This window comes from Johnsonella ignava ATCC 51276 (genome assembly GCF_000235445.1).
Taxonomy (GTDB): domain Bacteria; phylum Bacillota; class Clostridia; order Lachnospirales; family Lachnospiraceae; genus Johnsonella; species Johnsonella ignava.
In genome coordinates this window covers 47,988-163,330 of record NZ_JH378829.1, presented here as the reverse complement: position 1 = coordinate 163,330, position 115,343 = coordinate 47,988, and the positions used below count along the sequence as shown (strand labels likewise).

The window sequence follows — 115,343 nt, the reverse complement described above, 5'->3', positions numbered from 1 at the left end:
GATTGCTGTGTGTGATATAGAAGGAAAACTTTTGGCTTCTACATTCCCGGACAGTGAGCATAATGAAGAGATGGTAGCTTCATTTGCCAATTCTCCGGCGGATTCGCAGGTTATAAACGGATTTCAGTTTTTTAAGGTATTTGATGAGCAGCAGCTTGAGTATGTACTGCTTGCAAAAGGCAATACCGATGATATATATATGATAGGTAAACTTGCGACATTTCAGATTGAAAACCTTTTGATTGCGTATAAGGAAAGATTTGATAAGGACAATTTCATTAAAAACTTACTTCTGGATAACCTTCTTTTAGTAGATATTTATAACAGAGCAAAAAAACTCAGAATTGAAGCAAATGCAAGACGAGTAGTTTTTATCATAGAGACTAAACTTGAAAGAGATATTGCCTCTCTTGAAAATATACGTACGCTTTTTGCTGCAAGAACAAGAGATTTTGTAACTGCGGTGGATGAACACTATATAATACTTGTTAAAGAGGTAAAGGAAAACTGTACTTATAATGAACTTGATAAGGTTGCAAAGCTTATAATAGATGATCTTGCAGGTTACGGTACCAATAATGTGAGTATAGCTTACGGGACTATAGTAAGTGAGATAAAAGAAGTTTCCCGATCATATAAAGAAGCGAAAATGGCGCTTGATGTGGGAAAGATATTTTACGGCGGTGCAGAGATAGTGGCGTATGCAAGGCTTGGAATAGGAAGGCTTATATATCAGCTGCCTATATCTCTTTGCAAGATGTTTATAAGAGAAATATTTGAAGGCAAGAGCCCTGATGATTTTGATGAGGAAACTCTTGTTACAATCAATAAGTTCTTTGAAAACAGCTTAAATGTTTCAGAAACGTCAAGACAGCTTTATATACATAGAAATACTCTTGTATACAGACTTGATAAACTCCAGAAAACAACAGGTCTTGATCTAAGGGTATTTGAGGACTCAATAACATTTAAGATTGCCCTTATGGTTGTCAAATATATGAAATATATGGAAAGACAGGATTATTAATCAGGTTAATAATATAAAGGTGAGGGTTGCAGTTTTTTAAATTACTGCAGCCCTTATATTTGCTCTTATACTTTGATAAGGGAGGTATAACTTATATATTTTATACAAGATTATTTACCGGGCTTATTAAAACATAGTGCTATATATAAGATTTTTTTAAAAAAAGATATTTAATTAATAATTGTAAAAAGCCGTATTTTAAAGGGTATTTATAACGGAGGAACAATATAGATGGATAATAATGAATTTAATGAGAACAATTTAGGAAACGGTCAGGGGCAGGATAATAATTTATACGGCTTTAACCCGGACTCAAATGATAATAATTATAATAATAACTCAAATTATAATAACGATTCAGAAGGTTTTAACCAAAATCATAATTATAACTCAGGCGGTTTTAAACAAAGCCGGGATTATAATAACGGATATCAAAATACACAATTTCCGGACAATGCAGGCAGAAATTTTAAAAATTACGGTATGAGAAATGATGATTTTTATTATAAGCCATCTCAAAAAAGAAAAACAAGATTTTGGACAGGCTTTTTTGCAGGGTTTATTGTAGCTTTTGTCGTCATTATCGCTTACAGTTTTGCAGTCTACTCAAACTCAAGATGGCCTGTTAAAAATGATATTTCATCGGGGGCTGCTAAGGGACAGGCTTCAGGTAATGATGCGGCAGTTAATAATAATTATGAATTGGATATGGATAAAATAGGGAAAAAACTTGCTAAAATCCAAAAAATCATCGGTAAATCCTATCTTTTCAGCGAAGATCCGACTGCTGTTGAGGAGGGTATATATGCAGGTTTTATGAAAGGTCTTGGAGATCCGTATTCTGTATATTATACAGAGGATGAATATAAAAAACTTACTGAAGATACAAGCGGGGTATATCAGGGAATAGGAGCTTCCGTGAGCAGGAATCCGAATACCGGAATTACAAGTATAAGCAAGGTATTTAAGGGTACACCTGCACAGGAGGCAGGTCTTATGTCGGGAGATATAATATATAAGGTAAATGGAGAGGATGTTACAGGACTTGATCTCGATATACTTGTAAGGCAGCATATAAGAGGAGAGGACGGTTCCTCCTTTGAAATGACTGTTTTAAGAGGAGATGGTGCAAAAGAGATGACATTTACTCTTACAAGAAGAAAGATAGAAGTTCCTACTGTTGAAAGCAGAATGCTTGAGGATAAGATAGGCTATATAAGTGTAAGTCAATTTGATGAGCTTACAAGCGAACAGTTTAAGGCTGCAATTGAAGAACTTAAAAATCAGGGTATGGAGAGGCTTGTAGTAGACTTAAGAGATAACCCCGGAGGACTTCTTTCAGCCGTAGTTGATATGCTTGACTATATATTGCCTAAGGGACTTTTAGTATATACTGCTGATAAGGACGGAAACGGACAAAAGTATTCATCTGATGATGAACATGCTTTAAATATGCCTATGGTTGTAGTTGTAAACGGAAATTCCGCAAGTGCTTCAGAGGTATTTGCAGGTGCGGTCAGGGATTTTGACTGGGCAAAGCTTGTAGGCACAAAGACTTTTGGCAAGGGCATAGTACAAAATCTTATACCTTTAAGCGATGGAAGTGCAATAAAGATAACCACCTCACATTACTATACTCCGGAGGGTTTTGATCTTCATGGAAAAGGTATAGAGCCTGACATAAAGGTGGAGCTTGATGAGGGAGCACAGACAGGAAGTGAAAACGACAATCAGTTAAAAACCGCTGTTGAGGCTTTAAAGGAGATTGCTCCTAAAAACTGAAAAGCTATATTTGAACCAAATATAAAATAGTATAAACAATATATTTGCATAAAATAACTGAAATATGTTATAATGCTTATACTATAACAGGGTGCTCCGGAGGGGCTGAGAAAAACCTGAAACCTGATGTGGGTAATGCCAACGTAGGGAAATAAATCTGTATATGCTTTAAACCGGTTCAGAGATTATATAGTTCTTGATTTGGGCGGCAGGTATAAAGGTATATACTTTGTAAAAAACACATGGCATTTCCGCCATGTGTTTTTTGCATCAGGCTTGTTTATAATATGGTGTTTGAAAGGAATGTAATATATGATTTTTAAAAAGGGTATGATTTATGCGATTGCAGATATTTCCGGAAATGAAGATGAGTGCTGCAGCGAGTATAAAGAAAATTTTTTTTATAAGGTTGAGGAGGCTTTAAAGGGCGGGACTGAAATTATTCAGCTTCGGTATAAATCACCTTATTCACAGGAACTCCTTTATGAATATGCTATGAAATTATGTGAGCTTACACATCGGTATTCGGCTATGTTTATAGTAAATGATTATGTAGAACTTGCAAAAAAAACAGGTGCTGACGGAGTACATATAGGTCAGGAAGATATAAAAAAGACAGGGATTGTGTATACAAGAAACAGCCTTCATGACGGTGCAGTGATAGGTGTAACCGCAAAAACCGTCTCAGATGCAAAAAAAGCCCGGCAGCTGGGAGCCGATTATATAGGAAGCGGTGCAATATTTAAGACAGATACAAAGGCTGATGCACAAAGTATGGATATAGATGAACTTAAAGATATATGTACTCAGCTTGACATACCGGTATTTGCGATAGGAGGTATTGATATTTCAAATGTAAACAGGCTTAAAGGAGTACCTATAACAGGGATTGCCGTATCGAGAGGGATATTTGCAGCCAAAGATATAAGGCTGCAGGTATTAAAACTTAAAGAAGCTATGTTGAAGCTTTAGTATGGATTTAAATGTATTAACTTGATTTAGATATATTAATTTTAAGGAGGATTTATAACAAAAATGAAAACAGCTTTGACAATTGCGGGGAGTGATTCAAGCGGAGGGGCAGGTATACAGGCGGATCTTAAAACTATGACGGTACATGGTGTATACGGCATGAGTGCAATTACCGCACTTACCGCACAAAATACTGCCGGAGTATACGGTATACTTGAAGTTGACAAAGACTTTTTAATAAAACAGATTGACAGTGTATTTACGGATATATTTCCGGATGCGGTAAAAACAGGCATGCTTTCTTCATCAGAAATTATAATAACCGTAGCCGACAAGCTTAAGGAATATAAGGCGAGGAATATAGTGGTTGATCCGGTGATGGTGTCTACAAGCGGTGCAAAACTTATAAGCGAAGAAGCTATAGACACTTTAAAGGAAAGACTGCTGGGAGCGGCGGATCTTATAACTCCAAATATTCCGGAAGCGGAGGTATTGTCAGGTATTAAAATCAACTCAAAAGAGGATATGGCAAAGGCGGCAGATATTATATATGCAAAATTCGGCTGTGCGGTGCTTTGTAAAGGCGGTCATGGAGTAAGTGATGCGGACGATCTGTTATTTGACGGTAAGGGCTTTACATGGCTTTTTGGGGAAAGGATAAATAATCCGAATACACATGGTACAGGCTGCACGCTTTCTTCTGCAATAGCTTCAAATCTGGCACAGGGACGCAGTCTGGAAACTTCAGTAAAATATGCAAAAGCATATATTTCAGAAGCACTTGGGGCAATGCTTGATCTTGGAAAAGGAAGCGGACCTCTTGACCATATGTTTCCGATAGAGGGAATTAAGGCATTTATAAGCGAGTGATATTAATATATAAAATAAATAATAAAACAAATAATGAAACAAATAACAAAATAAATATATAAAATAATATCCTACCGGTATAAAAATATAAAAACTGAAAGGAACAGATAGAACAAATATATGAAAACAGAAAAAATCAGGACTGATAATGCAAATATACAAAGCAGTACATTAAAACTTACACTTACAGCAGTATACACGGCAGTGGCAGTAGTGGGTTCAACTTTCTCAGTGCCTGTATTCGGGGCACGCTGTTCGCCTATTCAGCATCTTATAAATATAATAGCAGCCGTTACGCTTGGACCGGCATGGGCAGTTGCCTCGGCTTTTTGTGCAAGCGTTATACGAAATCTTTTAAGTATGGGAACTTTATTTGCTTTTCCGGGGAGTATGTTCGGAGCTTTTTGTGCAGGTATTTTATATAAACATTTTAAAAAGCTGCCTGCCGCATATATAGGTGAAGTGTTTGGTACTGCGATACTGGGAGGTCTTGCCGCATATCCGGTGGCAAAATATATACTAAATCTGGAAAAAGCCGCACTTTTAGCATATATTTTCCCCTTTTTTATAAGTACTGCAGGAGGAACTATTGCAGCCGTTGTAATTATGATAGCACTTGATAAGACAGGGGTATTAAAGAAGATAAGTATTTAAAACATTTAATATATTATATTTTACAGGTAAATTTTAAAATAGAGTAAATATGGTTTATCCATGTATTAGAGATATTTAATATGATATTTAATGAGAAAAAAGAAATATATGGGGTTGATATAAAGGGATTTTATGTAAAAATTGCGAAAAAAAATCCCGGTATACATTGTATAACAAATATAGTCAGTGCAAATGACTGTGCTAATATACTGCTTGCTATGGGGGCATCACCTGTTATGGCACAGCATGTACTTGATGCGGGAGAGATAAGTGGAGGCTGTGATGCTCTTGTATGTAATTTCGGTGCTACAGGAGCTTATGATGCGATGTATGAGGCTGCAAAAAGTGCAGCCTTACTTAAGCATCCAATAGTGGCAGATCCCGTAGGAGTGGGAGCTTCGGCTTACAGAAGAAGCTGCTTTCTTGATTTTATAAGTAAATTTAAGGTTTCATGTATAAGGGGAAACATATCGGAAATACGGGCATTGCATGAAAAACGTCCGACTGCAAGGGGAGTTGATGTATCTGAATATGAGCTTAAAAATAATTCAGGTGATGAGTCAGTACTTTTTAAAAATGCCGAATGGATAAGGGAATTTTCATTAAAGGTGAATTGTATTGTAGTATGTTCAGGCGAAACTGATATAGTAACTGACGGGAAAAATACCGTTTTTGTAACTGACGGCTGTATTCTTATGTCAAGAGTAAGTGCTACGGGCTGTATGGCATCTGCGGTTACGGCGGCTTTTTTAAGTGTGGAAAATAGTTTTATTTCAGCTGCGGCATCTATATCTTTTATGGGAAGATGCGGAGAATATGCTCTTAAGCATTTAGAGAGAGGGACTTCAGGCATAGGGAGCGGCAGTTTCAGAGTAGGACTGATTGATGCGGCAGGACTTATATTTAATGAGTAGCCTTAAATAAAGAAAATCTGCAGGCATGTTTATTAAATCAGTTTTAATTTAAACGGTATTTTATTAATTTAATAATTAAATAATGTGCGTGTTAAAAGATAATAAATCTATTGCAGGCAGGCTTGCATTGAATTTTTATACTTTTGACACTTGTATCAATTAAATAATATATTGATTAAAGTTGGGAGAAAATTTATGATTTTAATTTCTAAAGATGATATAAAGAAAATTTTTACTATGAGTGATGCTATAGAGGCGGATAAAAAGGCTTTTATGCTTTTGGCAGAAAAAAAGTGCGAGGTACCTTTAAGGACTAAAATTTTAAATAAAAAAGACAACGGTTGTTTTATATTTATGCCTGCATACAGTGAACAGGCAGAGTGTGCGGCACTTAAAATAGTAAATGTGTTTCCCGACAATGTAAAAATCGGGTTATCGGCACATCCGTCTCAGGTATTTTTGATAAATCCTCATACAGGTGTAATTGAAGCCTTAATTGACGGAACTTATGTAACTGCACTTAGGACAGGTGCCGCTTCAGGTCTTGCATTTAAATTATTTGCAAAAAAGGAATGCAGTATAGGTGCGATTATCGGGACCGGAGGGCAGGCACTTTGCCAGATACAGGCGATGCTTGCAGCCAGGCAGCTTAAAGAGGTAAGAGTATGCGGCAGAGATTTTAAGCATACTGAGGCATTTGTAAAAACTGTCAGACATGAACTTAAAGATTCTTCGGTTAGTATAAAGGCTGTAAGAACTGCCGATGAGGCTGTTGAAGATGCGGATTTATTGATTAGTGTAACACCTTCAAATCTGCCTGTATTTGATGCAGGAAGGCTTAAAGACGGAATTACCGTAAGCTGCATAGGCAGCTATCGTCCTGACATGCAGGAACTTGATCCTAAGATATTCAAGCGCTGTAAAAAGATATATTTTGACTCAAAGAGCGCAGTTCTTGAAGAATCAGGTGATATAATTATACCTTTTAGGAACGGTACAATTAAAGAAAAGGATTTTACAGGAGATATAGGAGAATACCTGCTTGGCAGAATCCCGGGGCGTGAAAATGACGATGAGATAATTGTATTTAAGAGTGTAGGCGTGGCAGTACAGGATCTTGTAACTGCCGGTGAGATTTACAGGAGGGCTGTTGAAAAAGGTATTGGAACGGAGTGTATTTTTTAGATATTCTTGATATTTAATTTATTTTATGCTATATTGATAATCGGATTATTGATAATCGGGTTATCAATATATTTTATTAAATATTACTGGAGTTTATATAAATTCAGGATTTTACGGCGGCGAAACCGCATCTGCCGGTATTCAAATATTTATAAGGAGGTATTTATGGCACTTGCAGACAGCAGTATTGAACCAAGGCTTTTAGAAAGTGCAAAAAAGGAATTTCTTGCCAGAGGTTTTGAACTTGCCTCATTAAAGGATATCTGCGACAGGGCACAGGTAACGACAGGGGCATTATATAAAAGGTATAGAGGAAAGGAAGAACTTTTTGCAGCAGTGGTAGCTGAAGGAGTAAATAGTATAGAAGAGGCACGGAAAAATAAATCTGACTTTGATTTTGATTTAATGAGCGATGATGATCTGAAAAATGCATGGAAGATGAATAAAGAGCTCCTGACCGGCTGGTTTAAGCTGTTTGAAAACTACAGGGACAGTGTAGTTTTGCTTGTTAAGTGTTCTTCAGGAACAAGGTATTCCAATTTTAAACATGATTTTATAGAGTATGTAGCCGAAAACTCATATAGTATGTATGAAGAACTTATAAGGCGCAGACTTACAGATAAGAAAATTTCAAAAAAGATAATGCACACTCTGCATTCTGCATATTTTGAGATGGTATTTGAACCTTATGTGCATAATTTTTCATGGGAAGATATATGTGAGAATATTGATGCGATGATAAGTTTTTTTGATTTTGAAAAATTTATCGGGATAAAGTAAACGGAGGGGACTATGTTACAAACTGTTTTTAAATACGGAAATGATGAGAAAAAGTTTACTGTCAGAGCAGTGGTGTATATGCTTACAGCTGTTATATTCAGTATAGTGCCGTATATATTTCTATATCAAATTATAGATTTATTACTTAAAGGTATTCAACCGGATGTGAATTATACAGTGATTAGAGCAGCTGCTATATTCTTTTGTATGGCTATGAATGCCTGTCTTTATATAAAGGGCTTGTCAAATTCACATATAGCGGCTTTTAATATATTAAAAAATATAAGGATAAGTTTACAGCATAAGCTTGAAAACAAGCCATTGGGCATGATACAGGAGCTTGGCAGCGGAAATTTAAAGAAAATGTTTGTAGATGATATAGATTCGATAGAACTTTTGTTGGCACATGCACTTCCTGAGGGGATTGCCAATATAGCGGTTCCGTTGCTGCTGTATATAACTATATTTATAATTGATTACAGATTGGGGCTTTTGGCATGTGTTCCATTGCCTATCGGTATCTTTGCAATAGGAAAGATGTTTGGAGTCGGTATGGGATATATGAATGAATATTACGATGTAAGGGTGAGAATGAACAATACTATTATAGAATATATTAATGGTATGGAAGTAGTAAAGGTATTTAATAAAGATACGGATTCTTATAAGAGGTATAAAGATGATGTACTTTCATACAGGGATTTTACTTTATTTTGGTATAACTTAAGCTGGACATGGATGGCACTATATACAACAGTACTTCCCGCAGCGGCACTTTTTATGTTGCCGGCAGGGGCTTTAATGATTATGGGCAATATAATATCCGGTTCACAGCTTTTGTTGGCACTTTGCGTATCCTTTGCAGTAGGTCCTCCTTTGTTAAAAACTATGAATTTTTTCGGTGTAATTCCTCAGCTTAGTAAAAAAATAACCAGCCTGGAAGAAATGATGAATATGAATGATTTGAAACTGGGCGAAAATGATTTTCAAGGAGAAAACTTTGCGGTTGACTTTAATAATGTCTGCTTTGCTTATAAGGATAAAGAGGTACTGCATAATATAAATATTCATGTAAAAGAAAAAAGTATGACCGCACTTGTAGGTGAATCCGGTTCAGGTAAAAGTACCCTGGCTAAATTATTGGTGCATTTTTATGATGTAAATTCAGGAAGTATAAGCATAGGGGGGCAAAATATTACAGATATGACTCTTGAAGCTCTTAATAAACAGGTATCTTATGTGGCTCAGGAACAATTTTTATTTAATATGAGCATTTACGATAATATAAAACTCGGAAAGCCTGAGGCTTCAAAAGAAGAGATACTTGAGGCTGCTTCAAAAGCACAGTGCATGGAATTTTTGGAAAGAATAGATGGAGGTATATATGCCATGGCGGGTGAGGGCGGTAAGCAGCTCTCAGGCGGAGAAAGACAGAGAATATCACTTGCGAGAGCGATATTAAAAGATGCTCCTGTTATAGTACTTGATGAAGCCACGGCATTTATAGATCCTGAAAATGAAGACAAGCTGAATACAGCTATATCTGAGATTATAAAAAATAAAACGGTCATAGTTATAGCACACAGGCTCAGTTCAATTCAAAATGCCGGGCAGATATGTGTAATTTCATCCGGAAATATAATAGCTTCGGGGACTCATAAGGAGCTTTTAAATGATTGTATAGAATATCAGAAGCTATGGCTCAGATCAGATGCGGCAAAAGACTGGGGTATAAATATAAAAGGGGGAGAATATGCTTAAAATAATATTTGAAGTACTGAAGTTGTCAGGCAAATACAGATCCAGAATCAACCTTGCATTTGCAATAAGCTTTGTAAAGTCGCTACTTATGAAAGTACCTGTGATAATGTCCGTAATATTATTAGAAAATATATATAATAAAAGCTTGAATACAAGGCTGTGTGTAAATATGGCATTAATACTTCTGGCAGCCCTTATAATACAGTATATAGCACAAAATGCAGCTGACAGACTGCAGTCCGGCGCAGGATATAAGATATGTGCAGATTATAGACTGAAACTTGGAGAACACTTAAGAAGGCTGCCTATGGGATATTTTACTGAAGGCAATATAGGAAAAATAAGTTCGGTACTTTCCACCGACATAGTATTTATAGAAGAAAACAGCATGAGTGTTATAGCTGATTTAATGAGCTATTTATTTGCCGCCTTTATTATGATAATTTTTATGTTTTTCTTTAATGTTGAGGTAGGTATAACTACGCTGCTTGCTTCAGTAATTATATATATTTTCGGGTTAAAGATGAAAAATGCCGCAGTGAATGACTCCAAACTCAGACAGGATCAGAGTGAGAAGCTTACTGATGCCGTGCTTGAATTTGTGTCCGGTATAAGTATTATTAAAAGCTATAATATACTTGGAGAAAGTTCTGAAAAGCTTAGAGAAAACTTTAAGGAAAGCTGCAAAAAAAGTATTGATTTTGAAGAAAATTTCTCGTCTTATTCAAGAAATTTAGTACTGCTTTACGCAGGGGCAACAGCTGCGGTATTTTTAATAGCTTCACGAGTGTATATACTTGGTTATATTTCAATTGTAAGCTACATAGGAATCCTGCTTTTTACATTTGATCTTTTTGCTCCGATAAGGATGTTTTTTCAACAGGTACTCAGACTTACAGTTATGGAGGCATGTTTAAACAGAATGAAAGAAGTACTTGAAGAGCCGGAACTTGAGGATGGAGGCAGTCTGAAGTTTGAGGCTGACAGTGATAATGAAATAGAATTTAAAGATGTGTATTTTGCTTATAATAAAACTGAAGTTCTTCACGGTATAACATTTGATATAAAGAAGAATACCATGACAGCCTTAGTAGGACCTTCCGGATCGGGTAAGTCTACAATAGCGGCTTTGATTGCAAGGTTTTGGGACATACAATCCGGGCAAATACTGGTAAAAGGAAGAAATATAAAGGAAGTTTCGCTTGCGGATCTTATGGATAATATAAGCATGGTATTTCAAAGAGTATACTTATTTCGGGATACTATTTATGCCAATATAGCTATGGGACGACCTGATGCCGGAAAAGAAGAAGTCATAGAAGCTGCAAAAAGGGCAAGATGTTATGATTTTATTATGGAACTTGAGAATGGTTTTGATACTGTGATAGAGGAAGGCGGCGCAAGTCTTTCAGGAGGGGAAAGGCAGAGAATTTCAATTGCCAGATGTATACTGAAAAACACACCTATTATAATTTTGGATGAAGCCACTGCCAGTGTAGATGCGGATAATGAAAGTCTGATACAGGAAGCGATATCGGAACTTTGCAGAGGCAGAACCCTTATAGTTATAGCACACAGACTAAAGACTATAAAAGATGCGGATAATATATTAGTCATAGCGGATGGCAGGATAGCCGAACAGGGCAGTCATAAGGAGCTTATGGAGCAGGAGGGGATATATAACAGATTTGTAAAGCTTAGACAAAACGATAAAGGCTGGGAAAGGCAATATATAGCGAGTAAAGAAGTAAAAAGTGTGTAAAATGAATTGTTGTAGACCTTGCATACGACCAGCCTTGCAGAGGAAATTTGCTATGAGTAAATTAGAAAAAGAGAGCCAATCTGACAGTGTAAAAACATCTTAAAAATGGTATAATATTAGCGAATATCCGGTGAGATAAATTGGAATCGGCAAGTAAAAAAATTAATCAAATATACAATCCGGAAAATTTATAGAACAGATTAATTAATGAGAGGTTTGACAATGACACTGGAAGATAGGGTATTTGAGCGGAGGTGTTTTGTTAGTGAACAACTTCTAAAGTATGGATTTCAAAAGAAAAGGAGGTACCGGGAATGGCTTCCGGTAAAGATTACTTGAATTTTATTTTAGAACAATTGTCTGAATTAGATTATATCAGTTATAAAGCCATGATGGGAGAATATATTATATATTATAATGGAAAAATTGTTGGTGGAATATATGATGATAGATTACTTGTTAAACCGGTACAGGCATCGATAAATTATATGCCGAATGCAGAGTATGAGCTGCCATATGATGGAGCAAAGGAAATGCTTCTTGTAGATAATGTAGATAATAAAAAATATTTAACCGGACTATTTAAGGCTATGTATGAAGAACTACCGGCACCAAAACCTAAAAAGAAAAATAGATAATATTAATAATTTACTGCCTCAAAAGGTATTAAATCAAATGCTTTACTATCTTTTTTACATAAAAATAAACATGAAATGATGTTTTAAATTGAAAAATCAGCATTACAACATATATAGAGCCGGAGCACATAGAAGTCTGGATATTAATATTTAATAGAATATATGTTATAATCTCGAATTAAGAAGATAATTTTTAATTTATAGAGGGAGGGTAAGTTCAATGTTTAAAGAGGAAGATGTATTTACAGTGATAATTACGGCAGTATATACATTTATTATTGTTTCATTTATATTTCATATTATACTTTGGATATATCTTTTGAGTGTTATACAAAGCTTTGTTTAAATTAATGATATTAGACTTATTTAAAATATGGAGTATATATAATGGATAATGAAAATAAAAAAGGGAAAAACCTTGTAAGAGTTACTATTATAGTTACGGTTTTGCTGACATTTATTTTTTGGATTGTAGAGTATTTTGTTATATATAAAATATATAGGATATTTTATATATAATATTGTTTAAGTAATATCGATAATTGAGATTTCCGGAGGGGATTATAATTGAAAATTTTAGTCGTATATTATTCATATTCAGGGATAACGAGACGGTTGGCAGAAGACATTGCTTTGATCACCGGCGGTGATTTGAGGGAAATAAAACCACAAAAGCCGTATTCATTTTCATATAATACAGCTGTAAAAGAAGCAAGAGAAGAAATTGAAAGGGGATATTGTCCGCCACTTATACAGGGAACAGAAAGCGTTGAAGATGCTGATATAATTTTCATAGGCTCTCCTAACTGGCTTAAAACCTTTGCACCACCCGTCCTGTCATTTTTGAAAGCAGTTGATTTGGACGGAAAAACAATCATCCCGTTTTGTACTCACGGTGGAGGCGGCTTTGGGAGAATGATTGAAGATTATAAAAACGAATGTAAAAATTCAATTATAAAAGAGGGAATAGCTTTAAAGGGAGACTATAGTTTTGATGAACTTAAAAACCGGTTAAACAGTAATATGTAAATTCTGTTTTGTAGAGGTTTTTTAGGTGGAATTATAAATAATAAGCAGAGATAAATTTGAGGGTATTAAAAGCTAATATTAAAGAAATTATGATTATACATTGAACGGAGATTTTTTAAAGTGTCTCCGCCTTTAAGAAGATATAAAACTCTCTGTACTACCTCAAAAGGCAGTAAATCAAATGGTTTACTATATTTTTTTCATAAAAATAAATATGAAATGATGTTTTAAATTGAAAAATCAGCATTACAACATATATAGAGCCGGAGCTCATAGAAGCCTAGATATTCATATTTAATAGAATATATGTTATAATCTTAAATTAAGAGAATAATTTTTAATTTACAGAAAGGTAGGGTAAGTTCAATGTTTAAAGAGGAAGATGTATTTACAGTGATAATTACGGCGGTATATACGTTTATTATTACTTCATTTATATCTGGTATTTTAATTTTTATATATGCTATGAGTGATTTTCAAATATATTTTAAATAATTGGATTAGATTTGCTTAAAATATGGAGGATATATAATGGATAATGAAAATAAAAAGGGTAAAAGACTTGTAAGAATTACTATTGTAGTTACGACTTTGCTGACACTTATTTTTTGGTATTTAAGGTATTTTGTTATTGATGAACTATTTTGATTGATTTAAGTAATATTGATATTTCTTTTTTATACTGTAGCTAACGGCTGGGTTCTGACTACAAAGGGAGCTTTACACCATGATAAAGCCTGTTAGTCTAACCATATAATTAAAAGAGTTTCAGTATACTGCCGCTTCTCTTTTTTAGAGGTAAAGGTCATAATATAAATACTGTGCCGTGATTATGTTATTTGAAGGAGTAAAGAAACGAGCTCTTAGATCTATAAAACCAGGCTGTAATATAAAAGAAGGAATAGCTTTAAAGGAGACTATAGTTTTGATGAACTTCAAAACCGGTTAATAATAATATGTAAATCCTGTATACCCCTTTTGTTTCAGCAATCTTTAAGAGCATATAACACTCTCCGGATGTATGAATATACCGGAAGTGTTCCCTAAAAATATAAACTATGTTACGCTTTAGCGTAACTCTTGTTTATATTTTTACCGGGAACCTTCCGGTACGCTGTTTAGTATAAAACTGAGCCGGATAACTCTAACATATCCTAACATACCCTAATATACCCAATATACCCCCAATATAACGCACCAACATAACCGGTCATAAATCCGTTCATACTCCGGCATAAATTATAAATCACAAATTACAATTACTTCTTATTTGCCCTTTCTTTTATCACCTTAAGCCTTGTAAACTCTTCCCTTTCCTTCTCCTCAAGAGAATTACTAATCCCCTTACTTAATGCCTCATATCTGGGAATAGTAATATTTTTAAGTGCATTTGCCCGTTTTTGAGTTTTTTTAATATTTGAGGCAAGCCTGTAAGCAGCATTTTCAACCATAGAAAGTCTTACAGTCAGTTCCTTAACCTTAAGAAATTTTTCTCTTGCAACATCAAGAGACTCTCTTGTAGTATAGTATGCATAAACAAGATCAAGCGGCTGCTTTTCATACTGTACAAGAGGGATCTCAGTACCCATAACGCTTCTGGTTTTAATCTTTACACCGTCATCGACATCAACGGAGCCTGCAATATCCTTTATAAAATCAAGTCCCAGCTCAATAGTAGCCTTCATAAGAGCATCATATGCAGAAGTAAAGGTTGTGTCTATCTCTTTTTGTATATCCTTTGCCTGATCTATAAGTCCCATAAGTTCACGTATAAGTATATTACGCTTTCGGTCCATAAGTCCGTAGCCCTGTTTTGCAAGAGCAAGCGAACTCTTTGCGGCAATTAAATTTCCCTTTGTAGGAAATGTGTTTGTATTCATAAATTTAGAGCCTCCAGTTTATGCCGGCTTATAAAAATTAAAAATATAAAATTAAAGCCGCATATTATCTTTTTCTACTGCAACTATTTCATTGTCGGAATTAATAGATGTAGGTACATAATACTTATCAAGTATTTTAGTATCAATCCTGTCAAGTTCAGACCTGGGGATAAGACCGAGCAGCTGCCACCCTATGCTTAGAGTTTTAAATATATCACGGTTCTCATCTGAATCCTGCTTTATAAATCTTTCTTCAAATTCCTTTCCAAAGACAAGGTAAATTTTATCAGTGTCGGAGAGCTCATCCTCACCTATAACCGATGCAAGTGCACGTGCATCCTGAACTCTGGCATAGCTTGAAAAAAGCTGATTTGCCACATCCTGATGATCTTCACGTGTATAATCCTTGCCTATGCCGTCTTTCATAAGTCTTGAAAGTGAAGGAAGTATACTTACAGGAGGGTACACTGATTGAGCATTTAAATCTCTGTCAAGTACCACCTGCCCCTCAGTGATATAGCCTGTAAGGTCGGGGATGGGGTGAGTTATATCATCATTTGGCATAGTAAGTATAGGAATCTGTGTAACGGAGCCGTTTATATCCTTTACTATGCCTGCACGTTCATAAATTGAGGCAAGCTCTGAATACAGGTAGCCGGGAAATCCCTTTCTTGACGGGATCTCACCTTTTGAGGAAGAAACCTCCCTCATTGCTTCAGCAAATGAAGTCATATCAGTGAGTATTACCAGTATATGCATTTCCTTTTCAAAAGCAAGATATTCCGCAAGCGTAAGTGCAGCTTTAGGTGTAATCAGCCTTTCTACAACAGGATCGTTTGCAAGATTTATAAAAGCTGCAACATGTGAGCTTACACCGCTATCTTCAAAAGTGCGCCTGAAAAAGTCTGCGACATCATGTTTGACTCCCATTGCGGCAAATACTATTGCAAAATCATCACCGTTTCCGGCATTATCTCCAAGAGAAGCCTGTCTTACTATCTGAGCGGCAAGTTCATCATGAGGCAGTCCGTTACCTGAGAATATAGGGAGTTTCTGCCCCCTTATAAGTGTGGTAAGTCCGTCAATTGAAGAAATACCGGTGCGTATATAATTTCGTGGATATTTGCGGCTTACCGGATTAAGCGGTTTGCCGTTTACATCAAGAAGTTTGTCATAATTTACAGGACCGAGATCATCTATGGGATGTCCTATGCCGTTAAAAGTCCTGCCAAGCATGTCAGTTGACACACCTATACGCATAGGATGACCTGTAAGTCTTGTACGGGTATTTCTGAGTGCCATACCGTCAGTACCTTCAAAGACCTGTATTACAGCTTTGTCATTATTTATTTCAATTATCCTTCCAAGTCTTTTTTGGGAGCCTTTTACATCCATTTCAACAATCTCATCATAAGCAGCTCCTTTAACTCCCTCAAGAACTGCAAGAGGACCGTTGATTGAGCTTAATCCAAGATATTCTACCGACATATATTCTCCTTAAATAATTTTATATTTAAAAAACAAGTTCTTAAATCAGGCATTTTTTTCAATAACTGATTCATAAAAACGATCAACATCTTTTTTATATTCATCAAACATATCAGGTTTATCATTTGGTATGTCATATTTTATAGATATTACTTTGTCCCATATACCGTCCTCTTTAAGTATGGACATCGGCATGCCCATATGTATAAGGGATTTAGCCTTCTGATAAAGGTAGAGTATTATATCCATCATTTTAAACTGCTTTGACATAGGTACACAGGTGTCATCCTTATGAAAGGCATTTTGCTGTAAAAAGCCTATTCTTATAACTTTTGATATCTCAAGTACAAGTTTTTGATCATCAGGAAGCACGTCAGCACCTATAAGTTTAACAATTTCCATAAGTGAAGCCTCACGTCCGAGCAGATAGACAAGCTGGTTTCTGTAATCAACAAATTTTTTGTCAACCATTTCCGTATACCATGGTGCAAGTTCATTTAAATATTCTGAATAGCTTGTAAGCCACTGTATTGCAGGAAAATGTCTTGCATACGCAAGATTTTTATCAAGTCCCCAAAAACAGCGGACAAAACGCTTTGTATTTTGAGTAACGGGTTCGGAGAAATCTCCTCCCTGTGGAGATACTGCACCTATTATTGAAACCGAGCCTTCAGTTCCGTTTAAATTCTGTACCATACCTGCTCTTTCATAAAATGAGGAAAGTCTTGAAGCCAGGTAGGCGGGAAATCCTTCTTCAGCAGGCATTTCCTCAAGTCTTCCTGAAATCTCACGAAGTGCTTCAGCCCAGCGTGAGGTGGAATCTGCCATAATTGCAACATCATATCCCATATCCCGGTAGTATTCCGCAAGAGTAAGCCCTGAATAAAGACTTGCCTCACGTGCAGCCACAGGCATATTGGATGTATTTGCAATAAGTGAAGTTCTGTCCATAAGAGGGTTGCCGGTTTTAGGGTCGGTAAGTTCTGAAAACTCTTCAAGCACCTGTGTCATCTCATTTCCACGCTCACCGCAGCCTATGTAGATGATTATATCGGCATCCGACCATTTTGCTATCTGGTGCTGTGTCATGGTCTTACCGGTTCCGAAACCGCCGGGAACTGCCGCAGTACCGCCTTTTGCCAGTGGGAAAAGAGTATCAAGTATCCTTTGACCTGTGATTAATGGCACACTTGCCGGAAATCTTTTTAATACGGGACGGGGTATCCGTATAGGCCAGTGTTGTGTCATTGAAAGATTTTCAGTGCTGCCGTCATTAAGTATGATTTTAACAAGGGTATCGTTAATGGTATACTTTCCGTCATTTACTACTTCGGATACAGTACCTTCCTTGTCAGGGGGAATCATAACTTTATGCAGTATTGCAGGAGTTTCCTGTACATGTGCGATTACACTGCCATGGTAGAGTCTATCTCCTTTTTTTACGGTAATATGGGTGTCCCACAGCTTTTTTGTATCAAGTGATTCTACATTTACGCCACGGCTTATATAGGCATTATCTTTTTTTGCAATCTCGCTTAAAGGTCTTTCAATACCGTCAAATATATTGTTTAATATACCCGGAGCGAGAGTTACACTTACCGGAGAGCCGCTGCCTGTTACAAGTTCACCGGGTTTTATGCCTCCGGTTTCCTCATAGACCTCTATAATACTTGCCTGTGAGGTAAGGCCTATAACTTCGCCTATAAGTTTTTCATTGCCTACATAAACCATCTCATGCATCAAAAAACCTGAATTGCCCTCTGTTTTTACGATAGGACCGTTTATTGAGAATATAATTCCGGATACTGCACCTTCAGGCGGTTCTTTATATTCAGAGTGTATAAGTTTATTTGTCATAGTACTATCCATTAAATGCCCCCCCAAGTTCCAGTTTTGAACTTTCTCTTGCATCATCCAGTTTTTTTGCAAATGAATTGTCAATAAGTATATTTTTTGCCGCAATAACCGCTTTTGTTCCGCCCATAAATGAATCTTTGCTCAGCCTCAGTATGTTTCCATATTTTTGAACAAGCCCGTCAAGCATAGCCTCATCCTTTGGATCTATATAAATTTCAGCGGTGTCGGAATCTGCAAAATCAAGTACTGCCTGAATCTGGGCTTCAATAAGTTTATTATAGGCAGGTGTTTTCATAAATTCATCAAGTCTTTGAGTAAGTTCACAAAATACGGCTTCCTTTAATTTTTCATGTTCCATGCCTATCTGTTTTTTTAAAGCGGTCTGTTCAATTGATATACGTCTGTTTCCTTCACGCTTTATTTTTTCAGCCTCTATATTAAGCTGCATCGCTGCACGCCGGTTCTCATCATGTTTATATTCCTCAAAAGCTTTATCAAGTGCATCCTGATAATCTGCTATTATTTTATCTGCCTTGCTTCTTGCATCTGTGATGCAGAACTTGCTGAAATGTGCAAGCTTATCTTCTAAATTCATAACCTGATCCTTTCTTACAAAGCGAAATATCCTTTTAAAGCTTAAGTCCTATGGCTTCATTGACATAATCGGTTATAAAGTTAGGGCTTCTGCCTGTTCCATGTCTGTCGGGTATATCTATAAATAGAGGCAGCCTGTGTTCAAGCTTATATTTATTTACGATTTCAGGATATTCCTTTGAAAATTTTTCCATCAGCAAAACTATACCTACTTCATTATCTGCGACTATTCTGTCAAGTTCTTCCTTAAGTCTTGTCTTGTTTTCAACCATACTGCCTTCAACACCGGCAAGACGCATACCCACTATGGTATCTATATTATCACTTATAAGATACATTTTCATATTAAATTAATTCCTTTCATCTCACAAATGGCATAAATACCGATTTATAAATTCTTAAAAATGTATGTGTTTAAATACAGCTTACAGTCTGCCCAGGATCATAACCGCTATTACTACGCCGTATATACATACACCTTCGGCAAGTCCTATAAACACAAGGGAACGTCCGAATATACTTGAATCTTCACTTACCGCTCCGAGTGCTGCCGAAGCTGCTGCAGACACTGCAACACCTCCGCCTATACAGGAAAGTCCTACTGAAAGTGCCGCTGCAAGGTATCCAAGCCCTGTAGCTATTGTACCTGATGAAGCTGCTGTATCCGCTGCGTATATGTTTCCTGAAAACGCAAATATGGTTGTAAATATAACAGTTGCGGCAAATAGGAAAATATTAAATGCCAATGCTTTTTTAAAACGATATTTCGTCTTTTTGCCGGCACAAAATGCAGCTGCCGGAATTACATTGCTTGCTATAAATGCCATGCTTAAAATTATCTTTGCGATTGTATTCATAAAAAACTCCTTTATAATTTTATTTTTATAGATTTATTTTGTATATTATTGTTTAAAGTACTGTACGGGTATTTTAATCTTCTGATTTGCCGTAAGGAATAAATTCTTTACCGCTTCCTTTATAAAAACGTGAAAAAAGCTCGTAATAGTCAAGCCTGAGCACCTGTATTCCTACAATTAGGCCTTCAAGGCAGCATACAAAGATATTACCGAGAATAACCACAAGCCAATTCGGGCTTCCACTTTCATAGCCTGAAAGCATAAGTACGACTTCCATCATAACGGCATGACTTATAGCAAATGCTCCGACTCTTACAAAGGAGAGGGTATTTGAAAAATATCCCAGAAGCACTTCAAAGAGTTCAAAAATTCCCTGAACTATAAACATCACAGCCTTGGTTTTTTCACCCGTATTCTTTTTTTTAGGAAAAAGTATATGCATTAAAGGTTCTTTAAAAAGCATAAGCAGCAGCGGCAGTACAAAAAGGATTATAAAAATCCATGAAGCAGGGAGATTGTTTCCGGTCATTACTAAAATAATAAGAATCGCACATGAACCGTAAAATACTATACCTGCTATGCCGTTTGGATCAAATAGTGCCTCACCGGTTTTCCTGAATCTGATTTTATTTACTATATTCAGGCACATTGTAAAAAGTATAATCCCCATACCTAAAAGTATTGAAACTACAAATACAGAGTTAAGATTTCCAAGTATAGGCAGTGAGGTCATAGCTTTGGCAGGTCTTAGCCACAAAGGATCTATAATATCTTCAAATCCGAACACGCTGCCGAAAAGGAAACCGAATATAATTGAAAATATGCCGCATCTGGCAAGTACCGCTCCGAGATCCGACTTTTTAAAATGAGCTAAAAAAAGCCCGAGAAACATTACAACAGCTCCCTGTCCTACATCAGCAAACATAAATCCGAAAAGCAGCGAATAGGTTATACCTATAAGCACCGTAGGGTCAAGCTCCTTATAATCAGGAAGTCCGTACATCCTTACAAACATTTCAAATGGTCTAAAAAGAGCATTATTTTTAAGTTTTGTAGGCGGAGGACTTAAAAGGTTTGAATGGTCATTCTCAAGTATGCAGAACGCACAGTCATCATCTTCCATGGACTTGCTTAAAGAAAGTGCATCTGCTTCTTTCATCCAGCCGCAGAGTATGTAAAAGACTTTCTGAGATTCTTTTGTACAGGCTGCAAGTCTTCTGATTTCAAAATTATCTGTAAAGATTTTAAGTCTTTTATTTGCCGTAAGAAATTCGGTTTTTTTATTATTAAGTGTTGAGACAATCTCCGATGATATAGTTTCAATATCGGAATCACATTTCGCAATCTTTTCTTTAAGTGCATTTGAAGCTTCCCTTGGAGTACCGGTGTATCCGTCAGGTATAAAAAATCTTTCAAAATGAAGTGATGAGTATATGGCATCAACCTTTTTTCTGACACTTTCAGGAACAAAATAGACCCCCCAGATATAGTCATCAACCTCCTGACATTTATAAAATAATGAATCGATATCATTAACCATATATGCACAGAGCTTATCATAATATTCCCGATTTATTCTGCCGAAACGGTATTTTATAAAATTAAAATGTAAAACTGTACTCAGATCGTAATTCAGCCCTATAAACTGCTCAACTTTTGAGAGCCTGTCCATATATTCAGCTTTTTTGGCTTCGATTTCGGTCTTTTTATCCTGTAATTTTTTAATATCATTATAAAGTGTATTTACCGTTGCCGCAGCCTCGGCTACACTTAAATCAAGGACATTGCTTATCTTGGTATCCTTAAAATTATGTTTGATTTCCTCTGAAAGCAGGTATGTTTCCTTGTGTGGATTTGAATCAATATAGGGGTGTAAATCCCGTACATTTTTAAGTTCAAAAAGGGCATTTTCAAGCTGTATATCATATTTTGATATATATTGTTCTATGACTCTGTCAATATCCTCCTTAGGACCTGTAATGCTTAAAAAACGCATCTTTTCTATCATGCCGTGGACCTCCTGCCGTTATTATTTTTATTTATATTTAATATCTCGCTCATTATCCTGTCAGCATTATAGCCGAAACGTACAGCTTCAATTACACTTATTATCCTGCTTATCTCTTCCTCTTTTTCAAACAGATAGGAGTTTAGTAAAGCCACCGAGTAAGGATTTTTTCTCACCGAATCAAGATTTACAGCTCTCATAATCTCTGCCGAAAAACTTTCTATATCAGCTTTTTCATATAATATTTTTTTTGACATCATGCCGTAATAAGTAGTTTCAAATATTTTTAAAAAATCATTAATATCAGTTGCCGATATAAGCTTTTTAAGTGCAGTTTCATCAAGTTTGTAATATATGGGTATAAGCATTGAATAAAGCTGAGCTTCTGAAATATTGTAGTACTTCTTTGACCTGTATATCCACTGTATATTCAGTAAATCAAGTTTTGTACCGAAAAATTTCTCAAGAATTTTTACATTCATTTTTGAATACATTTTGTCCTTGCTTTTCCATACGGTTTTAAAATATAGAATATCTATACACAGCTCATAGTTAAATATAGATGAGTGGCTGCTTTTATATACCGCTTCAAGCGGTGCATAGTATATACTTTTACTTATACTGTCTAAAAAGCTGTTAATTGAATCGGCTTTTATAAGGCTTTCAAAATCAACCTTGGAATGTCGGTTAAAAAAGGTCTTATGCTCACTTAAATCAATATCAAGCGGTCTGTATGAAAGGCAGTTTCTTAGGCATCTTTTAAGGAGTTCCGTCTCATAGCTCATAAAGTACAGATTAAGGAATCTTTTTTGTTTTAAATCTGCAAATTTGTAAAGTTTGCCGAAATCATTAAATTTGCTTTTTATAAGCAGTTTTTCTATATAAGAACGATGCAGCTTATCATTTGGAAAATCCTTAAAAAAGACTGAATAGTTTTTATAATATTGAAGCTTTGATACAGCCTCCGCAACATTGGCTGATTCTGCAAGGTTTTTATAGTCATTTAAGTTTAAAAGCCTGCTTTGCATTGCTTTAATTTTTGTGTTTATAGCGCTGTATTCTATAAGAGATGTCATAATGCCACCTTTATAAGCTCATCAAATAACGAGTTGACATAACTGTCATGATTTTCATTATATAATTCATGCATTTTTTTTATATACTGCTTCGCCTTTTCTTTCTGCAGCTTAAGGCTGTTTTCTATATCAGCTCCCATTTCCTTTCTAAGCTGTTCGATTTTTTCCTGAGTTTGCTTTTCAAGATTATCGGACCATTCCTTTTTCATTCTTTCCAATTCATCTGACATGGCTTTTTTCTTTTCGCCGGCTTCGTCCATTATTGCGGATGCGGCAGATTCTATCTCAGACAGCCTGCCTATAATCTCTTCCATAAATAAAAAACACCTCCTTGAAATAAAGCGATACTGCTGTATTTAAACTTAAAACTGAAATTGTTTTTATAAAACGGTTTTTTAACGGCTACCGCTTTTATAGGCATTTGTAGCAAATATATCAGCTATATCCGTTATATTTTGAACATTCTCAGATAACTTCAAACCGTTTTCGACTATTAATAATATACCTTTTGATGAAAATGTAAAGAGTTTAGAGAGATTTTTTTTATATAAGTGTTAAGCTGTTTTATTTATATGCTCTTGTTCAGTTAATATGCATATGTATAGAACCTGTTTTTAAATCCAAAAGAAAAAAGTAAAAAATAAAGCCTGACTAAACTCTGAACCAATCATTGTTTAATCAGGCTTTTTAAGCTTATCGGAATGACAGGATTTGAACCTGCGACCCCTTGACCCCCAGTCAAGTGCGCTACCAATCTGCGCTACATCCCGTGGTTTTTAACATTTGATATAATACACTATTTTAATAGTTTTTTCAAGTATAAAATATTAAAAATAGGAGTTGGAGCTGTAAAAAAACAAATTTAAACAATTTCTATACCGGAAAACGCCGGTTTTAGAGTTGTTTTTTATTGTAACACGGTAGTTTTCTACAGCTCCTTAAAAATAAATCAATATTTTTATATTTATCTTATAGAGTCTTTGTTTTTAGAGCTATGATATCTTTAAAATGCAGGTATTATAATTTCTACACGTCTGTTTTTTTGCTTACCTTCAGCAGTTTCATTTGTAGCGACAGGTCGGCTTTCACCATATCCCTTTGTACTGATTTCTGCCGTAACTCCATGCTCTGCAAGGAAATTCTTTACGGATGCAGCACGATTTTCAGATAACACCTGGTTATGTTCATCACTTGCATCTGAATCAGTATGACCGTCAATTTGAAATTTCTTTATATCAGCTTCCTTTAAAATATCTGCAAGATTTGTAAGCACCTCATATGCATCAGGGCGTATATTATATTTGTCAACATCAAAAAGCACACCTGAATCAAGTGTTATTAAAACACTGTTTGCTTCAATTGCGGGTATTGCCGGAACAGGCTTAAGTTTTGAAAAAACTCCGGGTTTTCCAAGAGGTTTCGCATCAACTGTAACAGTTTTAGAACCATGTTTTATAACGCAGCTGCCTTTTCCGTCATTTTCAACCTTAAGGTCAAGCTTCTCATTTTTATAGTAGCCGCTGCCATCGGTTCTATGAAGTATTCGTATATCAGGAGCGGTATATGAGGTGTAGTCATTCGACATAACGACTACTCTAACTTCATTTGCACTATCGACATATTGCCCTGAGCCGTCTGAGTCTATCTGAAATACTACATCCTTTATTCCGTCGCTATATTGTCCTGAGCCGTCTGAATGGACCTGTAGGGTTATTTCCCTTTTGTTATCAATATACTGTCCTGAGCCGTCTGCATTTTTTTGTATAGTTATATCATCAGTTACATATTGACCGGTGCCGTCTCCATCCGTCTGTACTGTCTTGTTTCCGTCGGTGTACTGCCCGCCGCCGTTTTCGTCAAGCTGAACTGATGTGTTGCCGCTGACTATTGTTCCGTTTTCAACCTTGACGGGTGTAATTGTGATACCGGGAACTGAGGAGAGTTTTTTTGTGTCATTTAAAGTAATCTTCGCTTCAGGGTTTTCCATAACGCTAAGGTCAGGCACATCAGGGATAGGTACAGGAGGAACTTCTCCGACGGCATATCCCGGAACAGCCATACTTAAATCCTGAGAATCCTTTGATGATTTGTTTTTATCTTCTTTATCATCACCGGAATCAGCTTCCTTTTTTTTGTCTTTATCATCTTCATCATCTTTATCTGTATCTTCTGTATCTTCTTTTGAAGAGGTATCGTCGTCTTTTTCAGATGATTTTGATTCACTCTTTGTAGTTGTACTGCTACCTGATCCTGTACTGCATGCAGTGGCACAAAGGAGCATTGATAAAGCGCCAAGTGCAAATAATAATTGCTTCTTTTTCATAATATTATTCTCCAATTTTATTATTTTAGCAAGTTTTTACCGCTTGCGGCAGTATGTGTAGCATATATTTATGCACACATACCTGCTTTATAAGTATATCAGAAAAATAACATAAAACAAAATGAAATTCATATAAATATTGTCGAAAATTTTATATTGAAGAAAAATAATTTAAATTAATTTAGAATATAGTTTTAATATAGATAAAAATTTGCAATACAATGCGATAAGGTATTGCTTTAAATCGTGAAATCGTATAACATATAGTAAATTATCAAAAGCCCTGTGTATATACATAATACAGGCTTATGAGAATATATCCGGTCGCCTTTTTAAAACTGGTGCTGATTTATAATATCTATACTTTTAAGGCATCCGTATCAGTAAATAATAAAGTCGATTTGAAATATAACAATAAATATAAAAGGGGAAATTTATATGAAAATGGATTTAATAACCGCAGTTTTATGTATACTTGCTGCAATGGTGGCAGGCGAGATTGTTTCAATGAAGACAAAGGCATTTGTACCGTCAGTATTTGTAACGGCAGTGCTTTTTTTAATAGGGTACTGGACATTTTTTCCACAGGATATTGTAAGCACGGCGGCATTTGGACAGCCGTTTGCAGGTCTTGCTATGTATTTTTTAATTACTCATATGGGCAGTCTTATGAACATAAAAGAGCTTTTAAGTCAATGGAAAACTGTGATTATAAGTATTGCAGGGGTATTTGGCATACTTGTGGCACTGCTTACTGTAGGCAGGGCTGTGCTGGGATATGATACTGTTGTGGTTGGGGCACCTCCGCTTACAGGAGGTATAGTTGCAGCGGTGCTCATGCAGGAAGCTGCGAGGGAAAAAGGGCTTGAGATGCTTTCAGTTCTTGCAATACTTGTTTATGTTGCACAGGGTTTTGTAGGTTATCCTATAACGGCAATTTTACTTAAAAAAGAGGGCAAGGACTTGCTTAAAAAATATACCGGAACCGGAGATAAAAAAATATCCGGAAAAAATTCAGAAGAGAAATATACTGAGAAAAGGCTGCTTCCGCAGATGCCTAAGCAGTACAATACTACATATATGATGTTGCTTAAATTGGCATTTACCGCTTTTCTTGCGGCAAAGTGTGCAGAAATTTTCAATAATTTGCTTAAGAGTATGAAGGCAGGTTTTTCAATACATGCTCTTGTATTTTGTCTTATATTCGGTGTAATATTTGCTGAGATTGGATTTTTAGACAGAAAGGTGCTTAACAAGTCGGAAAGCTTCGGACTTACCATACTTGCACTTATGGCATTTATATTTGACGGACTTAAAAATGCAACTCCGCAGATGCTTTTACAGGTTGCAGGACCATTATTTGGAGTTATATTTATAGGTGTTATAGGGCTTGTAATATTTTCTGTTATATCAGGAAAGCTACTTAAAGAGTCCATACCTATGTCCATATCCATAGCAATGAATGCACTTTACGGTTTTCCTCCCAATTTCGTGCTTACTGAGGAAGCTATACGTTCACTTACTGATGATGAGGATGAAAAAGAATACCTTACACAGATAATGATGCCTAAGATGCTTGTGGGAGGTTTTACATCCGTTACAATTGCCTCTGTTATAATCGGTGGAGTGTTTGCAGGTATGCTTAAATAAAATAATATATATAAAGTCAGGAAAACACTGTTTAGGTGTTTACCGCATTAAAATCGCAGATGCTTCATGTTATTTTCATGGCATTATATGCGATTTTTTGCCAATATAAAGCAGTCTGATGAAACTATGATTTAGTCATAATTTCATTGTAAATACTGCTGTATTTACTGCATGTATTAATGTATAATAATATGCGAATATATCGGTTTTCCGATATAAAAATAAACTAATTAAATCGCTTTAAGATTAAGGAGGGTAAAGTTATGAATATCAGAAAAGCGGCACATGACATATCGGAATATGTAGTAGGGCTTAGGCGGCATTTTCATATGTATCCGGAGTCAAGTCTGAATGAATTTGAAACTTCAAAGAAGATAAGGCAGGAGCTTGATAAACTTGGTATAAAATATGAAGTTGTGGCTGATACAGGAGTGGTTGCAAGAATACATGGCAAAGCCGAGGGAAAAACCGTACTTTTGCGTGCCGATATGGATGCACTTGAGATTGAGGAAAAAAATACACATGAATATGTTTCAAAAAATAAGGGAAAGATGCATGCATGTGGACATGACGGACATACTTCAATGCTTATAGGTGCGGCAAAAATATTAAATGAAACAAAGGATTCATGGTCTGGGACTGTGGTACTGTGTTTCCAACCGGCTGAAGAGATTGCGGAGGGTGCTAGAATAATGATAGAAAAAGGCAATGTGCTTGAAGGAGTGGACGGTGCTTTCGGTATACATCTTTGGAGCGATGTGCCGGTAGGAAAGGTTTCGGTTGAAGCCGGTCCTAGGATGGCAGGTGCCGATTTTTACACCCTTACAGTAAGGGGTTCATCAGGGCATGCTTCAAAGCCGGATCAGACCATAGATCCTATTGTTACAGCTTCTTCAATAGTTATGAATCTTCAGCCTATAGTAAGTCGTGAGATGGATCCGATTGAGCCGGTTGTTATAACGGTAGGTACTTTTAACGCAGGAACAAGATTTAATATAATACCTGACAAAGCTGTGCTTAGCGGTACTGTAAGATGCTTTAGCAAAGATATATGGAATGATATTGATAAAAAAATTGAAAGAGTGGCATCAAATATAGCCTCGGCTTATAGGGCAAGTATAGAGCTCGACTATCAAAAAAAGACACCTCCTACAATTAATGATCCTGATGCTTCAAGGCGTGCAAGGGAATCAGTTGTAAAAATCCTTGGTGAAGAAGGTGTTTACCTTATGGAAAGAACTACCGGTGCTGAGGACTTTGCTTATTATGCTGACAGCGTTCCAAGTTGTTTTGCATTTGTTGGAATACGCAATGATGCTAAAGAGGCCAATTTCCCTCATCATCATGAGCGTTTCCAGATGGATGAGGATGCTCTTGAGATAGGAACTGCATTATATGCACAGTATGCATTGGATTTTCTGGCAGAAAAATAAACAATATAATTTTAAAATACAGTTATAATTACACCTGATTGTAAGGCTTTTAAAGTATAAAAGTCTTACGGTCGGGTGTTTAACAAGAAAGGCTTTTGTATGAAATATATTATTGCTTCGGATATACATGGTTCGGCTTATTATGCAAAAATGCTTGCAAGGAAATTTGAAAACTCAGGTGCAGATAAGCTTATACTGCTTGGAGATTTGCTGTATCATGGACCGAGAAATGATCTTCCGAGGGATTATGCACCTAAGGAGGTAATAGAAATACTTAACGGATATAAAGACAGTATTTATGCAGTAAGGGGCAACTGTGATGCTGAGGTGGATCAGATGGTGCTTGACTTTCCTATAATGTCCGATTATTCAGTTTATATATTAAATGGTATAACATTTTTTGCTTCACACGGTCATATATACAGTCCGCAAAACCTTCCTTGTATGAAAAAGGGTGAAGCTTTTATATCCGGTCATATACATCTTCCTGTGGCAGAATGTAAAGATGGAATATATATATTAAATCCCGGTTCGACATCTATACCTAAAGGGGGCAATCCTCCTTCATATTCAGTCCTTGATGGCAGCAGATTTACAATATATCCGCTTACAGACGAAGATGCACCATGCAGCTTTATAAAGGAGATAGAACTTGGGTAGGATTTATGAGCTTTATGCTCCGTGTCATTTTGGTATGGAGGCGGTCCTTAAGAGAGAAATCAATGATATAGGTTATGATGTTACAAGGACTATTGACGGGAGAGTATATTTTAAAGGAGATGATGAGACGATTGTGCGTGCAAACCTCTGCCTCAGGACCGCCCAAAGAGTTATGATAAATGTTGCTCAATTTAAGGCGAGAACTTATGATGAGCTGTTTGAAAATGTAAAGGCTGCCAAGCTTGAAGAATTTATACCGCCTGATGGAAAGTTTTGGGTAAGCAAGGCTGCTTCTATAAAAAGCAAGCTTTTTTCTCCTTCGGATATACAGTCAATTGTAAAAAAAGCGATGGTCGACAGGCTTAAATCAGTTTATAATATAAGCTGGTTTTCCGAGGAGGGGGCTTTGTATCCTTTTAGAGTAAGCATAGTAGACGATATTGTAACAATAGGACTTGATACAAGCGGTGAATCTCTTCATAAAAGAGGATATAGAGTTATGACGGTAAAAGCGCCTGTTACTGAAACTCTGGCGGCTGCACTTATAATGCTTACACCGTGGAAGTCTGACAGGATACTGATTGATCCTTTTTGCGGCAGCGGGACTTTTGTTATAGAAGCTGCACTTATGGCTATGAATATAGCTCCGGGACTTTACAGGAACTTTATATCACAGTCATGGGATAATATAATAAGCCCTGATATGTGGGAAGATGCAAAAGATGAGGCAAATGAAGAGATAGATTATAATGTAAAGACTGATATACAGGGCTTTGATATAGACGCTGAGGCGCTTAAGGCTGCAAGATTTAATGCACATAGAGCAGGAGTGGTTGAAAAAATACATTTTCAGCAAAGAGATGTAAAGGAACTTTCACATTCAAAAAAATACGGATTTATAATTACGAATCCGCCTTATGGTGAAAGGCTGGGGCAGAGGGAGGAGCTTGTGGAACTTTACAGTGCACTTGGTAAAAGATACGCAGCGCTTGATTCATGGTCTATGTATATAATAAGTGCATGGGAGGATACTCAAAAGTACATAGGTAAAAGAGCTGATAAAAACAGGAAGATTTACAACGGTATGATGAAGACCTATTTTTATCAGTATATGGGTGCTAAGCCTCCTAAGAAAAAAATATAAAAATGTAAAATATAAAATTACAGGTATTTAATAAACAGATGGATAAGAAAACAATAGTTTTTGCCACTTCAAATAAGGGCAAACTTAATGAAATAAAAGAGATTTTTAAAGATTCAGCCTATGAGATAATAAGCATGAAAGATGCCGGAGTTGATATTGATATTGATGAGAACGGCAGCACATTTGAAGAAAATGCATTTATAAAGGCAACTGCGGTTTATGATATAACAGGCGGAATAGTTATGGCAGATGATTCGGGGCTTGAGGTTGATTATCTTGAAAAAAAACCGGGAGTTTTTTCTTCAAGATATATGGGAAAGGATACTCCTTACGAGGCTAAAAATCTGCATATTTTGGAGCTTTTAAAAGATGTACCTGATAATATGCGAAGTGCACGGTTTGTAAGTGCTATATGCTGTATTATGGATGATGGAGAAGTGCTTGAAACCACACAGACACTTGAAGGAAAAATATCACATGAAATTCTGGGAGCGGAAGGATTCGGTTATGATCCTATAGTATATATTTCCGACTATGGAAAGACTTGTGCACAGCTTAGTATAGAGGAAAAAAATAAAATAAGCCACAGAGGAAAGGCGTTAAGACAGATGAAGATTATGCTTAACAGGAAACTGGAAGAAGGTCCTGATAGATGATGAAGATTTTAATTGTAAGTGATACTCATGGCAGAGACGAGGTTCTTAGAAAGGTCATCGGTATAGAAGAACCTGTAGATATGCTTATACACCTGGGAGATACTGTTGGAAGTGAAAAAAGGATAGAACAGATGCTTAAGGTAAAGACCGCTTTTTTTACAGTAAAGGGAAATAATGATTTTTCAGCGACACTTGATGAGAGAAAAGAGATAAATATAGGAAAATATAAAATCCTTCTTGTACATGGACACCGCCACGGTGTATATGCAGGAACTCAGCACCTTAAAGATGAGGCGATATCAAAGGACTATGATATAGTAATGTACGGTCATACTCATGTACCACATTATGAAAATGAAAACGGTATAATAATATTAAATCCCGGAAGTATATCATATCCGAGGCAGAGGGGAAATATAGGAACTTATATGGTTATGAATATAGACCCCCCGGATACTCCTAAAATAGTGCTTAAATTTCTGGATGATGAACATACGGTGATAGATTTATCAAAATAGTTTTGTAAATACTTAAAAAGCCCTTGACATAAGGGCTTGTCTTAAGTATAATGTCGTGTGTTCGTGCTTATGCGTTGAAATCAGCTAAGCGGCGGCGATTTTAAAATAAGTTACTTTCGGGGTGTGGCTCAGTTTGGCTAGAGTACCTGGTTTGGGACCAGGGGGTCGCAGGTTCGAATCCTGTCACCCCGATTTTTGCTGTCTTATTATATAAATGTGTGCCTGTATATGTGATTGAGCATTAACCGGCTTTTTTATTTTTATAAATGGCAGTGTTAAAAACTATTTGAGTCTGTAGCTCAGTTGGATAGAGCATCGGCCTTCTAAGCCGAGGGTCAGGGGTTCGAATCCCTTCAGGCTCGTATATGCAGGTGTAGTTCAATGGCAGAACATCAGCCTTCCAAGCTGAATATGTGGGTTCGATTCCCATCACCTGCTTACAGCGGTGTATGCTGTTTGCTTTATCATATGGTGGGTGTGGCACAGTTGGTTAGCGCGCCAGATTGTGGCTCTGGAGGTCGAGGGTTCGAATCCCTTCACCCACCCTTGGCAGGGTTATGGCAAAATCCGGTTCGGGTCTTATTTTTTATATATTCCGGCAGTGAAGATGTATTATGCGGGTGAAACTGCTTATATTTGCCTGAAGTATTGCTTGACTCTGTGTCTGTCCTTTGAGGCAGCTTTTTTATTATATTTTATTGGGCTATCGCCAAGCGGCAAGGCACAGGACTTTGACTCCTGCATTCGTTGGTTCAAATCCAACTAGCCCAGCTGAGCGAAGGATTAAATCCTTTAATGCATTATAGTCTTATATAAAACCGATAAAATCCTGCTTACTTTATGGCAGGATTTTATTTATTCCCAAAAGCGGCGGGATATTTTAATCAGGATTATATTTGTTAAAAGCAGTACATGAAAATCGAAAAAATATGCTAAAAATATCGGCAGGGAGAAATTGTATATATGAAAAGAAATGAAGATAAAGGTGAAGCTGTACATACAGAGGAAAAAACCAATGTTATGAGGATACTTGATAAACATAGGATAGAGTATGATGCTTATTGTTATACTGATAAAGAGGCTTTAAGCGGTATCGAAGTTGCACGGATTTTAAATGTTGGCAGCATGAGGATTTTTAAAACTCTTGTAACAGTGGGAAAAAGTAAAACATATTATGTATTTATGATTCCGTCCGATAAGGAGCTTGATTTAAAAAAGGCGGCTTCGTCAGTTGGTGAAAAAAGTGTAAGCATGGTTAAATCCAAGGAACTTTTGCCCCTTACGGGTTATGTGCATGGAGGCTGTTCTCCTATAGGTATGAAAAAAAAGTTTATTACGGTAGTGGACAAATCCGCTTCTGATTTTGATAAAATAATATTCAGTGCAGGCAGGATAGGCAGGCAGGTTGAACTTGGTATTGAGGCTTTAGGTAAAATTGTAGAATTCAAACTTGAAAATATTACAGTATAAAGTCTATTATAATTAATTAATGTATTATTATGCCAATTGACATTTTACCCTTTTTATTGATAATAGTATTTATCAGATTAAATTTATTTTAAATAAAATAAATGCAGTCGTATCGGGACTGCATTTATAAAGGGGGGTTTATGCTTTCAACTAAGGAAGTTATGGAAAAGTATGTTAGCTTAGGGGAAAATAAGGTAAATACACCGTTTTTAAAAACTCTGCTGCTTGCAGTTATAGCAGGATTTTTTATTGCATTGGCAGGGGTAGGTGCCAATGCGGCGATAGCGACAATAGAAAATCCGTCAATTGCAAAGCTTATTTCAGCAGTTGTATTTCCTGCAGGGCTTTCAATGGTTTCATGTGCAGGTTGTGAACTGTTTACAGGGGACAGCCTTATAGTGATATCACTTCTTGATAAAAAAATAAAGTTTTCAAGTATGCTTAAATGCTGGATTATAGTATATATAGGAAACCTTATAGGTTCAGTACTTATAGCTTTACTTGCCTCAGCCTCAAAACAGCTTTCACTTTACGATAGTAAACTCGCTGTTATGACTATAAGTATAGCCGTGAAAAAAACATCTCTTTCATTTTCACAGGGGCTGTTTCTTGGAATAGGCTGTAATTTTCTTGTGTGTATAGCTGTTCTGATAGCACTGTCTGCAAACTCTACGGCAGACAAGATAGCAGGAGTATTTTTCCCTATACTTTTATTTGTAGTATCAGGATTTGAGCATAGTGTGGCAAATATGTATTATATTCCTGCAGGAATTATAGCAAAGATGAATCCGGAATATCTGAGGCTTGCAGTTGAAAAAGGTATAGAGGTTGACAGATTAAACATTTCCTCATTTCTGCTTAAAAACCTGCTTCCGGTAACAATAGGCAATCTTATTGGCGGTACTCTTGTAGGGCTGCTCTACTGGTATATATACTTAAGGAAAGTAAAAAAATAAATACTAAAATAATATTATAATTTATGAAATGACGGTGCCCGCCTTTCCTTTAAGAGCTTCACGATATTTGTCAATAGAGGTTATAATAGTACGGCGATTTTTGCCTGAATTTATAAAATCAATACCTGCCCGTATTTTCGGGAGCATGGAAGCGGATTCGAAATGTCCTTCCTGAAGGAATTTCTCCGCTTTTTTTGCCGTTATATTATAAACAGGCTGTTCATCGGAAGTTCCGTAATTTAAAGATACATGCTCAACAGAAGTTAATATTAGAAACAGATCGGCATCAATTTCTCTTGCAAGCAGACCGCCTGCAAGGTCCTTTTCAATTACGGCGGAAGCACCTTTAAGCTGCCCGCCCTGTTTGATAACCGGGATTCCGCCTCCTCCGCAGGCTATTACCACATGGTCGGCATCCAGAAGTGCCTTTATAGCATCAATTTCAACTATTGCAACAGGATTTGGTGATGCAACTATACGCCTAAATCCTCTGCCTTTGATTTCAATTATAGAATTACCCTTTTCTTCCTCAAGTTTTGCATCTTCAAGGCTCATTATTCTGCCTATTATCTTTACAGGTGTATAAAATGCATCATCATAAGGATTGACTGTAACCTGAGTAAGAAGCGTTGAAACTGTTTTATAGATCCCTCTTGAAAGCAGGGTACTATGGAGAGTGTTTTGCAAATCATAGCCTATGTAACCCTGGCTCATGGCAGAACATACGCTCATAGGAGCATTTGTATATCCGTCATGGATTTTTGCAAATTCATTCATGGCAGTGTGTATCATACCCACCTGTGGTGCATTTGAATGAACTATGGCAAGCTGCCATCCGTCCTGCACAATCTCTGCAAGTACCTCTGAAGTTTTTGCAATTGCTTTTTTTTGTTCAGGGAAAGTGGTTCCTAAATCCTTATGTCCTATTGATACAACAACTCTTTTTTTTGGCATAGTTTATATCTCCATTCATTATGCAGACTGCCCTTTGTATTTATAATACGGGCAGTTTTTGTCTATTGCGAACTGATTGTTATTTTTACCTTATGGCATATCTGCTTACAACTGAGTATTTTACTATAAATACTGATTAAGTGTTTATAGTATGAAAATCTCATTTAATTTGTGCTACTCTTATGCATTTTTTATATATCTGTCTTTGAGTCTTTATAAAGCCCTGTGTTACGGGTATACAGCCTGTCAATTACTTCAGATATAAAATGAATATTAACAGTTAAGAATAGTCAACAGAGAGGATTCTAACATATTGTGTATCTTTAATCAATAAAATATTTTGTACTATATAATTGTTGCATAGCTTATGCCGGATAGTTATTATGCTATGGTAAAAAAAAGTGGTCAAAAGCCTGTAAATTATGTATAATAACCAAATAAGAGAAAATAAAGTCAGAACAAGGAGGTTAAATTTACGGTATGGGGCTTTTAAAAAAACTATGGAGTTCTTTATACCCCGCTTTACTGTATGGTACGGTACATGCGTTTTTACTTTTAATCTTGATGTCAGTGTATTTTTATAGTGTAACTGATGGAAATTACGGCGACTATTTGGAAACATTGTATGTAGTTACAAATGCAGCTTTAAAAAATACCATATTGTTTTCCGGGATTGCAGCTGTCATATATTTACCATTAATGGCAGGGCTTTATATAAGTGATAGATTAAGATGGAATTTTAATGACGGTATTATTGTAAGGAAAACAACAATTACAGATTATATTATAATTATACTGCTTGGCATCGCACTTGCTTTTACACTGAATATAGCAGTTAGCTATTTTATTAACGAGTTTGATATAAAAGACAAAAATTTTGATGAACTTAAAGATAGTATAGATAATGCAAGCTTAGGATTGCAGTTACTTGTTGTAGCGATTATTGCTCCGGTAGTTGAGGAGGTTATATACAGGGGGCTTGTATATAGACGTTTGAGACACTATTTCGGAAATATATCTGCGATCATTGCATCATCAATTCTATTTGGAGTATTACATGGGAATTTAGTACAAGGAATTTATGCCTCGATTTCAGGTATTGTTCTTGCTTATATTTATTATAAAAAAGAAAATATATTTTTATGTATAGCTTATCATATGGCTGCAAACACATCTGTAGTGCTTTTGCCGCAGCTTGTACTGATGAGCGGACAAGAACTTCAAACAGAGGATATAGGTGCTGCAAGTATCGGTTTTGTAATTTATGTACTGATATCGGTGGTAATGTCTATAGCAGGGCTTGTTTACCTGATAAGAATTAAAGTCGACAAAGATGTTGTTTTTGGGAGGGAAATGATATGAAAATACTAAGTATAGCGGTGCCGTGCTATAATTCGGCAAAATATATGAGAAAATGCATTGATTCCCTTCTTAAAGGCGGGGAAGATGTGGAAATTCTTATAGTGAATGACGGTTCTTTTAAGGATAATACTGCAGAGATAGCTGATGAATATGAAACTAAATATCCGGGTATATGCCGTGCCCTGCATAAGGAAAACGGAGGACATGGAGATGCCGTATATGAGGGGCTTAAGGCTGCCACAGGAGAGTTTTTTAAGGTTGTTGATTCGGATGATTGGGTAGATGAAAAATCCTACGCACTTATACTTGAGAAGCTTAGATATTTTATAAATGAAAGTGATACGGAACTGGATCTTCTTATAAGCAATTTTGTATATGAAAAGGAGGGAGCCCAGCATAAGAAAGTGATGAATTACAGGAGGGTTCTTGAAAAGGACCGTATACTGACATGGGATGACATAGGAACCTTTCTGCCCGGACAGTACATACTTATGCACTCGGTTATTTATCGGAGGAAGATGCTTATAGAATGTGGGCTTTGGCTTCCTAAACATACTTTCTATGTAGATAATATATTTGTATATTATCCGCTTCCGTATGTGAGAACGCTATATTATATGGATTTAAATTTTTACAGGTATTTTATAGGCAGAGATGATCAGTCAGTCAATGAGGAGGTTATGATCGGAAGGATAGATCAGCAGATTAAGGTTACAAAGTTAATGCTGGATGCATATAATCCCTATAAAATTGAAAATCACAAGCTTAGGAAATATATGGTGCTTTATCTTGAGATAATGATGGTTATATGTTCTATACTTGCAATAAAGTCGGAGGATAAAGATAATCTTATAAAGAAAAAAGAGCTGTGGAGATACCTCAGGAGGTCGAATATAAGACTGTTTTTAAGGCTGAGATGGGGATTTTTGGGACAAGGGGTAAATATACCCTTTAAGCTTGGCAGAAAATTCTCTGTACTGTGCTATAAAATCACACAAAAATTTTATGGTTTTAATTAATCAACCGGGATTAAGCTTAACAGCATATATTTTTTATAAAAATGGGGAGAAATTATAATGAAAAGGATTTTTCTAGTTGCAATTACAGCCTTAATGTTTATAACTTCACTATCGGCATGTACAAAAAGTGCTGATAAGGAATCCGCCACTGAATCTGCCAAGCCAAAAAGTGAAAGTAAATCATCTGCAAAGGAAAATAAAAAAGAAAAGGATGATGTTAAAGAAGAAAATAAAAAAGCTGAAGATAATAAAAAGACTAAAGCTCCGGACTACTCTTTTACTGAGATGCTGGCAGTGGATAATGATGAGTGTATTATTAAAATCACTGGAATTGAAGAAGATCCGATATGGAAACATAGATTTAATGTATATTTGGAGAATAAAACTTCAGATAAGGATTTAACCTTTACAGTAGTTTCCGGTTCTATTGACGGGATAGAATTTATACCTACACTTTATAGTACGGTCCCTGCAGGTAAACAAACAAATGGATCTGTATGTTTTATAGATAGCGAGCTTGATGAAGCTGAGGAGGATTATGCTTTTAGCGATATAGAGCTGACCTTTCTTGTTACTGAGGCGGAAAACTATTTTGCAGATAGTGTAGCTAAAGAAACAGTTCATATATACCCTTATGGTAAGGATAAGGCTGTAAAATATGAACGAAAGCCCAAGACATCAGACCAGGTTATCCTTGATAATGAGTATGCGAAGGTTGTTGCCATAGGAGGCAGAAAAAGCGATATAGACGGGTATGATATAAATCTTTTTGTGGTAAACAAATATGATGACGACATAATATTTGCAGCCGATAAGCTTTCGGTAGACGGTTTTGCAATGTCTGCTTACAGCAGCGGTACTATTTTAAAAGGCAACTGTAGATTTGTAAAATTGGGATTGCTTGGAGAGGATTTAAAAAATAATAAAATTGATAAGATTGAAAATATAGATTTACATTTAAATATTATGAGCTCTGATTTCATGGAAAAAACCTACTATGATGATATGGCAAGTTTTAAGTTACAGTAATATAATATATGAAAAAAATTTAAACCTGCTCCTATGTATATAAGGGGCAGGTTTAAATTTTAAACAGCAGTTGATTTTCTGCGTGTTTTTTTGGCGATTTGCGGGAACTCATCAGGAACCTTTACTTTTCCGTAAACAACAAAATACATAACGACTCCAAGTATAAATGCCGCAAATACATCAAGCATGGAATGTTGCTTTAAAAATACTGTTGAAGCACATATACTAAGGCAGGATATCAATGAAAATATCTGCACGGCTATATTTCCTTTAAAAAATTTACTTTTGGAAATTGCTATATGTGCACCTATTGAATTATATACATGTATGCTGGGAAACACATTTGTATTAGTATCAATACTGTATATAAAATGTACAAGCTTTGTTGCCCAGTTCCTGTTAAAATCTAAAACAGGCCTAAGATTGGTGCCGTTTGGATAAATCTGGCATATAAGCAGGCAGGTACTCATACCGACACATATATAAAACATAAAATGATAAAATTCGTTCTTATCCTTTAAAAACAAAAAAACCGTAACTGCTCCAAGATATACAAACCAGTAAAGGTAGGGTATTATAAAATATTCAACAAACGGTATTACATCATCATAATGGCTGTGTATAATATTAAAGTTTGTTGTAACAGTATTTTCAAGATATTGATACCAGATCAAATACAGTATGGAATATGAAAAAACCCAAGCATGATTGTATGTCCTGAGCAGCTTTAAACACTTTTCTTTAAAAACACTTTTCTTCATACAGTACCTCACTTCTATAATTAAATATCAATAATAATAGGATGAAGGGTATTGCTGCCCTGCTTATATGATATACTGAAAACCAAAAATAAGCAATAAAAAATAGCGGAAGGGAGACTTGAACTCTCGACACCACGGGTATGAACCGTGTGCTCTAGCCAACTGAGCTATTCCGCCATATCGTTTAAAAATCTAAAAATGGGACCTACAGGGCTCGAACCTGTGACCCTCTGCTTGTAAGGCAGATGCTCTCCCAGCTGAGCTAAGATCCCAAGGCTTTTTAAACGCCAGATAAGTATATTCAAAAAAGCTGTTATTGTCAAGAGGATTTTTTGATTGTACTTTTTCTTTATTACCTTATATGCTATAATTCTTAAAGAAGCGATGATTTAATCAGCGTTTTCCTGGACCGCTGTATATGGGCATGCAAAAAATCGCATGAAAACGGCATAAAGTATATGCGGTTTTTATATAGAAAATATTTAGCAGGCGTTTACCTGTTTTCCTGACACAGGATAACTGCCGACATGACAGATAGGAGATTAAATGCTTAATTTTATTATAAATCCTAATTCAGGTGGTGAGAGAGGATATAAATTATGGAAAACCCTTGAACACTATCTTGTAAAAAAGAAGATAGCCTATAAGGCATATATAACAGATGGAGTGGGAGATGCGGCGAGGATAGCAGGTGAACTTACCGACACTGATGAAGAGGTCTGTATAATAGCGGTGGGCGGAGACGGAATAGCCAATGAGATAGTTGACGGTGCAAGGATAAGCCCGGGCTTTACAATGGGATATATACCGACAGGTTCGGGAAATGACCTTGCAAGAGGACTTAAGTTGCCTAAAAGCCCTAAAAGATGTCTTAAACATATATTGAAATCTAAAGAAATTAAGGAAATAGATTATGGTATTTTAAGCTATGGAAAGGGCTGCCACAGGAGATTTATAGTAAGTTCAGGCATAGGTTATGATGCAAAGGTCTGTCATGATATAGCTGAAAGAAGGAAATTGGGTATACCTACAGGTTTTTTGCTAAAAAAATTTATATATATAGCATCAGGTATTAAATGCCTTTTAAAGACAAAACCTGTAAAAGGTTATGTAATATTTGACGGTGAAAAAAAAATTGAATTTAATAATATAGTGCTTGTGGCTTCACATAATCACCCTACTGAGGGAGGGGGCTTCAGATTTGCGCCTAAAGCCGATAATACTGACGGTGAACTTTCAGTGTGTATAATACACCATAAATCAAAGCTTAAGCTTGTAAAGATACTTTTAGGTGCAATGTTTGGAAATCATATGAAGTATGCGGGTGTAAGAAACCGTGAATGTCGTGAGATAAAAATACATACTGAAATCCCTCTTGCGGTGCATACGGACGGGGAGGTTGTCGGTATGTATACAGATGTGGAATTAAGATGTATAGGTCAGAAGCTCAGGTTTATAGTCTGACACCGGTTAATACCATGAGTCGGCTTTTAATTAATTGGATTATAAATAAATTGTTTATCAAAAGCAAAATAAACCTGTATATTTATACCGGTGTTTTGCAGAAGATATGCAGACAATAACAGATTTTAAAGAGGATTATACAGTTATATGAGAATCGGACACGGTTATGATGTACACAGACTTGTCTCCGGCAGGAAGCTTATACTGGGAGGCGTTGAAATACCATTTGAAAAGGGGCTTCTTGGACATTCGGATGCAGATGTGCTTTTGCATGTTGTAATGGATGCACTTTTAGGTGCTGCCGGGCTTGGAGACATAGGAAAGCATTTTCCCGACAGCGATGAAGAATATAAAGATATTTCAAGTATGGCATTGCTTTCAAAGGTAGCTGACATGCTTTTGGAAAAAACTTACATAGTTGAAAATATTGATGCCACCATAGTGGCACAAAAGCCTAAGATGGCTTTATATATTGACGATATGAGAAAAAATATATCTAAAGTTTTAAATATAGAGCTTTCACAGGTAAATATAAAAGCGACTACTGAGGAGGGGCTGGGATTTACAGGAGACGGCGAAGGAATAAGCGCACATGCCGTCTGTCTTATAACTTCAGTCAGAGATATAGCTTCTCAGGATATAGCCGGAAGTACAGGTTGTGGAGGCTGTTGCGGTATATTTTAGCAATTAAGCCGTAAAAACTGAAACAGGATCTAAACAATAAATAAACGATAAAACTATACTAAATAAGGAAATTTCAATTTATGAGGATTTTTAATACATTTACAAGGAAAAAGGAAGAGTTTGTACCGCTTGAAGAGGGCAAGGTAAAGATGTACGTATGCGGTCCTACGGTATACAATCTTATACATATAGGTAATGCAAGACCTATGATTTTTTTTGACACTGTAAGGAGATATTTTATATATAAAGGATATGATGTAAACTATGTCTCCAATTTTACCGATGTTGATGACAAGATTATAAATAGGGCTAAAGAAGAGGGTGTAGAATCAATAGTTATCTCTACAAGATATATAGCTGAATGTAAAAAAGATATGGCGGATATGAATATAATGCCTGCGACAAAGCATCCGCTTGCAACGCAGGAGATAGACGGCATGGAAGATATGATAAAAACTCTTATAGAAAAAAAACATGCCTATGTCGCTAAAGACGGGACCGTATATTTTGATGTAGAGAGTTTTAAAGATTACGGCAGGCTTTCAAATAAAAATATAGACGAACTGCAATCAGGTTTCAGAGAGCTTCAGGTTACCGGTGAGGAATCCAAAAAATCACCGGCGGATTTTGTACTTTGGAAACCTAAAAAAGAGGGGGAACCGTATTGGGATTCTCCATGGTCAAAGGGACGACCGGGGTGGCATATAGAGTGTTCAGTTATGAGCAGGAAATATCTTGGTGTCCAGATAGATATACATGGCGGAGGAGAGGATCTTATATTTCCGCACCATGAGAATGAGATAGCCCAGTCAGAATCAAGCAGCGGTATGAAGTTTGCAAATTTCTGGATGCATAATGCTTTTTTAAATATTGATAATAAGAAAATGAGCAAGTCTCTGGGTAATTTTTTTACGGTCAGACAAATAGGTGAAAAGTATGATTTGCAGGCACTTAGATTTTTTATGCTTAGTGCACATTATAGAAACCCGCTTAATTTTTCAATGGATTTAATGGAGAGCTCAAAAAATGCACTTGACAGGATTATAACTTCAGTTGAAAGGCTTGATGAGTTTTTATTACAAAGCAGCCGTGATGCTGCCGATGACATGGAAAAACAAAATTTAGACCGATTGCTTAAACTTAAAAACAAATTTGAGGTTTTTATGGATGACGATTTTAATACTGCCGATGCTATAAGTACGGTGTTTGAAATAGTCAGGCTTGCAAATTCAACTGCAGATGAAAACAGTTCAAAGGAATATATAAATGCTCTGCATGAAGCCATAGATACATTATGTAACGTGTTAGGCATAATAACAAAAAGGAAACAGTTAAGTATTGATGAAGAAGTGGAAGCCTTAATTGAAAAAAGACAGGAGGCAAGAAAGAATAAGGATTACAAACAGGCTGATGAGATAAGAAACCGGCTTCTTTCAATGGGCATAGTGCTTGAGGATACAAGGGAAGGTGTAAAATGGAAGAAGGCTTAGGCTGTATACTTGAAAGCTTTGATATAACGCTGCCTGATACAGGCTGTTACTCGCCTGTTATACTTGCCTATATAGGTGATGCGGTTTATGAGACGGTTGTAAGGACGGTTATAATAAGCAAGGGGAATAAATCCGTAAAAAAACTTCATACACAGGCGACTGAGTATACAAGTGCCGCAGGGCAGGCAAAACTGTTTAGAAATATAAAGGATTTGCTTAGCGAAGAGGAGTACGCCATATTTAAAAGAGGGAGAAATTCAAATTCTCACAGCAGTGCAAAAAATGCCTCGGTATCTGATTACAGGCATGCCACAGGGCTCGAAACTCTTTTGGGATTCCTTTATATAAATGGAAACTATAAAAGGGTTGTGGAGCTTATAAAGTCAGGCTGGAGCAAGACTGAATATAGTGCCTGAATATAAAAATATAAAAATATTATTTATGTTTAAATAAATTTTTACTTCGGCAAAGTGTTAAATTTATAAAAAAGTGTTTAATTCACAAGCAGTAAAGTTTTGTAAAGAAGGTTTTAATTTAATGGATGAAAATATAATTTACGGGAGAAATGCGGTTATTGAGACACTGCGTTCATGCAACTCCGTAGACAGGATTTATATACAGGAGAATCTTAACGGTCAGTCTGTAAAAGTTATACTTGATGAGGCGAAAAAGCATGGAGTAAAAGTAGAATTTATAGATAAAAAAAAGCTTGATATAGTATGCGCCTCAAGTAATCATCAAGGAACGGCTGCCTTAGCCGCTTCATATAAATATGCGGAAGTTGAAGATATATTAAAAATTGCGGAAGATAAAAATGAGCCGCCTTTTATAATACTTCTTGACGGTATAGAAGACCCTCACAATCTTGGTGCTATAATACGGACGGCAAACCTTGCCGGAGCACATGGGGTTATAATACCTAAAAACCGTGCGGCAGGGCTGACAGCTGCAGTTGCAAAGACCTCCGCCGGTGCGCTTAATTACACAAAAGTGGCAAGGGTTGCAAATCTTTCAAGAACTGTTGATAAGTTAAAGGAAAGGGGGATATGGTTTGTATGTGCGGATATGAGCGGTGCATCAATGTATAGCATTGATTTAAGCGGTGCAATCGGGATTGTAATCGGCAGTGAAGGAAACGGCGTAAGCCGGCTTGTCAAGGAAAAGTGTGATTTTCATGCAGCGATACCTGTAAGAGGTGAGATAGACTCGCTTAATGCTTCAGTGGCAGCAGGTGTATTGGCATATGAGGTGGTAAGAAGAAGAATAGCAGTATGAAAGTGCGGTATATAGGGGACACTATCTATTTGCCGCACTTTTTGTGTTGCTTAAAAAATGTGGTTTTAATATTTAATAGCATTGATTGTAGGAATAATTATTACATGAAAAAAATCGTTGTAAGGAGCAAATGAAAATCCCGGCTTGTCTAACTCAAAAATCAAATAAGAGGCTATTATATAGCAACTTGCTAAACAGTAAATCAAAAAGGTTTGCTGTTTTTTTGTAATAATTACAAAAATATTATAGGGTGCATGCTATGGGGGTGTATAAACTTTATAATGAAAATCGGATCGTAATGTTATAAAAAAGCTTGAACACAACGAATCTATAAAAAAGACTTGACTAAAATCTTAAATTAGGGTATATATTTATATGAAATTAGGCTTTCCAAAGAATATACTTTAGGCATGCCTAAAAATTATGAAAATAATCAAGAAAGAAGGTATTTAAATGAGTAAATTTGGCAGTAAAGTTAAAATAATTATGGCTGCCGTATCTATGATGGCACTTTTGGCAGCATGCCAGCAGGGGGGAGGAGATCAGACAACACAGCAGAGTTCAGGTTCAGAAGCGATGAAGTCGGATGCAAAGGCTGACATGAAGTCGGATGCAAAGGATAATTCAAAAAACTCAGATATGAAATCTGACAAAAAAAGTGATAAAGACAAAAAAACGGTTGTAGTAACCACTTCGTTTTTACAGGATATGACTGAGCAAATAGCGGGAGATACTGTAAATATAGAGCTTATAATACCGGCAGGAGAGGATCCGCATCTTTATACGGCAAAGCCTGAGGACAATAAAAAACTTCAGTCGGCAGATCTTGTACTGTATCACGGTTTGCATTTTGAGGGCAAGATGGTTGAGGCGCTTGAAAAGCTGGGAACGGCTGTAAGCAAGAATTTTCCAAAGGATAAGATAGGACAGATGGATGAGGACGGCGAGATGGTTGTAGATCCTCATTTCTGGTTTGATATAGATTTATATAAGCTTGCGGTAGAGGAAGCATGCGATGCACTTTCGGGATTAAATCCGGAACAAAAAGAAATGTATGAAAAAAACAGGGACAGTTATATAAAAGAACTTACTGAGCTTGATTCCTACATAAAGGAAAATATTGAAAAAATACCTGCTGACAGAAGATATCTTATAACCCCACATGATGCTTTTAACTACTTTTCAAGAGCCTATTCAGTAACTGTGAAAGCACCACAGGGTGTAAGTACTGAATCTGAGGTTTCAAATCAGGACATACAGGAAACCATTGATTTTATAGTAGAGCATAAGATAAAGGCTGTATTTGCAGAATCAACCACTGACCCTGCACGTATGGAAAAACTTAGAGAAGGTGCGGCTGCAAAGGGACAGGATGTGAAGATAGTAGGAAAAGAAGGCGAGCAGGATGAACAGCTTTTTTCAGATTCACTTGCACCGAAAGGACAGCCGGGAGATACTTATATAGATATGTATAAGCATAATGTTGATCTTATAGTTAAGTATTTAAAATAAAAATATAATAAAATATTTTAAATTAAAAGACCGAAGAAAAAATAAAATAATTTAATAATAAATAGGACTGATACAGGCGATACAAAGCGGTATCATAAAAAAGCGACATGAAAGGGCGGATTGAGACATTTCACCATATTGGTTAGATATGGTGAAATGTTTTGAGAAGCCCTATTTGGTGATTAATTTATGAAAAAAGATATTAACAGGATTAAAACCATAACTGACTTAAACAATAAAAATGAGGAATATAAAAAATCAGGCTCCCAAAATATGTCTGAGGATTTTTCTCAGGAAAATCAGGCTGCTTTAAGTAAGCAGCCAATAGTGCATGTTGAGGATTTTACAATGGCTTATACTGATAAGCCTGTTATATGGGATATAGACCTTGATATATATGAAAATTCTATAACTGCCATAATAGGACCTAACGGTGCAGGGAAGTCTACTCTTATAAAAGGAATTTTAAGACTTTTAAAACCTGTGTCGGGAAGGGTTTTGATTATGGGAAAGCCATATAAGGAGGTATATAAAAATATTGCTTATATACCTCAGTCAGGAAGTGTAAACTGGAATTTTCCCACCACTGTGCTTGATGTAGTTATGATGGGAAGATATACACATCTGGGACTCTTTAAAAGACCGGGTAAAAAGGAAAAAGAGCTTGCATTTAAGGCACTTGAGAAGATGAAAATGGTTGATTTTTCAGATAGACAGATATCAGAGCTTTCAGGTGGACAGCGACAGAGGGTCTTTCTGGCAAGAGCTATTGCACAGGATGCTTTAATTTATTTTATGGATGAGCCTCTGCAGGGAGTTGATATAAAAACTGAAAGCATAATAGTTGAAACCATGAGGGAATTTAAAAAAGAAGGAAAAACAATTATAGTAGTACATCATGATCTTTCAACACTTGAGGATTATTTTGATCATGTGGTTATAATCAATAAGCAGCTTGTAGCTGCCGGAAGAACAGAAGATGTGTTTACGAAGGAAAATCTTGATGTGGCTTATGGCGAATGATATATTGTATATAGATTTATTGTAGGGGAGGGACTGATTTTATGGATTTAAGTATTTTAAAGGAATACTCCTTTATAGTTGTAGCGGCAGGAACAGTGCTTCTTGCTATGGCTTGCGGTGTTATAGGAACGATAAGTATATTAAAGGGACAAAGTCTTATAGGCGATGCGGTAGGGCATGCTTCACTTCCCGGAATAATACTTGCATTTATGATATCAGGACAGAAAAATTCGATAATATTAATGCTTGGTGCTATAATTGCAGGCATCATAGCATTTTTGCTTATACAGATAATATCGGACATATCAAAGATAGAGGCGGATACCGCCATGGCAATAGTTCTTTCGGCTATGTTCGGTTTAGGCATGGTGCTTAAAAGTTATATACAGGGAAATGCAGGATATCAGCGAGCTTCACAGTCAGGTCTTGCAAGCTATATATTCGGTCAGGCGGCATATATATTAAAAGATGATGTAACTATTATATTTATTGTATCAATTATTGCGATTGTACTTTTTATTCTTTTTTATAAAGAGATAAAAGTATATGTATTTGATGAGGCTTATGCGGGCACCATAGGCATTAAAAAAAGGCTGGTTTCAATGCTTATAATGATAATGACCATGCTTCTTATAGCAGCCGGACTAAAGATGGTAGGTGCTATACTTATAAGCAGTATGCTTATAAATCCGGCGGTTACAGGGCTTCAGTGGAGTAAAAGATATGAGAGAGTGCTTATAATTGCCACTCTGTCAGGAGGAGTATCAGCTTTTGCAGGAACATTTATAAGCAGTGCATTTAAAGGATTTTCAACCGGTCCCAGTATAACGCTTGTTATGTCTGCTATTGCACTTTTATCAGTGCTTTTTTCACCCAGAGGTATTATAGCGATGAGGTTCTGGAGAAGAAAAATGGCATCTGAAGGCAGCATGGTCAAGAGGTAAGGAATATGATAGAATCATTGTATATATTAATAATTACAGCGGCTGCATGCAGCATACTGGGGGTATTTCTTGTACTCAGGAGGCTTTCAATGGTTTCGGATGCCATATCACACTCGGTTTTATTGGGTATAGTGATAGGTTTTTTTATAACCAGAGATTTAAGAAGTGTGTGGCTTATAATTGCTGCCGCATTATTCGGTGTGTTTACAACTATGGCAATAGAGATACTTATAAAGAGCAGGAGAGTAGGAGAGGATGCTGCGGTAGGCATCATTTTCCCGCTTTTTTTCTCTATTGCGGTAATTCTTATAACTAAGTTTGCAAGAAATGTACACCTTGATACCGATATGGTTCTTATGGGTGAAGTTATAGTTGCACCCTTTAACCGTATAGATATTTTAGGTTTAAGTTTTCCTAAAGCACTTGTACAGATGAGTGTGGTACTTGTATTAAATATTGCATTTATAATACTTTCATTTAATCGTATGAAGATATCTACATTTGATCCGGTATTTTCCGCTGTCTCAGGGATAGGAGTCGGGGTTCTTTACTATATATTTATGGGCCTTGTTTCACTTACCTGTGTTGCGGCATTTGAATCTGTAGGAGCAATACTTGCAATATCATTTTTTATAGCACCTGCTGCAAGTGCCTGTCTTATATCAAAGAGATTGACAACCACACTTTTTTTATCTGTGATATATGCTATAATTAACAGTACTTTCGGATATCTGCTGGCAATAAGATATAATATATCCATGTCAGGAATGTGTGCCTGTGTTTCAGGAATTACATTTTTTATAACTGTATTGTGCTGTAAGAATGGGATTATAACACAGGAGATTGACAGAGTGAAAAAAAGAATACGTTTCAGAAATGAACTTTTACTTCTTCATATAGGAAACCATGGAAATGCCTCAGATATGCTGAATGAACTCGGACTTGGGAGTATTACAAAACATATAGGTTGGAATGAAACGGTGCTTAAGTTCCATGTAAACAGTCTTATATCAAAAGGCTATGTATATAAGGCAAATGAATGTGGAGTTTATAATCTCACGGATGCAGGAGTTGAAAAAGTAAATAATATTAAAAGGCTTTACGGTCTTGTTTTGGGAGGCAAGGATTTGACAAAGATAGATACAAGCAGGGATGATTATATAATAGCAATCTATGAGTGCAAGGAAAGAGGCGAAACTGCCACAAATAAGCTTCTCTGTGAAATGCTTAATGTTAAAGCGGCATCTGTTACGGAAATGGTTAAAAAGCTTGTTGAATCTGAAGATGTATATCTGGAAAATAAGGATATATATCTGACAGAAAAAGGCAGGACTGCAGCAAGAACTTTACTTACAAAGCACAGACTTTGGGAATTATTTTTGGTTGAACATCTCGGTTACAGCTGGCAGGAGGTACATGCAGATGCCGAGGTGCTTGAACATGTAACTTCCGAGAATCTTAAAAACAGGCTTAATGAATTCCTGCATAGACCGCAGCACTGTCCTCATGGCAATGAAATTTATGAGAATCACCCGGATCCTGACAGGCTTATATGTTTGGCAGATATGAAAGCGGGAGATAAGGGTACTATACATAAGGTATGGGATGATAAGAAGCTGCTTGAATACCTTGAGGAAAAGGATCTGGCATTAAATGACGAGATCGAAATCATTGAAATAGACAATTTTGATAATTCAGTCTTGCTTAAAAAGAAAGGAAAACAGGTTTATATAGCAGGAAAGGCAGCAGACAGGATTATGGTGTCAGGAAGGTAAGTTCATTATAAGAGAATCTCTTATTTATAGACTTTTTCTCATTAGTCTCTAGTCTTTCTTAAAATATAAAGTGCATTCCCGTACTTGTTTTTTAAAAATAGTTGTTAAAAAGTTGTAAATATATTTTTTTAGAAAACCGGCATCACATGTTAGACGGGTGGTGCCGGTTTTTTAAAATGCTATTTTAGAAATTTGGTTCAGGTTTTATAAATACTATAAATATTTACAATATTTCTAAATGTATTTTGATTAATATTGTACTACTTCTATTTCCTGCTCGGTAGGGTATTGAAGCTTCAATTCTTCTTTTTTTGCGTTTTTAAGTATCGCCTTTAAATAAAGTCCTGTTTCAGTATTCGGCGGAATACTTATTTTACAGTCGTCATATATTTTTATATTCTTTTTTTTGTAATTCCATTCTTCTATAAATACAACATCACACTTATAACGGAGATAGTCCAAACCCTCTGAACCTAACAAATATAAATTTACATATACATCCTGAGTTTTGTTTGAACTGTTTTTAAGTTTAAAGTATGAATAGGTATATATACTTTCATCATTATAGTAAGTTAATTCTCCCACAGGTATATCCGCTACGCTTACAGGGTTTGTAGCATTTTGGTATAAAACCACTATGTGTATGCATAGCCATAAAAAAGCAAATACCTTAAACAGCCTTTCTGTATAAAATATACAGCTGTTATATCCGTTTTTTGTCATATATCTTTTATAAATGGATTTATTTATTTTCATATTCTTTTTTCTCCTTGTAATATATTTTTTATATCAAGGCAGTATACGCCTATCTACCACCTCCCATACAAATCCGTTTCTTTTTATAAACCACAAGTCATATGAATTTCCGCCTGAATAAAATCCGTCAGGTAAAAAGAATATATATCCCTTTTCCCCGTCATGTGCGACCTTTAATATCTTAGATTTGCTATCGATATATTTAGGAATTTCGTATTTTTCTACACTTTCATTTTCTTCATTTGATTTTTTCTTTTTTTCATAGTCTGCAATTTCAGAAGTTTGATCATATATATAAAATATATCATCTTTATCAGTTTTAACAACTCCGCCCAACAAAGCGTTTGCGTAGCCTACAATTGACTGTACTTCTTTTTCCTGTTCTTTTTTAATCTGTATTTTTTGTATATTTTCAATTTGAATATTTATTAAAACAAAAAATACATCAAGCATAATCAAGAAAATAAATATTCTTTTACATTTATTTTTTATATCTAAGTTACTCATTTTTAAGCACCTGCTTTTTAAAATATCTTTTTAAAACGTAGCTTTATTTTAATGCCGGAATTATTTGTTAATAACTAAAACCTCCCACACCAATAAGGTGTGTTTGGACTTATCTAAAAATTCATCACCTTATAGAGACCTATATTAATATATCTAATTATCTAAACGTACATAAATATAAATACTCGACTGTTGTGATGATTTATTAATCCATAAGTTTCAGCTGATATTCTTAATATTTTTTTAAGAATATCATAAAATTTTTACACTGTCAATGATGTTTTGTTTGAGTGTATGTATTTTTATTTGATTTTAGACAAGGTTTTATTTTTTTTAGTATTTATATTTTAGGTATTCAGTATTTTATATTCAGTGTTTTAGTTATATATAATATACTCTAAATATTGGTTATCAATTGGATTATTTATACAAAAATGAGCATATCTAATTATCGGAATAATATCAAAATATATCGGAATAATACTTTGGTGTTATTGTAACAGTATTATCATAATAAAACCGGAAAAACAGGGTAAATTCCGAATAGAAAAAAGCAGGCTAAAATGCTATAATATCGGAGAATAGAAAAGAATTCGCAGCAGAACTCTTACCAGTAGAGATTACCCAAACTTGGTTAACAGGTTCGGAGGAAAAGAAATGAAAAAGATTATGTGGATTATTGCAGTGCTTCCTATGGCAGTTACAATTACAGTATTTCAGTTTATACCGGATAAAATACCTGCTCATTATGATTTGGAGGGAATTGTGGATAGATGGGGAAATAAGACGGAAAGCTTTATTTTGCCTGTAGCTATTTTGCTGATTACACTTTTTTGGCATTTAATGGCATATGTTTTTGAGAAAAATGCTGTGAAGGCGAAAACGGAAAAAGAACGGGTAAAATTGGAATCATCCTCAAAAGTATTCTGCATAGTGGGAGTTTTTCATGCTTTGATGTTTGGTATTATGCATTTTTATATTCTTTATTTATCTTATGTACAAGCAAAAAACGGAGCTTTGAAAGCAGCATTTGATATTTTGAATTTATATATTTTAAATTTATAAAGAGGCTATTTATGGTAAGAGAAGCATTTAAAGAAGACTTATATGAGCTATTGAATTTATATTTGTTTTTACACGAGAAGGATATTCCGGAAGATACTAAACATTTACAGTATACATGGAATACAATTATTGAAGATAAGAATCATCATATTATTGTTAATGAGATAAACGGAAAAATAATTTCATCTTGCGTTTGTGTTATTATTCCGAATTTGACAAGAAACGTGCGACCGTATGCATTTATTGAAAATGTAGTTACAAACGGGCTCTATCGGGGGAAAGGCTATGCAACGGAATGTCTTGATTATGCTAAGGAAATAGCGATAAAAAATAATTGCTATAAAATGATGCTTTTGACAGGTGCAAAGGAGAAAGGTATATTGGACTTTTATAAAAAGGCGGGGTATAACAGCACGGACAAAACGGCATTTATACAGTGGCTTTAATAATCAAGCTTAAAGTAAATAGATATGAAAATTAAAAGTGTATATTTTTTCGACATATGTGGGCGGATATTTTGGTGTAACTATGTGGCAGACTGCATTACATATGAGGAAAACGCAGTGTACGAGGCACTGAAAGAAAAAATTAAATTAATATACATACTTTATTAAGCCTGCCTTAAGATGGTGGCATATATGGCTTATAAATTTGTGAACTCAGTTGGAAAATGAATTGACAAATACAGCCTGCTATGCTAATATCATGGAGTTGTAGGCTGATGTGGCACAGTCGGTAGCGCACCTCATTGGTAGTGAGGAGGTCACGGGTTCGATTCCCGTCATCAGCTTCTAAAACCCCTGGTTTTGTCAGGGGTTTTTATAGTTATAATTTATTTTAGCTCTTGTGCTAAGTTATAAAGAGATTAATGTGAAAAATACTTTTCATCACTATTTGTGCCGCCGGCTAAAGGCGGCGGAATGGAGGTTTATATGAAAATAGTTATTTTAGATGCCTACACAGAAAATCCGGGTGATTTAAGCTGGGAAAAGATAAAAAGCCTTGGGGATGTTGCTATCTATGACAGAACCCCCTGTACAGATATAGATCTTATAGCTGAAAGGATAGGAGATGCACAGATAGCTATTGTAAATAAAACACCTGTAAATGCACAGGTTATTGAAAGGTGCAAAAACCTTAAATTTATAGCTGTTTTCGGTACAGGTTATAATATAGTTGATTATAAGTATGCGGCTGAAAAAGGTATTTCTCTCTCAAATGTGCCATCTTACGGAACCAATACGGTAAGCCAGTTTACAATCGGGCTTCTTCTTGAAGTATGCTCTTTTTACGGTCATCATGATATGACTGTAAAAAATGGAAGATGGGAAAAAAGTGAAGATTTTTGCTATTGGGATTATCCTATGATTGAGTTGTACGGCAAGACTGCCGGAATCATAGGACTCGGCAAGATAGGAAGAGCGAGTGCCGCACTTTTAAAGGCACTTGGTATGGAGGTTATAGCCTTCAGCAGAAGTAAAAACAAAGAAGGGGAAAAAGCTGCCGTATATGTAAGCTTTGATGAACTGCTTGAGAGATCAGATGTCATACTCTTACACTGCCCTCTGTTTGAGGAAACAAAAGGTATGATAAATAAAAAAAGCATTAAAAAGATGAAAGATGGGGTTATAATTATAAATACAAGCCGTGGACAGCTTATAGTTGAAGAAGATCTTGCAGAGGCGTTAAACAGCGGCAAAGTATATGCGGCAGGGCTTGATGTGGTCGCACAGGAACCGATAAGAGCGGATAATCCACTGCTAAAGGCAAAAAATGTAATTATAACGCCGCATATAGCATGGGTTTCAAAAGAATCAAGACAGAGAATACTTGATGCTACATACGCCAATATAAAGGCATTTTTGGACGGCAAGCCTATAAATGTGGTGAATTTATAAAATATTTACTGTACTTATGCGGATATGAAAAATTTATTTGTACTTTAGGACAGTAAATATAACATCTCCGGGACATTTTTATTTGCGGTTTAATAAGACATTATTACAAATTTTTTATAAGAATATGCCAAATAAATTTCAATATCCTTGACAAAATCTGATTAGTAGTCTATTATATCTAACTGTGCAATGTGTGTGTAGCTCAGCTGGATAGAGCACTTGGCTACGGACCAAGGTGTCGGGAGTTCGAATCTTCTCACGCACGTGGAAGCCCTCAAAGCCATAAAGGTCTTGAGGGTTTTTTAGCAGTTAAATATAATATAGAATAAAAACTAAATTATGGAGAATTATGGGCATTATAAAGGCTGCAAAGCTTATTTTTGAATATATAAGCCGGGACGAGCAGGATAACATTGATGAAGTAAGCCGTGCCATAGACAATCTTGACCTTGATATAAAAGAGGGGGATTTTGTTGCCATACTTGGACATAACGGTTCGGGGAAGTCTACATTTGCAAAGCACATAAATGCAATACTGCTTCCTACGGAGGGAACTGTGTGGGTTTCGGGAATGGATACGGCAGATGATTCAAGTCTCCTTAATATAAGAAAAACTGTAGGTATGGTTTTTCAGAATCCTGACAACCAGATTATAGGCAATATAGTTGAAGAAGATGTGGCATTTGGACCTGAAAATATAGGTGTAACAACTGATGATATATGGAAAAGAGTTGATGAGAGCTTGAAGGCAGTAGGAATGACGGCATATCGTCTTAAATCTCCAAATAAACTTTCGGGTGGTCAGAAGCAGAGAGTGGCAATAGCGGGAATTATGGCGATGAAGCCTAAATGTATAGTGCTTGATGAACCTACAGCCATGCTTGATCCGAACGGCAGGAAGGAAGTCATAAATACCGTAAGACAGCTTAATGAACAGGAAAATATAACGGTTGTTTTAATTACCCACTATATGGAAGAAGTGATAAAAGCTGACAGAGTTATAGTTATGGATGATGGAAATATAGTTATGGACGGTACGCCGACGGAGATTTTTTCACATGTTGATGAGCTTAAAAGATATAGACTTGATGTGCCTCAGGTTACAGAGCTTGCACATGAATTGAAGATGGCAGGACTTGATCTTCCTGAAGGTATACTTGACATAGATGAATTTGTAAAATATCTTATGCCTGCTATAAAACAAGGGATTAAACAATGACAAAAGACGCAAAAAAAGATATTATAATGAGAGCGGAGAAGTTAAATTATATATATTCCCGTGATACGGCATTTGAACATTATGCAGTAAAAGATGTGAGTTTTGATATAAAAAATGAAGAATTTATAGGGATAATAGGGCATACGGGTTCGGGAAAATCTACACTTATACAACATATGAACGGACTTATAAAGGCGACTTCAGGAAAGATATTTTTTCATGATACCGACATATATTCTGAGGGTTATGATATGAAGAAGCTTAGGCAAAAGGTAGGCCTGGTATTTCAGTATCCGGAACATCAGCTTTTTGAGATAGATGTATTGACTGATGTATGTTTCGGCCCTAAAAATCAGGGGCTTGATGATGAACAGGCAAAGGAAAGAGCACGTTATGCACTTTCAATAGTAGACATCCCTGAAAATTTTTATAAAAAATCACCTTTTGAGCTTTCAGGAGGACAAAAAAGGAGAGTAGCCATAGCAGGTGTACTGGCGATGAAGCCGGAGATTCTGGTACTTGATGAACCTACTGCCGGGCTTGATCCTAGAGGACGTGATGAAATACTTGATAAGGTAAGTCAGCTGCGTGAGTCTGAACATATGAGTGTTGTGCTTGTATCGCATAGTATGGAAGATGTGGCAAAATATGTTGACAGACTTATGGTTATGAGCGACGGCAGAAAGGTTTTTGACGATACTCCAAAGGTAATTTTCAGGCATTATAAAGAGCTTGAAAAGATAGGTTTAAGTGCTCCTCAGATAACTTATATAATAAAAAGACTCAGGGAAGAGGGGCTTGACCTTGATGAAGGGATAACTACTATAGAGGAGGCGAGGGAAGCTATCTTGGGGCTTTTAAAAAATAATAAAGGTTTGGACGACATATAAAATATGATAAGGGATATAACTTTAGGGCAGTATTATCCGGTAGACTCAGTTTTACATAGACTTGATCCCAGAGTTAAGCTCTTTGGGACTATGATTTTTTTAATAGCGCTTTTTATAGGCGATTCGGTTCCGGGATATATACTTTCAACTGCTTTTTTATTAGGAGTAATTTTACTTTCAAAGGTACCGTTTAAGTTTATGGTAAGAGGACTTAAAACAGTGGTGCTGTTGCTGCTGGTCAGTGTAGGGTTTAATATATTTCTTACTGAGGGTGATGTCGTGTTTAAAATCTGGATATTTAAAGCTACAAGACAGGGGATAATCCTTGCACTTTTTATGGGATTAAGGCTTATATATCTTATGATAGGCTCATCCGTTATGACTCTTACAACCACTCCGAATGCACTTACTGACGGTCTTGAAAAGGGGCTTGGTTTTCTTAAAGTTATAAAGGTTCCGGTACATGAGATAGCGATGATGATGTCTATAGCACTCAGATTTATACCTGTGCTTATAGAAGAAACCGATAAAATAATGAAAGCACAGATGGCAAGAGGAGCTGATTTTGAAAAAGGCAATCTTATACAGAAGGCAAAAGCTATGATCCCTCTGCTTGTACCGCTTTTTATATCAGCATTCAGGAGAGCTACCGACCTTGCTATGGCAATGGAGGCAAGGTGTTACCATGGCGGTGCCGGAAGAACCAAAATGAAACCGCTTATATATAAAAAAGCTGATTATATAGCTTATTGTGTTTTATTTATATATCTTTTTGCGGCGATTGCACTTGGCATATTATTTTGACTTTTAACAATATTTCACTTAGAGTATATTTAAATTCAGGCGGTATTTAACATTATGTGTGCATTGAGAAGAATAAAGCTTATAGTGTCATATGATGGCACAAATTACTGTGGTTGGCAAAAACAGCCAAACGGTGTTACAATAGAGGAGGTGCTTAACAAAGCAGCCTCCTCTTTGTGCGGTGAGGAAATAGAGGTTATAGGTGCAAGCCGTACCGATTCAGGTGTACATGCATTTGGAAATGTAGCAGTCTTTGATACAGATATGAAGATGGATGCGGGAAAATTTGCATTTGCCCTTAATCAGAGACTTCCTGATGATATAAGGATACAGGAATCCTATGAGGTTGAGAAAAAATGGCATCCCAGAAAATGTGATTGTATCAAAACTTATATATACAGGATACTTAACAGAAAAATAAATATACCTACGGAAAGACTGTATGCACATTTTTGTTATTTCAGGCTCGATATTGACAAGATGAATGAAGCGGCAGGATATTTTATAGGGACACATGATTTTACAAGCTTTTGTTCTCAGAAAACTCAGGCACAGTCCCCGGTAAGAACCATACATTTGCTTGAGGTATTAAAAGATGATGATATGATAACGATAGCAATAAGCGGAGACGGTTTTTTATATAATATGATAAGAATAATTGCAGGAACACTTATAAAAGTAGGTATGGGAGTATATCCTCCCTCATATATAAAAGAGATTTTTGCTGCAAAAAACAGGAGATTGGCAGGTCAGACCATGCCTGCAAAAGGGCTGACACTTGTTGAAATAGAATATATGGATTAAATATAAAAATTACTACTGAATTTACAAGAGGATTATTAAGGAGTTTGTAATTGGTTGTATATTTATACCAAAAAACGAGAATAAAAAAGTGTTTTAAAGCATAAAATGCAGTATATAATCTTTAAAATACATTGACTGACAGCCTTAAAAATGATAAAATTATAGCAATGCCATTATATTTATTATATTGGTTTAATAAATAAAGCGAAAAAAGATTGGTAATCATAATGATTGTTTTTATTAATGATTCATATGATCCATATTACAATCAGGCATTTGAAGAATATATTTTTAATGTATTTAATAATGATGATTTGGTAATTATATGGAGAAACAGCCCGGTTGTTGTAGTAGGCTGTTATCAGAATATATGCCGGGAAGTTAATATTCATGCACTTAGAAAAGCGGGCATACCTGTAATTCGCAGAATGAGCGGAGGGGGTACGGTTTATCATGACTCGGGTAATGTAAACTATACTATGGTCTGTGCCAGAGACAGGTTTGAGGGCGGATTTGTTAATTATGAATACTTTTTGGAACGTGTAGTAAGGGCACTTAATAATCTGGGCATACCTGCATGTCATGATCGCCTATGTGATATAGCGATTGAAGGCAGGAAAATATCAGGAAGTGCACAGAAAGTTTCAGGCGGGCGTGTACTTCACCATGGAACCCTGCTTTTTAGCTCGGAGCTTGCACTGCTTGATGAGATAACCACAAAAAATAAAAGCAACAATTTTGCAACCAGCGCTTCGGAATCCGCTATATGCAGAGTAACAAATATAAATGAATATTTTACTCCGGACGGCATGACGGCAAGAAAAAATACTTATGATGAGGACATTTTTAAGTATGCTGTTTGTAAAGATAATGAGATTTATAATATAAATACCGCTATGGAGACTCAAAGTACCTGTAAGGAGCATGTAAAACCGGATATAGAGGCTTTCTGTGAGGCGTTTCTTTTACAGCTCGTACGGGAAAAGACGAGATATATACGTCTTGAGTCGGAGCATACGGAAAAGATTAAGCTGCTTGCCGATGAGAAATATAAAAGCTGGGAATGGACATGGGGAAAGACACCGGCTTTTGAGTTTAAAAGGGAGGGAGTTTTTAAAAATGTTCCTATTGAGATATCATACAGTGCAAAGAAGGGCATTGTAAGTGATTTTAAAATTACTTCTTCCTTTATTGACCGGTGCAAAGCTTCATCTATATTTGACGGTGCCAGATTTGACCCTGATGTATTTGAAAAAAATATTTCATTGGTTTTAGAAAATGTAAATGATAAAGCTAAAAGTGTAGATGAGGTTAATGCTGATAAAGAGACTTTAATGCAGCTTATTATGTAAAATGATTTAATAAACAGTGATTTGGCAGTCATGTAATTAAGCAGCCCTGCATGCTGTCTCTATAATATCTAAAGTTGCATAATAGCGGTGTAAAGCAGTTTAAGAAGCTTGTGGCACAATTAGATGAAAAGTGTGTATAAATAAAATCATATAGGGCAGTATAAAGTCCATGCGGTTTCGCACGGGAAGCACTCAATGATGTTTATCTATAAAACGGTGCAGATTTATAAATATAAGATATAAATATAAAAAAATATATAAGCGAGGATTTAATTATGGAAAAGAAACTTTTAATGCCTAAACTTAGACCTGAGATGGAAAAGGCTGTTTTATGTGCATGGCTTAAGGAAGTGGGAGATGAGATAAAATCAGGCGAGCCTGTTTATGAGATAGAAACGGATAAGGTTGTAACACAGGTTGAATCTTCATATGACGGTGTACTTAAGTCAAAACTTTATGAAGAAGGCGATACAGTGGATGTACTGCTGCCTGTGGCATTGGTAGAGGAAAAGCAGGAGGCTGTATAAATTTGTAACAGGATGCACAACTATATTTAAGGAGGCTATTATGATAGAGAAAAAACCCGATTGGCTTAAAGTAAGGTATAATCAGGAAGCGATAGACGAAGTTGCGGAACTTATGAGAGATCTTAACTTAAACACTGTATGTAAGGAGGCAAACTGTCCCAATCTTGGAGAATGTTACCGCAAGCATACAGCTACCTTTATGATACTTGGTAGTATATGTACAAGAAACTGCCGCTTCTGTAATGTATGCTGCGGCAGACCTATGCCTCCAAACCCGCAGGAGCCTGAGAATGTGGCAAAGGCGGTAAAGCATCTTCACCTTAAGCATGTTGTGCTTACATGTTCAACACGAGACGATCTGCCTGACGGAGGTGCACGGCAGTTTGCAAATACGGTAAATGCCATAAGAGAGCTTTGTCCTCACACAACTGTTGAAACTCTTATTTCAGATATGAAGGGAGACCGCAATTCACTTGATATAGTCCTTGAAGTTAAACCTGATGTGCTTAATCACAATGTTGAAACCGTAAAGGAGCTGCAAAAGGAGATAAGACCGCAGGCAGGTTATGAAAGCTCACTTGGAGTGCTCAGGTACTGTAAGGATAAGGCTCCTGAGATGAGAGTAAAGACCGGATTTATGGTAGGTCTCGGTGAAACTGAAGAACAGATAAATGTGCTGCTTGATGATGTTCTTGACACCGGCTGTGATATACTTACTATAGGTCAATATCTCCAGCCGACACCTGCGCATTATCCGGTGGCAAGATATGCAACCCCTGAAGATTTTGCCAGATATAAGGAAATCGCACTTGCAAAAGGTTTTAAACATGTTGCCTCGGCTCCGCTTGCAAGGAGTTCATACAGAGCATGGGAAGCCTTGGAGGATATACATGATTTATATTGATACAGGGTCCTGTGATGTATATTATAATTTCGGTTGTGAACATTACTTTGCAGATAAAAAAACATTTGATGATACGGTATTTCTGTTTTGGAGGACTTCGCCGACTATTATGGTCGGGAAATACCAGAATGTTGCAGAAGAGATAAATATACCGTATGTTAAAGAACATAATATAAATATAGTGCGCCGTATGAGTGGAGGCGGAACTATATATACCGATATGGGAGGTTGGCAGTTTACTTTTATTGATAAAAATACTGAAAATGTTATAGAATTCAGAAGATATATATCACCTGTAATAGATGCACTGGCATCTTTTGGCATAAAGGCAGAGTTCAACGGAAGAAATGACCTGTGTATAAATGGTAAAAAAATTTCAGGAAACGCACAGTATAGACTTGGAAACAGTATAATACATCATGGTTCACTTTTATTTAATACTGATATTGAGAGCATGGTAAATGCAACTACGGTTGACAGTTATAAGATAATATCAAAAAGTATTAAATCAATACGGGACAGAGTTGCAAATATATCCGAATACACCGTAGATAGTAAAGGGCAGAGTATAGATATACAGCCTGAAGATTTTAAGGAAGCTATGGTTTCATCTATACTGAGCGGCGCAAAAAGAAGTGAAGTATATGATATAACACATGAAGATGATGTGTGTATAAAAGCTCTGGCAGATTCCAAATTTAATAACTGGGAAAGTATATATGGCAGCAATCCCAGATTTAATATAGAAAGAAGTGCAAGATTTGAAGGCGGAAAGATCGTATTTAAACTTGATGTAATACATGGTAAGATAGAATCGGCATCCGTATATGGAGATTTTTTCAGTATACTTGATGCGGCGGATATAACGGCAGCTTTAAAAGGATGTGCCTATAGCAGGGAAGCAGTGTATGATGCCTTTGTAAGAAACGGCATGAAGGATGCTATTTATAAAATCTCAATAGAGGATATTGCTGAAATGATAGCAGATTAAATAGATTGTAGTTAAGGCTGGCTTGTATTTTTTGAAAAAATTTTTAAAGTAGAAATTTTTCAAAAAAGTTAATGCTTGACAGGAATATCAGTAAAATGTATAATTACAAGCTGTAGCGTTAGAGATTTTTGCTTATTCCAATGCCCCGGAAAGCATTGTCTGTAATGACAGTCGGATCTTTACATAATAGGCTTATGTATATAAGATTAGTTAAAGCGGTTATATAAAATCAGTTTAAAAATTAGCTTTAATAAATGATTGTGAGAATATTTTAGTGTATATATATTTATATAATTCATATACGAAAAGGCATTATTTTAATAATATCGAATAAGGTGCTGTCAGTACCGGTTTTTATGGTTTATATAGATATATGAGATCATTAATGGAGGTCAAAATATGAATACTTTTATGCCGAATCCGGACAAGGTCGACAGAAAATGGTATGTCGTTGATGCAGACGGATGCATACTTGGAAGGCTTGCCTCACAGGTTGCAGCCGTATTGAGAGGCAAGAACAAAGCAATATTTACACCGCATGCTGACTGTGGTGATTATGTTATAATTATAAATGCAGAGAAAATTAAGGTTACAGGCAAGAAGCTTGATCAGAAAATTTACTACAGACATTCCGAATATGTAGGCGGTATGAAGGAGACCAAGCTTAAAGATATGATTGCAAACAAGCCTGAGAGGGTTGTTGAGCTTGCAGTTAAGAGGATGTTGCCAAAGGGACCGCTTGGAAACAGGATGTATACTAAACTTCATGTGTATGCAGGTGATAAGCATAAACATGAGGCACAGAAACCTGAAGTGCTGGAAATTAAAAGGTAAAGGAGATAAAAATAATGGTTGACAACAAACTTTATGGAACAGGCAGAAGAAAAAAATCCATTGCCAGAGTATATCTTTTACCCGGAACAGGTAAAGTTACTATAAACAAAAGAGATATTGATGATTATTTTGGACTTGAAACACTTAAGGTTATAGTACGCCAGCCGCTGGTGCTTACTGAGATGCTTTCAAAATTTGATGTGCGTGTAAACGTACATGGAGGCGGATTTACAGGTCAGGCAGGTGCTATAAGGCATGGTATATCAAGAGCGCTTTTGCGTGCTGATGCCGACTTTCGTCCGGCTCTTAAAAAGGCGGGTTATCTTACAAGAGATCCCAGGTCAAAAGAGCGTAAGAAGTACGGCTTAAAAGCTGCAAGAAGAGCACCGCAGTTCTCAAAGAGATAATTGACAACTTCAAAATGCTAAAAAAGCCCGGAAATACGCCATTTTCCGGGCTTTTTCTATACCCAAATTCTGTCTGGGCTTGTTCGGTTTTGATGGAATTTGAACGGAAATTTATGGGTTTATAGTGGTCAAATTACTGGTGGGATTAGGGAGTTTCCCCAACAAGCAGAAAATCGCTTTCGTGTCATGAAAGCCCTGCTTGCAGAAGAGTGGTGCTAAAAAAAACGTTCAAAATTTGGAAGAACTTTTGATTGATTTTGTTCGTTTCTTGGAGTAGAATCTAGATAAGAGATTTTAACTTGCTGCAAGTGAATTTAGACATCGGAAAAGAGGTTCCGTATGGATTTCATGACGATTAAGCAGGTTTCTGAAAAATGGGGAATCTGCACGAGGAGAGTACAGACATTATGCACGGAAGGGCGAATTGATGGTGCCGAGCGCTTAGGCCATCAATGGCTCATTCCTATTAACGCAGAAAAGCCGAAGGATGGTAGAGTCAAAAGCGGCAAATACATTAAAACAAAATCCGGAAATGGAGAGAACGAAGATGAAAAGAAAACCGTATAGTGCCGGGGCTGTGAAATTTTTGTTCTGGTTCATGGAATTTCGGAAGACTGTGCAGCTTTTGAGCGAGAGTAAGAGCTTTGCGGACATTAAAAAGTTGAATGAAGAGACAAACATCTATGGCGCGCCGACAAAATTACGAGCGCGGCAGATTTATTCTACAGTAACTGCCCGTATCAAGACATTAGATGAAAGCTTTTACCCAATCTTTTTGAGCAGTGATCTTGCTACACAAAAATTATTCGTGCTGACTGCGGCTCTTTTGCATGACACGCTGTTCTTTGATTTTGTGTATGAAGTAGTGCGGGAAAAAATGATTCTTGGTTCCGATGAGCTGACAGATGCGGATATTCGGATATTCTTCAAAAATAAGCAGGAACAGAGCGAGAAGGTGGCTTCTTTTCAAGACTATACGCTGCGCCGCCTCGGTTCCTGCTATAAAACACAGCTTTATGAAGCGGGACTTTTAGAGAGCAACCGGACAAACGGTACAAGAAAAATACTGAAGCCAATTCTTGATATTGCATTTGAGCATTGGCTTTATGACCATGATCTTGGCATCATGGTAAAAACACTGACGGGGGTAAGATGAAATGGATTTAAGCCAAAGACTGGATGAGATGGAGCTTGCAATCCATAAGCCGTCTTTCCGAAAAGGAACAGGTCGTGCAAATGAGGTCAACTATTGGGTGTTTGATTATACACCGGAAAAGGAATTGGAAGTTCGGGAACGCATAGAGTATATGAAAAACAAGAATGATCGGGGTGATGATGATTTTGAGTTTGTGGTCTTTGACCTGTATGATATCATCATCGACTTTTTGAAAAAGAAAAGCTTCATGGAGAAGTGCTATGACTTTGAAAAAAAGCGGGGGATCGAGCGTATTGTCAAGGCAGTGTCCAACTCTATGAAAGTGAATGACGATGACAGCCTGATCGTGCGATATATCAAAGAACATACGCCGGAGAATGCAGTCGTATTTCTGACCGGCATTGGCAAGTGCTATCCGATTTTGCGTTCCCACAAGGTGCTTAACAACTTGCATCAGGCGTTTGTGCGCTGCCCGGTAGTGATGTTCTTTCCGGGAACCTATAATGAGCAGGAGCTGATTCTGTTTAATGAGATTAAAGATGATAACTATTACCGGGCATTCCGATTGGCAAAGTAATGGATGGAGGAAACTGTTATGCAGATCAAGGACATGTTCCGAAAGAAAATTGACCGTGAGATACAGGGCGTTATCATTGTCGGTCAGGGTGAAGAGACGAATGTGGTGCAGGAGCAGGAAGAGTACGTTGTGACCCGTGAGCTTCAGAGGCATTTTGCAGATTTCTTTGCAGCATATAAAAAAGGTATTCAGGGAACTACATCGAAAATGGGTGTCTGGATTTCCGGCTTCTTTGGAAGTGGTAAATCTCATTTTCTGAAAATTCTGTCCTATCTGCTTCAGAATAAACAGGTCGGAGACAAATATGCCATCGACTACTTTATCGAGGATCAGAAGATTACCAATCAGATAGTGCTGGCAGATATGCAGTTGGCAGCGAACACCCCATCGGACGTAATTCTTTTCAACATTGATTCCAAAAGCGATTCTAATGGCAAGGAAAACAAAGATGCCATTGTGAACGTGTTCCTGAAGGTTTTCAATGAGATGCAGGGCTTCTGCGGTTCTATGCCGCACCTTGCCGACCTGGAGGACAGGCTTTCCGAGGAAGGTCGTTTTGAGAGGTTTAAGGAAAAGTTTGAAGAAGAGTATGGCGATCCGTGGGAAAGCTCTCGTCAGGATTTCGATTTCATTCAGGATTCTGTTGTCGATGTCCTTTCTGACATGGACTTCATGAGCGAATCGGCTGCCCGCAACTGGTGCGAGAAAGCAACTGAGAGCTACCAGATCAGTATTGAGGATTTTGCCAAGCGTGTAAAGTCCTATATTGAGAAAAAAGGTAACAACCACCATGTGGTTTTCCTTGTGGATGAGATTGGTCAGTACATCGGTGATGATTCCAAGCTGATGCTGAACCTCCAGACAGTGACAGAAGAACTGGGCAAGGAGTGTATGGGAAAAGCTTGGGTGATCGTAACGAGCCAGCAGGACATCGACTCTATCACCAAGGTGAAAGGTAACGACTTTTCTAAGATTCAGGGACGTTTCGATACACGTCTTTCTCTGTCCTCTGCCAACGTAGATGCTGTTATCAAAAAGCGTATTCTGGATAAGACGGAGACAGCAGCACAGAGCCTGCGTCTGCTCTATGACCAGAAAGCGACCATCATCAAAAATCTGATTGTATTCAATGATGGTGTGGAGAAAAAGCTGTATGCCAATGCAGAAGATTTTGCAGAGGTTTATCCTTTTGTTCCGTACCAGTTCAATCTGCTTGCCAGTGTGCTGACCAGCATCCGTACCCACGGTGCATCCGGTAAGCACCTGTCCGAGGGTGAACGTTCCATGCTGGCTCTGTTCAAGGAGTCAGCCATGCAGCTGATGGACGATGAGATGGGAACCATCGTGCCGTTCTATCGGTTCTATGATGCATTGGAGAACTTCCTTGACCACAGCCACAGCAGCGTGCTCATTCGCGCTTATGATAACAGCTACATCAACCTGGAAAAGAAGGAAAAAGATGTCTTTTCTATCAATGTGTTGAAGACTCTTTTCCTGATTAAATATGTTCTGGAAATCGAAGCTAATGTGGACAACATCGTCAGCCTGATGATTACCAGCATTGATGATGACCGTATCTCTATGAAAGCGCAGGTGGAAGATGCTCTGAAAGTGCTGATGCGCCAGATGCTGATCCAGAAGAATGGATCCATCTATGTATTCCTGACCGATGAGGAACAGGAAATCAACAATGAAATCGAAAAAGAAAATGTGGAGATGTCGGAAGTCATCACGAAGATCGCGGAGATGATTTATGAGGACATTTTCTCCAGCAAGAAGTATCAGTACCCCAGCTTTGGCGGACGGTATGCGTTCTCCTTCAATCAGACAGTGGATGACCGCACCTATAAGGCAAACCAGAATTACGATATAGGTCTCCGTGTGCTGACCCCGTGGTACGAGGGTGGCACCGATGATGGTACGCTGCGACTGCTCTCCTGCCAGGGCAAGGAAGTCATTGTGGTTCTGCCGAATGATGATGCGTTCCTGAGGGAAATGCGGGCATACTTAAAAATTGAGCGGTTCCTGCGCAAGAATACTTCTGTGCGGCTTGCCAAGTATGAGACCATTAAGGAAGCAAAGCGCGTGGAGATGCGGGAACGCAACGGCAACGCCAAGCTTTATTTGACGGAAGCTCTGAAAGAGGCTACCATCTATGTTAATGGCGATGTGCTGCACACCTCCGGCAAGGAAGTAACCAGCCGCATCAATGAGGCTATTGGCAGACTTGTACAGACAGTTTATCACAAGTTATCCTACATTGACGCAGCGATGGGCGAAGCAGATATCCGTAAGATGTTCAAGACCAGCAACCAGCTGTCGCTGGCACTGGGAAATACCGGAGAATCCAATGTCCACGCACTGGGTGATGTGCTGCAATTTGTGGCGGGTAATTCCCGTATGCACATGAAGATTTCTATGAAAACCATCAAGGATCGCTTTATGAAAGCACCCTATGGCTTTGTGGAAGACGATATTTATTGGCTGGTGGCACGGCTCTTTAAGCGCGGAGATCTGTCCTTTACCGTCAACGGAGAAAGTGTTAATCTTAATAACCGCTCCGAAGAGGAAATCATCGGCTACATCACAAAGAAGCAGTTCGTAGATAAGCTGCTGACGGAAGTACGCGTTCGTGTACCGGAAAATCAGAAAAAGGCTGTCCGCACCATGATGAAAGAGCTGTTCAAGATGACGCCGCCTGCCGATGATGAAGATACCATTATGAAAAATTTTCAGCGTTACTGCGAGAATCGGATCACCGAGATCGAGCGGCTGGAACCGAAATATGAGAATTACGCCTATCCCGGAAAAGAAATTCTGAAAAAAGGTAAAAAGCGGTTTTCCGCATTGGTACAGATTCAGGCACCGCTGGAATTCTTTAAGACCGTATTTGACGAGCAGGACATTCTGATGGATTTTAGCGAGGACTATGAACCTGTCCGCAATTTCTTTGGCGGTGAGCAGCTGACCATCTTCACCCGTGCACTGGATATGCTGAACATCTACGAAGACAGTAAGACTTACATCGTGGATGCAGAGCTGGAAGATGTAGTGGCAAAGATGCGCACCATCGTCCGGATGGCAAAGCCCTATAAGGAAATCCCGAAGCTGCCGGAACTGCGCGAAAAGTTTATGCACTGCTACATGCGCATTTTGGATGAGCAGGCAGAGCCGGTCAAGGATTCCATTAGCCAGGATCAAAGCAGAGTGTTTGAAGTATTGAACACCAAGCCATATAAAGATGCAAAATTCAACCGCTATCTGGAACTGTTCGGGGAGATCATGGACGGTGCGGAGCATTGCAACAATGTCTCCACTCTGCGCAGCTATGCAGATAAGGCAGAAACCTTGAAACTGCGACTGCTCAATGAGATGACGGAAGAAGATAACCGCCTTGCAAAAGAAGCAGCGGCAAAGGCCGAAGCAGAGCGTAAGCGTCAGGAAGAAGAGGCGAAAAAACGTGGCGAGACCGTGAAATCGGCAGAAAAGATGGCAGAAGCGCAGCCGGAATATAAGGTGCGCACCACGAAGAACATCTCCATCAAGACGGTTGCCAAGACAGCATCGTGGAGACTGGAGAGCAAGGATGACGTTGATAAATACCTTGCTGCGTTGCGTGAAAACCTGCTGAAAGAGATGAACGAAGATACAATCGTCAACATTGAACTGTAAATGACAGGAGGATTGGCTCCATGAACAAGACAGCCATAAAAAATTTTGCGATCTGGGCGCGGAATAAGCTGATTGCAGATGTTAGCTATGATGCCCGACTGATCGGTATTACGGAGGACGGCATTGCAAAGCCGCTGCCGCAGAGCTTCGGCGACACCCAGTTCTTCGATATCGGCACTGCAAAACCGTATTCGATTTCCGGCGAGGCCGTGCGTCAGCGTGACAAGCTGATAGAGGTTATTCAGCAGAAGGAAAAGGATACCGACTACAAAACCGCATATCAGTATGTGATCGAGGAGGTTGCCTATACATGGTTCAACCGCCTGATCGCGATCCGTTTCATGGAGGTCAACGACTATCTGCCTTCCCATATCCGAGTGCTATCTTCCGAGAGTGGTAAGCTGGAGCCGGATTTGGTTACAACACCGTTTGACGCAGAGCTGCCCTTCACTGCGGAGGAAGAGGCTCAGATTTTTCAGTGGAAACAGGACAACAAGCTGGACGAGGTGTTCCGCATCCTGTTCCTGAAACAGTGCAACGCACTGAACGAAATTCTGCCTGCTCTGTTTGAAAAGACGAAGAACTACACCGAGCTGCTGCTCAGCCTGTCCGTCATTGACCGGGATGGCGTGGTCTATCACCTGATTCACGATATTCCGGAGGATGACTTCAACATCGAGTGCGGTGGTCAGGTGGAGATTATCGGCTGGCTGTACCAGTATTACAATACCGAGCCGAAAGCCGCTGCATTTGCCAAGAACGGCAAGATTACCAAAGAGGAAATCCCTGCCGTAACCCAGCTGTTCACCCCGGACTGGATCGTCCGTTACATGGTGGAGAACAGCCTGGGTCGTCTGTGGGTGGGAGGTCACCCGGACCGCGGCCTGAAAGAAAACTGGAAATACTATCTGGAAGAGGCACAGCAGGAGCCAGAAGTGCAGGTGAAACTTTCGGAAATTCGTAAAGAGTATGCCGCCCTGAACCCGGAAGACATCAAGCTCATTGACCCCTGCATGGGATCCGGACATATCCTCGTATACGCCTTTGATGTGCTGATGCAGATTTACGAGAGTGCCGGTTACAGCCAGCGTGATGCTGCAAAGAGCATTCTGGAACACAACATCTACGGTTTGGACATTGATGACCGTGCCTATCAGTTGGCGTACTTTGCCGTGATGATGAAAGCACGGCAGTACAACCGACGTATCCTCAACGGTGAGAACACCTGTCATGTCTACGCCATTCAGGAGAGCAACAGCATCAATCGTGCGCACTTGAAATATTTCGGCGCGGGGTTGGACGATATCGAGAAAAACGCTGCTAAGATGCAGCTGGAAGGTCTGCTGGACACTCTGACGGATGCCAAGGAATACGGCTCTATCCTGAATGTGGAGAGCTACAACTGGGATTTGCTGCGCCGGTTTGTGGCAGCGGAGGACACCGACGGTCAGATCAGCATGGACAGCGTTGGCGTGGAAGATACCGCTGAGCAGTTGAATCGGCTCATTGATATTGGTGAGACAATTGCACGGAAATATTGGGTTACCTGCACGAATCCACCCTATGCAGGAACCACCAACCTGAGCGCAAAATTAAATACATATATCAAAAAATATTTTCCTGACAGTAAATCGGATATGTTCGCTGTATTGATTGAAAGATGCTACCAGTTTACTTTGGATAGTGGATTTCAATCAATGATTACCCAGCACGCATGGATGTTTATCAATAGCTACGAAAATCTTCGTAAGAAAATATATGAAAAAAGATTTATGAGCCTTGTTCATCTTGGGATTAAGGCGTTTGAAGAAATTGGAAATGATGTTGTTCAGACGTGCGCATTTGTGATTCAGGGAAAATATATTGACGGTTACAGTTCTCGGTTTGTAAGACTTGTTGACTGTAAGAATTACAATGAAAAAGAGCAAGAATTTTTGGCTGGGAACTATCGTTATATGGCGGAGGTTGCCAATTTCAGAAAAATTCCGGGAATGCCACTGGCATATTGGGTGAGCAGCCAATTTATAAAAAACTTTAACTCTGCCAAATATATTGAGAATTATGGTGTTTTAACAGGTTCTCAAAATATTACAGGTGATAATGAGAAATATCTGAAGTGCTTCTGGGAAATTGAAAACTATCAAATAGGAAAAAGATGGCATTTCTATGCTAAAGGTGGAGATTATCGCCAGTATTATGGGAACTTGACATTTGTTGTAGACTGGTCTGATACGGCAAGGCTTTTTTACGCGAACAATAAAACATCTAATTTGTTAAGTGAAGAATTTTGGTTCAAGCCGGGAGTTACCTATTCGGCAATTACAAGCCGTGGAACAGGTTTTAGATATTTGCCGGAAGGGTGTATCTTTGACAAGGGCGGACCATCAATTAACTTGAGAAAGAACATTCCGGAAATTTTGGCGTTGCTAAATACAAATGTTGCTAAGTACTATTTCTGGGTATTCAATCCATCTATCAACCTTCAAGTGAAAGATGTAAAGAGCTTTCCAATTATTTTGCCGGAGGATTCTTCTCTGACAGAAATGGCAAACACAAATCTTAAACTTTGTGAATATGATTGGAATGCATTTGAGACCTCATGGGAATTCAAGAAACACCCGCTTGTTTCAGAGAGTGAAAAAGAAAAATCCAAGACAATTCAGCAGTGCTTTAATCAGTGGAAGGCTGATTGCGAAATTCGTTCGACTGAGTTGCGTGAAAATGAGGAACGATTAAATCAATCCTTTATTGATGCATACGGTATGCGGGACGAAGTTGATGCAGCAGTTGAAGAACGAGACGTGACCGTGCGCAAAGCTGACTTGCAGCGGGACATCAAGAGCCTGCTCAGCTATGCTGTGGGTTGTATGTTTGGCCGTTACTCGCTGGATGTGGAGGGATTGGCCTATGCAGGCGGCGAGTGGGATAGCAGCAAATACCAGAGCTATATTCCGGATGCTGACGATGTTATTCCCATCACCGATGAGGAATATCTGGACGATGATATCGTATCGCGCCTGTGCGACTGGCTGAAGGTGGTGTACGGTGCTGATACGCTGGAAGAAAACCTTGATTACATCGCAAAAGCCCTTGGCAATAAAGGCAGCACCAGCCGGGAGATCATCCGCAACTACTTCCTGAACGATTTCTTCAAGGATCACTGCCGGACTTATTCTGTCACCGGCTCCGGCAAGCGTCCGATCTACTGGCTGTTTGACAGCGGCAAGCAGAACGGCTTTAAGGTCTTGGTCTATCTGCACCGCTACACACCGGATACCATCGGCAACCTGCGTATCGACTACCTGCACCGGATGCAGCGCGTGTATGAATCCGAGATCAACCGAATGCAGGATATGATGGATCACAGCGAGAATGCCCGTGAGGTGGCAGCAGCCGGGAAGCGCAAGGATAAACTTGCCAAGCAGCTGAAGGAATGCCGGGAATACGATGAGAAAATCAGCCATCTGGCACTTTCCCGCATCGAACTTGACCTTGATGACGGCGTTAAGGTCAACTACCGCAAGCTCCAGACCGCACAGGACGGCAAGTTTTATGAGGTGCTGGCGGATAGTAAGAACATCATGGCGAAGCAGCGAGGAAAAGCGTGATCGTGCTTGCACGCATCACGCCTTGACGAGCGCCGACATCGATGCGGCAGCCGAGATGGTGAAGGAAAAGAAATAAGAGGAACAGGAGGCGTTTGAAATGATTTTGTACCATGGAAGCAATGTTATCGTAAAACAACCGAAATTTATCCGGCAAAATCGCTATCTGGACTTCGGTTTTGGATTTTATACCACCACCAACCGTGATCAGGCAGTGAACTTCGCTCAAAAGGTTGCTGACCGCCGCAAAACAGGGGCCGCTACGCTGAACATTTATTCCGTAGAGGAAGCAGTGGCTTTCAAGGAGTGCAGTTTGCTGTGCTTTGACAGCCCTGATGAAGCATGGTTGGATTTTGTAGCTGAGAACCGTCAGGGAACTTATCAGGGAAAGCAGCATGACCTGATTTATGGCGCAGTGGCAAATGATGATGTGTACCGCACCATTACCCTGTATATGACCGAAGTGCTTGATAAGCAACAGACACTGGCGGCACTTAAGATTCGGAAATTGTTCAATCAACTGGTGTTTGCAACAGAAAAGTCTCTGCAATACCTGCATTTTGAAGGGAGGGAGCTTGTATGAATGAAGATCAGTTCAGCGCAATGCTTGCAATCATTGTGCCGCCCATCATCGAACAGATTACAAAAAACAGCAATGTGGATGATGAGAAAGCGATTTCCCGCTTTTATCAGTCCAAGCTCTATCAGGAACTTTCGGATGAAAAATCAAAATTGTGGCATTACAGCCCGATGACGCTGTATACCATGTATCAAGATGAACTTCTGACAGGTTCCTATGATTACCCAGAGGAGGCGTGAGAGATGAGCAAAGAATCCAATTTTTTGATTTATTGCATGGAGCGGTACCGTCATTTCAAAGGGCTTTCCGGTGCCGATGTGGCAAAGACCTTTGACGAGTATGGTATCTATGGGTATATCACAAAATATTTTGAATCACTGCACACAATGGGGGATCATTGCATCGTGCAGGATATTGACGATTATATTAGCAGCATCACAGGCAACAAACGGATCAAGGCGTAGCTGCCTGTATGATATTCCCCAAAGGGCGGAATCTATCAAGTAAAGGAAATTGATATGGCAGAATTAAACCTGAAACAAATTATAGACCGCCTGAATGCGGAATTTACCGGGGAGACCCGGAAACTGGTTTTTTGGTACGATGACAAGGCGGAATTTGCCGAGGACATGGAGACGGTGGAGCTTCAGAATGCGAAGATTTACCATCTCCAGCCGGATAACCAGTTCTATACAAAGTATTTTCTGGAGCGTGTTGATAAGACCACGAATTATCTGATCTATGCACCGTTCCCCAAACCGGATGTAAGGGATAACCATCTGGAAGATACAATGCTGTATTCCAGACGGTTCTTTGCTGACCGTGCATCCCTGCTGTCGGTTGACCTGGGTATTGAGGAAAAGTACAAGCCGGTTATTGAGAAGCACATCAAGTTTTTCGCCAACAAGGAGCGTACTCAGCGGTTCTATGATCTGGAAATTGAGAACTTTAATGAAGAAAATATACTTGTCGGCCTGCTGAGTGCCGTCTGCAAGGCACGTACCTGCTCTTTTGAGGAAGTCGTGCGCATCGTGTTAACGGATGGTGAGCTGGCGGACAATGCTCTCTTGCAGGAGTTTGAAAAATACGATCTGCTGTCTGCGTTCTGGCAGCTTTGTGAGCAGCATTTTGGTTACACCGATACAAAACCGAGTTTGGAACGGCTTCTGGTAACGTTGTTCGTTACTTATACCGGGCGATATGTGCATGCAGAGTTTCCGGCAGCATGGAAGAGCTTTGTCTCCTACAAGTCCGGTAATATCATCGCATTTCTCGATAGCCTTATGAACAGCGTCCTGTACCGGGACAAATACGATGCTTTGTCGGAGCACGTTGCCAAAGGACTGAATGTCCTTCCTGCATTTGCAGGAATGCGAGTGGACGATTTGGTGGAGTGCGACACTTTCCTTGCTGTGGATCAGGTGCTGGTAAAGTGGCTCATTGGCAGACTTGTTTCGGAAGACATTGGTGCAATCGCAAACGGACTTACCATTCCGGAACTTTGTGAAAAACGGGTCAAAATGCACTTTGGCAGAAAGACAGGGAAGACCTATCAGATGCTTTCCAGTGCGTGCAGCATGGTGAAGGAAGCGGATTACCATGCCGCAGATGGCTTAAAGCCAATCATCGACCGATATCTTGCTGCGGATTACAATATGGATCAGCAGTATCGGAAATTCTACTATTATTATGACCAGCTGGAGAGTACGGAAAGTTTTGAGCCGCTTCGGGAACTGGTGGAAAATATCTACACGAACGAATATCTGGCATGTCTGCTCCCTGCTTGGAATGCCGGAATCCAGCAGGATGCCGCATTTTCTGCAATTCCGTTGCAGCGGGAGTTTTACAATGCCAACCTGCGATATACAAAAGAACGCACGGTGGTCATCATTTCGGATGCCATGCGTTACGAAGTTGGACAGGAATTGTTTGCCCGAATGCAGGATGACCCGAAATGCACGGCAAAACTTTCTGTACAGCTGAGTGTCCTGCCGTCTTATACAAGGCTCGGCATGGCAGCAGTTTTACCGCATAAGACACTGGAGATGACGGATGATTTTCAGGTGCTGGCAGATGGTATTCTTTGCGATAACCTGGCAGGTCGGCAGCAGGTGCTGCAAAACTATAACCCGGATAGTGTCTGTGTGCAGTTTGATGATATCAAAAACCTGAAAGTGGCAGAGCTGCGAGATGTGCTGACAAGACGTCAGATTATCTATGTATATCATAATCAGATTGACGCGCGCGGAGACAAGGCAAACACCGAGGACGAGGTGTTTAATGCGTGCGAGGAAGCCGTTCAGGAAATCATGGATTTGATCCATCGAGTCTCCGTCAGCGGCAACACCTATCATTTTATCGTCACTGCCGATCATGGCTTTATTTACAATCGTGATAAACTGACAGAAAGTGACAAAATTTCCGGGAAAAGCGCAGAAAAAGCATTTGTCAATCGCAGATTTATTGTGTCCAAGGCGGCACTGGAAGATGACGGCATCGACCATATGAGCATGGGACGTGTTCTGGGAAACAAGGACAGTAAGGTGGTTTCCTACCCGGTTAGCAGCAATGTATTTAAGGTGGCCGGAGGCGGTGCTAACTATGTGCATGGCGGTTCCTCACCGCAGGAAATGCTGGTGCCTGTGCTGGAGTTTAAGATGGAGCGCGGTCACATGGAAACAAAGAGTGCAGAGATTGCTCTGGTCAGCATCGTTCATAAGATTACGAACCTAATTACTTCCATGGACTTTATTCAGTCGGATGCAGTCAGTGATACTGTAAAAACGGCAAAATACCGCATTTTCTTTCTCTCGGAGGAAAATGAGAAAATCTCGAACGAAAACAGTTATGTTGCGGACAGTCGTGAGGAAAATGCGCAGAATCGTATCTTCCGGATGCGGTTCACATTCAAGAATAAGAAATACGACAAGGACAAGCAGTATTACCTTGTGGTTTATGACGAAGAAAGCGGTCTGGAGCAGTGGAGGCAGCCTGTCATCATGGACATTGCCTTTGCAGATGACTTTGGATTCGGATTCTGATACAGAGGAGGCAGGAATTTCGTATGGAAATGATGGATATGGCGGCAGACGATACTCGTGAAGAACTGTGCAGGAAACTGCGCAGCAACTTTGACGGTCGAATCGTCCGCAAAGACCTGACAAAGAAAATAAGAGAAGGGGCAAATGTTCCGGTCTATGTGCTGGAGTTCCTGCTGGGGCAGTATTGCAGTTCAGACGATGAGACAATCATTGAGCAGGGCGTTCAGAATGTGAAACGCATTCTGGCAGACAATTTTGTTCGCCCAGATGAGGCTCAGAAAATTCTCTCCCAGCTGCGCAAGAACGGGAGCCATAGCATTATTGATATGGTGACAGTACATCTGGACATTAAAAAGGACTGCTTTTTTGCGGAGTTCTCTAACCTTGGACTTACCAATGTGCCGATTACGGATGATTATCCGGAAAAATATGAACGGCTGCTTTGCGGCGGTATCTGGTGCATCGTGCAGCTGGAATATGAGTCTGAGGGAGACAGCGGCTTTGGAATCACAGATATAGATGGACAGCCTATTTCCTCTAAACAGAAAAAGCAGAAGAATATCTCACCCATAAGCATACATAAGCTGACTCCGATCCAGATGCCCCATATCGACATCGAAGAAGTCCGCGAGGGACGCAAGGCGTTCACACAGGAAGAGTGGATGAATGTTATGCTGCGTTCCTGCGGATATGAGCCGGAACAGCTGAACAATCGGGAAAAGTGGCTGCTGTTTGCACGTATGCTGCCGTTGGTGGAGAACAACTTCAATCTCTGTGAGCTGGGGCCGCGCAGCACCGGTAAATCTCATATTTATAAAGAAATCAGCCCAAACAGTATCCTTGTGTCCGGTGGTCAGACGACCGTTGCAAATCTGTTTTACAACATGGGGCGCAAAACCGTGGGTTTAGTGGGCTTATGGGACTGCGTTGCCTTTGATGAGGTTGCCGGAATCAAGTTTAAAGACAAAGACGGCATTCAGATTATGAAAGACTATATGGCTTCCGGCTCCTTTGCCCGTGGCAAAGAGGAAAAGGCAGCATCGGCTTCTATGGTCTTTGTGGGAAACATCAATCAGAGCGTAGATGTACTGCTCAAAACTTCCTCCCTGTTTGATCCGTTTCCGCCGGAGATGGGAACGGACACGGCCTTTCTTGATCGTCTGCATTGCTACATTCCAGGCTGGGAGATTCCGAAGTTCCGTCCGGAACATTTTACCAACGACTACGGCTTTATCACAGATTACTTGGCAGAGTTTATTCGAGAACTGCGGAAAGAACAGTATGGCGATGCGTTGGATAAGTATTTCCGGCTTGGAAAGAACCTGAACCAGCGTGATACGATTGCTGTCCGCAAGATTGTGGGCGGCTATGTAAAATTGCTGTATCCGGATGGTGAGTTCACAAAAGAACAGATCGAAGAAATCCTAGTATTTGCGCTGGAGATGCGCCGCCGCATCAAGGAACAGCTGAAAAAACTGGGTGGAATGGAGTTCTATGATGTGAATTTCAGCTATATCGACCTTGATACCTTTGAAGAAAAATTCGTCTCTGTGCCGGAGCAGGGCGGCGGCAAACTCATCCCCGATGGCATCTGCAATCCTGGACAGGTATATACCGTAAGTCAGGGCAAGTCCGGTATGATCGGCGTATTCCGCCTTGAAAGCCAGATGCTGCCCGGTAACGGAAAATTTGAGCGCACTGGCCTTGGCAGCGACCGTGACTGCAAGGAATCCACGAATACGGCGTTTAATTTCCTGAAAGCTAACGGAAATCGAATCAGTGGCAGCATAAGCACCACGATGCGGGATTACATCATCAACTATCAGGATTTACAGGGTATTGGCATGACCGGAAAGCTGGCATTGCCTACATTGATTGCGCTATGCAGCATCGCTCTTGGACGGCCTACGGTCAATACACTTGCCGTGCTGGGAGAAATCAGTATCAGCGGCACGATTCTTAAAGTGGACGAGCTTGCTAATAGTTTACAGGTATGCCTTGATAGCGGAGCAAAGAAAGTGTTGCTTCCGATTACCAGTGCAGCAGACCTTGGCACCGTTCCACCGGAGTTGGTGGGCAGTTTTAATCTGATTTTCTACAGCAGTGCGGAGGATGCGGTGTTTAAGGCGTTGGGGGTAGAGTAATGCTAAAGATATGGAGGAAATGCGCCAATGGGGAAAAGTTCGTTGGAATATAGTGAAAAATTATATTCTCAAATACAATAAGAATATGGAAAACTTGTATATACCTATACATGCCATTTTAAGATGGCAGATCGACTGAATGGGCGTAATAATTTGGATAAAATGGGGACAGATTGGTCTATCAGCAATATCAACAGGTGGTTTTTTGGGAGTACTCATTTCAAATAAACAGATCCTGTTATGCGCTGGTGGACTATGTTCAACAGCACTTCTTGCCTTAACAAGCTATCTGAAGGATTACGGCTTTGCCGGTTTCCCCATCTCAGATGGCAGATTAATGGACTTTTTAATTTATGGAGATAAAAAAATGTTACTGAATCAACCGTTGAAACTGAAAAATATAATTCTTAGAAATCGTATTGTGATGCCACCGATGGCAACAGGTAAATCTATTGATGGAGTACCGGGTGATGTGCTGATAGATTATTATAAAGTCAGAGCAAAAGCTACTGCTTTAATTATTTTGGAACATGAGTATGTTTCCCCAGACGGTATGGCTTCAATCGGACAGCTTTCTATGGCAGATGACGGAGTAATTGATTCTTATAAGAATCTGACTGCCGCTGTTTGCTCACAGCAGGCTGTAATTCTGGCACAAATTAATCATGCAGGAGCTGCGGCAAGATATACCGGATTGCCGACAATTGCTCCAAGCCCTATAGTTTTATATGATAAACAACCAGTACCGCATGAGATGACTAAAAAAGATATTGCAGTAGTTATAAAATCTTTTACAGATGCTGCACTTCGTGCAAAAAAGGCGGGCTTTGACGGAGTGGAAATACACTCGGCACATGGTTATTTATTGAATCAGTTTTATTCGCCGCTTACAAACAAGAGAACGGATGAATATTGCGGTACTGCATTGGAAGGTCGTACCCGGATTCATACTGAAATTATTCATGAGGTGCGTAAGGCGACAGGAGAGGATTTTATAATTGCTCTTCGTTTTGGAGCTTGTGATTATATGGAGGGAGGCAGCAAGGTGGATGAGGTCGCCGCAGCCTCCGGGATTTTTGAGGAGGCAGGGATCGACTTACTTGATATATCAGGAGGTCATTGCGGCTATACGGTGGACACAAAAACACAGCCGGGATGGTTTTCGGAGCTTAGTGCAGAGGCAAAGAAAGCCGTAAAGGTTCCTGTTATTTTAACCGGCGGAATCACCTCAGGCGAGGAAGCTGAGAAATTACTTAAAGAAAATGTTGCTGATTTGATTGGAGTAGGACGTGCTGTGATGCAAAATGCATCATGGGCTCAGGAGGCACTTGCAGCTCTTAAATAATATGCATTTTATGTATTTCATTTTTGTATTTAATTAAGATTAAGTCGATTTTAAATCCAGCCTCCGTCTACGGTTATTATGGCACCGTTTGTGTAATTGTCTCTGTCTGCGAGGTAAAATATCAGCTCAGCTATATCTTCAGGCTTACCTAGACGACCTGCCGGTATCTCACTTTTTAATATATCAAGGGCTTGTTTTTCAAGCCCTTTGTTCATATCGGTATCAATTGCACCGCAGGCTATTGCATTTACATATATATTGCTTGGTGCAAGCTCTTTTGCGAGTGCTTTTGTAAATGCGTTTACACCGCCTTTTGATGCGGAATATGCAGTTTCACATGAAGCACCGCATATTCCCCATACAGAGGATATATTTATAATCTTTCCACGGTATGATTTTAACATAAGCGGAATTACGAGTCTGGTCATATTAAATACAGAACCGAGATTTGTATCAATTATATTTTTCCAGTTTTCATAAGACATATCCTGGATAAGACCTATATAGGATACACCCGAATTATTTACAAGTACATCTATAGTAAGATTTTTTTTGTCAAGCTCTCGGAATATATCTAAAAAGCTGTTTTCACCGGAGGCTTTGTTACATTCTGAAAAATTTCCGGTATCACATACCACTTCCCAACATGAGAGTATATTATCACTTTGACACAAATTCTGTTTTTCAGTATAGGTATTACCGGTATTATTTTTTAAAAGATATTCCTGCTGAAGTTTTAATACCTCGTCTTTAACACCAAGCAGTTTATCTTTATTGTGAATACAGTTGATTATAAGATTATACCCGTTTTTGGCAAATTTTAATGCGGCAGCCCTGCCGATTCCTCTTGAAGCTCCTGTTATAAGTGCCGTTTTTTGTTTCATAAGACTAATCCTTTCTTAAAATATGTATAGTTACAACTCAATAAAAGTTTACAGGCTGCTTTCAGCCTGTTTGGTTTTTAAGTCTATGTGCGGGGATTAATTATGTTGTTTGTATACATTATAATAAACTCCCGATTTAAAAATAAATTTTAATAATAAAAAGTTTTATATAAAGGCATGTTTAATTATATTTATATGTTACTGAATATATAGAAAAGCAAAAGATATGTAATATATACGTAACACATGCCCGGACAAATCTTAACATTTGTTTATAATTCTTAATTTTTTAATAATTCCTTAATAACTTATTGAATAGTGAATGTAAACGTGTTATAATAACTCAGGTTAATATTCAGGTACTGAAATTTTGAAGGATTTTTAAGAAATTCAGAATATAACCGATATAATATAAACTTTTGATTTTAATGTTTAGATTAGTAAATAAAGCTTAGTTTAAAATGCAGGCGACAGGCTGTATCATATAAAGATGTTTCAGCAGGGGTTTGTATGGATAGTTTATATTATTTTTTAGATTTTGACAACAGTTTATAAATTTTATAATATGAATGGAGATTTTTGCTTAAGATGAGAAAATATCTGGTTATGACAGCAATACTTTTTGGTATGAATACGTCAGCTTGTATAACAACTTTTGCGGATACAAATAATGCTGAAAATGAAATAGTGGCACCGCTTAATGTTGAAGGAAATGATACCAATCTTGTTAAAGAAACGGCTGTTAAGGAGACGGCAAAGGCTGAAACCAAAAAGGAAGCTTCAGGTGAAGAGATACGTGTAGAAAAGAAAGAAGACGGCAAGGCTGAAGGAAATAATACAGAGACTAAAAGTACGGAAACTAAAAAGGAAGAAACTGTTAAAAAGTCAAATGTAAAGGTTGCAGGCAATGAAACCTTAGTTGAAGAATTTGTTCCGGACCCTGAGGAAGAAGAAGAGGTAAGGAAGAGAACTGACAATTACTCCACGAGTATAAGTGAAGCGAAAACTTCATCATTCGGAGCATCTGCAAAACGTTCTTCATACAGCACTGAAAGAAATGCTATGGTAGCATATGCGAAACAGTTTTTAGGCAATCCGTATGTTTATGGGGGTACCAGCCTTACAAGCGGTACTGACTGTTCAGGATTTACCATGCAGATATATTCACATTTCGGACATTCAATAGGGAGAAATTCAAGGCAGCAATCAGGTAACGGAAGACAAATAACTGAGTCTCAGATACAGCCGGGAGATCTGATTTTCTATGCAAAGGGCGGTTACATAAACCATGTTGCTATGTATATAGGCAATGGTCAGGTTATACATGCAAGCAACAGGAAAGTCGGTATTGTTATATCCCCTGCAACATATAGAACTCCGGTTAAGATTGTAAACTTCCTTGACTAGAGATTATAAATAAAAGGTAGATATTTAAAGGTCGGTTTCCGGTGTGCCGGAGATCGACCTTTAGGGTTGAATTATATAAGTTCAGAGAAATGCTTGATTAGATGTTTTATATGCGAATATTTTAGCTATTTTATACTATCTGATACACGATTTGGGTATATTAGATACAGCTGCCTAAGGTAATATTACTTGGATTATAATTTTCTTAGGTATATGCCAGAGTTTATCATTACAAGTTTTATGAGGAAATTTTATGTACAGCAATGATATAATAAAACAAATAAAGAGGATTTTAAGCAAGTTTTTGTGGTGGCAGCCTGTTACAATACTTTTGCTTATGTTTGTAATAGGTCTTTCATCTTTTGCCGCACCGGGTTCATATAAGAATCTGTATTCCAGTTCGTCATCAAATAAACCTGAACAGTTATCAAATACCTATGTGCTTGGACAGGAAGATTTTACAAAAGAGGCAAAATCGGCACAGACTGATGCTTTGTTTTCCGATGATTCATTAGATCAGGATGTAGTTGAAAAATATACCTCTGATACAGATGTGCAGCAGGAAAATGAAAATTCCGAAAACCGGCAGGAAACACAGGATATGCCGGCTTCAGAGGAAACTTCGGCTGAGGCACAGAGTACGAGTACTCAGGCGCAGGAAACCGGGCTTAGCAGTGATGCACAGGCAGGACAGGAGTCTGCAGTTAGCGTTAAAGAGGACGGAAATTATATATCAAAGGAAGAGGTTGCACTTTATATACATACCTATAATAAATTGCCGAATAATTATATAACTAAGAAACTCGCAGAGCAGGAGGGCTGGAGAGCTGATGGAGGAAATCTTGATTCAGCACTTCCGGGTATGTGTATAGGCGGTGGAAGCTTCGGTAACTACGAAGGAAAGCTTCCACAGGCAAATAATCGCAAGTATTTTGAATGTGATATTGACTATGATGGCGGTATAAGAAATTCAAAGAGGCTTGTATATTCAAATGACGGCTTAATATTTTATACAGAGGACGGTTATAATACTTTTGAGCAGCTTTATTAAATTGATATGGAGAAAGTAAAAGATGCAACAGTGGATGCTGTATACAAAGCGGGCAGATTTCAATGAGATTTCTGCTCGTTTTCTAATTTTGCCATATACTGCAAGAATTATGGTAAATCGTGATATAAAAGAAGATGAGATGGAGATGTTTCTAAGACCTGATATAGGGGCACTACATTCTCCATATTTACTTGAGGGTATAAAGGAGGCGGCATTATTTTTAAAAAATAAAATACTGTCAAATAAAAGTATACTTATAGTCGGGGATTATGATATAGATGGGGTATGTTCAACTTATATATATTATTCAGCGTTAAAAAAATTAGGCGCCTGTGTTGATTATGTAATTCCTGACCGTATAAAAGATGGCTATGGAATTAATAAGTCTATAATAAATGAAGCTGCGTACCGTGGTATAGATACGGTGCTTACCTGCGACAACGGGATTAGTGCGTTTGAGGCGCTGTCATATGGAAAAAGTCTTGGACTTAATATTATAGTTACAGATCATCATGAGGTTTTTAAGGATGAAAACGGACAGGACAGACTTCCTGAGGCAGATATAGTGATAGACCCTAAAAAAAGTACATGCACTTATCCGTATAAAGAGATCTGCGGTGCTATGGTGGCGTATAAACTTGTAAAGGCACTATACGGGCTATATGGTATAGAAGAGTCTGAGGTATTTACAGAATTTGAGGATTTTGTTTCAATAGCTACGGTTGGAGATGTAATGCCGCTTAGGGATGAAAACAGGATTATTTTAAAACAGTCATTAAAAAGGCTTAAAAACACAAAAAATATAGGGCTTCTTAAACTTATAGAGGTATGTTCGCTTAACTCAAAGCAGATTACTTCATTTGATATAGGTTTTATAATAGGTCCCTGTATCAATGCCGGTGGGAGACTTGAAAGTGCAGAAACGGCACTTAGGCTGTTTATATCTGATAAAGAAGATGAGGCTGTAAATCTTGCCCTGCATTTAAAGGAATTAAATGACGAAAGGAAGGCTCTTACCCTTAAAAATTTTAATATTGCCGTAGAGCAGGTTGAAAAGCTGTATTTAAATGATAAGATTCTTGTAGTTTATCTAAAAGATTGTCATGAATCTCTTGCCGGAATTATAGCAGGCAGGCTTAGGGAAAGGTATTATAAACCGGTCTTTGTTCTTACTGATACACAGGAGGGAACTCTAAAAGGTTCAGGTCGTTCAATAGAGAACTATGACATGTTTAAAGGTCTGTGCAGTGCCGATATATATCTGCTTAAATATGGCGGACATAAGATGGCGGCAGGATTAAGCCTTGAGAGGGAAAAACTTGAACAGTTCAGAAAATACTTAAATGAAAACTGTACATTATCCGAAGATGATTTAAAAGAGAAAATATGGATAGATATAGCCCTTCCCTTTTCATACATAACAATTGACTTTTTAAAAGAACTTGAGCTTCTTGAACCGTTTGGTGCCGGCAATGCAAAGCCGGCATTTGCAGGGAGGGATATAGAAATACTTTCAGCAAGAGTATTTGGGAGTGAGAGAAATGTAGTTAAGCTTAAAGTAAAAGGCAGTGATGGTTTTGTAATTGATGCACTTGTATTTACTGACGGTGATAAATTTATAAAAGAGTGTCAGGAATATAAATATATGTCCGCTGTATTTTATCCTCAAATAAATGACTATATGGGTAGAAAAAATATAGAATTAATTATTAGACATTACAAATTTACTGGAAATTAGAATGGAAATAATATATACTATATACTACCGGCTTAGGCAGATATAACGCTATTTTTTACTTAAGCAGGCAATAGGCAAAGGAAATATGGAGGAAACAATATGATAAAAGAGATTATGAGTTTCATTGAAGATGGTGATAAGGAGGTGGGCAGTGCAATAAAACAGGAATATGCACGCCAGTCAAGAAATCTTGAACTTATTGCATCTGAAAATATTGTTTCAGAACGGGTTATGCTTGCCATGGGATCTGTGCTTACAAATAAGTATGCTGAGGGTTATCCTGGGAAAAGGTACTATGGAGGCTGTGTAGAAGTTGATGTGGTTGAAAACATAGCAATTGAAAGGGTTAAAAAGCTTTTCGGGTGTGAATATGCCAATGTACAGCCACATTCAGGTGCACAGGCAAATATGGCAGTATTTTTTGCTATGTTAAAACCTGGCGACACTGTTCTGGGAATGAGTTTAGATCATGGTGGACATTTGACACATGGTTCTAATGTAAATTTTTCAGGTAAATATTTTAAAAGCCTCTTTTACGGAATTGATAAAAATGGCTATATAGATTATGATGAAGTTGAGAAGCTTGCCGTAAGTTCAAAACCAAAATTGATTGTAGCCGGTGCCAGTGCATATGCCAGGGCGATAGATTTTAAAAGATTCAGGGAGATAGCTGATAAAGCGGGTGCATATCTTATGGTTGATATGGCGCATATAGCAGGACTTGTAGCAGCAGGATTACATCAAAGTCCTATACCTTTTGCCGATGTTGTTACAAGCACAACACATAAAACGCTAAGGGGACCAAGAGGAGGAATTATACTTTCAAGCAATGCTTTCAATGAAAAGTTCAATTTTGATAAGGCAGTATTTCCGGGTATACAAGGCGGGCCGCTTATGCATGTAATAGCAGCAAAAGCGGTGTGCTTCGGGGAAGCGCTAAAACCTGAATTTCGTGTTTATCAAAAACAAATTTTAGATAATTCAAAAGCACTTGCAGCCGCACTTATCGAAAAGGGATTTAAGCTTGTTTCAGGTGGTACCGATAATCATCTTATGCTTCTTGATTTAAGTGATATTGACATAAGCGGCAAGGAACTTCAGGTCAGATGTGATGAGGTATATATTACATTGAATAAAAACTCGATTCCGAATGATCCTAGAAGTCATTTTATAACAAGTGGTGTGCGTATAGGTACTCCGGCAGTAACAGCACGAGGGCTTAAAGAGGATGATATGAAAAAAATAGCACAGCTTATATGGCTGACTGTATTTGATTTTGAAAATAGTGCTGATCATATAAGAAATGAAGTGGTTAAAATTTGCGATGCACATCCTATATATAAATAAACAGCTTTAAATTAGTATATAAATAGTTTTATAATATAAATGAAAAAACGGGTAAAATCCCCTGTGCTTTAAGTGTAGGGGGTTTTATGCGGAATAATGTAGGAGGGATTATTATTTAATGAAGAAGCTTAAGGAATATATCAGGAGTATACCTGATTTTCCTGAACAGGGTATTATATTCAGGGATATTACAAGCATGCTTCAAGATGCTGACGGACTTGCACTTGCAGTTAATAAACTGAGAGATGAAGTAAAAGATCTTGATTATGATATTATAGTGGGGCCTGAGTCAAGAGGTTTTATATTTGGCGTTCCGTTAGCTTATGCAGAGCATAAACCTTTTATACCTATAAGGAAAAAAGGCAAACTTCCATGTGAAACAATAAGTGTAGAGTATGATCTGGAATATGGAAAGGGTATTCTTGAGATACATAAGGATGCCGTAAGCCCCGGGCAGAGAGTAGTTATAGTAGATGATCTTATAGCAACCGGAGGTACCACACAGGCGATGATAAAACTTATTGAACAGCTCGGAGGTGTAGTTGTAAAATTATGTTTTATGATAGAATTAAAAGACCTTAAAGGCAGAGATAAACTTAAGGGATACAGTGTAAGTTCACTTGTAAGCTATGAAGACGATTGATTTATTAAGATCGGATTCATGGTTTTATATAATGCGAATGTCTGCTTTAAGGTGTATAGCAATAAAAATAAACATATAATAAATAATTGATAATTAATTATGAAAACAATGAATATACGCAATATTATACTTGTGTTCAGCACATTATATGAGGAATCATATGGGGGATAATAAAGAATCAAAAGGTAGAAAAAGAAGAAAACTGCTGCTTGGTATAAGTAAAATGACAGACAAGGATATATATACAGGCGACAGTGATAATATAGATAATAAAGTAAATAAGATAAACAAAGAAAATAAATCACCAACTGATAAGTATAGTGATATTCATAAGGATAATGGTTCGGCAGGTATAAATGAGAGTGAAGATGTATTTGATTTTGTAATTTCAGCACCTAAAGCTCAGACTGATAAGACTGCAAGTGAATATAGAGGTGTAAGAAGGATAAACAGGGCTTCAAAAACATACAAAAGCCGTGAAAGAATTAATAATAAAAGGCCCGGATTATATAACATCACTCAGGATAAAGTCAGTCAAGATAGAATAAGTTCAGATAGAATAAGCTCAGATAAAATAAGCTCAGATAAAACCAGTCCTGATAAAACTGGTTCATATAAAACAAGTTCATATAGAAAAAACTCAGATAAGCCAAATTTATATAAATCTAATTCAGATAAAATTGATTTATATAAAACCGGTTCAGAAAAGACTAATACTGATGGTACTGATGATTTAAGAAAAAAGGGTATATATTCAAGAAAAAAGAGAAAAAGAAAAAAAGTTACAGAAATACGGGAATCCAATCATAGATCAGTTTATAATAACAGATCAGCTGATAATAGCAGCCTGGTTGATACCGATAAAGCACTTAAAAACAATAAAAATACTGAAGATTACAATACCAAAAACCTGCATAATTTGTTTAAATCTGATTTTAAAAAGCATGAAACAAAACAACAGGATATTAAAGAATATATAGGTTCCGGTAATGATTTTACTTCTGTTGATATTTATGAAGATGATTCCGCCTTTAATAATAATGATATTCCGGAATTTGGAAAAGATACTGAAATTAAAAGGGATTATACGAATGAAGACAGTTCAGATTTAAGCTCTGCAGATGATGGAATTTCGGAAAAGGAATCAGAATCAGATATTGATGACGACTTTATTCTTAAACCGTATGAAGTAAGCGATTTTAGAATTGATTCAGATATTAAAAATGATGAAAACAACACAGAATATAATATAGATGTTCCCTATTTTGAAACCCCGGATGATACCGATACAGGAACAAATCCGGATACTGATTTATTTCATGCTGATAATACGGATTTTAGTACAGAGTTTGATCATGACTATAAGTCTGTACCGGATTACAGCTTTGAAGCTATGTCGGATTTAGACCCGGATTTAAAATCAAACATTGAATCTGACAAACATGTTGTTGAAGCTGATGAAGACAATACATATAATGATGTTGAAAATGATATATATAACGATGCAACGAATAATATAGATAATATCGTATATGATGATGAAAATCATGACGACAGTCAGTATGATATTGATGTTTATATAAATCCGGAAGAGAGACGAAGCCGTTTAAGACCTGTTTTTAAAAATAAAAAAAGAGTAATGACAGCCTTGGGCATAATTTTAGGAGTTTTTTTAATAGCATATATTGTAAGGGCACAGACCTTTAATACCAGGTTTTTCCCTAATACATATATAAACGGTATAAATGCTTCATTTAAAACACCTGATGAAGTTAAGGAACTGATAAGGCAGGAGATAGAGGTTTACAGACTTGAAATAAAGTCAAGGGAGAATGAAGCAACGAGTGTTTCAGGCAAAGAGCTTGGAGTCAGGTTTAATTTTGATTCTTCACTTAATGAAATGTTAAAAAAACAGAACCCCATGTCATGGGCATTACATTATATAAATAGTGATGAATATGATGTTGATAGGGTCGTTGATTTAGATACAAACAAATTTACAGACACTGTTTACGGACTTTCATTTATGGATGAGGCTTCATTTAAGGAGTCTGAGGATGCAAAGATATCTGAGTACAAGAGCGGTTCGGGTTACAGTATAATTCCGGAATATTACGGAACTGCACTTGATAAATCAAAGGCACTGAATGCTATAAGTTCGTCAGTAAAGAGGCTTGATACTGAATTAGACCTTAATGAAGTTGAGGGTATTTATACGGATCCTGTAGTAAAAAAGGATGATGAGGTTCTTATGTCAAGGGCTGAAGTCATGAATAAATATACTAAGACGGTTATAAATTATCCGAGAGGAGTCGCTTTAAACGGAGATACCATAAGCGGCTGGCTTGGAGTCAATGAAAATGGTGTAGTTGTTATAAATTCTGATGCTGTAAATGACTATGTAAAGCAGCTTGCAGGAGAGCTTGATACTGTAGGCAAACCTAAGAAGGTAATAACATCCTATGGCAAGACTATAAATGTTAACAGCAAGGGCTATGGATGGAAAATAAATCAGCCGGCAGAGGCACAGGCTATAAAGGAATATGTTATAAGGGGACAGGATATAAGCAGGGAACCGGTTTATTCCTCAAGAGCTGCTTCATTAGGTGAAACCGACTACGGAAATACTTATGTTGAGATAAATCTAAGTGCACAGCATCTTCACTATTATAAAGATGGGCAACTTATATTGGAATCCGACCTGGTTTCAGGAAATTTAGCAAAGGGACATAGAACTCCGCCGGGAATATTTTCAATAAGCTATAAACAAAGAAATGCCATTTTAAGGGGACCGGGCTATGCTGCACCGGTGTCATACTGGATGCCCTTTAATGGAGGTATAGGTCTTCATGATGCCAAATGGAGAGGAAGCTTCGGTGGAAATATTTATAAAACGAGTGGTTCACACGGATGTATAAATCTTCCTGCCGGTATTGCAAAACAGATGTTTGAAAATATTGACAAGGGCTGTCCTGTAATATGTTATTATATGGATGGTTCAGAGGTTGATACAGTTACTGCACAGGCACAGGAAGAAAAAAAGAATGAAAATAATGAAGCTTTAAAAAAGAACGAAGAGGCTGCGAAAGCTTCACAGGAAGAAAATCCTAAGCAGACGGAAAAGGACTCGCAGGCGGCAAAAGCCGAAAAAGCGAAACAAAATACCACCCAAAAAGAAAGTCAGAAAAAGGGGAAAACAAAAGCTTCACAGACTGCGCCCGCTCAGTCAGGTTCTGATGAAAAAACCGGTGAAAGTACACAGGAAAAAGCTTCATCCAAGGAACAAAAGAGCAATTTAAAAGAAAGTAAAAAGGAATCAAAGCAGCCAGCAGAAAAAAGCGGCAGTTCACAGACTAAAGCTTCTGAAAATAAGGAAACCAAGGGAACTAAAGAAAATCCTAAGGCAGTGCTTGAATCGCCGGGAAAAGGTTCTGCACCTACACTCGCAACCGGTCAGTCTGGAAATCCTTAATAGATTTTATAAAGTAAATTATGATACAAGTGTCAAAAGTACAAAAATTCAATGCAAGCTTGCTTGCAAGAGAATTTATTATCTTTTGACACCTACATCAAATTATATAATAAAAACAAAAGCCCCGTATATGATATGTATTTAGAATTCCGGGTAGATATCATATACGGGGCTTTTACTATAATTATCCGGTTTATTTTACAGCATGGCTAAGCCTGCCGTATCGTACTACAGCACAGCAAATATGAGATCCATATAAAACTGTAGTGTATACTAAGCTGACATGAAATAGCTATTCCACAAGATAGATATCCAGATACTGCTCTCCATGTGAATGTGCAATTTCTGGAGTATCGTAAAATATATCAACCCAGTTGCCGTAAACACCTGTATCTTCAACAGTATATACTATATCGCTGTTGCCTATTCTAATTTTTGAACCATTTGGGAGTACACTCCAATCTGCTGAAACAGTGTGATTTTTTTTAGGATAAACTCCACTTGCGGTTTTCTTTAATTTGTCCGGCGTACTATCACAGTAACCTGTAGTTATAAACTTACCAAGATATTTGCCTGTTTGAGAGGTTTTTGTAACCGGTGTTTCCTTGCTGTAAATTTCGTTTGACGAAGTATTTACAGTTGTTGGCGCAGGCGGAACTATCTCTTCCAATGTAGCCTGCTTTGACGCACTGCCATTCTGCTTTGCGGCAAATGCCGTGTTTGGAAATACTGTCAGTGCTGTAAGGCTTAAAGCCAGTATTTTTATTGCAGATTTTTTCATCTACACCTCCGTGTTTAAAAGGACATCTTGTAATGTCATGCTGTTTAGAGTTATATCTGTAATGGGTAATATTTAATAAATTTCCCATCTGTTACATTATAATTACAGAAATATTAATTGTCAATAAATATTCTCAAGTAGAAAGAAGAAATTTATAAAACAGACATCATTTTGCAAATTTTAGCCTTGGATATTTTTAAAGGAAAGACTGATTAAGTATTTTCCTGCAAAAATCGTAGGCGATTTTACCTTTAATATGTATCATACATAATGTTTAGCAGATGTCATGCACATCCAGCTAAGAAAATGATGATTAAAGTATTATTTTATTAAAGTTATATTTAACAGTAAAACCCTCTCTATAATTTGCACTCTAACAGTGTATATTGTATAATAGCAAGGTCATAGTAAATAACCATCTATTTTACTTTAAAAGCATATACCTTTATAAAAGCATATCTTTTTATAAAGTATATATTTATAAAAAACATATATTTAAAATAATGAATAGATTTTAGGAGTTTTAATGGATAGTAATTATTATACTGAAAATGACGTAGATAATACTGGCATGGCAGATTTTGCCGCTAAACCTGCGGATAGTCAGGTTAAAAAAGAGATATCCACAGATATAGGCAGTCCGGGCAAAAAAAAGCTTTCCATGGATACAGTCAGTTCCGGCAAAAAACGGATTTTCAGAGATACAGGCAGTCCGGCAAAAAAACAGATGTCCGAATCCATGCGTATAGCCTGTCTTCTCACATTGGCAGGGGGATTCCAGGATGCTTATTCATATATTTTAAGGGGCAGGGTCTATGTAAATGCACAGACCGGAAATATAGTAATGCTTGCACAGAGCCTTTCTGAGGGGAATTTTTCAAAAATACCGCACTATATACTGCCGCTTTTTGCCTTTATATCAGGAGCTTATACTGCACAAAGGATAGAGATTCATTTTAAGAATAATAAAAATATACATTGGAGGCAGATTGTGCTTATTATAGAAATAGCATTTATGATTATATCAGGATTTCTGCCCCATGAGCTTGATTCACCTGCCAATATGCTTCTGTCATTTATATGTGCTATGCAGATTGTTGCTTTTAATAAATTCAGAGGCAATCCTTTTGCTACTACTATGTGTATAGGTAATTTAAGAACTGCAACCACACTTTTATGCAAATATCATGTTGCTAAAAATACAAATATGCTTATCACAAGCCTGCATTATTTTTTTATAATATTTATGTTTGCGGTAGGTGCCGCTTTTGGTGCAATTATATCAAAAAGAGCAGGACTTTATTCTATATGGACTGCTGCAATATTTTTAATAATATGTCTCATTATGATGTTTAAGGAGGAGGCTGTTCAAATAAAGTTTTTGCCTCTTTATAAAGATTAAAACAGGTATTTGAATATTACAGTAAAGACCGGACAGGTAAATGCACCTGCCCGGTCTTTACTGTAGTGCACCTTGCGGCACACATTTCTATATATTAATGTTAATGATTGCTTTTAGAATAAAAAGCGAATTTATAAGATTTACAAATTTACAAAAAGCCGTTTAAAGCTCAGGATTCTCTGTATTCTGTTTGGTATCTGCAGTATATTTTTCATTCATTTCCGCAAAGCTTGTTACCATACCGGCGAGATTTTGAAGATTGCTTGGTATGATTATCTTTGTTGACTGTCCGTCAGATACCTTTTCAAAAGTTTCCATTCCTTTTAATGCAATTACTGCATGTGAAGGATTTGATTCATTAAGAAGTTTGATACTCTCAGCCTTTGCCCTCTGCACTTCAAGTATTGCCTGTGCCTGACCTTCCGCTTTCTTTATAGCAGTCTCCTTAGCGGCTTCTGCATTAAGTATTGCGGCTTGTTTTGCACCTTCAGCAACAAGTATGGCACTTTCTTTTTTAGCCTGTGCCTCAAGTATATTCGCTCTTTTTTCTCTTTCCGCCTTCATTTCTTTTTCCATAGCAACTCTTATGTCCTGTGGAGGGAGTATGCTTTTAAGCTCAACACGGTTTACTTTTATGCCCCACGGGTCCGTGGCTTCATCAAGTTCCATTCTCATAGTTGTATTGATCGTATCTCTTGATGTAAGGGTCTGATCAACCGTCATATCGCCTATTATATTTCTAAGCGTCGTTGCAGTCAGGTTTTCAATCGCAGCAATAGGACGTTCAACACCATAAGTATATAATCTTGGATCGGTAACTTGAAAATAAACTATAGTGTCTATCTGCATAGTTGCATTATCCTTTGTTATTACGGGCTGTGGCGGAAAATCAACCACCTGCTCTTTTAGTGATATTACAAGTGCAATCCTGTCAAATATAGGATTTGTAAAGTGAAGCCCTGAATGCAGACTCTGTGAATATTTACCAAGTCGCTCAACTACAAATACTCTTGACTCAGGAACTATCCTTACTGATTTAAATGTTATAACTATTATTACTGCTAAAATTACAATTATAATTCCCCAACCCATATTTATACCTTCTTTCCAAGTATTATTTTATTTCCGTCGAAGGATTCGATAAATGCACAATCTCCCGGCATATATCCTTCAGCGCCTCTTGCAGACCATATAGCGCCTTTATATTTCACCTCATACAGGCATGTATCCTTTTCAGATTCAACTATCCTGTTTATAGTAACTTCCTCCTGCCTTAGTTTATCTTTTGGCTTCATATAGCTGCGGCAGAGATTTCTAAATGACAACAGAAAAGTAAGCGACATCACTGAAAATATCAGCATCTGATATATAGGTTCAGTTATAAAGGGTGATATAAATACCATTATCAGTGCCGCTGCCGCAAACCACACCGATACAAGAGCGGGTATAATTATCTCTATCAGCACAAATACTGCAAATAATATTCCCCAAAGCAAAACAGTATCCTCCTTTCATGTAAAGCTTATTTTTTAAATATTCACAGCCATAACCTGTATATACATATCTGCATAACGGCACTAAAATATACACATATTAGATGCAGGCAAAAATACTTGATTTTAGTCTGTGTTATAGCGGCAAAGTCGCTATAACGGGCAGAATCATACCGTATTTTACGAGTGCTGTTTATGAATATTTTTAGACTGCTTTACAATTTAAATTATACCACTAAAGAATTTCTATGTCCACTTTATCCATATGACGGCAGCGGTGAAGAATAAATTTATTTTTATTTTGCCACCTTCAGTTATTTTCGATTTTTTCTAAACTATCCACAGCTTGCTTTGAAAAAATTTTAATTATCCACATGCTATAAGGCTATTACACCCCGAGCAAAAATTTTGTGGATTATTTATTAAACTTTTTTCTGATTTTTTCTTTTCTTTTACCACCTCCTATGGTACAATATGCCTGTCATTTGAGATATATTGTAATTAAAGTCTTTAAACTACAAATTTACAAAGATAATTTTATTAATGAGGTGCAAAATGTGGTTTATATTAATTTTAGTCTTGGGAACTTTAATAGCAACTGTATTAAATATCAATCAAAAAATAAAAAACAGGGAAACTAAATTTTTAAGATTTATAAGTTTAGGACTTACTGCATTAACCGTTTGTGCCTTTTACAGTGATAGTTCCTTGATGGCTGTAAAAGGAAATATAACAGGATTAATGGATGTTATGCCTACAGTAAGCAAAGCTTTATGGATATTTGTCATTGCTTCAGTGATACTTAATGCCTTTTCTTTAAAATAAAACTGCATGCAATCTCTGTATAAAAAACTGTATTCTACACTGAAGTAAAATATAATCCCTCATAGTGCTTGTAATACAAGTGCTATAGGGAATTTTTGTTTTGCAATATGTTGCTTAAAAATCCGGCATTTTTGAGGTTTATCAAAGTTTTATTTAATTACAAGTGTCACAGATTCGCACTTTTACAGCTTCCATGCCCCGGCTGTTTCATCCTCTCTTTTTTCTTACAGTTTCTTATCATTGTACTTCGATGGAAGACGGGATTATGTAAAATAAAATTCACAAAACTATTGACAGCTTTATTTTTTTAGTGTATTATGCCGTAAAACCGCTGATTGGGAAATAAAACATTTTAGTTGCTTACAGAGAATCGGTGTTGCTGGAAATCCGATAGAGATGACGATTTGTAAATGGACCCATGAGGGACTGATGAAAGCTTAAGCTAATTAGGTGAGTATCCCAGTACGGAGGCTTCCGTTAAAAAGCAGAGGATGTGTTGGCATCTTCACAAGAGAGAGTAATTTTATTACTAAAAAAGGTGGTACCGCAGGCTATGCTTGTCCTTTTACAGGGACAGGCTTTTTTTTTGCAAATTTTAAAAAATTAATTTAATCAATATTTAATGTAGTTTAAGGAGGACAAATTTATGAATTTATTAAAGAAAGATATGTTAACAAAGGCTTTATATGGAATACTTACAGCGGCAATGGCAGTTTTTATCGCATCAGGATGTACACCTCGTAAGGATAAGGCGGATTCTCAAAATGAGAGTGTACAAGTGAACAATGAAAGCTCTGCACAAAAGTCGGATTCAGCGGATAAAAACGTTGAAAACAGCACAAAAGAAGATGTTTCCGATAAAAAAGATTTACCTAAGATAGGTGTTATACAGCTTATGGAACATACATCATTAAATATAATTTATGATTCATTTTCAAGTGAAATGAAAGAACTTGGTTATGAAGACGGCAAAAACTGTGAGATTAATTTTAAGAATGCCAATGGTGAGATGTCGAATATACCTACGATAGTTCAAAATTTTGATAGTGATAAACAGGATATAGTTGTTGCAATTACAACACCGGTAGCACAGGCTGCAATGCCTCTTACTAAAACTACACCTGTTATATTTTGTGCAGTTACCGATCCTGTAAAGGCAGGAGTTGTAACTGATTATAACATTACTGATAAAGGAATGACGGGAACTACCGATGCGGTAAATGTTGAAAAGATTATGGAGCTTGCACTTAAAATAACTCCTGATGTAAAGAGTGTAGGTTATATATATAATCCGGGTGAGGACAATTCTGTAAGCAATCTTAACAAGCTTAAAAAATTTTGTGATGATAATAGTCTGAAACTTGAAGAGACAGGTATTGCTTCAAGTGCAGATCTTCAGATGGCTGCAAATACCATATTGGGAAAAGTAGATATGCTTTTTGTGGCAAATGACAATACGGTGGCTGAGGCTATGCCTATACTTATGAAGGAGGTTATAGCAGCAAAGAAACCGATTTATGTAGGTGCCGATTCTATGGTAATGGACGGAGGTTTTGCTACACTGGGAATTGATTATACCGACCTTGGTAAAGAAACGGCACGCATGGTTGATAAGGTACTTAAAGGGGAAAAGGTTGAAAATATACCGGTAAAGGTATTTAAAGATGATTTGTATATCTATGTAAATACTGATACTGCGAAAGAACTTGGAATCGAAATTCCAGATGATATAAAAAATGATCCTAAATTTAAGGAAATTAAAAATAAACAGTAATGATAAGGGAATAATAAAATGGCTTTTTCAGCATTAATTCAGAGTATAGAACTCGGGCTTATATTTGCAGTACTTTCATTAGGGTTATTTATAGCTTTCAGAGTTCTTAATCTGCCTGATCTTACAGTTGACGGTAGCTTTGTAACAGGTCTTGCCTACAGTGCTGTCTGGACAGTTGAAGGTAACCCTGTTACAGGGATAGTAATGGGAGTATTGGGTGGAACGGCAGCAGGTGTGGTTACAGGCATACTGCATACAAAATTGAAAATACATGAGATACTGGCAGGGATTCTTACTATGACAGGACTTTATTCAATAAATCTTATGATTATGGGCTTAAGTCCGACTATAAACTTTTATGGGAAAAAGACCGTTTTTACATTTGCTGAAAATAAGCTTTTGTTTAACGGAACTTCTCTTGGAAAGCTTGTGTTTTTGCTGTTTATTACATTGATACTTGTAGCTGCAATATATATTTTTTTAAAGACACAGATAGGGCTTTCACTTAGAGCGACAGGCGATAATGAAGCTATGGTAAGAAGCTCAAGTATAAATACCGATGCTATGAAAATCCTGGGATTTGCCATGTGCAATGCCATTGTTGCGTTTTCAGGTGCTTTGTATGCACAGTATAATGGCAACGCTGCTCACAGTGTTGGTGTGGGTATGCTTGTTTTGGCACTTGCGAGTATAATTATAGGTGAGGCAGTGGTAGGAAGACGAGGTATATTAAGAAATCTGATTGCAGTATGTGTAGGTGCAGTGATTTATCGTATAATGCTTGCAAAGGCATATCAGCTCGGATTGCCTGTAACAGGACTTAAACTTTTTAGTGCGGTTATGGCTGTTGCTGCAATAAGTCTGCCTCTTGCCAGGTCTGAATTTCTAAAATGGAGGAAGCGCCATGCTGGAAATAAAAAATCTTAAAGTAATATTTAACGAGAATACAGTAAATGAAAAGATTGCACTTGATTCAATAAATCTTACAATTAATGATGGAGATTTTATTACAGTTATAGGAAGCAACGGTGCGGGAAAAAGCACATTGCTTAATTCTATTGCGGGCAGTATAGAGGTATATGAGGGCAGCATAATAAACAACGGAAAAGATATAACATATATGAAAGAACATAGAAGGGCGAGGTTTATAGGCAGGCTTTTTCAGGACCCTTTAAAGGGAACTGCACCGCATATGACTATTGAAGAAAATCTCGGACTTGCATATAGCCGTGGCAAAAGTATAAGGTTCGGATTTGGGGTAAGAAAAAAAGACCATAAACTCTTTAAGCAGGCATGTGAACAGTTAGGGCTGGGACTTGAAAACAGGCTTAAATCGGAGGTGGGGCTTTTAAGCGGAGGTCAGAGGCAGGCACTTACGCTTTTAATGGCGACTCTTAAAACTCCGGAGCTTCTTTTACTTGATGAGCATACGGCAGCACTTGATCCTAAGACAAGCAGGCAGATACTTGAAATTACAAAAAATATAGTTGAAAAAGATAAAATAACCACGCTTATGATTACACATAATATACAAAATGCTATGGAATACGGCAATAAGACCCTGGTTATGGCAGGAGGCAGCATTATAAAAGTGCTTGAAGGTGATGAAAGAAAGGGTATGACAATACAGGATATAATGAAGCTGTATGCTGCAACTGATGAGATGCTTTCAGACAGATCCCTTTTGTCTTAAGGTATAGTACAGATTATATATAGGATTTTATTTCTTCATGAGCAGATAACAGTTATTGTTTTTAAAATTCTATACTTCAACTTGCTCTTTTGTTTTTAGTATATTATTATATTCTGTTAAGGAGGGAGGAAGTTGGAGATATGGAAATATTGCTTAAAGCTGAAGATAAAAGCGAGATATTGCGTTTTCTCGAATACCGTGGTCAGGAAATGGACGAAGAATTGTCAAAGCAGATAGACAGATGTATGGAAATAATTAATACTGCTGCAGAGCCTGCATATATAAGCCGTGAGTTTGATATGAAACCTGACGGCTCATATCCTGATGAATGTAGCTTTTTAAACGGCAATGATATAAAAAAGCATCTTTTGGGATGTAAGAAGATAATACTTATGGCTGCTACGCTTGGTGCAGGTGTTGAAAATGCCATAAGGAGAGCACAGATAAAGAATGTATCTGATGCGGTTATTATGGATTCATGTGCAAGTGTGCTTATAGAGGCGGTATGTGATACAATAGATGCCATGTTCAGGGCTGAATATGAACAACAAAAACTTTTTTTAACTATGAGATATTCACCAGGTTATGGAGATCTGCCTATAAGCATACAGAAAGATTTTATATATCTTCTTGATACTGTCAGGCGTATAGGTCTTAATGTAAGCTCAAGCGGCATAATGATTCCCAGAAAGTCGGTAACTGCCATTATAGGAGTAAGTGAAACTGAGAGAAAGGCTGAAAAGCTTGGTTGTGCAGGTTGTAATTTAATAAAGGCATGCAGGTTTTTAAGACGTGGAGTTACTTGCGGTCGGTGAGATATTATCATAGTAAAAGGCTGTAAAGATAAAGTTTATACCATTCTGTAATTTTAGGAATAAACTTCAAAACATGCGATAAATTATAAAGGATAAAGACCTGTAATCTACAATAAATATATTCATATTATTGTTTAAGAAGGACTATATTGATTTATATATGGAATTTTACCATAATAATTATAAAAATACTGAGGACAAAATCAAATATAAAAGGTGGGTTAAAAATGGAAGATAGTGCTGGAAATATAATTAATCCATTAATATCAAAAGGGATCATAAAACCGGGTAAAATCTCAATACTTGACGGAGGAATGGGAACTATGCTGCTTGCTGCCGGCATGAAGGCAGGCGAACATCCGGAAGTATTTGCTTTTAATAATCCCGGAATAGTTGAAGATATCCATAAAAAGTATATAGAGGCAGGGAGTGATATAATATATTCATGTACTTTCGGTGCTAATGAAAAAAAGCTTAAAGGCTGCGGTATAACAACGCTGCAGGCGGTGTTATCAGCAGTAAAAACTGCAAAGAAAGCTGCTTCTTTAAAGGAAGGTGTAAAAGTTGCACTTGATGTAGGTCCTATAGGTGAGCTGCTTGAACCGCTTGGAACTCTTTCATTTGATGAAGCTTACAATATCTATAAAGAGGTAATGTCCATAGGTGAGGAAGCAGGGGCGGATCTGATAGTAGTGGAAACCTTTACAGATTTATATGATGCCAAGGCTGCCCTGCTTGCAGCCAAGGAGAATACATCGCTTCCGGTAGTTGTAACTATGAGCTTTGAATCAGGAGGAAGGACATTTACAGGAACTACTATACCCTCTATGGCTACAGTGCTTACAGGGCTCGGAGCTGATGCGATAGGCTTTAACTGTTCTCTGGGGCCAAAGGAGATACTTAAGTTTGCAGAGGAACTTGTGCAGTGGACGGATCTCCCGGTAGTAATAAAACCTAATGCAGGCTTACCTGATCCGGTTACCGGAAAGTATAACCTGAATGCCTCCGATTACGCTTCAGATATGCTTGCGTTTAAAAAATTCGGAGTATCAATGATGGGAGGCTGCTGCGGTACCGATCCTGAATATATAAATAAGCTTAGATTAAGTCTTAAATGTGAAAGAGATGCCCGAAATGCCGCAGACATAAAAACGGCAGGCATGGATTCTTCAGACTCAGATCTAAATTCGTCTATATCAATAAATGACCGTGATTATGATGAAAATATTTTAGAAAATTACAAAAGCACAAGGAAGATACGTTATGGTGTATGCTCATCATCAAAGATGGTTGAGCTTAATAAGGTCAGAGTTATAGGTGAGCGTTTAAATCCTACAGGAAAACCCAGATTTGCACAGGCACTTTTAGAACATGATATGGATTATATAAGCAGGATGGCGATAGAACAGGAAGAAAGCGGTGCACAGATACTTGATGTTAATGTAGGAGTTCCGGGGGCGGATGAGCCGTCACTTATGATCGAAACCGTAAAAGCAATACAGGGAATAACATCCCTTCCGCTTCAGATTGATTCTTCAAACCCTGCTGCTATTGAAGCAGGTCTTAGAGCGTTTAACGGAAAAGCTATTATAAATTCTGTAAATGCCGATGATGAGAGACTTGATCTAATACTTCCTATAGCTAAAAAATACGGTGCGGCAGTAATAGGGCTTTCATTAAGTGAAAGAGGGGTTCCGCAGACCGCACAGGAGAGATTTGACAATGCGGTTTATATACTTAAAAAGGCTATTGAATATGGGCTTAAAAAAGAAGATGTGTTTATAGACTGTCTTACACTTACAGTATCTGCACAGCAGGAGCAGGCTGTACAGACATTAAACGCATTACGAAAGGTAAAGTCGGAGCTTGGGCTGCATTGTGTTCTGGGAGTAAGTAATATATCATTTGGACTTCCGGAAAGGAGTCATATTACTGAAAGTTTTTTAGTACAGGCAATGTGCTGCGGACTTGATCTGCCTATAATAAACCCAAATGTTTCAAGTCTTATGGATGCGGTATATTCCTATAAAGTGCTTTCCGGTGAAGATGAGAACTGCAGTGATTATATAATGCGGTTTTCTGCCAATAAGGAATCAAAGGAAATAAGCGGTGATATAAAATGCGATGTTCATGCTGACATGACCATAGAGGAGGCTGTACTTAAAGGATTGAAAGTACAGACAAGAGAGATTGCGGCAAAACTGCTTGAAAGCATGAGTGAAAATGATCTTATAAATAATAAACTTATACCTGCGCTTGATATAGTGGGAGATAAGTATGAAAAACAGATAATTTTCCTTCCGCAGCTTATAAATTCAGCAAATGCCGCATGTGAGGCATTTGAACTTATAAAGGAAAGATTAGCCAAATCAAATACGCAAGGAGTGTCTAAAGGAAAGATAGTGCTTGCCACTGTAAAGGGCGATATACATGATATAGGTAAAAATATTGTAAAAATAATACTTGAAAACTACGGTTACAGGATTATAGATCTGGGTAGAGATGTACCCATAGAAAATGTAGTAAAGGCAGTTATAGAAGAAAAGGTAAATCTTGTGGGACTTTCAGCACTTATGACTACAACACTACCTTCTATGAAAGAAACCATAGAGGCTGTCAAGGCGGTTTCTCCTGAGTGCAAGATATGGGTTGGCGGAGCTGTTCTTACACCGGATTATGCTATGGAGATAGGAGCAGATTATTACGCAAAGGATGCAAGAGCTTCGGTTGACATAGCAAAACTCTCATTTCCGGAAACTATAGAAGATAATTTATAAAAGTAAGATAACTTATAAAAATATAAGATATAAAAATACAGAAATATAAGGGCTGTAAAAACTACCAGTTTAAAACAATAAACTTCTAAACCGGAAATTTACGGAATAGAACTTAATTTAAATTCAGGGGTTTTTACAGCCCTCTTGAAAAAGAAAAGTAATTGGAAAGACTATAATATATCAACATAAATGATTAATATAAGAGATTTTTTAAAAAGAAGGGTACTGCTTTTTGACGGTGCCATGGGTACATATTATGCCCGGATTTCAGGAGATATGAGCCTGGGCTGCGAACAGGCAAATATAAAAAGACCTGATATTATAAGAAATATACATAGAGAATATATAGATGCCGGGGCTATGGCAATAAAGACAAATACATTTGGCTTATCATACTTTGATACATCACATGAAGAAATTCAGAAAAGAAATGAATTAATAAGTGCCGGCTATGATATTGCTACAGAAGCTGCGCAAGATAAAGCTTATGTATTTGCCGATATAGGACCTGCGGCAGGTGCTTCTGAATCAGAAACCGCTGACATATATATATCACAGGCGGAAATATTTCTAAAAAAGGGAGCCTTAAATTATATTTTTGAGACTTTAAGCGGCAGTGAGGGTATCTTAAAAGCGGCAGAATTTATAAAAAACTTAAAGCCATCAGCCTTTATAATAGTATCTTTTGCAGTGCTTCCTGACGGATATACCAGAGATGGGCGTTATTATAAGGATCTTATTGAAAAAATGCAGAAAAGTTCCGTTATAGATGCGGTTGGAATCAACTGTATATCAGGTGCCGGGCAAATGTATGAACTTGTAAGAGAATTTGATTTGCTTAGGATATTTGAGTCAGGAAAATATCTTAGTGTTATGCCAAACGCCGGATATCCTGTAATAAGGGGAAATCAGAGTGTGTTTGACGGTAATGATGCTTACTTTGCTTCAAAACTTAAGCAGATATACTCTTATGGTGTAAGAATAATAGGCGGCTGCTGTGGCACCACTCCGGAATATATAAAAAAAGTTGCACAGGATCTTTCAGGAGAAGCTCCAAAATCCGTATTTGTCGAAAAGATAAAGCCTGAATCTCATAAAAGTATAAAGAAGTATACAAATGTTTTTTTGGACAGACTGAAAACATGGAAAGATACTTCAAAAAAGGTTATTGCTGTTGAACTTGACCCTCCTAAAGACGGAGATGCACAGCTGTTTTTACAGAATGCAAAGAGGCTTAAAGATATCGGGATAGATATACTTACAATATCCGATTGTCCTATAGCAAGAGCCAGAATGGACAGCAGCCTGCTTTCATGTAAGATAAAGAGGGAGCTGTCAATGGAGGTTCTGCCCCATCTTACATGTAGGGATAGAAATATAAATGCAACCAAGGCACTGCTTTTAGGGCTTTATTCAGAAGGGGTGCATAATGTACTTGCGGTTACTGGAGATCCGGTACCGACAGCAGAAAGAAGTGAGGTTAATGCTGTTTATCAATTCAATTCGAGAAAGCTTGCTTCATATATAACTTCATTAAACAAAGATATTTTTAATGACAGCATAAAGATATTTACAGCACTAAATATTAATTCAAAAAATTTTTCTGCTGAACTTAAACGTGCACAGCTTAAGATTGAATGTGGCTCAGTGGGTTTTTTAACGCAGCCTGCATACAGTCAGGAATCATTTGAAAACCTTAAGATGGCAAGATGCAAGCTTGATGCACTTATACTGGGAGGTGTTATACCTTTAATAAGTAAAAGGAATGCCGTATTTATGCATAATGAAGTAAATGGTATAAGTATACCTGAGGATATAATAGATAGTTTTGAAAATCTTACACCTGATGAGTGCAAAAAACATGCGATAAAGCTTTGTCTTGATGTGGCGGCAAGGATGTATGAAGATGTTGACGGCTATTACATTATAACTCCTTTCCAAAAAATAGATATCATTGAAAAAATAATATCAGGCATACGTCAGGGAGTGAATGATTATGGGTTACGTTGAACTTCTTGCACCGGCGGGATCATATGAGAGCTTGAAAGCGGCTGTAAATGCCGGTGCGGATGCAGTATATATAGGAGGGGCAAGGTTCGGTGCGAGGGCTTATGCCGACAATCCGGATGAGGAGCTTTTTATAAAAGGTATGGATTATGCACACAGATTTGGTGTAAAAGTCTATATGACAGTCAATACCTTGCTTAAAAATAATGAGATAGCTGAGCTTGCAGATTATATAAAACCATATTATGAAGCCGGACTTGATGCTGTGATAGTACAGGATTTCGGCGTATTTTCTATTATAAGGGAAAATTTTCCGGCTCTTGATATACATGCAAGTACGCAGATGGGAATACTTGGTGCCGGAGGGGCAAAAAAGCTGTTTGAGATGGGAGCTTCGAGAGTGGTTCCGGCAAGGGAGCTGTCATTTAATGAAATAAGAGAAATTAAAAAAAACTGTGATATTGAAATAGAATGTTTTGTACACGGTTCTTTATGCTATGCGTATTCAGGACAGTGTCTTATGAGTTCTATTATAGGTACAAGAAGTGCAAATCGTGGGAGATGTGCCCAAACATGCAGGCTGGCATTTGACCTGTATAATCCTGTAAAGAATGATATAGCAGGAGGTAAAAATCGTACTAAAAAATCAGCCTTTACCAATTTGGATGCTAAAAAAATAGCAGGAAAGGCTTATGCTGAAAAATCTAATAAAATTGGAATAAACAATAAATATATAGGTAATAAAACAGGTATGCTTAATGCAAGCGGTGAAAAAAATTTGCTTAGCTGCAAAGATTTATGCAGCCTGGATTTGCTTCCTTCAATTATAGAGGCCGGAGTTGATTCACTTAAAATAGAAGGCAGGATGAAATCTCCGGTATATACTGCTGGGGTAGTAAGTATATATAGAAAATATCTTGAACTGTATTATAAAAGCGGAACTAAAGGCTATAATGTTGAAGCTTCTGACCGTAAGGCTTTGCTTAATCTGTTTGACAGGGGGGGGCAGACTGACGGCTATTATAATAAACATAATGGCAGGGATATGGTAGTAATGTCAGCAAAACCTGAATTCAGAGAAACGGATACTTCACTTGTAAAAAATATTCAGGAAAAATATATAGATATAGAAAACAAACTAAAAATATCAGGGACTGTGGTTCTAAAAACAGGTGTTCCGGCAAAGCTTGAACTTCATGCTGAGATTTTAAGCAGGGATAAATCTTTACAATGCAATAATATAAAAATATCTTATACCGGTGAAATACCTCAGAAGGCATTAAAAATATCTACATCAAAAGAAGATGTTATAAAACAGCTTTTAAAAACAGGCAATACACCATATAGTTTTAAAAATCTTGAAGTAGTGATTGAACCCGAACTTTTTATACCAAATATACATTTAAATGAATTGAGACGAAAGGCTATTGAAGCACTTGACTTTGAAATTTTAAAAATATTTAGAAGAAAATACGAACCTGCCGGATATGATAATGCCGGAGGCTGCGATATTTCGGCGAAATTATCACCTGATTTGCAAAAAGCAAAAAAAGATGATATTAAGCTGCATATAGTATGCGAGGAAAAATCCCAGCTTGAAGCAGTTATTGATTTCTGTGTAAGAAATGTAGAAAAAGTCGGTATACAAAACAATGCAAAAAAATTGTATACGGAGCATAGTAAAGAAAGTTTTCCGGTAAGCGAGTTAAGTTTTGAGGCGGATACGATTTCTCCCCGGTTTTGGGAAATTAATGTTAAAAAAATGCACGATATAGGGATAAAGGTAAATTTATATATGCCGCATATATTCAGAAAAGAAGCATCAGAATTTTTTGATTTAAACAGGAAATATCTTATTGCAGCAGGTTTTGACGGTTTTATAATAAGATGTCTTGAAGCGGTAGATTATCTGAATAATGTGTTTAAAGGATATGAAAAACCTTTTTATATATTTGATTACAATATGTATGCATTTAATGATATTGCAGGCAAATGTGTTAAAAAAATGGGAGCAGACAGGCTGACATTACCTGTAGAACTTAATCTTAAGGAATTAAAAGGACTTGGATACGAGGATTCTGAGCTTATAGCCTATGGCAGGCTTCCTATGATGATTTCCGCACAGTGTCTGAGAAAGAATACGATTGGTTGTGATAAAAAATACAGCACGCTTATACTGAAAGACAGATATAACCGTGATATGCCTGTAAAAAACAAATGTGAATTTTGTTATAATACTATTTATAATTCGCTTGCACTTTCAACTCTGGGGATTTCAGACAGTGTAAAAAGTCTTGGAGTAAATATTATAAGGTTATATTTTACAACTGAAAGCTCTAAAGAGTGTGTTCTGATAATTGAAAGATATATAGAATGCTTTATCATGGATATTAAAACAGGGGAGTTTTCTGAGAACTTTACACGGGGGCACTTGAAACGGGGGGTGGAATAGTTTATACTAATAACCGGATAAAAGTAAATACGCTAAAAGCTTATCAACAGGAAAGGACTGCAATGAAGGAAGCAATAAGCTGCGGCGGTGTGGTTATATACAGAGGCAAGGTACTGACACTTTATAAAAACTATAAGAATAAATATGAGGGGTGGGTACTGCCTAAAGGAACTGTGGAGAAGGACGAAACTTTTGAACAGACTGCTTTAAGAGAGGTCAGGGAAGAAAGCGGGGTCAATGCCAGCATTATAGCTTATATAGGCAAAAGTCATTATACATTTAACTCATATAGCGGTATAATTGATAAGGAAGTGCACTGGTATCTTATGTCCGCAGACAGCTTTTACAGCAAGCCGCAGAAGGAAGAATTCTTTATGGATTCGGGATATTATAAATATAATGAGGTATATCACCTGCTTAAGTTTGTAAATGAACGCAATATTCTTGAACAGGCATATAATAAATACCATGAATTAAAAAAAGATGGCGAATGGCCATCTGTAAAAAACTGGAGATAGATAATTTGTGATAATATTTAAAAATACTTCTGTCATGAATCTTGAAAATGCCATACGTGGTGCAAGAAATCCTATGAATTCATGGGCAAAGTCAGACAGCTTTTATGATAACGAGGGAAATTATATTTTAGGTGAAAACGATTTAAGTCTTGCAAAAAGACTCAGAATAGCAGGAAGCGATCATAGAAAATATCTGAGACAGGTATTTGTAAGTGTTGATATAACCGCTCCTATGTACTGGTGGAAGGAATATGACACCTACAAAGTGGGTACAGTCGCAAATTCCACCTCCACAATGCATAAAATTCATACAAAGAAATTTGAACTTAGTGATTTCTCATATGACAGGTTAAGCAGTTTAGGGCTTGATGCTATGGAATATATAATAAAAGCTCTTGAGGCTGCAAGGCTTAGCTTTATAAACAGCAGAAACAGTGATGACTGGTATGATATGATACAACTGCTGCCCTCAAGCTACAACCAGATGAGAACCTGCACACTTAATTATGAATCACTTATAAATATATATTATGCAAGGAGAAATCATAAGCTTAATGAATGGCATGTTTTTTGTGATTGGATAAAAAAACTGCCATATGCGAAAGAACTTATAATTTGTGATTTAAAGTAAGTTTATAAAAATTAAATGACAGTATTAATACAGGCCGGGTTTTAAGCCGGATTATAAAAGTCCTGTAAAGTTTCTAAATGTTTTTTACGGCAAAATTTATGCATTCATTGTTAAATTATACATTTAGGAAAATTTTATAAAACCATGGGAGGTCATATATGAATATAATCTGTGCAGTTGATAAAAACTGGGCAATAGGATTAAACGGCAATCTTTTAGTATCAATACCGCAGGATAAAAAGTATTTTAGAGATGAGACATTAGGAAAAACTATAATTATGGGAAGAAAAACATTTGAAGATCTGCCGGGCGTGGCTGCACTTTACGGAAGAAAAAATATAGTGCTTTCAAGGGATAAATCGTTTAACCCTGAAGGCACTATTGTTTTAAGGGATTTAAAAGAATGTCTTGACTATATTAAAAAAGAGGAAATTCCTGATGAAGAAGTGTTTATAATAGGAGGTGAGAGTATATACAGCCAGTTTTTACCTTACTGTGATATTGCACATATTACATATATTGATTATGAATATAAGGCGGATCGTTATATGCATAATCTTGATAAAGATTCAAACTGGCAGCTTGTACTTGAGAGTGATGAGGAAACATATTTTGATTTAGTATACTATTTTAGATTATATAAAAGACGGAATAATATATAGAATGTTATATAGCTTAGTGATAATTTAAATTTATATTTTATAGGCATTATTTTTTGATATTTTATTATCAGTAATAGTGCTTTTTATGCTAATCTATGTTATAATACCCCTGTACATTATAATTTTAGTTAAAAGCTCATAAAACTATTAATGTAAGAGGAGAATAAGTATGTTTAAGATTATGAAAAAGAGACTGCTTGCCGACAATATCTATTATATGGATATTGAAGCGAGAAATGTCTCAAAAAGATGCCTTCCGGGTGAATTTGTAATCGTAAAACTTGATAAGTACGGTGAAAGAATACCGCTTACAATTACAGATTACGACCGTCAGAAAGGAACTGTTGCTATAGTATTCCAGGCACTTGGTGCTTCAACCAGGCTTATGGCTGAGCTTGAGGAGGGAGACTATTTTATGGATTTTGTAGGTCCTCTCGGCAATGCAAGCGAGATGATCTCTGAGGATATAGAGGAACTTAAAAAGAAGAAAATTTTATTTGTTGCAGGCGGTGTTGGAACAGCACCTGTATATCCGCAGGTGAAATGGCTTCATGAGCATGGTATACCATGTGATGTCATAATAGGAGCAAGAAATAAGGATTTGCTTATACTGGTTGAAGAAACCAGAAAAATTGCCGGAAACCTTTATATAGCAACAGATGACGGTACGGCGGGAACAAAGGGGCTTGTTACTGATGTAATAAAGGATCAGGTTGTAAATAAAGGTATAAAGTATGATCTATGTGTTGTTATAGGACCTATGATAATGATGAAATTTGCATGCATGCTTACAAAAGAGCTTGGAATTAAGACAATTGCAAGTATGAACCCTATAATGGTTGACGGCACAGGTATGTGCGGCGCATGTAGGCTTACAGTAGGAGACAGTGTAAAGTTCGCATGTGTTGACGGACCTGAGTTTGACGGGCATCTTATAAATTTTGATGAAGCTATGAAGCGTATGCAGACCTATAAGACCGAAGAAGGAAGAGAGCTTTTAAGAGTACAGGAAGGTGAAAGCCACCATGGAGGATGTGGTATATGCGGAGGTGAAAAGTAATGGATAAAACTAAAAAAGTGCCTGTTGCTGAACAGGATCCACATGAGAGGGCAACAAATTTTAAAGAGGTTTGTTTAGGATATACTTATGAAGAAGCGGTTGCAGAAGCATCACGCTGCCTTGACTGCAAAAATGCAAGATGCATAAAGGGTTGTCCTGTAGCAATAAATATACCTGCATTTATACAGCAGATACTTAATAATGATATTGAGAAGGCTGCCCAGATAATAGGAGAGTCGTCATGTCTTCCGGCGGTATGCGGGCGTGTATGTCCACAGGAAAGTCAGTGTGAGGGCGTATGTGTAAGAGGTATAAAAGGAGAAGCGGTATCAATAGGAAAACTTGAAAGATTTGTAGCTGATTGGGCAAGAGAACATAAGGTAACTCCTAAAGTAACCGCTGAACCGAAAAACCAGAAAGTTGCGGTCATAGGTTCAGGACCTGCCGGTCTTGCCTGTGCAGGAGATCTTGCAAAACTGGGTTATGAAGTTACTATATTTGAGGCACTTCATGAGCCGGGCGGAGTTTTGATGTACGGTATACCTGAGTTTAGGCTTCCTAAGGACGGAGTAGTGCTTCCTGAGATAGAAAATGTACTTAAGCTTGGAGTAAAAATAGAAACCAATGTTGTAATAGGAAAAACATTTACTATAGATGATCTTTTTGATGAGGAAGGCTTTGATGCCGTATTTATAGGTTCAGGTGCAGGATTGCCTATGTTTATGGGAATCCCGGGTGAAAATGCAAATGGTGTATTTTCCGCAAATGAATATCTTACAAGAAGTAATCTTATGAAGGCTTTCAGAGACGACTACTATACACCGATAACAAGAGGTAAAAAAATATGTGTTGTAGGCGGAGGAAATGTTGCTATGGATGCAGCAAGGACCGCTTTAAGACTCGGTGCTCAGGTCCATGTTATTTACAGAAGAAGTGAGGCGGAGTTACCTGCAAGAGTAGAGGAAGTGCACCATGCTAAAGAAGAAGGGGTAATATTTGATGTACTTACAAATCCTACCGAGATTCTTTCAGATGAAAAAGGCTGGGTTAAAGGTATAAAAGTAATCAGGATGGAGCTTGGTGAACCTGATGATTCAGGAAGGAGAAGACCTGTTCCTATAGAGGGAAGCGAATATATTATAGACTGCGACACAGTTATAATGTCGCTTGGAACCTCACCTAATCCGCTTATATCAAGCACTACAAAGGGTCTTGATATAAATAAAAGAAGATGTATCGTAGCTGATGAACAGGTGGGAAAGACAAGCCGTGAAGGTGTATTTGCCGGGGGTGATGCTGTAACCGGAGCTGCCACCGTGATTCTTGCCATGGGTGCAGGAAGAGCAGGTGCAAGAGGTATAGATGAGTATCTGACGGCAAAAAGGCAGGCAGGGACTGTTAATGCCAATTAAACTATAAGGCTGAAAGCTTCTTTTTAAATAAGGTTAAATGTCTCAAACTTATTATTGAGCGGATTTAATATTAAAATATATAGTGATTAATATTTTTATACAGATTAGGGATTGTAAAATATATTACTTCATAGTTTAATACGGGATATAGAATTACAACAGATTATAACTATATATAAAAACTGCCGGAAGTTTTTGCTTTATATATATTATTTAAGGTATATAATATTTGTTTTTGCCTGAATATATTATAAAATTAGACTTCCGGTATTTTATTTAATTTTGCAGGTGCAGTTATTGAGTTTTGACAAGTAAAATTATGAAATGCTTATTACATCTCATAAATTTTCAGAGTTATAGTGTTGGAAATAAAGATATAGAAAGCCTATTTTTAAGGGTTTAAAAATTATATTGAGTCTATAATGCCTTTACAAAAAGTGAAGCAGTATTTAGATGGGAGGAGAGATTATGATTTGTAAGAATTGTGGGAGGAAAAGTTATAGCAATGGAGATCTTTGTAAAGAGTGCAGTTATTTATTAAATCATAATAATCATGATAATTTTTACAATGACAGGGGTCCTAATTCAAAGTTAATAATTCCGGGTGTTTTGTTATTGATTATATTAGTATGTATTTTACTCTTTCCATTTTTAAAATCTAAGGCCGGCTTTAAAGGAGAGAAATTTTCCGCAATAAGTGCGTTATGTGATTCAGGACCTGCTTCAAATGTTTTTGCAGGAAGTAAAACCTTAAGCGACGGAAAGGATCTGTTTTTTAAAAATCCTTATGATACACAAAGATTGTATGCAATGGATGATGCCGGAAATATTAGGAAAGTATCAGATATTTCACCTGACAGTATGTTCTATTATAATGGTTACATATATTTTACAGGTGCGGTAAATGATATCGATACATTAGGAACTAAGGGGCTTTATAGAATAAAACCTGATGGTAAAGGGCAGGAGCTGCTTTTATCTTTTTATATAGATATAGGTGTTTTTGAACTTGAAACCTTGTATGACGGAAAGCTTTATTTTGTCTATAAAGAGAATAGAGAAGCTGCAGCAGAGATTTGTTCGCTTAACATAGAAACAAAAGCAATAAGACAGCTTCATAGTATACCTGATAACCTTTTTGATGATTATGCTTATTTAAATGTTACAAAGTATGGTATTTATTTTCAAGATGGAGAAGGTCTTAAAAAACTTAATGAAGACAATACAAAAACGAAAACAATAATTAGAGGTTTTAAAGCCGGTATATTCAATGTTTATAAAGGCTATGTTTATTATGTAGAAAAATCACAGGACTCCGTTCCGATATTAAAAAAAGTACGTTTGGATGGAGAAAATGAAAAAACTTTATTTGAGCCTGAAGAAAAATGGGCAAACAGAATTAAACCCATTGTATATAATGACAAATTATTTTTTCTTGTAACTTCGGATGATGAAAAAGAATCTATACAAGGAGTTTTGTATACATGCGGTCTTGATGGAGAAAACCTTGAAATTGTAAGTGAGAAAGCAAGTAAAATAAGTATAAATAACGATAATTTGTATTACAGTTATGAGGATTCGTTTGATATATTTAATTATATGAATTATGGAGAGAAGTTTGAAAATTTGCGCTCCAATCCAATGTATAAACGAAGCATAGGAAGCGGCGGAAGTCTGGCAGCTGAAGAAATATTTTTTGACCCACGTCCGTTAAATAGAGGCTGGCAAAGTTTTGATCATCCCAGTAGTATATATAATACATCTAAAAAAGATTTTATTGAAACAAGGTATTATTACTATGATGACAATGGTCAACTTTATAAAGATGGTTGGAAGAATATAGACGGAGAGGATTATTGCTTTGCAAATGACGGGCATATGCTTTGTGAGGAGTTTTCTTCAGATGGAAAGTTTTTGGGTAAGGATGGGAAGGTTTCAGGCTTTGTTGCTCCATATAAAGAAAATCTGACTTTTTTTGAAGATTCTTTTATTACTATGGTAAGTAACTCTTATAAAGACAGACCGGAGGAGTTTAGCGAAAACAATGTGTCTGAGCTTATTGAAAGGGACGAGGTATATGAGCTGACAAATATGTTTCTGGAGTCTCAGCAGATTTTTTCGGCTGAAGATGTAGAAAGCTTAAAACCGGGACATTCATTTAGTGTGAGAGGTATTAATTTAGTTTTAACTGTAACAGGTTATGAGGGATATAATGATAAATTTAGAGGCTACTGTGTCGGGTTAAAACAAACAAGATATCCAAATTTAGAATTTAAACTTGCTAAAACTCACGGAGATAATAAATATGCTTTATTATTTAATGACGGTACAAGCATCAAACCTGCAACTGTGTCTATATATCGTGGCAGCCTTTATTTCAGCAAAGATGCAGTATACAAAATTTTTATATCTACTTCCCAGGGACTTAATCTTATGCCTGTCCAATTAGCTGATTATTATAATAGATATAAGGAAGAAATGAAACAAATATCAGGTGAAGAAGATTTATTTTACTTTAGTGCAGCATTAATGGACTATGACAGGGGAAAGGAAGACAGTAAATATTATATAAAGGAAGTAATGCAGATAGAATAAATATATAAATAAATAATGTATTTGCCGTCATATCATTTCAGCAAACAATTTTATTGCAAATATAATAAATATATAAAGAGGATACCGGAATGAACCGCCCACTTTAAAGTAATATGCTCTCTTCTAAGCAGGCAAGTGAAATAATAAACGCTTGTTACTTAGGAGAGAGCATATTTTATGCTTTTAGACTGCTATGAAGTTATAACGCCCATTTCAGCAGGACGACTTTTATCATAGACTTCGTTCGGGTCAAAGAGATCTGTAAGCTTGGCTTTATCAGGATTGTCTATATCGGTTTTCATTCTGTATCCGTCAAGATTTCTTCTGCCCATCCTTAAATTATCAGTGCCGAATTGAACCCAGTATTCACTTGAGTCCACTGTGCAGAAATACCTAAAGCCGAGGTTGTACATATACTTATATCTTTCATTATCAGCTTTATACGGATGCCAGTCGGCAACGTCAGTACCAAATGGGTAAAGCAGTATATCAACAGGACCTATAAGTGAGTTGACTTCATTATTCCATTTATCACAGTCAGCTTTGAAATGATCCATATCAATTCTGCCAAGGTGTTTATGTCCCCAACTGTGGGATGCAAGTTCCCAACCGTCTTTTTTAAGTGCTTCAGCTATCTCACGCACAGTCTGCTTATCCGATTCAATATTCGGATTTTTACCCTCATATGAAGGAGTTGTTCTGTATCCATATACACCCTCATAGCCTGTAACCGCTATTATAGCCTTTGCACCTCTATATGAAAAATCAGGGTGTGCATCAATAAATTTATTTAAAATAGGTATAAGATCATAATCTCCCCTTACTTTACTGCCGTCATCAAGATCCATCTCACATGTAACCCTGCCGTCATCACCTATTACAAGTCTGTTTGCAAATCCGTCTTTTTGCATGTAAGGGTAATAATTTACGTCATCTTGAGACATGACGATAGGTTTTTTGCCGGGAGGCAGCATTATATCACCTTTTACCATCTTAGTCTCTCCTGTTTGTGAATCAGTTGATTCATAACCTACATCATGAATTTTAACAAGTACAAATCCTCTTTTATACATTTCATCAAGCATTTTTTCAAACTCACCTATAGTAGTCATAACCTGATTGTAGCCCATCTGGCGGTCATCACCGTCAAAAGCTTTTGATTTATCATAAATGAGTGTATGAAAAAATACATGCGGCACTTTTGTAACATCCGCTTTTACAAGTGTTGTCTTAGTCTCCTCATAGCCTGCTATAGCTGCTGTAATTTCAGGTCTTGTCGTATATCTTGCATCAGAGCTTAAAAGTTCTATTGCTTTGTCATAATCGTAACCGGCGGCAAGCCTGTCTGCTTGTTGTATAAGTGCCTTTATCTCCTCTTCATCTGATATTTGGGGTTGTGTCTGACTTTCAGGGTTATTTTCCTGTGAAGCTGTCTGTCCGGAGTTATTACCTGTTCCTGATACAGCCTTTATAATTTGGTAAGTACCAAAAGCTACAACTCCTATAAGTACTATTATAAAACAATAAATTCCTACGACCTGTATCATCTGACGTTGTTTTAATTTTTTTCTTTTCTTTATAAGTTCAGAGTGGAAGTTGGATTCCTTTAAATCTGACATAATACTTTAAGTCCTTTCACATTTTATAATAACCGGTAAAAAATATCAGTATTACAATTACAAAATCATCCTTCGTATAAGCATATATCCTTTTTCAATATAAACTCCGGTATTAGTACATGAATCCTCACAGTAGATATTTTCATGACTGTTAAAATCGGTATCTGAACGATATAGCAGAAACGGGACAGGATCATTTGTATGTTTTCTTATTGAAACGGGGGTGGGGTGATCAGGGAGTACAAGCAGTGAGAAATCCTCACCGCAAGCTTTAAGTGCTTCTACAAGAGGGGTTACTATATATCTGTCAATTCTTTCTATGGCAAGCATTTTACATTTATAATCTCCGTTATGCCCGCAGGTATCAGGGGCTTCACAGTGTATATATACAAAGTCTTTATTTTTTTCAAGCAGAGCATCAAGTGCGGCGGAGCATTTTGCATCATAATCAGTATCAACAGTTCCGTCAGCACCGCTAATGTCGGCGGCTTCAAGACCGGCACACAGACCTATGCCCTTTATAAGATCAACTGCTGATATTACAGTGCCGTTTAGATTAAATTTATTGCTGAAACTTTCAAGCATGGTTTTTGTACCTTCTCCCCAGAACCATATTGAATTTGCAGGTTTTAAACCTGCAGCTTTGCGCTCTATATTTACAGGGTGATCCTGGAGTATAGCAGAGGCTTTCTTCATAAGGTTAAGGAGGAGGCTGTCCTTAGGAAGAAACTGCAGTATCTTTTTATAGCAAATATCATTTGGGGGTATAAGCTTTGAGGTTAATTTTCCCCTTTTAAGTACAAAACAATTTCTATAGGAAGTACCCGGGTGAAAACTGTATTCTATCGTGTCAAGTTTGGCTGCGATATCTTTTATAAGTACGGCTGCCTCTTTTGTACTTATTTCACCGGCACTGTAATCAATTATCTTTTTATTTATAAATTCAGGTTCATCTGAGAGTGTTACCAGATTGCATCGTATAGCAGTCTGACCTTCATGCAGGTCTATGCCCATACCGATTGCTTCAAGTGGAGCACGGCCGGTATAACATTTTTCAGTGTTATAACCTAATATGGACAGATTGGCAACATCGCTGCAGGGGGACATTGTATCAGGTACTGTTTTTACCATGCCAAGCAGTGAAGCAGGTGCCAATGAGTCAATTGTAGGCTTGTATGCCGCTTGCAGAGGAGTACGCCCGGCAAGTTCTTTTATAGGGAGATCAGCCATACCGTCTCCCAGTATAATAATATATTTCATATGTTTTGCGGTGTTTTATACTGTCCTTTCATTTAAAATATAGACCCTCAGTTTATAAAAGCATAATTTATAACCGGTATTTATAATAAGCAACAATTTATAATGTTAATGCTTTATTATAATTCAGGCAGATATGTTTATAGAGCATTATTGTTAAAAAAGTGTGTTCTTTATAAATTATTAAGGTATAAACCTACTTTTGAAAACCTGATTTGATGTCAATACTAAAAAGTATATATCAAAAGGACTATAAAGACAAGACTAATATCTTACATACATCAGTAAATTGATATCTGGTAAAATGAAAAAGTTACTTCCAGTTATCTTTCCTTATCCTGATTTTAGTTTTTCAATAAGTACTTTATGAAAGACTTACTTCCGGCTATCCTATTACCTGTGATGTTCATAGGAGAAAGGATGACTATTATGAAAGCAAAACATTTAACTTTAGATGACAGGAAAGCCATTCAGGAAGGCATAGAAAGACGTCTTTCAAAAACTGCCATAGCTAAATCTATTTCCAAAGATCCTACTACTGTTGCCAAAGAAATAAAACTTCACAGAACAGTTAAACAGCGAAACCGTTTTAACTCTCCTGTCATGTGTGCTAAATTGAAAGAGTGCAAAAAACCACGTAAGTTCTGCTCGGAAAGCTGCATTGATTATGTAGAACAGCCTTGTACTATGCGTGACCGTTCCACAGGCGCATGT

The 115,343-nt window shown here is 37.3% G+C and carries 100 protein-coding genes, 10 tRNA genes, 1 riboswitch and 1 other annotated feature (1 of these 112 only partly in view); of the genes, 87 read left to right on the top strand and 23 right to left on the bottom strand.

The genetic code is table 11. The features are described 5' to 3' along the window. From HMPREF9333_RS00800 to HMPREF9333_RS00745, 14 genes are all read left to right on the top strand, one after another. A protein-coding gene (locus HMPREF9333_RS00800; protein WP_005539090.1) for a PucR family transcriptional regulator crosses the window boundary here: on the top strand, window positions 1-1,027 show its 3' portion. It extends 62 nt beyond the left edge of the window; 1,027 of the gene's 1,089 nt are visible here — the last part of the coding sequence; its start codon lies off the left edge, out of view; the stop codon is at window positions 1,025-1,027. A 231-nt stretch (window positions 1,028-1,258) separates the two neighbouring features. Continuing rightward, a complete protein-coding gene (locus HMPREF9333_RS00795; protein ID WP_005539089.1) occupies window positions 1,259-2,809 on the top strand; it encodes a S41 family peptidase in 1,551 nt (516 codons plus the stop codon). Between the two features lie 77 nt (window positions 2,810-2,886). Beyond that, a riboswitch (TPP riboswitch) is annotated at window positions 2,887-2,977 on the top strand. A 144-nt stretch (window positions 2,978-3,121) separates the two neighbouring features. After that, on the top strand, window positions 3,122-3,781 hold the full coding sequence (thiE, locus tag HMPREF9333_RS00790) for a thiamine phosphate synthase (RefSeq protein WP_005539088.1): 660 nt from the start codon (window positions 3,122-3,124) through the stop codon (window positions 3,779-3,781). 63 nt (window positions 3,782-3,844) lie between these two features. Beyond that, on the top strand, window positions 3,845-4,651 hold the full coding sequence (thiD, locus tag HMPREF9333_RS00785; protein WP_005539087.1) for a bifunctional hydroxymethylpyrimidine kinase/phosphomethylpyrimidine kinase: 807 nt from the start codon (window positions 3,845-3,847) through the stop codon (window positions 4,649-4,651). A 120-nt stretch (window positions 4,652-4,771) separates the two neighbouring features. Beyond that, window positions 4,772-5,305 (top strand): energy coupling factor transporter S component ThiW, encoded by a 534-nt coding sequence (gene thiW, locus HMPREF9333_RS00780; RefSeq protein WP_005539086.1) that lies wholly within the window; start codon window positions 4,772-4,774, stop codon window positions 5,303-5,305. A gap of 80 nt (window positions 5,306-5,385) precedes the next feature. Further along, window positions 5,386-6,219, top strand: a complete 834-nt coding sequence (thiM, locus tag HMPREF9333_RS00775; RefSeq protein WP_005539085.1) for a hydroxyethylthiazole kinase — start codon at window positions 5,386-5,388, stop codon at window positions 6,217-6,219. A gap of 195 nt (window positions 6,220-6,414) precedes the next feature. After that, window positions 6,415-7,404 (top strand): ornithine cyclodeaminase family protein, encoded by a 990-nt coding sequence (locus tag HMPREF9333_RS00770; RefSeq protein WP_005539084.1) that lies wholly within the window; start codon window positions 6,415-6,417, stop codon window positions 7,402-7,404. Window positions 7,405-7,569: 165 nt separating this feature from the next. Continuing rightward, window positions 7,570-8,184: a TetR/AcrR family transcriptional regulator gene (locus tag HMPREF9333_RS00765; protein WP_005539083.1), complete on the top strand. Its 615-nt coding sequence runs from the start codon at window positions 7,570-7,572 to the stop codon at window positions 8,182-8,184. Window positions 8,185-8,196: 12 nt separating this feature from the next. Beyond that, a complete protein-coding gene (locus HMPREF9333_RS00760) occupies window positions 8,197-9,945 on the top strand; it encodes an ABC transporter ATP-binding protein (protein WP_005539082.1) in 1,749 nt (582 codons plus the stop codon). Continuing rightward, complete coding sequence (locus tag HMPREF9333_RS00755) at window positions 9,938-11,707, top strand: ABC transporter ATP-binding protein (protein ID WP_005539080.1); 1,770 nt, start codon at window positions 9,938-9,940, stop codon at window positions 11,705-11,707. Before HMPREF9333_RS00760 ends, HMPREF9333_RS00755 begins: the two co-directional genes overlap by 8 nt. Before the next feature lie 314 nt (window positions 11,708-12,021). Continuing rightward, entirely contained in the window at window positions 12,022-12,345 is a 324-nt protein-coding gene (locus tag HMPREF9333_RS00750) for a TfoX/Sxy family protein (RefSeq protein ID WP_005539079.1), read from the top strand. A gap of 220 nt (window positions 12,346-12,565) precedes the next feature. After that, window positions 12,566-12,691: a hypothetical protein gene (locus tag HMPREF9333_RS13450; RefSeq protein ID WP_277352354.1), complete on the top strand. Its 126-nt coding sequence runs from the start codon at window positions 12,566-12,568 to the stop codon at window positions 12,689-12,691. A gap of 41 nt (window positions 12,692-12,732) precedes the next feature. After that, window positions 12,733-12,864 carry a hypothetical protein gene (locus tag HMPREF9333_RS13445; protein WP_277352353.1) on the top strand — a complete coding sequence of 44 codons (132 nt, stop codon included), beginning with the start codon at window positions 12,733-12,735 and terminating at the stop codon, window positions 12,862-12,864. A 48-nt stretch (window positions 12,865-12,912) separates the two neighbouring features. After that, window positions 12,913-13,374 (top strand): flavodoxin, encoded by a 462-nt coding sequence (locus HMPREF9333_RS00745; RefSeq protein WP_005539078.1) that lies wholly within the window; start codon window positions 12,913-12,915, stop codon window positions 13,372-13,374. A gap of 1,259 nt (window positions 13,375-14,633) precedes the next feature. Here HMPREF9333_RS00745 and HMPREF9333_RS00740 read toward each other — a convergent pair. From HMPREF9333_RS00740 to HMPREF9333_RS00690, 11 genes are all read right to left on the bottom strand, one after another. Continuing rightward, window positions 14,634-15,254, bottom strand: a complete 621-nt coding sequence (locus HMPREF9333_RS00740) for a V-type ATP synthase subunit D (protein WP_005539076.1) — start codon at window positions 15,252-15,254, stop codon at window positions 14,634-14,636. Window positions 15,255-15,305: 51 nt separating this feature from the next. Next, on the bottom strand, window positions 15,306-16,742 hold the full coding sequence (locus HMPREF9333_RS00735; protein ID WP_005539075.1) for a V-type ATP synthase subunit B: 1,437 nt from the start codon (window positions 16,740-16,742) through the stop codon (window positions 15,306-15,308). A gap of 45 nt (window positions 16,743-16,787) precedes the next feature. Further along, entirely contained in the window at window positions 16,788-18,599 is a 1,812-nt protein-coding gene (locus tag HMPREF9333_RS00730) for a V-type ATP synthase subunit A (RefSeq protein WP_005539073.1), read from the bottom strand. A gap of 4 nt (window positions 18,600-18,603) precedes the next feature. Continuing rightward, window positions 18,604-19,194: a V-type ATP synthase subunit E gene (locus tag HMPREF9333_RS00725; protein WP_005539071.1), complete on the bottom strand. Its 591-nt coding sequence runs from the start codon at window positions 19,192-19,194 to the stop codon at window positions 18,604-18,606. A 34-nt stretch (window positions 19,195-19,228) separates the two neighbouring features. Further along, complete coding sequence (locus HMPREF9333_RS00720) at window positions 19,229-19,537, bottom strand: V-type ATP synthase subunit F (protein ID WP_005539070.1); 309 nt, start codon at window positions 19,535-19,537, stop codon at window positions 19,229-19,231. Between the two features lie 81 nt (window positions 19,538-19,618). Then, a complete protein-coding gene (locus HMPREF9333_RS00715; protein WP_005539068.1) occupies window positions 19,619-20,050 on the bottom strand; it encodes an ATP synthase subunit C in 432 nt (143 codons plus the stop codon). Window positions 20,051-20,123: 73 nt separating this feature from the next. Beyond that, a complete protein-coding gene (locus tag HMPREF9333_RS00710) occupies window positions 20,124-22,058 on the bottom strand; it encodes a V-type ATP synthase subunit I (RefSeq protein WP_005539066.1) in 1,935 nt (644 codons plus the stop codon). Continuing rightward, window positions 22,055-23,134 (bottom strand): V0D/AC39 family V-type ATPase subunit, encoded by a 1,080-nt coding sequence (locus tag HMPREF9333_RS00705; RefSeq protein ID WP_005539065.1) that lies wholly within the window; start codon window positions 23,132-23,134, stop codon window positions 22,055-22,057. Before HMPREF9333_RS00705 ends, HMPREF9333_RS00710 begins: the two co-directional genes overlap by 4 nt. Continuing rightward, entirely contained in the window at window positions 23,131-23,448 is a 318-nt protein-coding gene (locus HMPREF9333_RS00700) for a hypothetical protein (RefSeq protein WP_005539063.1), read from the bottom strand. The genes HMPREF9333_RS00705 and HMPREF9333_RS00700 overlap by 4 nt, the downstream gene beginning before the upstream one ends. 382 nt (window positions 23,449-23,830) lie before the next feature. Next, window positions 23,831-23,904, bottom strand: a tRNA-Pro gene (locus tag HMPREF9333_RS00695). Window positions 23,905-24,137: 233 nt separating this feature from the next. Next, window positions 24,138-25,457: an OmpA family protein gene (locus HMPREF9333_RS00690; RefSeq protein ID WP_005539061.1), complete on the bottom strand. Its 1,320-nt coding sequence runs from the start codon at window positions 25,455-25,457 to the stop codon at window positions 24,138-24,140. Window positions 25,458-25,895: 438 nt separating this feature from the next. Here HMPREF9333_RS00690 and HMPREF9333_RS00685 point away from each other — a divergent pair, with 438 nt between their 5' ends. The 13 genes from HMPREF9333_RS00685 to HMPREF9333_RS00625 all read left to right on the top strand — a co-directional run bounded on the left by HMPREF9333_RS00685 (window position 25,896) and on the right by HMPREF9333_RS00625 (window position 33,944). After that, complete coding sequence (locus HMPREF9333_RS00685; RefSeq protein WP_005539059.1) at window positions 25,896-27,107, top strand: hypothetical protein; 1,212 nt, start codon at window positions 25,896-25,898, stop codon at window positions 27,105-27,107. A gap of 263 nt (window positions 27,108-27,370) precedes the next feature. Then, entirely contained in the window at window positions 27,371-28,540 is a 1,170-nt protein-coding gene (locus HMPREF9333_RS00680; RefSeq protein WP_005539057.1) for a M20 family metallopeptidase, read from the top strand. 99 nt (window positions 28,541-28,639) lie between these two features. Then, window positions 28,640-29,200 (top strand): phosphodiesterase, encoded by a 561-nt coding sequence (gene yfcE / locus HMPREF9333_RS00675; protein ID WP_005539055.1) that lies wholly within the window; start codon window positions 28,640-28,642, stop codon window positions 29,198-29,200. Continuing rightward, complete coding sequence (locus HMPREF9333_RS00670; protein ID WP_005539052.1) at window positions 29,193-30,344, top strand: THUMP domain-containing class I SAM-dependent RNA methyltransferase; 1,152 nt, start codon at window positions 29,193-29,195, stop codon at window positions 30,342-30,344. The genes yfcE and HMPREF9333_RS00670 overlap by 8 nt, the downstream gene beginning before the upstream one ends. Before the next feature lie 38 nt (window positions 30,345-30,382). Beyond that, on the top strand, window positions 30,383-31,000 hold the full coding sequence (rdgB, locus tag HMPREF9333_RS00665) for an RdgB/HAM1 family non-canonical purine NTP pyrophosphatase (RefSeq protein WP_005539050.1): 618 nt from the start codon (window positions 30,383-30,385) through the stop codon (window positions 30,998-31,000). Next, on the top strand, window positions 31,000-31,518 hold the full coding sequence (locus tag HMPREF9333_RS00660) for a YfcE family phosphodiesterase (protein ID WP_083816559.1): 519 nt from the start codon (window positions 31,000-31,002) through the stop codon (window positions 31,516-31,518). Before rdgB ends, HMPREF9333_RS00660 begins: the two co-directional genes overlap by 1 nt. 117 nt (window positions 31,519-31,635) lie before the next feature. Continuing rightward, window positions 31,636-31,710, top strand: a tRNA-Pro gene (locus HMPREF9333_RS00655). A gap of 96 nt (window positions 31,711-31,806) precedes the next feature. Further along, window positions 31,807-31,880 (top strand) — tRNA-Arg (locus HMPREF9333_RS00650). A 5-nt stretch (window positions 31,881-31,885) separates the two neighbouring features. Continuing rightward, a tRNA-Gly gene (locus HMPREF9333_RS00645) sits at window positions 31,886-31,956 on the top strand. 33 nt (window positions 31,957-31,989) lie between these two features. Continuing rightward, window positions 31,990-32,063 (top strand) — tRNA-His (locus tag HMPREF9333_RS00640). A 154-nt stretch (window positions 32,064-32,217) separates the two neighbouring features. Further along, window positions 32,218-32,289 (top strand) — tRNA-Gln (locus HMPREF9333_RS00635). A 192-nt stretch (window positions 32,290-32,481) separates the two neighbouring features. Then, entirely contained in the window at window positions 32,482-32,988 is a 507-nt protein-coding gene (gene ybaK / locus HMPREF9333_RS00630) for a Cys-tRNA(Pro) deacylase (RefSeq protein WP_005539047.1), read from the top strand. 140 nt (window positions 32,989-33,128) lie between these two features. Beyond that, the gene (locus tag HMPREF9333_RS00625) at window positions 33,129-33,944 is read left to right on the top strand and encodes a formate/nitrite transporter family protein (RefSeq protein WP_005539045.1); all 816 of its coding nucleotides are present in this window, start codon (window positions 33,129-33,131) and stop codon (window positions 33,942-33,944) included. Between the two features lie 21 nt (window positions 33,945-33,965). On the opposite strand, the gene arcC is transcribed toward HMPREF9333_RS00625, so the two are convergent. Next, entirely contained in the window at window positions 33,966-34,898 is a 933-nt protein-coding gene (arcC, locus tag HMPREF9333_RS00620) for a carbamate kinase (protein WP_005539044.1), read from the bottom strand. A gap of 480 nt (window positions 34,899-35,378) precedes the next feature. Between arcC and HMPREF9333_RS00615 the strand changes: the two genes are divergently transcribed. Genes HMPREF9333_RS00615 through HMPREF9333_RS00605 form a run of 3 tightly spaced genes read left to right on the top strand, consistent with a single transcriptional unit; the run spans window position 35,379 to window position 38,308 of the window. Beyond that, window positions 35,379-36,260: a CPBP family intramembrane glutamic endopeptidase gene (locus HMPREF9333_RS00615; protein WP_005539042.1), complete on the top strand. Its 882-nt coding sequence runs from the start codon at window positions 35,379-35,381 to the stop codon at window positions 36,258-36,260. Further along, window positions 36,257-37,279: a glycosyltransferase family 2 protein gene (locus HMPREF9333_RS00610; RefSeq protein ID WP_005539040.1), complete on the top strand. Its 1,023-nt coding sequence runs from the start codon at window positions 36,257-36,259 to the stop codon at window positions 37,277-37,279. The genes HMPREF9333_RS00615 and HMPREF9333_RS00610 overlap by 4 nt, the downstream gene beginning before the upstream one ends. 57 nt (window positions 37,280-37,336) lie before the next feature. Further along, entirely contained in the window at window positions 37,337-38,308 is a 972-nt protein-coding gene (locus tag HMPREF9333_RS00605) for a hypothetical protein (RefSeq protein ID WP_005539038.1), read from the top strand. A 59-nt stretch (window positions 38,309-38,367) separates the two neighbouring features. Here the strand turns inward: HMPREF9333_RS00605 and HMPREF9333_RS00600 are convergent, their stop codons facing one another. From HMPREF9333_RS00600 to HMPREF9333_RS00590, 3 genes are all read right to left on the bottom strand, one after another. Then, window positions 38,368-39,069, bottom strand: coding sequence for a phosphatase PAP2 family protein (locus tag HMPREF9333_RS00600; RefSeq protein WP_005539036.1), 702 nt, complete (start codon window positions 39,067-39,069; stop codon window positions 38,368-38,370). Between the two features lie 103 nt (window positions 39,070-39,172). Beyond that, a tRNA-Met gene (locus HMPREF9333_RS00595) sits at window positions 39,173-39,246 on the bottom strand. Window positions 39,247-39,268: 22 nt separating this feature from the next. Further along, window positions 39,269-39,341: transfer RNA gene (locus HMPREF9333_RS00590), tRNA-Val, on the bottom strand. Window positions 39,342-39,615: 274 nt separating this feature from the next. Here HMPREF9333_RS00590 and HMPREF9333_RS00585 point away from each other — a divergent pair. The 9 genes from HMPREF9333_RS00585 (at window position 39,616) to HMPREF9333_RS12405 (ending at window position 49,236) form a co-directional block, all read left to right on the top strand. Next, entirely contained in the window at window positions 39,616-40,533 is a 918-nt protein-coding gene (locus HMPREF9333_RS00585; protein ID WP_005539034.1) for a diacylglycerol/lipid kinase family protein, read from the top strand. Window positions 40,534-40,680: 147 nt separating this feature from the next. Then, on the top strand, window positions 40,681-41,217 hold the full coding sequence (gene ispF, locus HMPREF9333_RS00580; protein WP_005539033.1) for a 2-C-methyl-D-erythritol 2,4-cyclodiphosphate synthase: 537 nt from the start codon (window positions 40,681-40,683) through the stop codon (window positions 41,215-41,217). Between the two features lie 80 nt (window positions 41,218-41,297). Further along, complete coding sequence (gene cysS, locus HMPREF9333_RS00575; RefSeq protein WP_005539031.1) at window positions 41,298-42,707, top strand: cysteine--tRNA ligase; 1,410 nt, start codon at window positions 41,298-41,300, stop codon at window positions 42,705-42,707. Continuing rightward, complete coding sequence (locus tag HMPREF9333_RS00570; RefSeq protein ID WP_005539030.1) at window positions 42,692-43,123, top strand: Mini-ribonuclease 3; 432 nt, start codon at window positions 42,692-42,694, stop codon at window positions 43,121-43,123. Before cysS ends, HMPREF9333_RS00570 begins: the two co-directional genes overlap by 16 nt. 121 nt (window positions 43,124-43,244) lie before the next feature. After that, on the top strand, window positions 43,245-43,982 hold the full coding sequence (rlmB, locus tag HMPREF9333_RS00565) for a 23S rRNA (guanosine(2251)-2'-O)-methyltransferase RlmB (protein WP_005539029.1): 738 nt from the start codon (window positions 43,245-43,247) through the stop codon (window positions 43,980-43,982). Window positions 43,983-44,435: 453 nt separating this feature from the next. Continuing rightward, complete coding sequence (locus HMPREF9333_RS00560; protein ID WP_040882010.1) at window positions 44,436-45,494, top strand: metal ABC transporter solute-binding protein, Zn/Mn family; 1,059 nt, start codon at window positions 44,436-44,438, stop codon at window positions 45,492-45,494. Window positions 45,495-45,767: 273 nt separating this feature from the next. Next, on the top strand, window positions 45,768-46,517 hold the full coding sequence (locus tag HMPREF9333_RS00555; protein ID WP_156797240.1) for a metal ABC transporter ATP-binding protein: 750 nt from the start codon (window positions 45,768-45,770) through the stop codon (window positions 46,515-46,517). A gap of 41 nt (window positions 46,518-46,558) precedes the next feature. Then, window positions 46,559-47,461 (top strand): metal ABC transporter permease, encoded by a 903-nt coding sequence (locus tag HMPREF9333_RS00550; RefSeq protein ID WP_005539026.1) that lies wholly within the window; start codon window positions 46,559-46,561, stop codon window positions 47,459-47,461. Between the two features lie 5 nt (window positions 47,462-47,466). Beyond that, window positions 47,467-49,236, top strand: a complete 1,770-nt coding sequence (locus HMPREF9333_RS12405) for a metal ABC transporter permease (RefSeq protein WP_005539025.1) — start codon at window positions 47,467-47,469, stop codon at window positions 49,234-49,236. A gap of 249 nt (window positions 49,237-49,485) precedes the next feature. Here the strand turns inward: HMPREF9333_RS12405 and HMPREF9333_RS00540 are convergent, their stop codons facing one another. Both HMPREF9333_RS00540 and HMPREF9333_RS00535 read right to left on the bottom strand, forming a co-directional pair. Further along, the gene (locus HMPREF9333_RS00540) at window positions 49,486-49,992 is read right to left on the bottom strand and encodes a hypothetical protein (protein WP_005539024.1); all 507 of its coding nucleotides are present in this window, start codon (window positions 49,990-49,992) and stop codon (window positions 49,486-49,488) included. A gap of 33 nt (window positions 49,993-50,025) precedes the next feature. Then, a complete protein-coding gene (locus HMPREF9333_RS00535) occupies window positions 50,026-50,499 on the bottom strand; it encodes a hypothetical protein (protein WP_005539023.1) in 474 nt (157 codons plus the stop codon). Window positions 50,500-51,156: 657 nt separating this feature from the next. Here HMPREF9333_RS00535 and HMPREF9333_RS00530 point away from each other — a divergent pair. The 26 genes from HMPREF9333_RS00530 (at window position 51,157) to HMPREF9333_RS00405 (ending at window position 78,314) form a co-directional block, all read left to right on the top strand. Next, window positions 51,157-51,564 (top strand): DUF1648 domain-containing protein, encoded by a 408-nt coding sequence (locus tag HMPREF9333_RS00530; RefSeq protein WP_005539022.1) that lies wholly within the window; start codon window positions 51,157-51,159, stop codon window positions 51,562-51,564. An 11-nt stretch (window positions 51,565-51,575) separates the two neighbouring features. Then, complete coding sequence (locus tag HMPREF9333_RS00525; protein ID WP_005539021.1) at window positions 51,576-52,010, top strand: GNAT family N-acetyltransferase; 435 nt, start codon at window positions 51,576-51,578, stop codon at window positions 52,008-52,010. 271 nt (window positions 52,011-52,281) lie between these two features. Beyond that, window positions 52,282-52,354, top strand: a tRNA-Thr gene (locus HMPREF9333_RS00520). 142 nt (window positions 52,355-52,496) lie between these two features. After that, the gene (locus HMPREF9333_RS00515; protein WP_040882057.1) at window positions 52,497-53,462 is read left to right on the top strand and encodes a D-2-hydroxyacid dehydrogenase; all 966 of its coding nucleotides are present in this window, start codon (window positions 52,497-52,499) and stop codon (window positions 53,460-53,462) included. A 191-nt stretch (window positions 53,463-53,653) separates the two neighbouring features. Then, window positions 53,654-53,727, top strand: a tRNA-Arg gene (locus HMPREF9333_RS00510). Between the two features lie 84 nt (window positions 53,728-53,811). After that, a complete protein-coding gene (locus HMPREF9333_RS00505) occupies window positions 53,812-54,681 on the top strand; it encodes an energy-coupling factor transporter ATPase (RefSeq protein WP_005539019.1) in 870 nt (289 codons plus the stop codon). A gap of 20 nt (window positions 54,682-54,701) precedes the next feature. Next, window positions 54,702-55,571, top strand: a complete 870-nt coding sequence (locus HMPREF9333_RS00500; protein WP_207635708.1) for an energy-coupling factor transporter ATPase — start codon at window positions 54,702-54,704, stop codon at window positions 55,569-55,571. Between the two features lie 3 nt (window positions 55,572-55,574). Beyond that, on the top strand, window positions 55,575-56,375 hold the full coding sequence (locus HMPREF9333_RS00495; RefSeq protein ID WP_005539017.1) for an energy-coupling factor transporter transmembrane component T family protein: 801 nt from the start codon (window positions 55,575-55,577) through the stop codon (window positions 56,373-56,375). 63 nt (window positions 56,376-56,438) lie between these two features. Then, window positions 56,439-57,179, top strand: a complete 741-nt coding sequence (truA, locus tag HMPREF9333_RS00490; RefSeq protein ID WP_040882056.1) for a tRNA pseudouridine(38-40) synthase TruA — start codon at window positions 56,439-56,441, stop codon at window positions 57,177-57,179. 227 nt (window positions 57,180-57,406) lie between these two features. After that, on the top strand, window positions 57,407-58,531 hold the full coding sequence (locus HMPREF9333_RS12060; RefSeq protein ID WP_005539015.1) for a lipoate--protein ligase family protein: 1,125 nt from the start codon (window positions 57,407-57,409) through the stop codon (window positions 58,529-58,531). 275 nt (window positions 58,532-58,806) lie between these two features. After that, window positions 58,807-59,058, top strand: a complete 252-nt coding sequence (locus HMPREF9333_RS00480; protein WP_005539014.1) for a biotin/lipoyl-containing protein — start codon at window positions 58,807-58,809, stop codon at window positions 59,056-59,058. A gap of 40 nt (window positions 59,059-59,098) precedes the next feature. After that, window positions 59,099-59,962, top strand: coding sequence for a lipoyl synthase (gene lipA / locus HMPREF9333_RS00475; RefSeq protein WP_005539013.1), 864 nt, complete (start codon window positions 59,099-59,101; stop codon window positions 59,960-59,962). Beyond that, window positions 59,949-60,953, top strand: coding sequence for a lipoate--protein ligase (locus HMPREF9333_RS00470; protein WP_005539012.1), 1,005 nt, complete (start codon window positions 59,949-59,951; stop codon window positions 60,951-60,953). The genes lipA and HMPREF9333_RS00470 overlap by 14 nt, the downstream gene beginning before the upstream one ends. Before the next feature lie 399 nt (window positions 60,954-61,352). Continuing rightward, window positions 61,353-61,787, top strand: coding sequence for a 50S ribosomal protein L13 (rplM, locus tag HMPREF9333_RS00465; RefSeq protein ID WP_040882008.1), 435 nt, complete (start codon window positions 61,353-61,355; stop codon window positions 61,785-61,787). Between the two features lie 14 nt (window positions 61,788-61,801). After that, window positions 61,802-62,194: a 30S ribosomal protein S9 gene (gene rpsI, locus HMPREF9333_RS00460; RefSeq protein WP_005539010.1), complete on the top strand. Its 393-nt coding sequence runs from the start codon at window positions 61,802-61,804 to the stop codon at window positions 62,192-62,194. A gap of 339 nt (window positions 62,195-62,533) precedes the next feature. Next, the gene (locus HMPREF9333_RS00455) at window positions 62,534-62,761 is read left to right on the top strand and encodes a helix-turn-helix domain-containing protein (protein ID WP_040882007.1); all 228 of its coding nucleotides are present in this window, start codon (window positions 62,534-62,536) and stop codon (window positions 62,759-62,761) included. Continuing rightward, window positions 62,742-63,350: a DUF1819 family protein gene (locus tag HMPREF9333_RS00450; protein WP_040882006.1), complete on the top strand. Its 609-nt coding sequence runs from the start codon at window positions 62,742-62,744 to the stop codon at window positions 63,348-63,350. Before HMPREF9333_RS00455 ends, HMPREF9333_RS00450 begins: the two co-directional genes overlap by 20 nt. 1 nt (window position 63,351) lies before the next feature. Then, on the top strand, window positions 63,352-63,927 hold the full coding sequence (locus HMPREF9333_RS00445) for a DUF1788 domain-containing protein (protein WP_005539008.1): 576 nt from the start codon (window positions 63,352-63,354) through the stop codon (window positions 63,925-63,927). A gap of 18 nt (window positions 63,928-63,945) precedes the next feature. Continuing rightward, complete coding sequence (gene brxC / locus HMPREF9333_RS00440) at window positions 63,946-67,599, top strand: BREX system P-loop protein BrxC (RefSeq protein WP_156797221.1); 3,654 nt, start codon at window positions 63,946-63,948, stop codon at window positions 67,597-67,599. 20 nt (window positions 67,600-67,619) lie between these two features. Beyond that, entirely contained in the window at window positions 67,620-71,207 is a 3,588-nt protein-coding gene (pglX, locus tag HMPREF9333_RS00435) for a BREX-1 system adenine-specific DNA-methyltransferase PglX (RefSeq protein ID WP_005539006.1), read from the top strand. Window positions 71,208-71,304: 97 nt separating this feature from the next. Beyond that, window positions 71,305-71,787: a DUF3990 domain-containing protein gene (locus HMPREF9333_RS00430; protein ID WP_005539004.1), complete on the top strand. Its 483-nt coding sequence runs from the start codon at window positions 71,305-71,307 to the stop codon at window positions 71,785-71,787. After that, on the top strand, window positions 71,784-72,023 hold the full coding sequence (locus HMPREF9333_RS00425) for a hypothetical protein (RefSeq protein ID WP_005539002.1): 240 nt from the start codon (window positions 71,784-71,786) through the stop codon (window positions 72,021-72,023). The genes HMPREF9333_RS00430 and HMPREF9333_RS00425 overlap by 4 nt, the downstream gene beginning before the upstream one ends. Before the next feature lie 3 nt (window positions 72,024-72,026). Continuing rightward, complete coding sequence (locus tag HMPREF9333_RS00420) at window positions 72,027-72,248, top strand: DUF3791 domain-containing protein (protein ID WP_005539001.1); 222 nt, start codon at window positions 72,027-72,029, stop codon at window positions 72,246-72,248. Between the two features lie 54 nt (window positions 72,249-72,302). Then, entirely contained in the window at window positions 72,303-74,825 is a 2,523-nt protein-coding gene (gene pglZ / locus HMPREF9333_RS00415; RefSeq protein ID WP_005539000.1) for a BREX-1 system phosphatase PglZ type A, read from the top strand. A gap of 23 nt (window positions 74,826-74,848) precedes the next feature. After that, complete coding sequence (gene brxL / locus HMPREF9333_RS00410; RefSeq protein ID WP_005538999.1) at window positions 74,849-76,969, top strand: protease Lon-related BREX system protein BrxL; 2,121 nt, start codon at window positions 74,849-74,851, stop codon at window positions 76,967-76,969. A gap of 139 nt (window positions 76,970-77,108) precedes the next feature. Next, the gene (locus HMPREF9333_RS00405; RefSeq protein WP_005538998.1) at window positions 77,109-78,314 is read left to right on the top strand and encodes an oxidoreductase; all 1,206 of its coding nucleotides are present in this window, start codon (window positions 77,109-77,111) and stop codon (window positions 78,312-78,314) included. Between the two features lie 50 nt (window positions 78,315-78,364). On the opposite strand, the gene HMPREF9333_RS00400 is transcribed toward HMPREF9333_RS00405, so the two are convergent. Beyond that, window positions 78,365-79,198 carry an SDR family NAD(P)-dependent oxidoreductase gene (locus HMPREF9333_RS00400; protein ID WP_005538997.1) on the bottom strand — a complete coding sequence of 278 codons (834 nt, stop codon included), beginning with the start codon at window positions 79,196-79,198 and terminating at the stop codon, window positions 78,365-78,367. A gap of 588 nt (window positions 79,199-79,786) precedes the next feature. On the opposite strand from HMPREF9333_RS00400, the gene HMPREF9333_RS13710 reads away from it, so the two are divergent. The 6 genes from HMPREF9333_RS13710 (at window position 79,787) to HMPREF9333_RS12055 (ending at window position 88,856) form a co-directional block, all read left to right on the top strand. Next, entirely contained in the window at window positions 79,787-80,605 is an 819-nt protein-coding gene (locus HMPREF9333_RS13710) for a C40 family peptidase (protein ID WP_050798085.1), read from the top strand. Window positions 80,606-80,858: 253 nt separating this feature from the next. Further along, window positions 80,859-81,656 (top strand): ribonuclease domain-containing protein, encoded by a 798-nt coding sequence (locus HMPREF9333_RS12835; protein WP_005538994.1) that lies wholly within the window; start codon window positions 80,859-80,861, stop codon window positions 81,654-81,656. Window positions 81,657-81,678: 22 nt separating this feature from the next. Next, entirely contained in the window at window positions 81,679-83,394 is a 1,716-nt protein-coding gene (gene recJ, locus HMPREF9333_RS00385) for a single-stranded-DNA-specific exonuclease RecJ (protein WP_005538993.1), read from the top strand. A 99-nt stretch (window positions 83,395-83,493) separates the two neighbouring features. Further along, window positions 83,494-84,741 carry a serine hydroxymethyltransferase gene (gene glyA, locus HMPREF9333_RS00380; protein WP_005538992.1) on the top strand — a complete coding sequence of 416 codons (1,248 nt, stop codon included), beginning with the start codon at window positions 83,494-83,496 and terminating at the stop codon, window positions 84,739-84,741. A gap of 118 nt (window positions 84,742-84,859) precedes the next feature. Beyond that, window positions 84,860-85,384, top strand: a complete 525-nt coding sequence (locus tag HMPREF9333_RS00375) for an adenine phosphoribosyltransferase (protein ID WP_005538990.1) — start codon at window positions 84,860-84,862, stop codon at window positions 85,382-85,384. Window positions 85,385-85,544: 160 nt separating this feature from the next. Next, window positions 85,545-88,856 carry a L,D-transpeptidase family protein gene (locus HMPREF9333_RS12055; protein ID WP_050798084.1) on the top strand — a complete coding sequence of 1,104 codons (3,312 nt, stop codon included), beginning with the start codon at window positions 85,545-85,547 and terminating at the stop codon, window positions 88,854-88,856. 292 nt (window positions 88,857-89,148) lie between these two features. Here HMPREF9333_RS12055 and HMPREF9333_RS12050 read toward each other — a convergent pair whose 3' ends face one another. Continuing rightward, window positions 89,149-89,637: a 3D domain-containing protein gene (locus HMPREF9333_RS12050; RefSeq protein ID WP_005538987.1), complete on the bottom strand. Its 489-nt coding sequence runs from the start codon at window positions 89,635-89,637 to the stop codon at window positions 89,149-89,151. Window positions 89,638-90,163: 526 nt separating this feature from the next. On the opposite strand from HMPREF9333_RS12050, the gene HMPREF9333_RS00360 reads away from it, so the two are divergent. Then, complete coding sequence (locus tag HMPREF9333_RS00360) at window positions 90,164-91,039, top strand: YoaK family protein (RefSeq protein ID WP_005538985.1); 876 nt, start codon at window positions 90,164-90,166, stop codon at window positions 91,037-91,039. Between the two features lie 162 nt (window positions 91,040-91,201). Here the strand turns inward: HMPREF9333_RS00360 and HMPREF9333_RS00355 are convergent, their stop codons facing one another. Continuing rightward, window positions 91,202-92,131 (bottom strand): SPFH domain-containing protein, encoded by a 930-nt coding sequence (locus HMPREF9333_RS00355; RefSeq protein WP_005538984.1) that lies wholly within the window; start codon window positions 92,129-92,131, stop codon window positions 91,202-91,204. 2 nt (window positions 92,132-92,133) lie between these two features. Beyond that, complete coding sequence (locus HMPREF9333_RS00350; RefSeq protein WP_005538983.1) at window positions 92,134-92,535, bottom strand: NfeD family protein; 402 nt, start codon at window positions 92,533-92,535, stop codon at window positions 92,134-92,136. Window positions 92,536-93,087: 552 nt separating this feature from the next. Here HMPREF9333_RS00350 and HMPREF9333_RS00345 point away from each other — a divergent pair. The 14 genes from HMPREF9333_RS00345 (at window position 93,088) to HMPREF9333_RS00280 (ending at window position 111,753) form a co-directional block, all read left to right on the top strand. Continuing rightward, the gene (locus tag HMPREF9333_RS00345; protein ID WP_005538982.1) at window positions 93,088-93,357 is read left to right on the top strand and encodes a hypothetical protein; all 270 of its coding nucleotides are present in this window, start codon (window positions 93,088-93,090) and stop codon (window positions 93,355-93,357) included. 322 nt (window positions 93,358-93,679) lie between these two features. Then, window positions 93,680-93,925: a binding site (T-box leader), on the top strand. A gap of 78 nt (window positions 93,926-94,003) precedes the next feature. Beyond that, window positions 94,004-95,131, top strand: coding sequence for an ABC transporter substrate-binding protein (locus tag HMPREF9333_RS00340; RefSeq protein WP_005538980.1), 1,128 nt, complete (start codon window positions 94,004-94,006; stop codon window positions 95,129-95,131). Window positions 95,132-95,149: 18 nt separating this feature from the next. Next, window positions 95,150-96,058 (top strand): ABC transporter permease, encoded by a 909-nt coding sequence (locus tag HMPREF9333_RS00335; protein WP_005538979.1) that lies wholly within the window; start codon window positions 95,150-95,152, stop codon window positions 96,056-96,058. Continuing rightward, the gene (locus HMPREF9333_RS00330; protein WP_005538978.1) at window positions 96,036-96,824 is read left to right on the top strand and encodes an ABC transporter ATP-binding protein; all 789 of its coding nucleotides are present in this window, start codon (window positions 96,036-96,038) and stop codon (window positions 96,822-96,824) included. The genes HMPREF9333_RS00335 and HMPREF9333_RS00330 overlap by 23 nt, the downstream gene beginning before the upstream one ends. A 140-nt stretch (window positions 96,825-96,964) precedes the next feature. Then, entirely contained in the window at window positions 96,965-97,639 is a 675-nt protein-coding gene (locus HMPREF9333_RS00325) for a vitamin B12 dependent-methionine synthase activation domain-containing protein (RefSeq protein WP_005538976.1), read from the top strand. Window positions 97,640-97,866: 227 nt separating this feature from the next. Continuing rightward, the gene (locus HMPREF9333_RS00320; RefSeq protein ID WP_005538974.1) at window positions 97,867-100,416 is read left to right on the top strand and encodes a homocysteine S-methyltransferase family protein; all 2,550 of its coding nucleotides are present in this window, start codon (window positions 97,867-97,869) and stop codon (window positions 100,414-100,416) included. A gap of 189 nt (window positions 100,417-100,605) precedes the next feature. After that, complete coding sequence (locus HMPREF9333_RS00315; protein WP_005538973.1) at window positions 100,606-102,426, top strand: bifunctional homocysteine S-methyltransferase/methylenetetrahydrofolate reductase; 1,821 nt, start codon at window positions 100,606-100,608, stop codon at window positions 102,424-102,426. Next, window positions 102,413-104,875 carry a U32 family peptidase gene (locus tag HMPREF9333_RS00310; RefSeq protein ID WP_005538972.1) on the top strand — a complete coding sequence of 821 codons (2,463 nt, stop codon included), beginning with the start codon at window positions 102,413-102,415 and terminating at the stop codon, window positions 104,873-104,875. The genes HMPREF9333_RS00315 and HMPREF9333_RS00310 overlap by 14 nt, the downstream gene beginning before the upstream one ends. Before the next feature lie 62 nt (window positions 104,876-104,937). Then, window positions 104,938-105,393 carry an NUDIX hydrolase gene (locus tag HMPREF9333_RS00305; protein WP_005538971.1) on the top strand — a complete coding sequence of 152 codons (456 nt, stop codon included), beginning with the start codon at window positions 104,938-104,940 and terminating at the stop codon, window positions 105,391-105,393. Between the two features lie 7 nt (window positions 105,394-105,400). Beyond that, window positions 105,401-106,024 (top strand): hypothetical protein, encoded by a 624-nt coding sequence (locus tag HMPREF9333_RS00300; protein WP_005538970.1) that lies wholly within the window; start codon window positions 105,401-105,403, stop codon window positions 106,022-106,024. A 158-nt stretch (window positions 106,025-106,182) separates the two neighbouring features. Then, window positions 106,183-106,686: a dihydrofolate reductase gene (locus tag HMPREF9333_RS00295; protein WP_005538969.1), complete on the top strand. Its 504-nt coding sequence runs from the start codon at window positions 106,183-106,185 to the stop codon at window positions 106,684-106,686. 169 nt (window positions 106,687-106,855) lie between these two features. Continuing rightward, entirely contained in the window at window positions 106,856-107,746 is an 891-nt protein-coding gene (locus HMPREF9333_RS00290) for a sulfide/dihydroorotate dehydrogenase-like FAD/NAD-binding protein (protein ID WP_005538968.1), read from the top strand. Continuing rightward, window positions 107,746-109,158, top strand: coding sequence for an NADPH-dependent glutamate synthase (gene gltA, locus HMPREF9333_RS00285; RefSeq protein WP_005538967.1), 1,413 nt, complete (start codon window positions 107,746-107,748; stop codon window positions 109,156-109,158). The genes HMPREF9333_RS00290 and gltA overlap by 1 nt, the downstream gene beginning before the upstream one ends. Before the next feature lie 468 nt (window positions 109,159-109,626). Then, window positions 109,627-111,753 carry a DUF5050 domain-containing protein gene (locus tag HMPREF9333_RS00280; protein ID WP_005538966.1) on the top strand — a complete coding sequence of 709 codons (2,127 nt, stop codon included), beginning with the start codon at window positions 109,627-109,629 and terminating at the stop codon, window positions 111,751-111,753. A 191-nt stretch (window positions 111,754-111,944) separates the two neighbouring features. Here HMPREF9333_RS00280 and HMPREF9333_RS00275 read toward each other — a convergent pair whose 3' ends face one another. Then, entirely contained in the window at window positions 111,945-113,372 is a 1,428-nt protein-coding gene (locus tag HMPREF9333_RS00275) for a polysaccharide deacetylase family protein (RefSeq protein WP_005538965.1), read from the bottom strand. Between the two features lie 57 nt (window positions 113,373-113,429). After that, window positions 113,430-114,632, bottom strand: coding sequence for a cofactor-independent phosphoglycerate mutase (locus HMPREF9333_RS00270; protein WP_005538963.1), 1,203 nt, complete (start codon window positions 114,630-114,632; stop codon window positions 113,430-113,432). 417 nt (window positions 114,633-115,049) lie between these two features. Between HMPREF9333_RS00270 and HMPREF9333_RS00265 the strand changes: the two genes are divergently transcribed. Continuing rightward, on the top strand, window positions 115,050-115,343 hold a 294-nt coding region (locus HMPREF9333_RS00265; RefSeq protein WP_040882005.1), incomplete at its 3' end, for a helix-turn-helix domain-containing protein.

Bases quoted from the DNA above. Each gene is read 5' to 3' on its own strand.
- HMPREF9333_RS00335 (WP_005538979.1), top strand. From the start codon at position 95,150: ATGGCTTTTTCAGCATTAATTCAGAGTATAGAACTCGGGCTTATATTT.
- glyA (WP_005538992.1), top strand. From the start codon at position 83,494: ATGATAAAAGAGATTATGAGTTTCATTGAAGATGGTGATAAGGAGGTG.
- HMPREF9333_RS00615 (WP_005539042.1), top strand. From the start codon at position 35,379: ATGGGGCTTTTAAAAAAACTATGGAGTTCTTTATACCCCGCTTTACTG.
- HMPREF9333_RS12405 (WP_005539025.1), top strand. From the start codon at position 47,467: ATGATAGAATCATTGTATATATTAATAATTACAGCGGCTGCATGCAGC.
- HMPREF9333_RS00430 (WP_005539004.1), top strand. From the start codon at position 71,305: ATGATTTTGTACCATGGAAGCAATGTTATCGTAAAACAACCGAAATTT.
- HMPREF9333_RS00795 (WP_005539089.1), top strand. From the start codon at position 1,259: ATGGATAATAATGAATTTAATGAGAACAATTTAGGAAACGGTCAGGGG.
- HMPREF9333_RS12055 (WP_050798084.1), top strand. From the start codon at position 85,545: ATGGGGGATAATAAAGAATCAAAAGGTAGAAAAAGAAGAAAACTGCTG.
- HMPREF9333_RS00310 (WP_005538972.1), top strand. From the start codon at position 102,413: ATGGGTTACGTTGAACTTCTTGCACCGGCGGGATCATATGAGAGCTTG.
- HMPREF9333_RS00540 (WP_005539024.1), bottom strand. From the start codon at position 49,992: ATGAAAATAAATAAATCCATTTATAAAAGATATATGACAAAAAACGGA.
- HMPREF9333_RS00550 (WP_005539026.1), top strand. From the start codon at position 46,559: ATGGATTTAAGTATTTTAAAGGAATACTCCTTTATAGTTGTAGCGGCA.
- HMPREF9333_RS00495 (WP_005539017.1), top strand. From the start codon at position 55,575: ATGATAAGGGATATAACTTTAGGGCAGTATTATCCGGTAGACTCAGTT.
- cysS (WP_005539031.1), top strand. From the start codon at position 41,298: ATGAGGATTTTTAATACATTTACAAGGAAAAAGGAAGAGTTTGTACCG.
- thiM (WP_005539085.1), top strand. From the start codon at position 5,386: ATGATATTTAATGAGAAAAAAGAAATATATGGGGTTGATATAAAGGGA.
- HMPREF9333_RS00480 (WP_005539014.1), top strand. From the start codon at position 58,807: ATGGAAAAGAAACTTTTAATGCCTAAACTTAGACCTGAGATGGAAAAG.
- HMPREF9333_RS00555 (WP_156797240.1), top strand. From the start codon at position 45,768: ATGTCTGAGGATTTTTCTCAGGAAAATCAGGCTGCTTTAAGTAAGCAG.
- HMPREF9333_RS00340 (WP_005538980.1), top strand. From the start codon at position 94,004: ATGAATTTATTAAAGAAAGATATGTTAACAAAGGCTTTATATGGAATA.
- HMPREF9333_RS00295 (WP_005538969.1), top strand. From the start codon at position 106,183: ATGAATATAATCTGTGCAGTTGATAAAAACTGGGCAATAGGATTAAAC.
- HMPREF9333_RS00315 (WP_005538973.1), top strand. From the start codon at position 100,606: ATGATTAATATAAGAGATTTTTTAAAAAGAAGGGTACTGCTTTTTGAC.
- HMPREF9333_RS00530 (WP_005539022.1), top strand. From the start codon at position 51,157: ATGAAAAAGATTATGTGGATTATTGCAGTGCTTCCTATGGCAGTTACA.
- thiD (WP_005539087.1), top strand. From the start codon at position 3,845: ATGAAAACAGCTTTGACAATTGCGGGGAGTGATTCAAGCGGAGGGGCA.
- HMPREF9333_RS00360 (WP_005538985.1), top strand. From the start codon at position 90,164: ATGGATAGTAATTATTATACTGAAAATGACGTAGATAATACTGGCATG.
- HMPREF9333_RS00455 (WP_040882007.1), top strand. From the start codon at position 62,534: ATGGATTTCATGACGATTAAGCAGGTTTCTGAAAAATGGGGAATCTGC.
- HMPREF9333_RS00505 (WP_005539019.1), top strand. From the start codon at position 53,812: ATGGGCATTATAAAGGCTGCAAAGCTTATTTTTGAATATATAAGCCGG.
- HMPREF9333_RS00680 (WP_005539057.1), top strand. From the start codon at position 27,371: ATGAATATCAGAAAAGCGGCACATGACATATCGGAATATGTAGTAGGG.
- HMPREF9333_RS00355 (WP_005538984.1), bottom strand. From the start codon at position 92,131: ATGGGTTGGGGAATTATAATTGTAATTTTAGCAGTAATAATAGTTATA.
- HMPREF9333_RS00610 (WP_005539040.1), top strand. From the start codon at position 36,257: ATGAAAATACTAAGTATAGCGGTGCCGTGCTATAATTCGGCAAAATAT.
- HMPREF9333_RS00320 (WP_005538974.1), top strand. From the start codon at position 97,867: ATGGAAGATAGTGCTGGAAATATAATTAATCCATTAATATCAAAAGGG.
- HMPREF9333_RS00570 (WP_005539030.1), top strand. From the start codon at position 42,692: ATGGAAGAAGGCTTAGGCTGTATACTTGAAAGCTTTGATATAACGCTG.
- lipA (WP_005539013.1), top strand. From the start codon at position 59,099: ATGATAGAGAAAAAACCCGATTGGCTTAAAGTAAGGTATAATCAGGAA.
- HMPREF9333_RS00445 (WP_005539008.1), top strand. From the start codon at position 63,352: ATGGATTTAAGCCAAAGACTGGATGAGATGGAGCTTGCAATCCATAAG.
- HMPREF9333_RS00720 (WP_005539070.1), bottom strand. From the start codon at position 19,537: ATGAAAATGTATCTTATAAGTGATAATATAGATACCATAGTGGGTATG.
- rplM (WP_040882008.1), top strand. From the start codon at position 61,353: ATGAATACTTTTATGCCGAATCCGGACAAGGTCGACAGAAAATGGTAT.
- HMPREF9333_RS00750 (WP_005539079.1), top strand. From the start codon at position 12,022: ATGGCTTCCGGTAAAGATTACTTGAATTTTATTTTAGAACAATTGTCT.
- HMPREF9333_RS00290 (WP_005538968.1), top strand. From the start codon at position 106,856: ATGTTTAAGATTATGAAAAAGAGACTGCTTGCCGACAATATCTATTAT.
- HMPREF9333_RS13450 (WP_277352354.1), top strand. From the start codon at position 12,566: ATGTTTAAAGAGGAAGATGTATTTACAGTGATAATTACGGCAGTATAT.
- HMPREF9333_RS12050 (WP_005538987.1), bottom strand. From the start codon at position 89,637: ATGAAAAAATCTGCAATAAAAATACTGGCTTTAAGCCTTACAGCACTG.
- HMPREF9333_RS13710 (WP_050798085.1), top strand. From the start codon at position 79,787: ATGAGAAAATATCTGGTTATGACAGCAATACTTTTTGGTATGAATACG.
- HMPREF9333_RS00760 (WP_005539082.1), top strand. From the start codon at position 8,197: ATGTTACAAACTGTTTTTAAATACGGAAATGATGAGAAAAAGTTTACT.
- HMPREF9333_RS00275 (WP_005538965.1), bottom strand. From the start codon at position 113,372: ATGTCAGATTTAAAGGAATCCAACTTCCACTCTGAACTTATAAAGAAA.
- HMPREF9333_RS00330 (WP_005538978.1), top strand. From the start codon at position 96,036: ATGCTGGAAATAAAAAATCTTAAAGTAATATTTAACGAGAATACAGTA.
- HMPREF9333_RS00715 (WP_005539068.1), bottom strand. From the start codon at position 20,050: ATGAATACAATCGCAAAGATAATTTTAAGCATGGCATTTATAGCAAGC.
- HMPREF9333_RS12835 (WP_005538994.1), top strand. From the start codon at position 80,859: ATGTACAGCAATGATATAATAAAACAAATAAAGAGGATTTTAAGCAAG.
- HMPREF9333_RS00660 (WP_083816559.1), top strand. From the start codon at position 31,000: ATGAAGATTTTAATTGTAAGTGATACTCATGGCAGAGACGAGGTTCTT.
- HMPREF9333_RS00280 (WP_005538966.1), top strand. From the start codon at position 109,627: ATGATTTGTAAGAATTGTGGGAGGAAAAGTTATAGCAATGGAGATCTT.
- HMPREF9333_RS00420 (WP_005539001.1), top strand. From the start codon at position 72,027: ATGAGCAAAGAATCCAATTTTTTGATTTATTGCATGGAGCGGTACCGT.
- HMPREF9333_RS00305 (WP_005538971.1), top strand. From the start codon at position 104,938: ATGAAGGAAGCAATAAGCTGCGGCGGTGTGGTTATATACAGAGGCAAG.
- recJ (WP_005538993.1), top strand. From the start codon at position 81,679: ATGCAACAGTGGATGCTGTATACAAAGCGGGCAGATTTCAATGAGATT.
- HMPREF9333_RS00740 (WP_005539076.1), bottom strand. From the start codon at position 15,254: ATGAATACAAACACATTTCCTACAAAGGGAAATTTAATTGCCGCAAAG.
- HMPREF9333_RS00425 (WP_005539002.1), top strand. From the start codon at position 71,784: ATGAATGAAGATCAGTTCAGCGCAATGCTTGCAATCATTGTGCCGCCC.
- HMPREF9333_RS00735 (WP_005539075.1), bottom strand. From the start codon at position 16,742: ATGTCGGTAGAATATCTTGGATTAAGCTCAATCAACGGTCCTCTTGCA.
- HMPREF9333_RS00700 (WP_005539063.1), bottom strand. From the start codon at position 23,448: ATGGAAGAGATTATAGGCAGGCTGTCTGAGATAGAATCTGCCGCATCC.
- arcC (WP_005539044.1), bottom strand. From the start codon at position 34,898: ATGCCAAAAAAAAGAGTTGTTGTATCAATAGGACATAAGGATTTAGGA.
- HMPREF9333_RS00690 (WP_005539061.1), bottom strand. From the start codon at position 25,457: ATGAAAAAGAAGCAATTATTATTTGCACTTGGCGCTTTATCAATGCTC.
- HMPREF9333_RS00560 (WP_040882010.1), top strand. From the start codon at position 44,436: ATGAGTAAATTTGGCAGTAAAGTTAAAATAATTATGGCTGCCGTATCT.
- HMPREF9333_RS00765 (WP_005539083.1), top strand. From the start codon at position 7,570: ATGGCACTTGCAGACAGCAGTATTGAACCAAGGCTTTTAGAAAGTGCA.
- HMPREF9333_RS00400 (WP_005538997.1), bottom strand. From the start codon at position 79,198: ATGAAACAAAAAACGGCACTTATAACAGGAGCTTCAAGAGGAATCGGC.
- HMPREF9333_RS00705 (WP_005539065.1), bottom strand. From the start codon at position 23,134: ATGACATCTCTTATAGAATACAGCGCTATAAACACAAAAATTAAAGCA.
- ispF (WP_005539033.1), top strand. From the start codon at position 40,681: ATGAGAATCGGACACGGTTATGATGTACACAGACTTGTCTCCGGCAGG.
- HMPREF9333_RS00525 (WP_005539021.1), top strand. From the start codon at position 51,576: ATGGTAAGAGAAGCATTTAAAGAAGACTTATATGAGCTATTGAATTTA.
- rpsI (WP_005539010.1), top strand. From the start codon at position 61,802: ATGGTTGACAACAAACTTTATGGAACAGGCAGAAGAAAAAAATCCATT.
- pglZ (WP_005539000.1), top strand. From the start codon at position 72,303: ATGGCAGAATTAAACCTGAAACAAATTATAGACCGCCTGAATGCGGAA.
- HMPREF9333_RS00375 (WP_005538990.1), top strand. From the start codon at position 84,860: ATGAAGAAGCTTAAGGAATATATCAGGAGTATACCTGATTTTCCTGAA.
- HMPREF9333_RS00625 (WP_005539045.1), top strand. From the start codon at position 33,129: ATGCTTTCAACTAAGGAAGTTATGGAAAAGTATGTTAGCTTAGGGGAA.
- HMPREF9333_RS00515 (WP_040882057.1), top strand. From the start codon at position 52,497: ATGAAAATAGTTATTTTAGATGCCTACACAGAAAATCCGGGTGATTTA.
- HMPREF9333_RS00725 (WP_005539071.1), bottom strand. From the start codon at position 19,194: ATGAATTTAGAAGATAAGCTTGCACATTTCAGCAAGTTCTGCATCACA.
- brxC (WP_156797221.1), top strand. From the start codon at position 63,946: ATGCAGATCAAGGACATGTTCCGAAAGAAAATTGACCGTGAGATACAG.
- HMPREF9333_RS00325 (WP_005538976.1), top strand. From the start codon at position 96,965: ATGGAAATATTGCTTAAAGCTGAAGATAAAAGCGAGATATTGCGTTTT.
- HMPREF9333_RS00450 (WP_040882006.1), top strand. From the start codon at position 62,742: ATGAAAAGAAAACCGTATAGTGCCGGGGCTGTGAAATTTTTGTTCTGG.
- rdgB (WP_005539050.1), top strand. From the start codon at position 30,383: ATGGATAAGAAAACAATAGTTTTTGCCACTTCAAATAAGGGCAAACTT.
- HMPREF9333_RS13445 (WP_277352353.1), top strand. From the start codon at position 12,733: ATGGATAATGAAAATAAAAAAGGGAAAAACCTTGTAAGAGTTACTATT.
- HMPREF9333_RS00605 (WP_005539038.1), top strand. From the start codon at position 37,337: ATGAAAAGGATTTTTCTAGTTGCAATTACAGCCTTAATGTTTATAACT.
- yfcE (WP_005539055.1), top strand. From the start codon at position 28,640: ATGAAATATATTATTGCTTCGGATATACATGGTTCGGCTTATTATGCA.
- rlmB (WP_005539029.1), top strand. From the start codon at position 43,245: ATGGATGAAAATATAATTTACGGGAGAAATGCGGTTATTGAGACACTG.
- HMPREF9333_RS00600 (WP_005539036.1), bottom strand. From the start codon at position 39,069: ATGAAGAAAAGTGTTTTTAAAGAAAAGTGTTTAAAGCTGCTCAGGACA.
- HMPREF9333_RS00535 (WP_005539023.1), bottom strand. From the start codon at position 50,499: ATGAGTAACTTAGATATAAAAAATAAATGTAAAAGAATATTTATTTTC.
- HMPREF9333_RS00405 (WP_005538998.1), top strand. From the start codon at position 77,109: ATGGGCGTAATAATTTGGATAAAATGGGGACAGATTGGTCTATCAGCA.
- pglX (WP_005539006.1), top strand. From the start codon at position 67,620: ATGAACAAGACAGCCATAAAAAATTTTGCGATCTGGGCGCGGAATAAG.
- HMPREF9333_RS00770 (WP_005539084.1), top strand. From the start codon at position 6,415: ATGATTTTAATTTCTAAAGATGATATAAAGAAAATTTTTACTATGAGT.
- HMPREF9333_RS00270 (WP_005538963.1), bottom strand. From the start codon at position 114,632: ATGAAATATATTATTATACTGGGAGACGGTATGGCTGATCTCCCTATA.
- thiE (WP_005539088.1), top strand. From the start codon at position 3,122: ATGATTTTTAAAAAGGGTATGATTTATGCGATTGCAGATATTTCCGGA.
- HMPREF9333_RS00585 (WP_005539034.1), top strand. From the start codon at position 39,616: ATGCTTAATTTTATTATAAATCCTAATTCAGGTGGTGAGAGAGGATAT.
- HMPREF9333_RS12060 (WP_005539015.1), top strand. From the start codon at position 57,407: ATGATTGTTTTTATTAATGATTCATATGATCCATATTACAATCAGGCA.
- HMPREF9333_RS00685 (WP_005539059.1), top strand. From the start codon at position 25,896: ATGAAAATGGATTTAATAACCGCAGTTTTATGTATACTTGCTGCAATG.
- thiW (WP_005539086.1), top strand. From the start codon at position 4,772: ATGAAAACAGAAAAAATCAGGACTGATAATGCAAATATACAAAGCAGT.
- HMPREF9333_RS00345 (WP_005538982.1), top strand. From the start codon at position 93,088: ATGTGGTTTATATTAATTTTAGTCTTGGGAACTTTAATAGCAACTGTA.
- HMPREF9333_RS00470 (WP_005539012.1), top strand. From the start codon at position 59,949: ATGATTTATATTGATACAGGGTCCTGTGATGTATATTATAATTTCGGT.
- brxL (WP_005538999.1), top strand. From the start codon at position 74,849: ATGGAAATGATGGATATGGCGGCAGACGATACTCGTGAAGAACTGTGC.
- HMPREF9333_RS00755 (WP_005539080.1), top strand. From the start codon at position 9,938: ATGCTTAAAATAATATTTGAAGTACTGAAGTTGTCAGGCAAATACAGA.
- ybaK (WP_005539047.1), top strand. From the start codon at position 32,482: ATGAAAAGAAATGAAGATAAAGGTGAAGCTGTACATACAGAGGAAAAA.
- HMPREF9333_RS00710 (WP_005539066.1), bottom strand. From the start codon at position 22,058: ATGATAGAAAAGATGCGTTTTTTAAGCATTACAGGTCCTAAGGAGGAT.
- HMPREF9333_RS00730 (WP_005539073.1), bottom strand. From the start codon at position 18,599: ATGACAAATAAACTTATACACTCTGAATATAAAGAACCGCCTGAAGGT.
- gltA (WP_005538967.1), top strand. From the start codon at position 107,746: ATGGATAAAACTAAAAAAGTGCCTGTTGCTGAACAGGATCCACATGAG.